We start from the raw sequence: 113,859 nt of genomic DNA, 5'->3' as shown, positions 1-113,859 counted from the left end.
GAACCGCTCCTGCGCCTCGGCGATGCCGCTCCGCTCGAACTCGGCCAGTGCGGCCAGCTCCCCGGGGGTGAGCGAGGCGAGGAGTTCCTCGACGGCGCGCAGCCTCTCGCGTACGCCGTCGCGCTCCTCGGCCTGCCGCTTCGCGAGGGCGGCCTGCTCCTCCAGGGCCTTGCGCGCCCGCCCGGCCAGTTCGTCGGCCTTCCTCTCGTTCCCGGCCAGGCGGCCCACCGTCTCGGCCCGGTCGCGGGCCAGCTGCCCGAGCACATGGCCCTGGTCGAGCGCGCGCTGCGGATCGCGGGCCAGCAGCAGCCGCAGGTAGGGGGAGAGGTCGCTGCTGTTCCGGTACTGCTGCCGGGCCAGCCGTCCGGCCGCGCCCCGGCTGTCGCGCAGGGACAGCCGGGTCCGGGCCAGCTCGGCGTCCAGCCGGCGCACCACGGCACGCTGCGCCCGCAGCCGCTCCTCGGTGCCGTTGTAGGTCTCGGTGGCCTTCTCCGCCTCCCGGTACAGCCGCTGAAGGTCCGTCAGCAGCCCGGCCACGGACCGGTCCGCGCCGCTGCCGGGCTCGGGTACGGCCGCGGCGGGCACGGGCGCGAGGACGATCCCGGCGGTCACCGCCGCCGCACACGCCAGACGCAGAAGCCTTCCTGACACGCCATCACCTCCGGTGCGGGGCGGCCCGTCCGCTCCGCACCGCGAGCATGTGGCGCGTCCCCGGACTCCGCGCGCCGAGTGTGCGCGGTTCGGCGCAACGGGGTCACCCGTGGGCGTCGTCCGGCTTGCCGCCCGGCGTGGCGCCTGGATCGGCGCCCGGCCGGGCCCGCGGCCCGGACCAGGGCCATCTGCGGCCCGGGCCCCGCGCGCCCTCGGGGTCGTAGGCGTACTTCCAGCGGGCGAACCGCAGCCCGCCCCGGGGGTCCCGGGGGACCCGCCGGTACACGAGGACGGTGGGCGGCCCGCCGTCGGGGTCCGGCACGGGGATCCGGTACGTCTTCGGCGGGTGCCCGGTCATCCCGACCAGGACGGGCAGTACCCGTCCGTCCATGGGGCCACCCTCGAAGGGGGTCTCTTCGCTCTTCACGGCACCAGTGTCAGTGATCCGTGCGCCGGTGTCAGACCTCCGCCGCCAGCGCCGCGACCAGCGCCTCGGTCTGCGGGTCGCGGCGGGCGGTGACCGTCAGCGCGGCGAGGAACTGCTCGACGAGCCAGTCCCGCAGCTCGTCGAGGGGCGGCTGCTTGTCCTCGTCCAGCCAGATGAGCGAGCCGGCCTCCACCGCCGTGATCCACATCCGGACGGTCATCCGCAGCCGGGGGCCGGGCCCGGCGACGCCCAGGTGGCTCAGGACGTGCTCGGCGGCGGCCCGGCGCACGCCGTCCACGATGGAGGAGGTCCGCGAGGTCTCGGCCACGCTGCCGCCGCGCAGCAGGGCGCTGAATCCGGTGTCGTGCTCCTCGACGAAGGTGAGGTAGCGGTCCAGCGCCCGGGACAGCCGGGCCAGCAGCGGACCCTCGTGCGGCTCGTCGAAGCACAGCGTCAGCTCGTCGGCGGCCGACCTGAGCGCGGCCTCGTACAGCTGCTGCTTGCCGCCCGGGAAGTACCGGTAGACCAGTGGCCGCGAGACCCCGGCCTGCTCCGCCACGTCGTCCAGGGAGACCTCCTGCGGTGGCCGGTGCGCGAAGAGGACGAGCGCCGCGTCGAGCAGCTGGACCCGGCGCTCCTCGACGCTGAGCCGGCGGTAGGCGGGGGTGGGGGCCTGCGGCGTCATGACCCGCAGCGTAACCCGCGCACCCCCGCGGCCACCCGCCCGAACGGGCCGTACCGGCCGGACTAGGCCAGGAGCCCGGACGACCGCCACAGACGCCGGCCGGCCCCCCGCAGTACCCCGATGTCGTCCAGGAAGTCGGTGAGGCGCTTCGCGCCGGTCTGCATGATCTCGCGCCGGTGGCCGCTGGCCCTGACCTGGGCCAGCGCCTCGCGCCGGTCCAGGCCGACGTTCGTGTAGACCTCGGGGTTGACGAAGGCGACGGAGAAGACGCGGGCGAACTCGCCGGAGGAGACCCGGGTGAACTCCCGCGACCACCTCGGCGCCGTCACCATCTGGCGCCGCAGTTCCTCACGGGCGTAGCGCACGTGGCGGGCCTCCTCCACGACGTGGATGCGCGTGACGCCCCGGATCAGCGGCTGGACCCGCTCGTCCGGGAAGGTCAGCCGCTGCATCCAGTCCAGGACCTCCTCGCCGAGCAGCGTGGCGGTGAAGGAACCGGGCGTGGTGGAGATCGTCTTGAACAGGCGGCCCAGGCGCTGGTGGACCGGGCTCACCGGGTACCACGGCGTCTCGCCGCGGGTTATCAGCCGGGCGAACATCTTCGAGTGCCGGCACTCGTCCTCGATCTCGGTCAGCGCGTAGCGCACGTGCGCGCTCGTGGCCGCCTTGTCGTAGATGTGCCGCACCAGCAGCTGCATCAGGATCAGCTCGAACCAGATGCCGAGCGAGGCGAGGGCGGCGGCCTCGTGCCGGGAGAGCAGGACGCGCTGCTCCTCGCTCATCCTGCGCCACATCGGGGTGTCGTACAGCGAGACCAGCTCCGGCGGCCAGAACCACTTGCCCTCCTCGAAGGGCGCGTCCCAGTCCAGCTCCCTGTCCGGGTCGAAGGAGTGCTTGGCGGAAGAGTCGAGCAGCCGTTCGGCCACCTGCTCCCGGTCCTTGAGCAGGCCGAGCGCGTCGCGCAGGCCCCCGAGCGCGTCGGCTTCCGTCAGGGTCGTCATGGCTGTCCCACCTCGTCGTGTCACCCGCGGTCCCTCGGACTGGTTCCGTCTTATGAGACTGCGCGTCAGCAAGACAGTCAATCCCCTGGGCGCGACGTGTTGACCGTGAGTAAAGAAGTGGGCCGCGCCCCGGTTCCCGGACCGGGGCGCCGAGGCCCCCGGCACCCCGCCCGCCACCGGCTCGGCCGCCCCGGCGGGGAAAGGCGTCCCCCCCCGTCTCACGACGTCAGCACGGCCTCCATCACCGCCCGGGCGATCGGTGCCGCCAGCCCGCCCCCGCTGACGTCGTCCCGGTCGGCGGCCGAACCCTCGACCACCACCGCGACCGCCACCCTGGGCGCCAGGTCCCGGTCGCCCTGCGCCCAGGAGACGAACCAGGCGTACGGGGTGCCCGAGTTGCCGACACCGTGCTGGGCGGTGCCGGTCTTGCCGCCGACGGTGGCGCCGCGGACGGCGGCGTTCGCGCCGGTGCCCTTCTCGACCACGCCGGTCATCAGCTCCTTCAGCCGCGCCGCCGTGGCGGGCCGCATGACCTCCCGGGTGGGCCGTGACCCGGCCGTCGCCACCAGGCTGCCGCCCGCCCGCAGGGTCCGCTCCACCAGGTACGGCGGGCGCACCCGGCCGCCGTCGGCCACCGCCGCCGCCACCATCGCCATCTGGAGCGGCGTCGCCCGCGTGTTGTACTGACCGATCGACGACAGCCCGAGCTGCGCCCGGTCGACCGAGGTGTCGAAGGTGCTCCGCGAGACGGCGAAGGGAATCCGCAGCCCGGCCTCGTTGAAGCCGAAGGCCTCCGCCGTGGCCGCCATGCCGCTCGCGCCCACGTCCACGCCGAGCTTCGCGAACACCGTGTTGCAGGACCGCTCGAACGCCTGCCGCAGGGAGGCGTTCCGGCATCCCCCGGCCTCGTTCGTCAGCCTGGTCCGCGTCCCGGGGAGCGTGTACGGCTCGGGGGAGCGGGTCGGCGCGTCGAGGTCCCGGACCACGCCCGCGTCCAGCGCCGCCGCCGCGGTGACCACCTTGAAGGTCGAACCCGGCGGATAGGTCCGGCGCACGGCCCGGTTGAGCATCGGCTTGTCCGGGTCGCGGTTCAGCCGGTCCCAGGTCCGGGTGGCGGCCGCGCTGTTCCCGGACAGCGACTCGGGGTCGTACGACGGCGTGGAGACCAGCGCCAGCACGCGGCCGGTCGACGGTTCGACCGCGGCCACCGCCCCCTTGTGCCGGCCGAGTCCCTCGAACGCCGCCCGCTGCGCGGCCCCGTGGATCGTCGTCACGACGTCGCCGCCCGGGTTGTGGGTGCCGGTGACGTCGTTCCACAGGGGCAGGGGCGCCAGCAGCGGGTCGGCGCCGGACAGGAGACCGTCCTCGGCGTGCTCCAGCAGGGTCGTGCCGTAGGCCTGCGAGGCGAAGCCGGTGACCGGCGCGTACAGCGGCCCGTCCCGGTAGGTCCGTTCGAAGCGCAGGTGCTCACCGGTGTCCCGGGAGCCGGTGACCGGCTCGCCGCCGACCAGGATGTCGCCGCGCGGCTGCTGGTAGCGGGCGATGTCCGGGCGGCGGTTGGCCGGGTTGCCGTCGTACTGCGGGGCCTGGACGATCTGCACCCGGGCGGCGTTCACCAGCAGCGCGATCAGCAGCAGGGCGCAGAAGGCGGCGGCGTGCCGGATGTGCCGGGTCACCGGAGCCGCCCCGCCCTCACGGCGCCACCCGCCCGTCGTCCCGGCCTGCCTGGCTGCGGGCCGCGTGGCTGACCCGGATCAGCAGCGCCACGATCGCCCAGTTGGTGACCACCGACGACCCGCCCTGGGCCAGGAACGGCATGGCCATGCCGGTCAGCGGGATCAGCCCGGTCACCCCGCCCGCGATGACGAACACCTGGAGCGCCACGATCGAGGAGAGGCCGACCGCGAGCAGCCGGCCGAAGGGGTCGCGCGCGCCGAGGCCCGCCCGGTAGCCGCGCTCCACCAGCAGCGCGTACAGCAGGACGATCGCGGTCAGGCCGAGGAACCCCAGCTCCTCACCGGCCGTCGCCAGGATGAAGTCCGACTTGACGGCGAAGCCGATCAGGACGGAGTGCCCGAGACCGAGGCCCGTGCCGGTCACCCCGCCCGCCGCGAAGGCGAACAGCGACTGGGCGAGCTGGTTGGGGCCCCGTCCGGCCTCGATCGACGCGAAGGGGTGCAGCCAGTCCTCCACCCTGCTGTGCACGTGCGGCTCCAGCCAGCCCACGGCCACCGCGCCCAGCGAGGCCAGCACCAGGCCCACGGCGATCCAGCCGGTGCGGCCGGTGGCGACGTAGAGGAGGACGACGAAGAGGCCGAAGAACAGCAGCGAGGTGCCGAGGTCGCGCTCCAGGACCAGGACGCCGACGCTGACCAGCCACACCGCGACGATCGGGCCGAGGACACGGCCCGTGGGCAGCTGGAGCCGCCCCATGTGGCGGCCCGCGTACGCCAGCGCGCTGCGGTTCGCGGCCAGGTAGGCGGCGAAGAACACCGCGAGCAGTACCTTGGCGAACTCGCCGGGCTGGATGGAGAAGCCCTCGATCCGGATCCAGATGCGGGCGCCGTTCACGGCCGGGAAGAAGATCGGCACGGTGAGCAGGGCGAGTGCGGCGGCGACGCAGACGTACGCGTAGCGCTGGAGCACGCGGTGGTCGCGCAGGAGCAGGACCACCACGATGAACAGCGCCACCCCCAGCGTCGACCACACCAGTTGGGCGGGGGCCGCCCGGTCGCCCGGCGTCTCCAGGTCGAGCCGGTAGATGAGCACCAGACCGAGACCGTTGAGCAGTACGCCGATGGGCAGCAGCAGCGGGTCCGCCCAGGGCGCGCGCAGCCGTACGGCCAGATGGGCGAGGAGCGCGAGCACGCCGAGCCCGGCGCCGTAGCCGGCGGCGTCGGACGGGAGGGTGCCGTGCTGGGCGAGACCGACGTTGCAGTAGCCGAACACCGAGAGCAGCACGGCCATGAGGATGAGCGCGAGTTCGATGCCGCGGCGCCGGGGGAGACGGGCGACGGGAGCGGGCGTGTCCGCCTGTGCCACGGTGATTCCGGTTCCGGTTCCGGCCTGGGTCATGTCCGGAACTTAACTAAATGGCGTGGTCTGTGGTCGTCGGCGTCAGCACCAGCGCGGCGCGGGTCCGACGTTGTCGATGTGACGGGCCGCTCCCCAGGCCCAGGTGCCGTCCGTGAGCAGGTACCAGAGTGGGTTGCCCTGCACCTTGTCGCCGGGGGTCTTGCAGTGGATGCGGACGGTCTCGCCCCGGTGGGCGTACCGGATGACCTGCCCGCCGCGGGTCGGCGAGGTGCGCAGCGGGAGCCGGTCGGCCGTGACCACGCCCCGGTAGCGGGCCTGCTCCCGGCGGCCGTCGCTCCCGCCCCACTCGCCGCCCCCGTTGCCGCCGGAGGGCCTGGAGGCCGCGCTGCCGGAGCCGGGGCCCGCGCCCCGCTCGTCGTTCGCGACGGCGGGGGTGACGGCTGCGGCGGTGGCGAGCGCGCCGGCGGCGACGGCGACGGCGGCACCGCGGACGAGGGGTGAGCGCGGGGACAGTGCGGACAGCAGGGACATGGGAGTACCTCCCGGGGAGCGGACGGGGCTTCAGGTGACCAACCGCCACATTAGGAGCGCCCGATGCGCACCGCTCGCCGCACTGCGCCATCGGGGAACCGGCCGGTCCGCCGGGCCCGTCAGAGGTGCTGAGGAAGCGTCAGGGTGGCCAGCGCCCCGCCGCCGGGCGGATTGGCGAACTCCAGCCGGGCGCCGAGCACCTCCGCCTGGCCCAGCGCGATCGTCAGACCGAGCCCGTGCCCCTTCGCCCCGGCCTCGGTGCGGAACCGCTGGGGCCCGTGGACGAGGACGTACTCCGGAAAACCGTCCCCGTGGTCCCGCACGGTGATCACCGGCCCGTCCACGGTCAGCACCACCGGCGTCCGCCCGTGCCGGTGCGCGTTGGCGACCAGATTGCCGAGCACCCGTTCCAGCCGCCGCCGGTCGGTCTCCACCCGCGCGTCCCGCACGACGTCCACGCGCATGCCGGTGCCGGAGGCCCGGACGACCCGCCCGGCCAGCGCGCCCAGCGCCTCCGGGTCCGCCTCCAGCCGCTCCCGCCCGCTGTCCAGCCGGGAGATCTCCAGCAGGTCCTCGGTGAGCGTGCGCAGGGCGGCCACCCGGTCCCGCACCAGCTCGGTCGGACGCCCCGGCGGCAGCAGCTCGGCCGCCGCGTGCAGACCGGTGAGCGGGGTGCGCAGCTCGTGCGCCACGTCGGCGGTGAAGCGCTGCTCGGCGAGCAGCTTGCCCTGCAGCGACGACGCCATGGAGTCCAGCGCGGCGGCGACCGAGGCCACCTCGTCCTGCGCGCGCCTCGGATGCGCCGCCCGGGGATCGTCGACCCGCGCGTCGAGGTCGCCCGCGCTGATCCGCCGGGCCACCCGGGCCGTCGCGTGCAGCCGGCGCGTCACCCGCGTCACGGCGAACGCGCCCACCAGCAGCGTCGCCCCGATGGCCAGGGCCGACGACCACACGATCGCCCCGTCGAGGGCCTCGATGGTGCGCTCGCCCTGCGTGTGGTCGATCCGCACCGCGAGCGCCCGGCCGCCGGCGGCCGGTCCCGCCGCCCACATCGTGGGACGCCCGTCGTGCTCGGCGACCATCGTGCCGCGCCGGCCCGACACGGCCAGCTCCCGCAGCCGCTCCGGCAGCCCCGGCGGATCGACGCCGGCACCCCGCCGCAGGGGGCCGCCCGCCTCGTACGACTCCGTCGCCTCCCGCAGCCGGGACAGAGCGGCGTCCCGGGCCTGGCCCACGGTCTGGTCGGTCACCGACACGTGCACCAGGACGCCGAGCAGCGCGGCGAGCGCACAGCACATCACGATGATGAAGGCGGCGGCCCGCACCGCGAGCGGACCGGCCCACCGGGGCAGACCGAGCCTCACCGGGCGCTCGCCGAGGAGGAGGCCGACCGCGACGCCGACGCCGACGCCGACGCCGACGGGGAGGGGGAGAGGCGTGCGGGGTGCTTCCCGCCGTCGGCCGTGCGCAGCATCTCGTCGCTGGTGAGCAGCATGGCCCGCTGGTCGGCGTCCCACGTCCACCGGAGCCGGTACTCGTAGCCCGCGACCTCCGAGGGCGAGCGGACGATCACCGCCCGCCCGGCCAGCTCGACCGAGCCGACGGCGTCGTCGTAGGACATGACCCGCACGAGCCGGTCCTCCGCGACGGTGTAGACGCGCACGGCGGTCAGCTGCTCGGGCAGCAGCCGGAAGCCCAGCGTCATCTCGGGGCGCCCGTCGCCGGTCAGGTCGCGGTAGTACGGCCTGAGCACCGGGCACCGGCCGTGCTCGCCGTCGACGCCGTCCACTCCGCAGTCCGCCATCCGGCGCGCCGTCCCGCGGTACGGCGCGTCGTCGCCCTCGTAGTCGTCCGGGTGCGCGGCGATCTCGGCCCGCACGGCGGCCACCGGGTCCGCGTCGCGGATGTCGCCGCCGGGCACGGCGACGCCCTCGACGACCTCGTTGTCCACCTCGCCGATGTCGTAGGCCGGACTCGACGCCGGCGTCAGGTCGGGCCAGAGCCGGGCCGGACTCCGCGCGGCCGGTGTCGCGCCCGCGCTCCGCAGCCCGCCCGAGTCGCCGCAGCCGGCCAGCACCCCGGCCAGCACCCCGGCCAGCGCCGTCGCCAGGAGCAGCGCGAGGGGGGCGGAAACGCGGGCGGGGCGCCCGCGGCGGCTCGGGACCACTGCACTCCAGGTGTTCGGTCAACAGGCGTTCGGCAGCGGGACGCGCCGCACCTTGATTCGTACGGGAGTCCATTTTGCGTGCGCGCGGGCCCGCCGGGCTACTCGGCCAAGTTCCGCGGCGGCCGTGCGGCGACCGGGCCGGGTCCGCGGGCACTGCGCGGACCGGCCGTCGTGCGGCGCCCACGGCGAGCGCCGGGCCCGGACCGGCCGGACCGCCTCCTGGCGGCGCCTAGCCGCCCCGCCCCGCGGTGTGCCTGCCGGGTCCGCCCGCCCCCTCTCCGGGACGGGACTGTTCTTGCCCCGTGGCATCCCGCCTGTTCCCATGGTCGTGGGGTGATGGTGCATGAAGGGACTGCGCGTCGTACCGGTCCGGCGGCACGGTCGGGAGCGGCTGTACGTCTGCCTCCCGGACGGTGGGAACGTCGCCTGGTACGACCGTGAGGCGGCCCGGGTCAGCCTGCTGAGCGGCGACCGGCGGGACGACGTCCTCGATGCGCTGGCGCCCTTCCTCACCGGCTCGGTCACGGTCGGCCCGCCCCCGGTCCCGACCCCCGCCGAGCTGGCCCGGCTCTCCCTCCACCCGGACGACGACCTCGCCCCCAACCGTCCCGGCGAGGCCCTCCTGGTCGCCCTGGAGCGGGATCCCGGCCCCGCGCGCCGGCTCCGGCCCGACGCGCGACGCCGGGCGCTGGCGGCCGAGCGGACGACGGGTGCGGTCCTCGACCGGCTCGACGGTGCCGGCTGGCGCACCCTGCACTCCCTCCCGCTGCCCGGCGGCGACCGCGTCCACCACCTGGTGATCGGCCCCGGCGGTCTCTTCGCCGTCCACGTGGTGCCGGCCCGCGGTCAACGCGTCCGCATCGCCGACCCCCTGGTCGCGCTGGGCCGCCGCGAACCGCTCCCCCTGCTGCGCCGGGTCCGTGCCGACGCCGACCGGGCCTCCTACGCCCTGACGGCCCAGGTCCACGCCCTCCTCGTCCTCGTCGGCCCGAAGGACGTGGCCGTACCGGTCCCGCCCCGCTCGGTCCGCGTCCTCACCGACGAGGAGCTGCCCGACCTGGCCGGCCTGGGCGGGACGCTCAAACCGGCGGACGTGGAAGCCCTGCACGCCCTCGCCAGGGACCGTGCCACGTGGACGCGTTCGTGAGGGCCCTCCCGCGCCGGGGGCCGTGCCTGTGAGGCTCCTCCCGTGTCGGGGGCCGTGCCACCTGGACGCGCCCGTGAGCCCCCTCCCGCGTCAGGGCAGAACCGCCGCCCGCCGCCGCTCGAACAGCGGCGCCAGCAGGTCGCCGTGGTCCCGCACCCGCGGCCCGACGTCCTCCGCCCGGAAGGCGAGCTGCTCCGCCCGCCCGCACCCGGCCACCTCCTCCCAGGTCACCGGGGTGGAGACGGTCGGCGCGGGGCGCGCCCGCACCGTGTAGGGGGCGGCCGTGGTCTTGCGGGCGGCGTTCTGGCTCCAGTCCACGAAGACCTTGCCCGGCCGCAGGCTGCGCGTCATCCGGTGCACCACGAGCCGCGGCAGGGCCCGCTCCGCCTCCACCGCCAGCGCCTTCGCGTACTCCGACACCCGCTCCGGCGACGCCCCCCGCACCCCGGCCAGCAGGTGCAGCCCCTTGGCCCCGGACGTCTTGGCGTACGACTCGACCCCGTCCGCCGCCAGCCGCTCCCGCAGCCACAGCGCGACCTCGCAGCAGTGCACGACGGTCGCGGGCGGTCCCGGGTCGAGGTCGAGGACCAGCCGGTCGGCCTCGGCGGGGTCGGCCGCGGTCCACTGGTGCGTGTGGAACTCGGTCACCAGGTTCGCCGCCCACATCAGGCTCGGCAGGTCCTGCACCAGCACCATGCGCGCGGGCCCCTCCGACCGGGGCACCTCGGCGGTGGTGACCCAGTCGGGCGTACCCGGCGGCACGTTCTTGGTGAAGAACACCTCGCCGTCCGGACCGTCCGGATAGCGCAGGAAGGAGACCGGACGGTCCCGCAGGTGCGGCAGCAGCACCTCCGCGGTCGTCGCGTAGTAGTGCAGCAGCTCGCCCTTGGTGAGGCCGGTCGCGGGATACAGCACCTTGTCCAGGTTGCTGAGGGCGACCCGTCGCCCCTCCACCTCTGTGATAGGCGCCATACCATGAGAATCTCACGAAAGACGGACAAAATGCCCGACGGTCAACCGGCGGTCGACGGACAGGAAGGGTGCTGCACGTGCGATCCATCTGGAACGGCGCCATCTCCTTCGGCCTGGTCAGCATCCCGATCAAGCTGATGAACGCGACCGAGAGCCACTCGGTCTCCTTCCGCCAGATCCACACGGAGGACGGCGGCCGGATCCGCTACCGCAAGGTCTGCGAGCTGGAGGACCGCGAGGTCACCCAGGACGAGATCGGCAAGGCCTACGAGGACGCCGACGGCTCCATGATCCCGATCACCGACGACGACCTGTCCCACCTGCCGATCCCGACCGCGCGGACGATCGAGATCGTGGCCTTCGTGCCCGAGGAGCGCATCGACCCGCTCCAGATGGGCTCGGCGTACTACCTGGCGGCGAGCGGCGCGCCCGCCGCCAAGCCGTACACCCTGCTGCGCGAGGCGCTCAAGCGCAGCAACCGGGTCGCGATCGCCAAGTTCGCGCTGCGGGGCCGCGAGCGCCTCGGCATGCTCCGGGTCGTGGGCGACGCCATCGCGATGCACGGCCTGCTGTGGCCGGACGAGGTGCGCGCCCCCGAGGGCCTCGCCCCGGACACCGACGTCACCGTCCGCGACCAGGAACTGGACCTCGCGGACGCGCTGATGGACACGCTCGGCGAGATCGACCTGGCCGACCTGCACGACGAGTACCGCGAGGCGCTGGAGGAGGTCATCGCCGCGAAGGCCGCGGGCGAGACTCCGCCGGAGACCCCCGAGCCCGCGACGCCGGGCAAGGTGCTGGACCTGATGGCGGCGCTGGAGAACAGCGTGCGGGCGGCGCGGGAGTCCCGGGGCGGCGAGGAGCCCGGGGACGCCGGGGACGCGGGGGATGCCGGGGACGCGGCGGACGCCGGGAAGGCCGAGGTCAGGACCCTGCCGCAGCGCGCGACGCCGTCCCGGCGGACGCCCAAGGAGACCGGCGGCAAGAAGTCGACGTCGACGGCGAAGAAGACCGCGGCGAAGAAGGCGGAGGCGAAGAAGTCCACGGCCACCGCGGCCGGGAAGCCGACGGCCAAGTCGGGCCGGGCCGCCAAGAAGACGACGGGTCAGGGCGCGGCCAAGAAGACGGCGGGCAGGAGCACCGCCGCCAAGAGCACCGCCGCCAAGACCACGGCTTCCAGGAGTACGTCGAAGAGCGCCGCCAAGAAGACGGCGTCCCGCAAACGCAGCGCCTGACGGCCCCCGGACCGGGCGGCGCACCCGCCGCGCCGGGAGCGGTCAGTCCATCCTCCAGGGGGAGGCGGTCGTGCGGGGGACGGCGGACGGGCCGGGCTCGAAGAGTGCCGGGCTCGCCGACCCGGACGCCGTCGGCGCGAGGGAGGCGGCGCTGGGCAGCACCGGGCTCTCCTCCAGACGCTGCCCGATCGTGTCGGCCGGCCCGCCGCCCGGCGTGCCGGGCCCGGTGGTGAGCTGCGACCACGCGGTCAGGGCGAGGGCCACCGCGGCGGCCGTGCCGATCACCCGGCCGATCCGCCGGAGCCGGGCCCGGCCGTCCAGGTCACGCCAGGCCGGGCCGGCCCCCGGGTCCTCCGGGTACCACAGCTCGCCGACCGCGGCGGGAGCCGGACCGGGCCGCCGACCGGCGGTGCGCTCCCGCGCGGAGGGCTCCCTCGGGGCGGAGGCGCGGATGGCGCGCTCGTCGTCCTCCAGGAACCTCCGCCAGACGTCCTCGGGCACGGGCGGCACGCCGGCCGGTGTGGCGCCGTTGTCCGGTCCGGCCGGTGCGAGGCCGCTGTCCGGTCCATCCGGTGTGGCGTCGCTGTCCGGTCCGTCCGGTGTGGGGCCGCTGTCCGGCTCGGAAGCGGTCATGGTCCCGCCGTTCCTCTCTTCCTCCGGCCCGCTCGGCCGGGCCCCGTCGACGGCCGGGGGCCGCCCTGTGCCGTTCCGTGCCGTCCACCGTCCGGTGCCGTCCCGTGATCATCGCGCGGTGCGGTGTCCGAGCGTGCCATTCCCGCCCTCCGGATCGGGGTCCCGGTTCTCGGGGGCGACCGGCGCGTGCCGGGCGAGAACCGCCTTCCGCCTCCACCCTCGCACAGGGGTGGGACGGACGGGCAAGGGCCGCCGTACCTTCCGCGCCGGTCCGGCCGGACGGCGACGCGCCCTCCCGGGTCGTCCCGGACGGCGACGCGACCGCCACGGTCCGGCCGGCCGCGCCCGCCGGGCACCTCCGGGCTTCTACGGGTATCTCCGCGCCGCCCCGGCGGTCAGGGGGCCGCCGGTGAGGGGGTGGGCGTCGGGGCGGCCGTGTTCACGTTCAGGTCGGGCCGCGGCTTGAGCACCAGCACCCGCTCACCCGGCTGCGGCGGGGGCGGGGTGACCCTCTCCCGCGGCAGCTTCGCCGGGCCGGTCTGCTGGAAGGTGACCTCGTCGTACTCGACGAGCCCGGTCTTTTCCAGCACCGTGATGTGGTCCAGCACGGTGTCGTTGGCCAGGTCGGCCAGCTGCCGCACGAGCGTGTTCTTGGTCGTGGCCCGGATCTTGGCGATCGCCGGGAAGATCTGACCGTGGGTCACCCGCATGATGTTGACCGCCGACGAGTCGAACTCCTCGCCGCTCTTGGCCTTCACCGTCGACACGAACCCCTCCTGCTGCGGGGAGGCCCGGTTGGGCAGGGTGATGCCCAGATCGGGGGAGATCTCGCGGCACATCGCGTCCAGCCCGGCGTGACCGACGACCAGATGCTCGCCGGCCGTCTTCATCGCCTCCGTCGACCCGCGCTCCATCACGATCTCGCCGAGCGGGTACTCCCACAGCCCGGCGGCCCGGACCTTGACCACGAAGTCGCGGTCCGCCTCGGTGAGCGGCCCGAACCCGGTACTGGCGATGACCCGGTCCTGATCGCCGTCGGCCTTGTCCAGACCGAGCACGGCCGGGAAGGCCAGCGCGGTGAGGGTCAGGGTCATCGCACCGAACAGGACGACGACTCCGATCCTGCTGCGGGACAGGCGCATGATGCCTCCAAGGGCGACGCGAGGGACTCGCACGTGTACGCGTACGCCAGGAGGTACGGAATCGGCGGGCGGTTCCTTCACCGCTGCGGCACAAATCTCGCGGACGCCGCCCCTGACGGTCCCGCCGCCGCCCACCGCCCCCGATCGTGCGGGGGACCGTCCGGCGGACGCACCCGCCGGGCGGTCCCGGGCCGTCGCGGGCGGGGCCCGCGCACAGACGCCCCGGGGCCGCCCGACACACGGCCGGGCGGCCCCGGGGCGGGGTGCGGGACGACGGGCGTCAGCCGGCGGCGGTCCGCTCCCAGCGGTAGAAGCAGCGCGCCATCGCGTCCTTCGGACCGCGCCAGGTCGCCGGGTCGTACGCCGAGACGTACGGCTCCAGTCGCTCGCTGACCTGGCGGAACTCGGGGTGCCCGGTCAGCCTGCCGATGGTGGGGGCCGGGTCCTCGTCGCTCTCGATGAGGTGCAGGTACACGCCGTCACCGAACTCGAAGAGACTGCGCCGGTTGACGCCCACCAGGTGGGGCAGTTCGCCGCTGTCGGACTCGGCGAAGACCTTCGCGATGTCCGGTGCCGCGCCGGGTGCCATCCGGGCGACGATCAGGGTGTGGTGCATGGGAGGAGGGGCCCTTCGTCGGTGTGGTCGGTGTACTCGGCCCGGCGGGGTCAGTCGGCCAGCGCCGAGGCGGGCCGCCGCCGTTCGCCCGCCTCCTGCTCGATCCGGTCCCGGATCAGGGCCATCTGCGTGCGGGAGTTGCGGTTGATGTTGTCCGTCATCCAGGCGTCGTCCACGGGCGCGTCCGGCTTCATGGCGAAGTCCTGGATCCAGCGCATCCGGGTGCCGTCGGCGCTCTGCGCGTACTCCCAGACGATGTTCATGTACTGGAAGGGACCGGTCTCCACGCGGTGGGCGCGGACCGTGCGGGTCGTCGGATCGGCGACCCGCTCGGAGACCCAGCTCCACACCTTGCCGTCCGCGTCCGGGTGCATGGTGAGCCGGAACGTGACGCGGTCGCCGTCGCGTTCGAGGACGTCCACGGAGGCGTACTCGCTGAACAGCCGGGGCCAGTTGTCGATGTCGTTGGTCATGTCCCAGACCAGCTCCATCGGCGCGGCGATGGTGATCTCGTTGTCGGTGTGGCCGGCCATGTCACACTCCCGTCTTCAGGGCGCCGTTGACCAGCGCGAGGAAATCAGCGGGCGTCTTGCAGCGTTCGGCCTGCTCCGGCAGGCCCAGCCCGTACCGCTTCTCCAGCTCGGCCACGATGCCGAGCAGGCCGAGGGAGTCCAGACCGAACGTGTCGAAACCCGCGTCGGCCTGCTGCTGGAGGGTGACCGGGTCGACGTGCACGCCGGCGGTGCGCTTCATCAGCGCGGACAGCTCTTCGACGGTCACCTGGTAGTCCACTTGGTCGGTCATGCGAGGTGCTCCTTCACTCGGTCGGCGCTCGCCCGGAAGCGGCGCTCACTCGGGATCGCGTTGGTCTGTCCGAACCACCGGTCGTCGGTCGTCGCTCACCGATCGCGGTGTCGGTTGTCGGTCATCGGTTGCCGGCCGCCGGCCGCCGGCCGTGGGCCACAGGCCTGCGGCAACCGGTCGGGAGCCGTTGGTCGCCGGTCGCCGGTCGCCGGTCGCCGGCCATCGGCGTCGGCCGTCGGTCATCGGTCATCGGTCCGCACGGCGCCCCGCCGCAGTACGAGCGCCGAGTTGGAGCCCATGAGCCCGCGGCTGAGGACGAGGGCCGTACGGGGTTCCGCGGGGCGGGCCCGGCCGGTCACCAGGTCCAGGTCGTGACACACGTCGAACACGTGCGGGGTGGGCGGGACCAGCCCGTGCTCCATGGCGAGCACCGCCGTCGTCACGTCCAGCACCGGCGCCGCGCAGTACGCCCGCCCGGTCCCGGTCTTGGGCGCCGTGACCGGCACGCGCCGCGCGTGCGGACCGAGCGCGTCGGCGAGGGCCAGGGCCTCGGCCCGGTCGGCCTCCGGGACACCGAGGGCGTCCGCGAACACCACGTCGACCTCCTCGGGCCGGCAGCCGGCCTCGGCCAGCGCCCCCTCGATCGCACGGGCCAGCCCCTCCCGGGACTCGGCCCAGTGGGAGGGCCCGGTGAAAGTGGCCGCATGTCCGGCCACCGTCGCCCGTACGTCCGCCCCCCGCTCCCGGGCCGCCGTCTCCTCCTCCACCACGAGCACGGCACCGCCCTCGGCCGGTGCGAACCCGCAGGCCGCGCCCGTGAACGGACGGTAGGCGCGGTCGGGCTCGGTGGCGCGGCTCAGCTCCGGGTAGCCCAGCTGGCAGACGATCGAGTACGGAGCCAACGGCGCCTCCGTCGCGCCGCAGACCACCGTGTCGGTGCCGTTGCGCACGGCCAGCGCCGCGTGCGCGAGGGCGTCCAGACCGCCCGCCTCGTCGGCGGCCACGACACCGCAAGGGCCCTTGAAGTCGTTGCGGATGGAGACCTGCCCGGTGCTGGCCGCGTAGAACCAGGCGATCGACTGGTACGGACCGACGTACCGCGACCCCTGGCCCCACAGGTTCTGCAGCTCCCGCTGCCCGAACTCGCCACCGCCCGAGCCCGCGGCGGTGACGACCCCGACCGCGTACGGCGACTCGATGTCGGCCCGGCCGAACCGCGCGTCGTCCAGCGAGAGCTGCGCGGCGGTCAGCGCGAAGTGGGTGAACCGGTCGGTCTGGACGAGGTAGCGCTCCTCGACCGTCTCGGCCGCGTCGAAGCCGCGCACCTCGCCCGCGACCCGCAGCGGCAGGTGGTCACAGCCCTCCCGGGTGACCGGGCCGAGGCTGCTGGTTCCGTCCGCGGTCGCCTTCCAGAACGCCTCGGCCCCGATGCCGTGCGGGGACACCACGCCGAGGCCGGTGACGACGGCCCGCCTGCTCGCGCCGTCGTTCCGGCGCGTACTTCCTCGTGGTCCGCTCATCGCAGCCCTCCTTCGCAGCCGCTGAGGACGACCGCGGACTGGAAACCGCCGAAACCGCTGCCCACCGACAGCACGTTGCGCAGCGTCCGCTCCCGTGCCTCGCGCGGCACGTAGTCCAGGTCGCACTCGGGGTCGGGGGTCGTGTAGTTGGCCGTGGGCGGCACCATCTGGTGGTGCATCGCCAGCACACACGCGGCCAGTTCGATCGAGCCGATCGCGCCGAGCGAGTGACCCACCATGGACTTGATCGAGCTCATCGGCGTCGCGTAGGCGTGGTCGCCCAGCGAGCGCTTGACGGCGGCGGTCTCGTGCCGGTCGTTCTGCTGGGTGCCGGAGCCGTGCGCGTTGACGTAGTCGATGGCGGAGCCGTCCAGGCGGGCCATGTCCAGCGCCGTGTCGATGGCCCGCGCCATCTCCAGGCCCTCCTTGGTGAGCCCGGTCATGTGGTAGGCGTTGCCGAAGGTCGCGTACCCGGAGACCTCGCAGTACACGTCCGCGCCACGGGCCCGGGCGTGTTCCAGGTCCTCCAGGACGAGCACCGCCGCGCCCTCGCCCATCACGAAGCCGTTGCGGTCGGCGTCGAAGGGGCGGGAGGCGTGCGCGGGGTCGTCGTTGTTCGGCGAGGTCGCCTTGATGGCGTCGAAGCAGGCCATGGTGATCGGCGATATCGGGGAGTCGGCCGCGCCCGCCAGGCACACGTCGACCCGCCCCTCGGCGACGGCGTGGTACGCGTACCCCACCGCGTCCAGCCCGGACGTGCAGCCGGTGGAGACGGTCTGCACCGGTCCGCGCACGCCGAACTCCTCGGCCACGGCCGACGACAGCGTCGCCGGGGTGAAGGCCCGCTCCAGGTGCGGCTCGGCCCGCCGGTCGTCCACGTCCCAGCGGGTGCCGCGCTCGCTGACCAGGACGTAGTCGTGCTCCAGCCGGGTCGTGCCGCCGACCGCCGTGCCCAGCGTGGCACCGGCCCGCCAGGGGTCCTCCCGCCCCATGTCGAGGTGCGCGTCCCGCACCGCCTCGGCGGCGGCGACGAGCGCGAACTGCACGTACCGGTCGCACCGCTGGACCGTGGCGATGTCCAGCCCGTGCGCGGAGGGTTCGAAGTCGCACTCGGCGGCGATCTGCGAACGCAGACCGGCCGGGTCGAACAGGGAGATGCGGCGCGTCGCCGTACGGCCTTCGGACAGCAGGCCCCAGAACTGGGGCACGCCGATCCCGCCCGGGGCGACGACGCCTATGCCCGTGACGGCGACCCGACGGCGGTTCACGACACCGCCTCGGCGGCCGTGGCGGAACGCTCGTGCCCGGCGCACCCCGCGTGGCCCTCGTGCGGAAGGGCGTTGCCCGCCGCGTCCTCGGTGTCGACGTGGCCCAGCTCCGGCCGCGGGGCCAGCGGCCCCAGGTGGAAGACGAGACGCGCCTCGGTGTCGCCCACGTTGCGGAAGCGGTGCCGCACGTCCTGCGGGATGAGCATCCCCTGGCCGGGTGACAGGGAGTGCGCCACCCCGTTCAGGTCGACCTCCAGCGCACCGTCCGTGACGTACACGAACTCCTCGGAGTACGGGTGGTAGTGCTCGGCGATGCGGTCGCCGGGCTGCACGATGGCCACGCCCATGAAGCCGCTGGTCGCTCCGGCGGTGGTGGGCGTGAGAAGGGCGCGGAGGTCTCCGCCGCGGCGGCGGTTCGGGGCGATGTCGCCGAGGGAGACGATGCGTACCTGCTGGTCTGTCATGTCGTTCACTCCGGGTGACGGGAAGCGGTGGAAGATCGGTCGGATCCGCGCGGACCGGCGGGCGCGCCGTCGGGCCCGGCCCGCCCGCGCGGTGGGGGCGCGCGGGACGCGTGGATCGCGGGCGGGGGTCAGGAGGCGGGCGAACGCCGGTCGGTCAGGGGCGTCATACGGGCCCGGGCCAGGAGCAGGGACAGCGTGCGGTCCTCCGTCAGGAGGCCGTCGACGCCGATGGCCGCGGTGTCCAGCAGCCGCTGTGCCACGGCGACCGCGGCGGGCCCGCCGCCCCCGTCGCCGCCTGCCGACCCGTGCAGGCCCAGGACGAACGCGGGCGCCTCCTCCGGGTCGCCGTCCACGTCGACGAGCCGTACGACGAGGTCGTCGCGGTGGAAGACGGTGGCGGCCCGGACCGGGTTCTCCGGGGCGTGGGCCACGGACGTGTCCTGGCGGGCCAGCAGCCGGGCCAGTTCCGGACCCGCGCCGGGGCGGACCGGGTAGAGCAGCGCGAGCCGCCGCGTGTGCGCACCGGTCCCGTCGGCCCCCTTGGCTCCGCCGGCTCGGCCGGCCGACGTCACGTGGTGGACGGCCGGCATGGCGGCACGGGTGAAGAAGCGCCGGGCGGACTGCGGGTCGCGCAGGTCCCGGTCCTGCTCCAGATGCGGGTCGAGGGCCTCCTCCACGGCCCGCACCCCGGGCTGCCGGGCGACATGGCGCAGCGCCGCCTGCAGGTCGCCCCGCACCTCCACGGCCCGCACCACCCGGTTCCCGTGCAGGAAGAGCGAGGTGCGCAGCAGCCGGGTCGAGTCGTCGACCCGGGGCTCGGGCGACACGTACTCGGACAGCAGCCGGGCGACCTCGTCCTCGCTGCCGGGCCGCACGGTGAAGGTCAGGGCGTGCCGGACCACGTTGCCCCCGATGCGGGGAGCGGACCGCAGCGGCTCACCGGCCGCGGCGGACGGGGCCTCGCCCACGGTCTCCCGCAGCACGCTGTAGCGCAGCGAGCGGGTGTCGCGTACGCAGTCCTGCAACGGCTCGACCGTGTCCAGGTGCTCCTCGCTGTTGACCCAGGCGAGGAACGGGGCCGCGCTCTCCCACTCGCTGGTCAGCAGCCACTGGGTGGGGTTCTCCAGGGACTGGCACAGCTGGTCGCTGACGTGTCCCGGGACGGAGGCGACCCGGTCGCGGATGCGCTCGTAGGCGTCCAGGAACTCCTGCTGCATTCCGTCGTGGATGTCCAGCATCAGGACCACCCGCACACGGGCTCCGTCGAACGCGGATATCGACACGCCGCCCGCGTCCGTCACGGCGGCCGGTGCCGCCGTGGCCCGCGTGGACAGGGCATCCGCCGACACGGCGTCCGTCGCTACGACGGGAGAGACCGTCATCCGGCCCACCTCTTCTCCGGGAATCTCGTCGTGGACTGGGGGCGCGATCGTCGCGGCGCGCACCGTGGTGGCGGGGCGCGGCGGTCGCAGTAAGCACGATCGTGGGCCGTGCCCGCGAGGACCGCGAACCAGGCGGGTTAAGCGGGTGAAGCCTGAGCCGCCGCGGGCCCCACCGGGCCGTACGGGGCATGCATGAGGGCCCCGGCGCACACCTGCCGCGGGCCGAGCCACGCCACGACGGTCCGACATCCCGAGGACGAGGTTCCGAGGACGACGTCCGTCACAACGGAGGACGAACTATGAACGCAAGAGCCGGCCGGACCGGCGCAGCCACCCCCGAGGACGGAGTCCACCGCGTCCCGGTCCTCATCGTCGGCGGATCCCTGGTGGGCCTGTCGGCCTCGGTGTTCCTGGGGCGCCTCGGCGTCCGGCACACCCTGGTGGAGCGCCACGCCGGCACCTCCATCCACCCCCGCGGTCGCGGCAACAACGTCCGCACGATGGAACTCTTCCGGGTGTCGGGCACCGAACCGGACATCCGGAAGGCCGCCGCCACCCTGGCCGACAACCACGGCATCCTGCAGACGCCCACCCTGGTCGGCGACGCGGGGGAGTGGCTGTTCCGGCGGATCGACGCGGGAGGCGGACTGGCCCGCCTCAGCCCCAGCTCCTGGTGCCTGTGCAGCCAGAACGACCTGGAACCCGAACTGCTCACCCACGCCACGAACCTCGGCGGCGAGCTCCGCTTCGGCACGGAACTGCTGTCGTTCGAGACCGACGCCGAGGGCGTCACCGCGATCGTCAAGAGCCGGGAGACCGGCGAGCACACGACCGTCCGCGCGGACTACCTGGTCGCCGCCGACGGCCCCCGCAGCCCCGTCCGCGAGCAGCTCGGCATCGGCCAGAGCGGCCCCGGCGACCTCTTCCACAACGTCAGCATCACCTTCCGCTCCCGCCGCCTCGCCGACGTCGTGGGCGACCGCCGCTTCATCGTCTGCTACCTGACCAGCGAGGACGCCGACGGCGCCCTCCTCCCGGTCGACAACCGGGAGAAGTGGGTCTTCCACGCCCCCTGGCACCCCGAACGGGGCGAGACCGTGGAGGACTTCACCGACGAGCGCTGCGCCGCCCACATCCGCCGCGCGATCGGCGAACCGGACCTCGACGTCGAGATCACCGGCAAGGCCCCCTGGCACGCCGCCCAGCGCGTCGCCCGCAGCTACCGCTCGGGCCGCGTCCTCCTCGCCGGCGACTCCGCCCACGAGATGTCCCCCACCGGCGCCTTCGGCTCCAACACCGGCATCCAGGACGCCCACAACCTCGCCTGGAAACTGGCCGCGGTCCTGCAGGGCTGGGCGGGCGAAGGCCTCCTGGACACCTACGACGCGGAACGCCGCCCGGTCGCGGAGGCCACCAGCGCCCGGGCCGCCGCCCGCTCGGTGGAACACAGCCACCCGGGCTTCGCACCACCGCCGATGCCGGGAGGAGCCCCCGACCGAGACCCGGCCGCCGCTCCCGGATACGGAGGAGGCGCTGCCGCCGCTGTCGGAAACGGACGTGCCGGCGCCGGTCCCGGAGGCGGACCTGCTGGCGCCGGCTCCGGAAGCGGACATGCTGCCGAAGGTGTCGGAAGCGGACACGCCGGCGCCGGTCCCGGTGGCGGCCCGCAGCGCGGCATCCTCAACGTCGCCCTCGGCTACCGCTACCCCCAGGGCGCGGTGGTCGGCGCCGACCCGGCGACCCCGGTGGTCCCGGAGGGCCTCGACCTCACCGGCGCCCCCGGCAGCAGGGCCCCCCACCTCTGGCTCCGGCGGGGCGACGACGGCGCCCGCGTCTCCACCCTGGACCTCTACGAGGACTCCCTGGTCCTGCTCAGCGACGCGGCCCGGCCCACCGGCTGGCACGAGGCGGCGACCCGCCTAGCGTCCGACCTGCGGGTCCCGCTGACGTCGTACCGCGTGGGCGGCACCCCGGAGGCCGACCTGACCCCGGACGACGAGGACAGCGACTGGGCGAGGGCCCACGGAGTGGCGCGCGACGGCGCGGTCCTGGTCCGTCCCGACGGTTTCGTGGCGTGGCGCTCCCCGGGCCCGGCCCCGGACCCGGAGGCGATGCTGCGCCAGGTCGTGAAGGCGGTACTGGCCCTCGCGTGAAGTACCCCGTCCCGTCCCGGACCCCGCGGACCACTCCCCGCCCACTTGCCGGCGTCCCGCCCGAAAGCAACCGGGGAGTGGTCCCCTCACGTGTCCCGGGAGTGACCCGAAAACCCGGGCGAGGCGGACACTCCACCGGTGCTGGGTGCTGGGTGCTGGGTGCTGGGTGCTGGGTGCTGGGTGCTGGGTGGCGCGGGCCGGACGGCGTACGCGAGGCCACGTCGTGCCCCCGACCACGTTCACGGCCGACCCTCAGCCGTCGCCGCGACCGGCCCTCCGCAGGATGGACGCGGCTATCCACTGGCCGCCGATCGAAGCCCCCGTGACGGTCAGCGCGAACGACAGCGAGTCGTCCCACGACTTACCCCTGACCTCATGCCAGAACACGGCCGCAAGCCCGGCCACGGCAACCACGTAAACCGGCAACGCCAGCAGACGCACCACCCGGCGCCGTCGCCACGAGGGCGCTGCCTCATCACCCGACCGCTGACGCTCCGTCATCCCACTCGTCTACCCCGCGCCGGGAAGGACCCACGTGCCCGACCTGCGCGTCACCACCGACCCGACGGTTCCCAGCACCTTCGCCCCGGCCCCCGCTGCCCTCACCGCGCCGGACCCGCCCAAGCCGGCCGCCCGCACTGACGAACCAGGCGGACATGCCCAGGCAACGGGGAGGCCGCCCCCGAGCCCGTGATCGGTGACAACGAAAAGCCGGACTCAGCCGGACTCAGCCGGACTCAGCCGGACTCAGTGGGACGGAGTCCGCCTCTCCACACCTGGCACCACGGCCGACCAGCGACTTGACCACGCTGCTCCGGCTTTCAACCGTGGGGTGGATCCGACAGAGGACCGAACGTGCGGGCAACAGCGCGGAGGTCCTGCTGAGCCGCTGCGCCAAGTGCATCGAACGGCAGGAGACTGCCGGCCGCAAGGCCGAGGAGTTGTTGCGCGGGTACGAGTGATCCCGTACGGTGCCAGGCTTCGAGCCCCCGGACTTGTCCGGGGGTTTTCGCCGTTCAAGGGCCGACAGGAACCGGTGCAGTGCACCTTGTGATCTCAGGGAGACGCCATGGGTCTGCTCGTGGTCCTCGACGAAGCGGTGGCTGCTCTGAAGGCTTCTCTGGGCGAGGAGGACCGGGTGCAGGGCTGGACCGATGATCTTCGGAGAGAGGTGCAGGAAGAGATCTCGGTCAATCGCTCGGTGCTGCGTCGCCACGGGACGGGCGTGGTGCGGCACTTGCGTCCACGCTTCGACGAGTGGATGGAACACGAGGGCGTGCAGCCCGGACGCCTCCGGGACCTGGTGGACGACGTGCAACGGTCGCTAGGGTCTGTCGTCAAATGTCACGCCCGCATCAGGAGTGAGGCGAGGGTGACGGCCGCTTCGTCGGAACGCTCGGGGATTGTGTGCGGTATGCCCGACGGCGGAGCCAGGCGCGGATCGCCTTTGAGCGGTAGCCCTTGTCGCTCAGGATGTGATCAGGCCGGGTGAGGGGCCGTCCCGGTCCTGTCCGGGGCACCCGGACCCTTTCCATCACGGTGGTGAACCGGGTGCAGTCGTTGGAGTTGCCGCCCGTGACGACGAAAGCGAGAGGGCCTTGCCGGGGGGTGGAGTCGAGATCCACCGGCCCGCGGTCTCACTCTCCTTCTGGGCCGCACCTCCGCCGATGCCTCGCTCCTCGCCTATCGTCGCCTGCTGTGCAAGCCCGTCGTCCCGAAATCCTCGGCCTCGTCGCCAGCTGGCTGGTTGCGCCCCCGCCTGACCGGATCTCGGTGAGTGGTGTCAATCGCCCGAGCGATGACCTACGTCCAGCTATAAACCGCGCCTATAAACCAGGTGTATATACTCTGTGTATAGTCGGGGCGTGGCTGCTACCGATTCGATCGTTTCACCCCGCCTGCGCTTGAAGAACGCCCCGGGCACGGCTGTTCTATGCCTCGGCGCAGGGCTCGTCGGGGGCATCCTGACGAACCTGGCGCAGGGCTGGCTGCCCGGGGCGTGGAACAACTTGGCGAACTCCGGTGCGGTGTGGACGATGTTCGCGTTTGCCGCGGGCGCCTCCCTCGCACACCGCACCGACGGCCATCGCCTTCCGGCGGCAGCCGGAGCCCTGGCGGAGATCGGCCTCGTCGTCGGCTACTACGGGTACGCCGAGTTCGGGCGGGACGGAATGGGCTCGCTCACATTTCCACTGCTCTGGCTCGCGATGGCGTGCGTCGCGGGACCGCTGTTCGGCGTCGCGGGCGCGTGGTCGAGACGCGGTACTCGACCCTGGCTGCGCTACGTGGCGCTCGGCGCACTCGGCGGCCTTTTCGGCAGTGAAGGCCTCCACTACTGGCTCGGCCTGGGGTACCTACCGCAGGCGGTGGTCTGCGGTGCTCTCGCCTGCGGTCTTCCGCTGCTGTTGGGGCGGACCTGGAAGGAACGCGGTCTGAGCCTCGCTGTGGCGATCCCCGCGTCCTTCGCCACCTATCAGATCCTCTATGGCCTCCTGGACGCGGTGTCCGGCTGAGTCGGCCCGCCGGGTAGGGGCACGGCTGTCAGCGACGGCCACTAGGCTTGTCATGCAATATCAGGCCCACGTCAGGAGTGAGGCGAGGGTGACGGCCGCTTCGTAGGACTGGGCGGTCTTGTCGTAGCGGGTGGCGATGCCGCGCCACTGCTTTAGGCGGTTGAAGCACCGTTCCACGACGTTGCGGTGCTTGTAGGCTTCACGGTCGAAGGTCGGCGGGCGGCCACCGTGGCGACCTCGCCGGGCCCGGTTGTTGACCTGGTCAGCCCGCTCGGGAATTTGCCCTCGAGCTGTAGCCCTTGTCGCCCAGGACGTGATCGGGCCGGGTGCGGGGCCGTCCCGGTCCGATCCGGGGCACCCTGATCGCGTCCATCACGGTGGTGAACCGGGTGCAGTCGTTGGTGTTGCCGCCCGTGACGACGAAAGCGAGAGGCCGGCCCCGACCGTCACACGCCAGGTGAATCTTGCTGGTCAGGCCACCTCTGGACCGGCCGAGGGCCGGGTCGCGGAGCCCTCTTTTCGGGCCCCCGGCCGCATGCTGGTGGGCCCGGACGATCGTGGAATCGACCGACACCAGCCACTCGGTGCCGCCCGCCGCATCCGCCTTCGCCTGCGCGGCCCGCAGCATCCGGTCGAACGTCCCGTCCGCCGCCCACCTGCGAAAACGCGTATGCAGCGTGGCCCACGAACCGTAGCGGTCGGGCACATCCCGCCAGGCCGTCCCGGTCCGGAACTTCCACACGATCCCGTTCAGAACCCTGCGGTCATCCAGCCGCTTCCGCCCCCGCAACGACACGGGCAGCAGCGGCCGGACGAACTCCCACTCAGCATCCGACAGTTCATGACGACGTATCACGACACCATGATCCACCACCTATAACATTTGACGACAGGGCCTAGTGGAGGCTCGAACCATGACGCGAGAAACGCTGGCCGGCCCCGGCGTTTGCCGCCCGTCGCCGGCCCACGAATAGTCCACCGACCCCGACATGCGGCCGCACCGGGGGCCGCACACGCCTGGATATACGCGAAGACCCCGGCCTCAGCGTTTCCGCTGGTGACGGGGTCTTTGGGCACCTACTACAAGGTGCCCCCGGCAGGATTCGAACCTGCGCACACGGCTCCGGAGGCCGTTGCTCTATCCCCTGAGCTACGGGGGCGTGTCGGTCGCGTTCGGTGTTGCTCGCGGCGACGGGTAGAACACTACCAGCTCCCCCGGGGTGTTCATGAACGGGTTTAGCGGGTCGTGCCGCCTCCCCGGGGCCCCGGTCACGGGGGCGTTGTCGCCCGCAGGGGGTGGAAGTGGGGAAAACCCGGACGCGGTGGCCGGTCCGGACCTACTCTCGAGTGGTGCCTAGGGCGTCTGGCCGGGTTCTTGTTGTGGACGACAACAAGGTCATCCGGCAGTTGATCAGGGTCAATCTCGAGCTGGAGGGCTTCGAGGTCGTGACCGCGGCCGATGGTGCCGAGTGTCTTGATGTCGTCCATCAGGTGCGGCCCGACGCCGTCACGCTGGACGTGGTCATGCCTCGGTTGGACGGGGTGAGGACCGCCGCCCGGCTGCGTGCCGACCCGCGCACGCGTGACCTTCCGATCGCCATCGTCAGTGCCTGCACGCAGTCCGAGATCGACGCCGGGTTCGATGCCGGTGCCGACGCCTTCCTGCCCAAGCCCTTCGAACCCGCCGAGCTCGTCGCGCTCGTACGGCAGCTGGTCGAAGCGAAGGCGGCCCGGGGAGACGGGGCCGCGCTGCGGGCGGTGTTCGGCGTGGCAGAGGAGAGCGAAGCGGCCGCCCGGGCCGAGCCGGCCGGGTGACTGCACGCGCGGTGTCGCGCGGTGTCGCTCGATATCGCGCGGTGCCGTAGGGGGCAGCGGCCGGGCAGATGGGCTCTGCGCAGGGGTCGGCACCGGTCGGATCGGGTTTCGGGCGGGGCTGCCGCCGGTCAGGTTCGGGTTTCCTGCAAGGGCGGTTTCCTTCGTGCCGTCCGGCTTCGCGCAAGGGCGGTGCCCTCGTGCCGTCCGGCTTCGCACAAGGCGGTGCCCTCCTGCTGTCCGGCTCGCGCAGGGGTACGGCCCTTCGAGCCGTCCGGCCTCTCGCGCAGAGGTACGGCCCCTCATGCCCCCGGCTTCCTGCGCAGACCGTGCCACCCCGTGCGCCGCGTCCACATCCCGGGACCAGGCCCGAACCGGCTCGCCTACCCACCCCCTTCCTCCCCTACGCTTGACCCGTGACCCCCGTAGAGCTCTCCCGTACCGTGCTGCACGCGGTGCGTCGCGCCGTCGACGCGGGTGAGCTGACCGTGAGTGTTCCGGAGCGGGCCGTGGTCACCCCGCCGGGGCCCGGCGGGTGCGGTGACTACGCGACCACCATCGCCCTGCAGCTCGCCCGGCCGGCCGGGCAGCCGCCGCTTCGGGTCGCCGAGGTGCTGCGGCCGTACCTCGTCGACGCCGACGGCATCACGGACGTGGTACTCACCGGGCCCGGGTTCCTCAACATCAGTCTGCACGGTGCCGCTCCCGCCGGCCTCGTCGAGGAGATCCTGCGGCGCGGGACGCGGTACGGGTACGCCGACGATCCCGCCGGGTCCGACGATCCCGCCGGGTCCGACGATCCCGCCGGGTCCGACGATCCCGCCGGGTCCGACGATCCCGCCGGGTCCGACGATCCCGCCGGGTCCGACGATCCCGCCGGATCCGGCGGCCCCCTCGTGCGGCTGCACTGCCCCGGCGAGGTGCGCGCCGTCGTCGTCGCCGAAGCGGCCGGCCGTCTCCTGCGGTCCCAGGGCGTGCTCGTGCGGGTCACCGCGGAGGCCGTCCGCCCCGAGTGGACCGCGATCCTCGGTGTGCGCGTCGACGCGGCCGGTCCGGTGCCCGCCGACCCGCCGGTGAACGTCCGTCCCGTTCCCGCCCCGGCGGACCCCCTGCCCCTCGGCCGTGACGCCGCCCGCTGGGCGCTGCTCCACCCCGCCGCCCACGACCGGCCCCGGACCGGCGACGAGCACCTCGCCCAGCGCGAGGGCAACCCCCTCTTCCGGGTGCGGTACGCCCACGCCCGCTCCCGCGCCGCCGCCCGCAACGCCGCCGATCTCGGCTTCGCCGCCGTCCCCGGTCCCGTCGCGGACGCGCAGGAACTCCTCACCGCCCTCGCCGACCACCCCCGCGTCCTCGCCGCCGCCGCGGCACACCGCGCCCCCGACCGGCTCGCCCGGCACCTCGTCACCGTCGCCGACGCCGCGCTGCCCTTCCTGCCCACCGTGCTGCCGCGCGGCGGGGAGAAACCCTCGGCCGCCCACCGTGCCCGGCTGGCGCTCGCCGAAGCCGTCGGGGCGGTGCTGGCCGGCGGCCTGTCCCTCCTCGGTATCGACGCACCCGACCATCTCTGAGAGAGCACGGAAGACGCCATGAGCCGTTCCGCACACCCCGCCGGGCCCCGTCACGCCGACGTCCTGACCGAAGGGCACTACTCCGCTCCGCCCGCCGACCTCAACGCCCTCGACCCCAAGGTCTGGGCCCACACCGTCGAGCGGGACGCGGACGGTGTGGTCACCGTCGGCGGGATGACCGTCACGCGGCTCGCCGAGGAGTACGGCACCCCCGCCTACGTCCTCGACGAGGCCGACTTCCGGGCCCGGGCGCGGGCCTGGCGCACCGCCTTCGGGGCGGACGCCGACGTCTTCTACGCGGGCAAGGCCTTCCTGTCCCGTGCCGTCGTGCGGTGGCTGGACGAGGAGGGGCTGAACCTCGACGTGTGCTCGGGGGGTGAGCTGGCCACCGCGCTCTCCGCCGGGATGCCCGCCGAACGCATCGCCTTCCACGGCAACAACAAGTCGCCGGAGGAGATCGAGCGGGCCGTGCGCGCGGGAGTGGGGCGGATCGTGCTCGACTCCTTCCAGGAGATCGTGCGGGTCGCCCACACCGCCCAGGCCCTCGGCGTCCGGCAGCGGGTGCAGATCCGCATCACCGTCGGGGTCGAGGCGCACACGCACGAGTTCATCGCCACCGCCCACGAGGACCAGAAGTTCGGGATCCCGCTGGCCGGGGGACAGGCGGCGGAAGCCGTACGGCGGGCCCTGCAGCTCGACGGGCTCGAGGTCATCGGCATCCACTCGCACATCGGGTCGCAGATCTTCGACATGTCGGGGTTCGAGGTCGCCGCCCACCGGGTCGTCGGGCTCCTCAAGGACATCCGCGACGAGCACGGGGTCGAGCTGCCCGAGATCGACCTCGGGGGCGGGCTCGGGATCGCGTACACGAGCGACGACGACCCCCGCGAGCCGCACGAGATCGCCAAGGCGCTGACCGAGATCGTCACCCGGGAGTGCGAGGGCGCGAGGCTGCGCACGCCGCGCATCTCCGTCGAGCCCGGACGCGCGATCGTCGGACCCACCGCCTTCACGCTCTACGAGGTCGGTACCGTCAAGCCCCTCGACGGGCTGCGGACGTACGTCTCCGTCGACGGCGGCATGTCGGACAACATCCGCACCGCCCTCTACGACGCCGAGTACAGCGTCGCCCTCGTCTCCCGCACCTCCGACGCCGGGCCCGTGCTCGCGCGGGTCGTCGGCAAGCACTGCGAGAGCGGTGACATCGTGGTGAAGGACGCCTTCCTGCCGGGCGACCTGGCCCCCGGCGACCTCATCGCCGTCCCCGCGACCGGGGCGTACTGCCGTTCCATGGCCAGCAACTACAACCACGTACTGCGCCCGCCCGTCGTCGCCGTACGGGACGGCGAGGCGCGGGTCATCGTGCGCAGGGAGACCGAGGAGGACCTGCTGCGCCTGGACGTCGGATGAGTTGCGGCAGGTCACGCGCGGGGACAGAAGATCTTTCGTCCTCCGCCCCCCGAAAATGAAATAAACGTCTCACGATCCGGACGAAAGGCGGAAAATCCCGTCCGGTGCGTGAGACTGGTTCCACCGTAGACGGTATGAGGAAACGAGGTCGGATGATGCGTACGCGTCCGCTGAAGGTGGCGCTGCTGGGCTGTGGAGTGGTCGGCTCAGAGGTGGCGCGCATCATGACGACGCACGCCGACGACCTCGCCGCCCGGATCGGGGCCCCCGTGGAGCTGGCGGGCGTCGCCGTACGGCGGCCCGACCGGGTGCGCGAGGGCATCGACCCCGCCCTCGTCACCACCGACGCCACCGCCCTCGTCAAGCGCGGGGACATCGACGTCGTCGTCGAGGTCATCGGCGGCATCGAGCCCGCCCGGACGCTCATCACCACCGCCTTCGAGCACGGCGCCTCCGTCGTGTCCGCCAACAAGGCGCTCCTCGCCCAGGACGGCGCCGCCCTGCACGCCGCCGCCGACGAGCACGACAAGGACCTGTACTACGAGGCCGCCGTCGCCGGCGCCATCCCGCTGATCCGGCCGCTGCGCGAATCCCTCGCCGGTGACAAGGTCAACCGGGTGCTCGGCATCGTCAACGGAACGACCAACTTCATCCTGGACGCCATGGACACCACCGGCGCCGGGTACCAGGAGGCCCTCGACGAGGCCACCGCCCTCGGGTACGCGGAAGCCGACCCGACCGCCGACGTCGAGGGGTTCGACGCCGCCGCCAAGGCCGCCATCCTCGCCGGGATCGCCTTCCACACGCGCGTGCGCCTCGACGACGTCCACCGCGAGGGCATGACCGAGGTCACCGCCGCCGACTTCGCCTCCGCCCAGGAGATGGGCTGCACCATCAAGCTGCTCGCCATCTGCGAGCGGGCCGCCGACGGCGCCTCGGTCACGGCGCGCGTGCATCCCGCCATGATCCCGCTCAGCCATCCGCTGGCGAACGTGCGCGGCGCCTACAACGCCGTCTTCGTGGAGTCCGACGCCGCCGGGCAGCTCATGTTCTACGGGCCCGGCGCCGGCGGGTCGCCGACCGCGTCCGCCGTGCTCGGCGACCTCGTCGCCGTCTGCCGCAACCGGCTCGGCGGCGCCACCGGCCCCGGCGAGTCCGCCTACGCCGCGCTGCCCGTGTCGCCGATGGGCGACGTCGTCACGCGCTACCACATCAGCCTCGACGTGGCCGACAAACCGGGCGTACTCGCCCAGGTCGCGACCGTGTTCGCGGAGCACGGTGTCTCCATCGACACCGTGCGGCAGTCCGGCAAGGACGGCGAGGCCTCCCTCGTCGTCGTCACCCACCGCGCGTCCGACGCCGCCCTCGGCGGTACGGTCGAGGCGCTGCGCAAGCTCGACACCGTGCGGGGTGTCGCCAGCATCATGCGGGTTGAAGGAGAGTAACCAGCAATGACCCACCAGTGGCGCGGAATCATCGAGGAGTACCGGGACAGGTTGCCCGTCTCCGACAGCACGCCCGTCGTGACGCTCCGTGAGGGCGGCACGCCGCTCGTGCCCGCGCAGGTGCTCTCCGAGCGCACGGGCTGCGAGGTCCACCTCAAGGTCGAGGGGGCGAATCCGACCGGGTCCTTCAAGGACCGCGGTATGACCATGGCCATCAGCAAGGCCAAGGAGGAGGGCGCGCAGGCCGTCATCTGCGCGTCCACCGGCAACACCTCCGCCTCCGCCGCCGCGTACGGCGTCCGGGCCGGGATGGTCTCCGCCGTCCTCGTGCCGCAGGGCAAGATCGCGCTCGGCAAGATGGGCCAGGCGCTCGTGCACGGCGCGAAGATCCTCCAGGTCGACGGCAACTTCGACGACTGCCTCACGCTGGCCCGCGCGCTGAGCGACAACTACCCCGTGGCGCTGGTCAATTCGGTCAACCCGGTGCGCATCGAGGGCCAGAAGACGGCCGCCTTCGAGGTCGTCGACATGCTCGGCGACGCGCCCGACGTCCACGTCCTCCCGGTCGGCAACGCGGGCAACATCACCGCGTACTGGAGGGGGTACCAGGAGTACGCCGCCGACCGGATCGCGACCAGGACGCCGCGCATGTGGGGGTTCCAGGCCTCCGGCAGCGCCCCGATCGTGCGCGGCGAGGTCGTCAAGGACCCCTCGACCATCGCCACCGCCATCCGCATCGGCAACCCGGCCTCGTGGAACTTCGCGCTCGCCGCGCGGGACGAGTCCGGCGGCGCCATCGACGAGGTGACGGACCGTGAGATCCTGCGCGCCTACCGGCTGTTGGCGTCGCAGGAGGGCGTCTTCGTCGAGCCCGCCTCCGCCGCGTCTGTGGCCGGTCTGCTGAAGGCCGCCGAGCAGGGCAAGGTCGACCCGGGGCAGCGCATCGTGTGCACCGTCACCGGCAACGGGCTCAAGGACCCGGACTGGGCCGTCGCCGGCGCCCCGCAGCCGGTCACCGTGCCGGTCGACGCGGCGACCGCCGCCGAGCGCCTCGGCCTGGTCTGAGCGCACATCCGGTGGACGCGCCCCGCGTGCGGGGGCGTAAGCGACGCCCGGCCGGGAAGGCCCTTCACAGGGGGTTGCACAGGGGGCTTACGACACGCATCGTGCGCCTCCTGTGCGCCCTATGTCGCCACAGAACCTTCCTTCGATAGGCTGTACCGAACCCGCCCGCCGCATATGCCGCGGTGCCGCGCTGTCTCCGCGGTCGGGAGGCGGCGGTCGGCGGAGGCCGGCCGTTCGGCAGGCAGCGGCCGACCCGGGGGTCCGAACGTCATCGAATGTCATTCGACAGTCACGCAGCTCAAGGAGAGTCATCGAGAGATGGCCGGTCCAGCGTTCCGCGCCGCCGCCGTCAGGGTGCGCGTCCCCGCCACCAGCGCCAACCTCGGCCCGGGCTTCGACGCCCTCGGCCTCGCGCTGGGCTTGTACGACGACGTGGTCGTCCGGGTGGCCGACTCCGGGCTGCACGTCGACATCGCGGGTGAGGGCAGCGAGACGCTGCCGCGCGACGAGAAACACCTCCTCGTCCGGTCCCTGCGCACCGCTTTCGACCTCCTGGGCGGGCAGCCCCGGGGCCTGGAGATCGTCTGCGCCAACCGCATCCCGCACGGCCGCGGCCTCGGCTCCTCCTCCGCCGCCATCTGCGCCGGCATCGTCGCCGCGCGCGCGGTGACCATAGGCGGCGAGGCCCGGCTCGACGACGCCGCGCTGCTCGAACTCGCCACCGAGATCGAGGGCCACCCCGACAACGTGGCGGCCTGTCTGCTGGGCGGCTTCACCCTGTCCTGGATGGAGTCCGGCGCCGCCCGGGCGATCAGGATGGACCCCGCCGATTCCATCGTTCCGGTGGTTTTCGTGCCCGGAAAGCCGGTACTGACGGAGACCGCGCGCGGGCTGCTCCCGCGCTCCGTCCCGCACGTCGACGCCGCCGCCAACGCCGGCCGGGCCGCGCTGCTCGTCGAGGCCCTGACCAGGCGCCCCGAACTGCTGCTGCCGGCCACCGAGGACCGTCTGCACCAGGAGTACCGCGCACCGGCCATGCCGGAGAGCGCGGCGCTGGTGGAGAGGCTGCGCGGTGACGGTGTGCCCGCGGTGATCTCGGGTGCCGGACCCACGGTGATGGCACTGGCCGACGCCGGGACGGCCGACAAGGTCGAGGCGCTGGCCGGCACGGACTGGGCGGCCAACCGGCTGAGCCTGGACCAGCAGGGCGCGAGCGTCCTGCCTCTGGCGACCTCCAGTGACATATAGACGCGCGCGGTTGCCGGATTTCGAGAGGGGGAATGTTTGTTGGATCCGGTAGTGTTAACCTCAAGTCTGCACCCGACCCCACCATGGCGAGGTGCCTCGTGTCCCCGTCCGGGACAGACTTTCTTCCGGGAGCCCCCCAAGCCGCATTGTGTGGTGGACGTCGTACGTGATCAGTACGGCCGACACGCACACTGAGCGGCCCGCCGGGCACGCTTCGGAACCGGTGCGACCACGCCGCGTGACACAGACACTGGGTGCCACGGCCAGGGGGCGCGCCATCACCAGATATCTCTCCCGCCGTTCAGGCGGACCACCGCCCCGGCACGGTTCACACAGCAAGGACCGAAGCCGGACAGCACAACCGGTCGCCGAGCCAGACAGGCCGACGTCCGCTCCAGGGAAGGACCCTTCGTGAGCGACACCACCGATCTGATGGGCGCACGTGTCGAGGAGACCGCTGCCGCGCCCGCCACGGACGCCTCCGCGCCTGCCACCGGTGCCGGCTCCCGGCGGCGCCGCGGTACCGGCCTCGAGGGCATGGTGCTGGCCGAGCTGCAGCAGGTCGCATCCGGCCTCGGCATCAGGGGCACCGCGCGGATGCGCAAGAGCCAGCTGATCGAGGTCATCAAGGAGGCGCAGGCCGCCGGGGGAGCCCCCGCAAAGGCCGCGCCCGCCGCGGACGCCGCCGGCGAGACCAAGCCGAAGCGCCGCAGCACCTCCCGGACCCGTACGGGCGACGAGGCCCCCGCCGAGAAGGCGGAGAAGGCCGGCAAGGCCGAGAAGAAGGCGGACAGGACGGCCGCCGACAAGGCCGCCGCCCAGCAGCAGATCGACATCCCCGGCCAGCCGTCCCCCAAGGTCTCGCCCTCGGCCGACCAGGCCGGTGCCCCCGCCGACGACGCCCCCTCCGAGCGCCGTCGCCGCCGGGCCACCGCCGACGCGGGCGCTCCGTCCGCCGGAACCGAGACCGTGGCCGTCGAGACCCGCAACGAGCCGAAGGCCGAGTCGTCGGCCCAGCAGCAGTCGCAGGGCCACCAGCAGGGCCAGGGCGACGCCCGCTCCGACGGCGAGGGCGGCGAGGGCCGCCGTCGCGACCGCCGCGACCGGGGCGAGCGCGACCGCGACCGGGGCGAGCGCGACCGGGGCGAGCGCGGACGTGACCGCGACCGCCGGGGCAAGGGCGACGACCAGCAGAACCAGGGCGGCGGCCAGCAGCGTCAGCAGCAGAGCGGCGGACGCCAGGACCGTCAACAGCAGCAGCAGCAGGACGACGACGACTTCGAGGGCGGCCGCCGCGGCCGTCGCGGCCGCTACCGGGACCGCCGTGGCCGCCGCGGACGCGACGAGGTGCAGGAGCCGCAGATCAACGAGGACGACGTCCTCATCCCGGTCGCCGGCATCCTCGACATCCTCGACAACTACGCGTTCATCCGGACCTCCGGCTACCTGCCCGGCCCCAACGACGTGTACGTCTCCCTCGCCCAGGTCCGCAAGAACGGCCTGCGCAAGGGCGACCACATCACCGGTGCCGTGCGCCAGCCCAAGGAGGGCGAGCGCCGCGAGAAGTTCAACGCGCTGGTGCGCCTGGACTCCGTCAACGGCATGGCGCCCGAACACGGCCGCGGGCGGCCGGAGTTCGGCAAGCTGACCCCGCTGTACCCGCAGGACCGGCTCCGCCTGGAGACGGACCCCGGCGTCCTCACCACCCGCATCATCGACCTCGTCGCGCCCATCGGCAAGGGTCAGCGCGGTCTGATCGTGGCCCCGCCGAAGACCGGCAAGACCATGATCATGCAGGCGATCGCCAACGCGATCACGCACAACAACCCCGAGTGCCACCTGATGGTCGTCCTCGTCGACGAGCGTCCGGAAGAGGTCACCGACATGCAGCGGTCGGTGAAGGGCGAGGTCATCTCCTCGACCTTCGACCGCCCGGCCGAGGACCACACCACGGTCGCCGAGCTGGCCATCGAGCGCGCCAAGCGCCTGGTGGAGCTGGGTCACGACGTCGTCGTGCTGCTCGACTCGATCACGCGTCTGGGCCGTGCGTACAACCTCGCCGCCCCGGCCTCCGGCCGCATCCTGTCCGGTGGTGTCGACTCGACCGCCCTGTACCCGCCGAAGCGCTTCTTCGGTGCGGCCCGCAACATCGAGGACGGCGGCTCGCTGACCATCCTCGCCACCGCGCTGGTGGACACCGGGTCCCGCATGGACGAGGTCATCTTCGAGGAGTTCAAGGGCACCGGCAACGCCGAGCTCAAGCTCGACCGGAAGCTCGCCGACAAGCGCATCTTCCCGGCGGTGGACGTCGACGCGTCCGGCACCCGCAAGGAGGAGATCCTGCTCGGCAGCGAGGAGCTAGCCGTCACCTGGAAGCTGCGCCGGGTGCTGCACGCCCTCGACCAGCAGCAGGCGATCGAGCTGCTCCTCGACAAGATGAAGCAGACCAAGTCGAACGGCGAGTTCCTGATGCAGATCCAGAAGACGACACCCGCCCCGGGCAACGGCGACTGAGTCGCCGCCCGGAGTTTCCTGGCGCAGTCCGAAGGCCCGCCCCGTCACGCAGGTGACGGGGCGGGCCTTTCGACGTGCGGCTTGTAGGATCAGCGCACCGCAGTGGGGGGGAACGTGTTTTCGGATACGCCCACAGGGCGATGTGCGCCGCCTTCACGGGCCCGCGCCCGCCGGGCTCTTCTCTCCTGCCTGCATCCACAGCGACAGGAGACCTGAGTGACGTCTACTCCCCGAAGAGCCCGCCTGGCCCTTCCCGCGGCCACAGCCGCACTCGCCCTGTCGGGCGCGGTCCTCGCGGCCGCCCCCGCCCAGGCGTCCGGCACGACGCCCCTCCCGCCCCGGCCGGCCGCCACCGAGCGGCCCGCCGCCTCCCAGACCGAGCTGCTGGAGCGGGTGCGCGGTTCCGGGACCGCGCTCGAGGACGGCACCGCCACCGCCCCCGGGCAGCCGGAGCCGGCCCCGGGCGCCGGGGCCCCGTCCCGCACCGTCGACCCGAAGATCATCGGCGGCGGGGACGCCACCATCACCGAGGCCCCGTGGATGGTGCAGCTGCACTACTACGACGACAAGGGCACCGCCGGCACGGCCGACGACGAGGGCTACTTCTGCGGCGGCACCCTGGTCGCCCCGGCCAAGGTCCTGACCGCCGCGCACTGCGTGTACGGCCTGGACTGGTCCGCGAACGGAGCCGTCCTCGCCGGCACGGCCCGGCTGCCCGACGGCGACGACCTGCACGGCGGCCGGGTCGCCGGCGTGTGGCGCCAGTGGGTCAACCCCACGTACCGGCCGAGCACCGTCGCCGGCGGCGACCTCGCGGTGCTGACGCTGAGCGAGGCGCTGCCGTACAGGACGCTCCAGCCGACGTCGAGCGGCGACACCGCCTCCTACGCCAACGGCACCCCGGCGACGGTGTACGGCTGGGGGCGCACCAGCTCCGCCGACGACGACATCTCGCCGACGCTGAAGAAGGCGACGGTGCCGATGCGGTCGGACGCCGCCTGCACCTCGTACTGGGGCTCCGCCTTCGTGGCCGGTCAGATGGCCTGCGCCGGGAACCCGGCCTCCGGCCAGGACACCGGCACGGTCTCCCCGTGCAACGGGGACTCCGGCGGCCCGCTCGTGGTCAACGGCCGGATCGCCGGCGTCGTGTCCTGGGGTGTCACGGACTGCGTCGCGTCGGGCGCCTACGGCGTCTACGCCAAGACCCGCTCCTACGCCGGCGAGGTCAACGCCCGCATCGACGACACCGACCTCGACTTCGACGGCCTGGCGGACCTCTTCGTCCGCACGCCCGGCGGCACGGCCTACGAGTACTACTCCCTGGGCGACCGGTGGCCCTACCTCGCCGACCGCGTCCCGCTCGGCGACTGGAGCGGGCTGAGCCTGGTGCGCCAGGCCGACCTCGACCGGGACCTCTACCAGGACTACCTGTACCGCTCCCAGGACGGAGTGCTCCACACCCTCGCCTTCAACGGGGACGACCGGTACGAGTCGACCCGCGTCGGTGGCGGCTGGAACGTGATGAGCGACATCCGCGTTCCGGGCGACCTCTCCGGTGACGCCGTGCCCGACCTGGTGGCCAAGGACAAGGACGGCGTCCTGTGGCTCTACCCCGGCAAGGGCGACGGGCTGTTCGGCACCCGCGTGCGGATCGGCGGCGGCTGGGCCGCGTACACGATCACCGGCAAGGGCGACTACGACCGCGACGGCAGGTCCGACCTGCTGGCGCGGGACGGCTCCGGCGTCCTGTGGCTGTACCCGGGCACCGGCAAGGCCTCCCCGGCGCTCGGCAGCCGGGTCAGGGTCGGTGGCGGCTGGTCCGTGTACGACGCCTTCGCGACCGCCGGTGACGTCACCGGCGACGGCAGGCCGGACCTGCTGGCCCGGGACACCTCCGGAGTGCTGTGGCTGTACAGGGGCACCGGCGGCACGGGAACGGCGACGTTCACGTCCCGGACCAGGGTCGGCGGCGGCTGGGGGGCGTTCGACCTCTTCGGCTGATCCCGCGGGGTCCGCCCGGCCGCGGTTCGGGGGCCGCCTCCTTCCAGGGGGCGGCCCTTCGCGGTTGCGATCCTCGCCCCACGGGAGGTTCCCGCGACCGCCCGCGGGTACCCGGAGCCACTTGCGGGGAAGCCCGGGTCAGCACCGCGGACCGACGCCCGCCGAGCACGTTCGGTGACCGTTTGCCCACCCGGCCGCCCCAGACCGTCGTGCAACCCCTTCCCGGCTTCCGCCGTCCTCGCCACGGAGGGACGATGGTGAGGAAAGGCTGAAACCAGCCGGAACCGCCCGGCCCGGCCCTGAGCGCAGGGGGTAACCCACCGGACGAACATCCGAGGAGCACATGTCCGCCGAGAGCACGCCCGAACACGACATACCCCACCCCGGCGACCCCCGCGGCACCGGGCCCCGCCGCCGCAGGCCGCGCGCCAGGCGGCGCAAGGCGCTGCTCGTCGCGGCCTGGAGCGCCGCGGGCATCGTGGTCCTGGGCGGCACCGGCGCGGGCGTCCTCTACTTCAAGCTCAACGGCAACCTGACGAGCGTCGACATCAACCGGGTCCTCGGCACCGACCGGCCCGGGAAGGCCGACAACGGCTCCGAGAACATCCTGGTCCTCGGCTCGGACACCCGCTCCGGCGGCAACGAGGAACTCGGCGGCGGCACGGACGACGGCACCGCCCGCTCCGACACGGCGATGATCGTGCACGTCCACCAGGGCCACCGGAAGGCCAGCGTGGTCTCCATCCCGCGCGACACCCTCGTCGACCGCCCCGCGTGCACCGACACCGACGGCGGCCGGCACCCCGCCGCCGACGAGGTGATGTTCAACTCCGCCTACGCCACCGGCGGCGCCGCCTGCGCCGTGAAGACCGTCGAGTCGGTCAGCGGCCTGCGCATGGACCACTACCTCGAGGTCGACTTCAGCGGCTTCCGGACGCTCGTCGACGACCTCGGCGGCGTCGACGTCACCACCACCGAGGACATCGAGGACCCCGACAGCCACCTCGACCTGCCCGCCGGCACCCACACGCTGGACGGGAAGGAGGCCCTCGGCCTGGTCCGCACCCGGCACGGCGTCGGCGACGGCTCCGACCTCGGCCGCATCCAGCTCCAGCAGGCCTTCGTCAGGGCCCTGGCCGACCGGGTCGAGGACATCGGCCTGCTCGGCAACCCCAAGAAGCTGTACGACATCGCCGACACCGCCACCAAGACCGTGACCACCGACTCCGACCTGGGCTCGGTGAACTCCCTGATGTCTTTCGCGAGCGGCCTGAAGGGCATCGGCGCCTCGAACATGAACATGGTGACGATGCCGGTACGGTACGACCCCGCGGACGCCAACCGCGTCCTCGTGGCGCAGGACAAGGCCCGACGGGTGTGGGACGCCCTGAAGGACGACCGGCCGATCCCGAGGAGCGTCACCGAGGGAACCGCCGCCGGCGGGGCCGGGGACGTGGTGGCGACGTCCTGACCGCCGGGGAGCGGTGGCGGCCTCCCGGCCGCCGGGGAATAGACGGCCCCCGCCCCCGGTTTTGGGGGATGGCCCCAGTCCTGGCAGACTGGTACGTCGGCTCCGGTTCACGCCCCCGCATCCCGCGTCGGCGACCCGGCGCCCTCCCGAACCTAGGAGACACCTTGAAGCGCGACATCCACCCCGAGTACGTCGAGACGCAGGTCAGCTGCACCTGTGGCGCGTCGTTCACCACCCGCAGCACCATCGACAGCGGCACCATCCGCGCCGAGGTCTGCTCCGAGTGCCACCCGTTCTACACGGGCAAGCAGAAGATCCTCGACACCGGTGGCCGTGTGGCCCGCTTCGAGGCCCGCTTCGGCAAGGCTGCCGCCGGCTCCAAGAAGTAGCGAGCCCCCAACCGCCGGTCCACGGCCGCTCCCCCAGCCGGGGAAGCGCCGGGACCGGCGTTTTTGGTCGCCCGCGTCCCCCTTCCAAGCAGTAAGCAGGAGCCCAAGATGTTCGAGGCCGTCGAGGAACTCGTCGCCGAGCACGCCGACCTGGAGAAGAAGCTCGCCGACCCGTCGGTCCACGCCGACCAGGCCAACGCGCGCAAGCTGAACAAGCGTTACGCCGAGCTGACCCCGATCGTCGCCACGTTCCGCTCCTGGAAGCAGACGGGCGACGACATGGAGACCGCGCGCGAGTTCGCCGCCGACGACCCCGACTTCGCCGCCGAGGTCAAGGTGCTGGACAAGCAGCGCGACGAGCTGACCGAGAAGCTCCGCCTCCTGCTCGTCCCGCGCGACCCCAGCGACGACAAGGACGTCATCCTGGAGATCAAGGCGGGCGCGGGCGGCGACGAGTCGGCCCTCTTCGCCGGCGACCTGCTGCGCATGTACCTGCGCTACGCCGAGCGGGTCGGCTGGAAGACCGAGATCATCGACGCCACCGAGTCCGAGCTGGGCGGCTACAAGGACGTCCAGGTCGCCGTGAAGACCAAGGGCGGCCAGGGCGCCACCGAGCCCGGCCAGGGCGTCTGGGCCCGGCTGAAGTACGAGGGCGGTGTGCACCGCGTGCAGCGCGTGCCGGCCACCGAGTCCCAGGGCCGCATCCACACCTCCGCGGCCGGCGTGCTGGTCACGCCCGAGGCCGAGGAGATCGACGTCGAGATCAACCCCAACGACCTGCGCATCGACGTCTACCGGTCCTCCGGCCCCGGCGGCCAGTCCGTCAACACCACCGACTCCGCCGTGCGCATCACGCACGTCCCGACCGGAGTCGTCGCCTCCTGCCAGAACGAGAAGAGCCAGCTGCAGAACAAGGAGCAGGCGATGCGTATCCTGCGCTCCAGGCTGCTCGCGGCGGCGCAGGAGGAGGCGGAGAAGGAGGCCGCGGACGCCCGGCGCAGCCAGGTCCGCACCGTCGACCGCTCCGAGAAGATCCGCACGTACAACTTCCCGGAGAACCGCATCTCGGACCACCGCGTCGGCTTCAAGGCGTACAACCTGGACCAGGTCCTGGACGGCGACCTCGACTCGGTGATCCAGGCCTGCGTCGACGCGGACTCGGCGGCCAAGCTCGCCGCCGCCTGAGCGCCGTCGCACCCCCCCCGCACCGGACCCCAGCTCAGCCCCGGAGGACCAGCGTGAACCTGCTGCTCATGGAGGTGGCCCAGGCCACCCAGCGGCTGGCCGACGCCGGCGTGCCCTCGCCGCGCACCGACGCGGAGGAGCTCGCCGCGTATCTGCACGGCGTCAAGCGGGGCGAGCTGCACACCGTGCCGGACGCGGACTTCGACGCCCGGTACTGGGAGGTCGTCGCCCGCCGCGAGGCACGCGAGCCGCTCCAGCACATCACCGGCCGCGCCTACTTCCGCTACCTGGAACTCCAGGTCGGCCCCGGCGTCTTCGTGCCCCGACCCGAGACCGAGTCCGTCGTCGGCTGGGCCATAGACGCCGTACGCGCCATGGACGTCGTCGAGCCCTGCATCGTCGACCTGTGCACCGGCTCGGGCGCCATCGCGCTCGCGCTCGCCCAGGAGGTGCCGCGCTCGCGCGTGTACGCCGTGGAGCTGTCCGAGGACGCCCTCAAGTGGACGCGCAGGAACATGGAGGGGTCCAGGGTCGAGCTGCGCCAGGGAGACGCCCTGACGGCCTTCCCGGACCTCGACGGCCAGGTCGACCTGGTCGTCTCCAACCCGCCGTACATCCCGCTCACCGAGTGGGAGTACGTCGCCCCCGAGGCCCGCGACCACGATCCGCAGCTGGCCCTCTTCTCCGGCGAGGACGGCCTCGACCTGATCCGGGGCCTGGAACGCACCGCCCACCGCCTGCTGCGCCCCGGCGGGGTCGTCGTCGTCGAGCACGCCGACACCCAGGGCGGCCAGGTGCCGTGGATCTTCACCGAGGAGCGGGGCTGGGCCGACGCGGCCGACCACCCCGACCTCAACAACCGCCCCCGCTTCGCGACGGCCCGCAAGGCGCTGCCGTGAGCCCCGCCCCGACTTCGACCCCGCAGTACGTGTACGAGGAGGCCCGCTAAATGGCACGGCGATACGACACCAACGACGCGACCGACCGTGTGACCGGTCTGCGCGAGGCCGCGTCCGCCGTCCGCCGTGGCGAGCTAGTGGTGCTGCCGACGGACACCGTGTACGGCATCGGCGCCGACGCCTTCACCGGCGAGGCCGTCGCCGACCTGCTGGACGCCAAGGGCCGGGGCCGCAACATGCCCACGCCCGTCCTCATCGGCTCGCCGAACACCCTGCACGGCCTGGTCACCGACTTCTCCGAGCTGGCCTGGGAGCTGGTCGACGCCTTCTGGCCGGGCGCGCTGACGCTGGTCGCCAAGCACCAGCCGTCCCTCCAGTGGGACCTCGGCGACACCCGCGGCACGGTCGCCGTGCGCATGCCGCTGCACCCCGTCGCCATCGAGCTGCTCACCGAGGTCGGCCCGATGGCCGTCTCCTCCGCCAACCTCACCGGCCACCCGGCGCCGGAGGACTGCGACGCCGCCCAGCAGATGCTCGGCGACTCCGTCTCCGTCTACCTCGACGGCGGCCCCACCCCCGGCAACGTCCCGTCGTCCATCGTCGACGTCACCCGCGAGGTGCCCGTGCTGCTGCGCGCGGGCGCGCTGTCGGCGGAGGAGCTGCGCAAGGTGGTACCCGACCTCGAGGTGGCGAATTGACGGCCCCTGGGACGGGGCGTGGCATAGGCAACGGAGAACGCGCCGCGGAGATCACGACGACGTTCGTCGGGCTTCCGCGCGACAGCTTCCGCATCCTCCACGTCAGCACCGGCAACGTCTGCCGCTCACCCATCACCGAGCGGCTGACCCGGCATTTCGTGACGGAGCGGCTCGGTGTGCTCGGCGGCGGCCTCATCGTGGAGAGCGCCGGCACCTGGGGGCACGAGGGCGCGCCCATGGAGGCGAACGCGGAGACGGTCCTCGCGGACTTCGGCGCGGACGCGGCCGGTTTCACCGGGCGCGAGCTGCTCGACGAGCACGTGATCCGCGCGGACCTCGTGCTGACGGCGACGCGGGACCACCGCGCGCAGGTCATCTCCATGGGCCACTCGGCGGGCCTGCGCACCTTCACCCTCAAGGAGTTCACCCGCCTGGTGAACGCCATCGACCCGGCCACCCTGCCCTCCCTGGACGAGGGCGTGGTCACGCGCGCGCGTGCCCTGGTGCGGGCCGCGGCGGCCCTGCGCGGGTGGCTGCTGGCGCCGACGGCGGAGGCGGACGAGGTGTACGACCCCTACGGGGCGCCGCTGCCGTTCTTCCGGTCGATCGGGGACGAGATACACCAGGCGCTCGATCCGGTGGTGACGGCGCTGACCGGGGTCCCGGCGCGGACGTAGCGGGCGCCGCCGCGGGCCGGCCGCCCCGGCGGATGCCGCCTGGATGCCCGGCACCCCGGGCGCCTTCGGCCCCCCGGGCCTACATTGGTCGTACGTCACCGTCGACGCACGCCCGGAGCGCACCATGTCGGTCACCCACGACGTCCTCGAGGCCGATGACAGCGGGCTCGGAGCCCTGCTGCGCCAGGACCACGAGCTGGCCGAGGTCCTGCTCGCCGAACGCCGCCGGCAGTCGACGACCCTCCAGCTGATCGCTGCCGAGAACTTCACGTCCCCCGCGGTACTGGCCGCCCTCGGCTCCGCGCTGGCCAACAAGTACGCCGAGGGCTACCCCGGAGCCCGGCACCACGGCGGCTGCGAGATCGCCGACGCCGCCGAGCGGCTCGCGGTGGAGCGGGCCCGTGCCCTTTTCGGCGCCGAGCACGCCAACGTGCAGCCCCATTCCGGCTCCTCCGCCGTGCTGGCCGCCTACGCCGCGCTGCTGCGCCCCGGCGACACGGTCCTCGCCCTCGGCCTGCCGTACGGCGGCCACCTCACGCACGGCTCGCCCGCCAACTTCTCCGGCCGCTGGTTCGACTTCGTCGGCTACGGCGTGGACGCGGAGACCGGCCTGATCGACCACGACCAGGTGCGCACCCTGGCCCGCGCCCACCGGCCCAAGGCGATCGTGTGCGGTTCCATCGCCTACCCGCGCCACCTCGACTACGCCGCCTTCCGCGAGGTCGCCGACGAGGTGGGCGCCTACCTCATCGCGGACGCCGCCCACCCCATCGGGCTGGTCGCGGGGGGAGCGGCGCCCAGTCCGGTGCCGTACGCCGACGTCGTCTGCGCCACCACGCACAAGGTGCTGCGGGGCCCGCGCGGCGGCATGATCCTGTGCGGCGGCGACCTGGCCGAGCGGGTCGACCGGGCCGTGTTCCCCTTCACGCAGGGCGGCGCGCAGATGCACACCATCGCCGCCAAGGCGGTCGCCTTCGGCGAGGCGGCGACCCCGGCCTTCGCCGCGTACACCCGTCAGGTGATCGCCAACGCCCGCGCCCTCGCGGCCCACCTGGCCGCCGAGGGGCTGGCCGTGACCACCGGCGGCACCGACACCCACCTGCTCACCGTCGACCCGGCCCCGCTCGGGGTGGACGGCAGGAGCGCGCGGGGCCTGCTCGCGGCGGCCGGGATCGTCCTGGACTGCTGCGCGCTTCCGCACGGCGACGCCCGGGGGCTGCGCCTGGGCACGGCGGCCCTGACCACGCAGGGCATGGGGGAGCGGGAGATGCGGGCGGTCGCCACCCTGCTCGCCGCGGTGCTCCGGGGCGCGGCGGACGCGGTCACGGCGCGTGACGACGTACGGGCCCTGGTCGCGCAATTCCCCCCGTATCCGGACTGAGGCGGGGTAGGCGCACCCGCGTGCACAGTCACCCGTGCAACCATCGTCGCTACCCGGAAGTCCTCAACCGTATGCGCTCATCGCTAGGGTGTGGGGCTGGGAATGGCCAGCGAGACCTGTGGGGAAGCCCGTGCGTGAATACCTGCTGACGCTCTGCGTCACGGCCGCGGTGACGTATCTGCTGACAGGGCCGGTACGGAAGTTCGCGATCGTGGCGGGAGCGATGCCGGAGATCCGGGCACGCGACGTGCACCGGGAGCCCACTCCGCGCCTCGGCGGGATCGCGATGTTCTTCGGGTTGTGCGCGGGCCTGCTGGTCGCCGACCACCTCACCAATCTCAGCGAGGTCTTCGAGAACTCCAACGAGCCGCGCGCCCTGCTGTCCGGCGCGGCCCTGATCTGGCTGATCGGCGTCCTGGACGACAAGTTCGAGATCGACGCCCTGATCAAGCTGGGCGGGCAGATGATCGCCGCCGGCGTGATGGTGGTGCAGGGTCTGACGATCCTGTGGATCCCCGTCCCCGGCGTCGGCAACGTGGCGCTGACCCAGTGGCAGGGCACCCTGCTGACGGTCGCGCTGGTCGTCATCACCATCAACGCGGTCAACTTCGTCGACGGCCTCGACGGGCTCGCGGCGGGCACGGTGTGCATCGCGGCGGCGGCGTTCTTCATGTACGCCTACCGGATCTGGTACTCCTACGGCATCGAGGCGGCCGCGCCGGCCACGCTGTTCGCGGCCATCCTCATGGGCATGTGCCTGGGCTTCCTCCCGCACAACATGCATCCCGCCCGGATCTTCATGGGCGACTCCGGCTCGATGCTGATCGGCCTGGTGCTGGCGGCGGGCGCGATCTCGGTGACGGGGCAGGTGGACCCGGACGCGATGCGGTTGTTCTCCGGCTCCGAGCGCAACACCGTGCACCAGATGGTGCCGGTCTACATCCCGCTGCTGATGCCGCTGACCATCATCGCCATCCCGGCCGCGGACCTGATCCTGGCGATCGTGCGGCGCACCTGGCGGGGGCAGTCGCCGTTCGCGGCGGACCGCGGGCACCTGCACCACCGGCTGCTGGAGATCGGTCACTCGCACAGTCGCGCGGTGCTGATCATGTACTTCTTCTCGGCGCTGATCGCCTTCGGGGCCCTCGCCTTCTCGGTGAACGCCGCCTCCATGTGGATCGTGCTGGGCGTCGTCTTCCTCAGCGCGATCGGCCTGGTCCTGCTCCTGCTGCCGCGCTTCACGCCGCGTGCCCCGCGCTGGGCCGAGCGCTTCGTGCCGCCCCGTTACCGCCGCCGCGGGACGGCCGTCGCCGCCTCGGGGTCCACCGTGGACGTGGGCGAGACCGACCGGGGCGGGAGCGACGAGGCCACGACCGGCGACCGCGTTCCGGTCTCCGCGGGGGCTTCGGGCGTCAACGGGGCCACCGCCGTCGGCCCCCGTTCGCGCGCAAGGTAAGAATCTGACTAGAGCATTGCCAACCCATGGTGAAGCGAATCGCCGTAATACCAGACAAACCGGCTCTGCACTTGCACAAACGCGCACTGTCACTCTCACGTGTGACGGTCGGCACACCCTCAGGTAAAGACCTCATCAAATAGTTTGTGATACCGTTCACGAGAACCCCGGATGGAGCCGAAGGGCCGCAGTGCGACGGCCCCTTGGTGAGAGTTCTGCACTCGACCCGGGGGACTACGCTCGTCCATGACGACACCCCCTGCCCCCTGAAAGCGGAGCTGCCGCCATGCCCTCCAACGACGTCCGGATCCTGATCCAGGCTGCCGTGCCCACCGCCGTCGTCGGTGCGGTCGCAGTCGCGATCGGCGGTGCCGTCGAGGGGGGCGAGGGGGCGATCGGGGCGGTCGTCGGAGCAGTGGTCGTGATCCTTTTCATGGGAGCAGGGCTGTACGTCCTTCAGTGGACCGCGAAGTCGTTGCCGACTCTCTTCCAGGCGATGGCGCTGATGATGTACATGGCGCAAATTGCGCTGATGTTCATCTTCATCGTGCTCTTCAGGGACACGACGCTGTTCCATCCCAAGGTTTTCGCCCTCTCGCTGCTCGCCGGCACTCTCACCTGGGTCGCCGCGCAGGCGCGTGCCCAGATGAAGGCCAGAATCCTTTACGTGGAGCCCGAGTCGACGACGGGCGAGAAGAAGGAAACAACGGGGCGCTCGTCGTGAGACGTAGGGCCGGGATAAAGGCGCATGAGAGACCCTGCTATCGTCCGGTGCCAACTGCGGCATCGCGGGCGCGGGCATCCCAGCTGACGCCTGCCACATCGCGAGGCGAGATGCCCCCACAGCCGCCCTCATACCCGTAACACCAGTCCCGTGCCGATCCGCGGCCCCGTGCCGCGCCGACACCACGAGGTTGCCGAATCCATGCGCCACGCTGAAGGAGCCCGCGGTGAGTGCTGACCAGCCACAGGTGCTCGCCTTCGAGACCGACTGCCACATCTTCGACGGTTGTGGTTTCCCGTCTCCCGGGCTGCACTCGTTCCTGTTCGAGCCCATGTGGGGCGACGGCGACAGCAACGTGTACTTCAACAAGACGATGCTGCTGGCGCTGCTCGGCTCGATCATCATCGTCGGCTTCTTCTGGGCGGCCTTCCGCCGGCCCCAGGTCGTCCCCGGCAAGCTCCAGATGGTCGCCGAGGCGGGCTACGACTTCATCCGCCGCGGTGTCGTCTACGAGACGATGGGCAAGCGCGAGGGCGAGAGGTTCGTTCCGCTCGTCGTCGCGCTGTTCTTCTTCGTGTGGATGATGAACCTCTGGTCGATCATCCCGCTCGCCCAGTTCCCGGTGACGTCGGTCATCGCGTACCCGATGGTGCTGGCGCTGCTCGTCTACGTCGTGTGGGTCTCGCTGACCTTCAAGAAGCACGGCTTCGTCGGCGCCCTGAAGAACTTCACCGGCTACGACAAGTCGCTCGGTGCGGCCCTGCCGGTCGTCATGCTGATCGAGGCCTTCTCGAACCTGCTCGTGCGGCCCTTCACCCACGCCGTCCGACTCTTCGCGAACATGTTCGCGGGCCACATCCTGCTGGTGCTGTTCACCATCGCCAGCTGGTACCTGCTGAACGGGATCGGGATCGCCTACGCCGGCGTCTCGTTCGTGATGGTCATCGTGATGACCGCCTTCGAGCTCTTCATCCAGGCCCTGCAGGCGTACGTCTTCGTCCTGCTGACCGTTACCTACATCCAGGGCGCGCTCGCCGAGCACCACTGAGCGTCCCGCACCCGCCCCCAGTCGTCCGGTGGCCCACCCCCACCGGAACCGTGAAGAAAAGGAAGAACTGGCATGTCCCAGACCCTTGCTGCCGTCACCGGCTCGATCGCCTCCATCGGTTACGGCATCGCCGCCTTCGGCCCCGGCATCGGCGTCGGCATCATCTTCGGTAAGGGCACCGAAGCCATCGCCCGTCAGCCCGAGGCCGCCGGCCTGATCCGCGCCAACCAGATCCTCGGCTTCGCCTTCTGTGAGGCGCTCGCCCTCATCGGCCTGGTCATGCCGTTCGTCTACGGCAAGTGATCACCTGATCCGCGACCGGCTCACTAGACGAAAGGCAGTCTGATATGAGCCCACTGCTTCATATCGCGGCCGAGGAAACGCAGAATCCCCTCGTCCCGCCGATTCCCGAGCTCGTCATCGGCCTGCTCGCCTTCGTCATCGTCTTCGGCTTCCTCGCCAAGAAGCTCCTCCCGAACATCAACAAGGTTCTGGAGCAGCGTCGCGAGGCGATCGAGGGCGGGATCGAGAAGGCCGAGGCCGCTCAGACCGAGGCCCAGAGCGTGCTGGAGCAGTACAAGGCTCAGCTCGCCGAGGCCCGGCACGAGGCCGCGCGTCTGCGCCAGGAGGCGCAGGAGCAGGGCGCCGTGCTCATCGCCGAGATGCGCGCGGAGGGCCAGCGGCAGCGTGAGGAGATCATCGCCGCCGGACACACGCAGGTCGAGGCCGACCGCAAGGCCGCCTCGCAGGCGCTGCGCCAGGACGTGGGCAAGCTCGCCACCGACCTGGCCGGCAAGCTCGTCGGCGAGTCCCTCGAGGACCACGCCCGGCAGAGCCGTGTGATCGACCGCTTCCTCGACCAGCTCGAGGAGAAGGCCGAGGCCGGACGATGAACGGAGCGAGCCGCGAGGCCCTGGCAGCCGCACGCGAGCGGCTCGACGCGCTGACGGACTCCACGTCCGTCGACGCCGCGCAGCTCGCCGACGAGCTGGCCGCCGTCACCGCGCTGCTCGACCGCGAGGTCAGCCTGCGGCGGGTCCTCACCGACCCGGCGCAGGCCGCCGACGCCAAGGCCGAACTGGCCGGACGCATCTTCGGCGGCCAGGTCGGCGGTCCGACCGCCGACCTGGTGGCCGGTACGGTGCGCTCCCGCTGGTCGCAGTCGCGCGACCTGGTGGACGCGCTGGAGGAGCTGGCCGCCATGGCCGACTTCACCGCGGCCCAGAAGGCGGGCACGCTCGACGACGTCGAGGACGAGCTGTTCCGGTTCGGCCGGATCGTCTCGTCCGACACGGGGCTGCGCTCCGCGCTGACCGACCGCGCGGCGAGCACCTCGGCCAAGAGCGAGCTGCTGCACAGCCTGCTCGGCGGCCGGGCCAAGACCACGACCGAGCGTCTGGTGACGCGGCTTGTGACCGCGCCCCGGGGACGTAGCCTGGAGACGGGAATCGAATCCCTGTCCAAGCTCGCCGCCGAGCGTCGCGAGCGCACGGTCGCCGTGGTCACCTCGGCGGTCCCGTTGAGCGACACCCAGAAGCGGCGCCTCGGCGCCGCGCTGGCGCGGCTGTACGGCCGGGCGATGCACCTCAACCTCGACGTGGACCCCGAGGTCCTCGGCGGAATCCGGGTGCGGGTCGGCGACGAGATCATCAACGGCTCGCTCGCGGACCGGCTCGAAGACGCCGCCCGCCGCATGGCGAGCTAGCACCAACCGCATACGTAGGACTACGGCCCGGGTTGGGCCGTGCAGAGGATTCACCTCTTTCAGGGGGGAGTCCCCATCCCCCCAAAGTGAAACTTCGGGCCCAACAAGGAGAGCAGGGAACTCAGATGGCGGAGCTCACGATCCGGCCGGAGGAGATCCGGGACGCACTGGAGAACTTCGTCCAGTCGTACAAGCCGGACGCGGCCTCGCGCGAGGAGGTCGGTACGGTCAGCCTTGCCGGCGACGGCATCGCGAAGGTCGAGGGTCTTCCGTCGGCCATGGCCAACGAACTGCTGAAGTTCGAGGACGGCACCCTCGGTCTCGCCCTCAACCTCGAGGAGCGCGAGATCGGTTGCGTCGTCCTCGGTGAGTTCAGCGGTATCGAGGAGGGCCAGCCGGTCACCCGCACCGGTGAGGTCCTGTCGGTCGCCGTGGGCGAGGGCTACCTCGGCCGCGTGGTCGACCCCCTCGGCAACCCGATCGACGGCCTCGGCGAGATCGAGACGTCCGGTCGTCGCGCGCTGGAACTGCAGGCCCCCACGGTCATGCAGCGCAAGTCGGTGCACGAGCCGATGGAGACGGGCTACAAGGCCGTCGACGCCATGACCCCGATCGGCCGTGGTCAGCGTCAGCTGATCATCGGCGACCGCCAGACCGGCAAGACCGCCCTGGCCGTCGACACGATCATCAACCAGCGTGACAACTGGCGCACCGGCGACCCGAGCAAGCAGGTTCGCTGCATCTACGTCGCCATCGGTCAGAAGGGCTCGACCATCGCGTCGGTCCGCGGCGCGCTGGAGGAGAACGGCGCGCTGGAGTACACGACCATCGTGGCCGCCCCGGCGTCCGACCCGGCCGGCTTCAAGTACCTGGCGCCGTACACCGGCTCGGCCATCGGCCAGCAGTGGATGTACGAGGGCAAGCACGTCCTGATCATCTTCGACGACCTGTCGAAGCAGGCCGACGCCTACCGCGCCGTGTCGCTGCTGCTGCGCCGCCCGCCGGGCCGTGAGGCGTACCCGGGTGACGTCTTCTACCTGCACTCCCGTCTGCTGGAGCGCTGCGCGAAGCTCTCCGACGCCGAGGGCGCCGGTTCGATGACGGGTCTGCCGATCGTCGAGACCAAGGCCAACGACGTCTCGGCGTTCATCCCGACCAACGTCATCTCCATCACCGACGGCCAGTGCTTCCTGGAGTCGGACCTGTTCAACGCCGGTCAGCGCCCCGCGCTGAACGTGGGTATCTCCGTCTCCCGAGTCGGTGGCTCCGCCCAGCACAAGGCGATGAAGCAGGTCTCCGGCCGACTGCGCGTGGACCTCGCCCAGTTCCGTGAGCTGGAGGCGTTCGCCGCCTTCGGTTCCGACCTGGACGCCGCGTCGAAGTCGCAGCTGGAGCGCGGTCAGCGGATGGTCGAGCTGCTGAAGCAGAACCAGTACCAGCCGATGTCCACCGAGGACCAGGTCGTCTCCGTCTGGGCCGGCACCACCGGCAAGATGGACGAGGTGCCGGTCGTCGACATCCGCCGCTTCGAGAAGGAGCTGCTCGAGTACCTGCACCGCCAGGAGCAGGGCCTCATGACCTCCATCCGCGAGGGCGGCAAGATGTCCGACGACACCCTGCAGGCCATCGCCGAGGCGATCGCGGCGTTCAAGAAGCAGTTCGAGACGAGCGACGGCAAGCTGCTCGGCGAGGACGCCCCGTCCGCCGCCAAGTGACGTAAGGAAGGGACCTGACTCATGGGAGCCCAGCTCCGGGTCTACAAGCGTCGCATCCGATCCGTCACCGCGACCAAGAAGATCACCAAGGCGATGGAGATGATCGCCGCCTCGCGCGTCGTCAAGGCGCAGCGCAAGGTGGCGGCCTCCACGCCGTACGCGCAGGAACTGACCCGCGCGGTCACGGCGGTCGGGACCGGTTCGGACACCAAGCACCCGCTGACCACGGAGGCGGACAACCCGACCCGTGCGGCGGTCCTCCTCCTCACGAGCGACCGCGGTCTGGCCGGCGCCTTCAACTCCAACGCCATCAAGGCGGCGGAGCAGCTGACCGAGCGCCTCGAGCGCGAGGGCCAGCAGGTCGACACGTACATCGTCGGCCGGCGCGGTCTCGCCCACTACAACTTCCGTGAGCGCAAGGTCACGGAGTCGTTCACGGGCTTCACCGACGAGCCCACCTACGCGGACGCCAAGCAGGTCGCGGCACCGCTGATCGAGGCCATCGAGAAGGAGACGGCGGAGGGCGGCGTGGACGAGATCCACATCGTCTACACCGAGTTCGTCTCGATGATGACGCAGACGGCGGTCGACTCCCGGCTGCTGCCGCTCCGCCTCGAAGAGGTGGCTCAGGAGTCGACGACGAAGGACGAGGTCCTTCCGCTGTACGACTTCGAGCCGTCGGCGGAGGACGTCCTCGACGCCCTGCTGCCGCGCTACGTCGAGAGCCGCATCTACAACGCGCTGCTGCAGTCGGCCGCTTCCAAGCACGCCGCCACGCGGCGCGCGATGAAGTCGGCCACCGACAACGCGGGCGAGCTGATCAACACGCTCTCCCGTCTTGCCAACGCGGCCCGCCAGGCCGAAATCACCCAGGAAATCAGCGAGATCGTCGGTGGCGCGAGCGCACTGGCCGACGCGACCGCGGGGAGTGACAGCTAATGACCACCACTGTTGAGCCGACCGCTGCGTCGGGCGTGGCCACCGGCCGCGTCGCGCGGGTCATCGGCCCGGTCGTCGACGTGGAGTTCCCCGTCGACGCGATGCCGGAGATCTACAACGCCCTCCACGTCGAGGTCGCCGACCCGGCGCAGGCGGGCGAGATCAAGACGCTGACCCTGGAGGTCGCCCAGCACCTGGGTGACGGCCTGGTCCGCACCATCTCCATGCAGCCCACCGACGGCCTGGTCCGCCAGGCCCCGGTGACCGACACGGGTTCGGCCATCTCCGTCCCCGTCGGCGACTTCACCAAGGGCAAGGTGTTCAACACCCTCGGTGAGGTGCTGAACGTCGACGAGACCTACACCGGTGAGCGCTGGCCGATCCACCGCAAGGCGCCCAACTTCGACGAGCTCGAGTCGAAGACCGAGATGTTCGAGACCGGCGTCAAGGTCATCGACCTGCTGACCCCGTACGTCAAGGGCGGCAAGATCGGCCTGTTCGGCGGCGCCGGCGTGGGCAAGACGGTGCTCATCCAGGAGATGATCTACCGCGTCGCCAACAACCACGACGGTGTCTCCGTGTTCGCCGGTGTCGGTGAGCGCACCCGTGAGGGCAACGACCTCATCGACGAGATGAGCGAGTCCGGCGTCATCGACAAGACCGCGCTGGTCTTCGGTCAGATGGACGAGCCGCCGGGCACCCGTCTGCGCGTCGCGCTGGCCGGCCTGACCATGGCCGAGTACTTCCGCGACGTCCAGAAGCAGGACGTGCTGTTCTTCATCGACAACATCTTCCGCTTCACGCAGGCCGGTTCCGAGGTGTCGACCCTGCTCGGCCGCATGCCCTCCGCGGTGGGCTACCAGCCGAACCTGGCCGACGAGATGGGTCTCCTCCAGGAGCGCATCACCTCGACCCGTGGTCACTCGATCACCTCGATGCAGGCGATCTACGTCCCCGCGGACGACCTGACCGACCCGGCCCCGGCCACCACCTTCGCCCACCTCGACGCGACGACGGTGCTCTCCCGTCCGATCTCCGAGAAGGGCATCTACCCGGCCGTGGACCCGCTGGACTCGACGTCCCGCATCCTCGACCCGCGGTACATCGCGGCGGACCACTACAACGCCGCGATGCGCGTGAAGAACATCCTGCAGAAGTACAAGGACCTGCAGGACATCATCGCGATCCTCGGCATCGACGAGCTCGGCGAGGAGGACAAGCTCGTCGTCCACCGTGCCCGTCGCGTGGAGCGCTTCCTGTCCCAGAACACCCACGTCGCCAAGCAGTTCACCGGCGTGGACGGTTCGGACGTGCCGCTGGACGAGTCGATCGCGGCCTTCAACGCGATCTGCGACGGCGAGTACGACCACTTCCCGGAGCAGGCGTTCTTCATGTGCGGTGGTATCGAGGACCTGAAGAAGAACGCGAAGGAGCTCGGCGTCTCCTGAGCCGCGTGCTCATGGTGAGCCCCCGGGCTCACACCGGAGGGGGCGGGCGCGTCCCGCCCCCTCCGTCACGCCCCTTAGACTTGTAACCAACACCCGGCTCTCCCGCCGGGTGGTGACCCGAGGAGCCACCCTTGGCTGCTGAGCTGCATGTCGAGCTGGTCGCCGCCGACCGTCAGGTCTGGTCCGGCGAGGCCACCCTGGTCGTCGCGCGCACCACGTCCGGCGACATCGGCGTCATGCCCGGTCACCAGCCGCTGCTCGGTGTGCTGGAGTCGGGCCCGGTGACCATTCGTACGAGTGACGGTGGGACGGTCGTCGCCGCGGTGCACGGCGGCTTCATCTCGTTCGCGGACGGCAAGCTGTCCCTGCTGGCCGAGACCGCCGAGCTGGCGGACGAGATCGACGTCCAGCGAGCCGAGCGGAAGCTCGAGCACGCGAAGGCGGAGGGCGACGCCCACTCCGAGCGTCGTGCGGACGTCCGACTGCGCGCGGCGGCGGGACGCTGATCCGCAGCACTGTGCGATAGCGTCGTGCCATGACGTCACTCAGCCGCGGCTGGGACCGGAGCGATCCGGACCCGGCCGCGGCTGAGGCAGATCCGGGTGTTTTTTCCGTTCCGTTACCTAGGAGACGAGGAGGTCGGTGTCGATGGTCCTCGCTCTGACCGTGTGCGGAATTGTCGTCGCCCTGGTGGTGATCGGACTCTTCGTCTTCGGTCTGCGCCGCCGGCTGATCCAGCGCTCGGGCGGAACCTTCGACTGCTCCCTGCGCTGGGAGGCCCCCGAGGAGGGGGACGCCGGCGGCAAGGGCTGGTCCTACGGAGTGGCCCGGTACCACGGGGACCGGGTCGAGTGGTACCGCGTCTTCTCGTACTCCCCGCGCCCGCGTCGCGTCCTGGAGCGCTCGGCGATCGAGGTCGCCGGACGCCGGGTGCCGGCCGGCGAGGAGGAGCTGGCGCTGCTCTCGGACGCCGTCGTGCTCGCCTGTGTCCATCGGGGCACGCGACTCGAACTGGCGATGAGCGATGACGCGCTGACCGGTTTCCTCGCCTGGCTGGAGGCGGCCCCGCCCGGACAGCGGGTGAACGTGGCGTAACCACGTCCGCCCTCCCCCGGACGGTGACCGGGAGAGGGCGAACGTGGCTCAGGGGGTGCTTCCTACTTCAGACCGCTGTCGATGGCGCTCACCAGCTCGCCGTTCGCGGTGTCGCCGCTGAACTCCCAGAAGAAGGCGCCGCCGAGCTTCTGCTGCTCGGCCCAGTCCATCTTCGCCCTGACGGTGGCCGGGGTGTCGTACGACCACCAGTCGCTGCCGCAGTGCGCGTACGCCGTGCCGGCGACGGTGCCGGTGGCCGGGCAGCTGTTCTTGAGGACCTTGTAGTCCTCGATGCCCGCCTCGTAGGTGCCGGCCGCCGGGCCGGTCGCCGTGCCGCCGGGGGCGGACTGGGTGACGCCGGTCCAGCCGCGGCCGTAGAAGCCGATGCCGAGGAGCAGCTTGTCGGCGGGCACGCCCGTCGCCTTGAACTTCGCGATCGCGTCTGCGGAGGTGAAGCCCTGCTGCGGGATGCCGTCGTACGAGGTCAGCGGCGAGTGCGGAGCGGTCGGGCCGTTCTTGGCCCAGGCGCCGAAGAAGTCGTACGTCATCACGTTGTACCAGTCGATGTACTGCGCGGCGGTGCCGTAGTCGGCGGCCTCGATCTTGCCTCCGGCGGTGGCGTCGGCGGTGACGGCCGCGGTGACCAGGTCGTCGCCGAACTCCGCGCGCATGGCCTTCATCATGGAGCTGAAGGCGTTCTTGGCGCTGGTGGTGTCACAGCTGAGACCACAGGCGTTCGGGTACTCCCAGTCCAGGTCGATGCCGTCGAAGACGTCGGCCCAGCGCGGGTCCTCGACCAGGTCGTGGCAGGACTTGGCGAAGGCGGCCGGGTTCTTCACGGCGTCGGGGAAGCCGCCGGACCAGGTCCAGCCGCCGAAGGAGTACAGCACCTTGATGTGCGGGTACTCGGCCTTCAGCTTGCGCAGCTGGTTGAAGTTGCCGCGCAGCGGCTGGTCCCAGGTGTCGGCGACGCCGTCGACGGACTGGTCGGCGGTGTAGGCCTTGTCGTAGTCGGCGTAGGCGTCGCCGATGGTGCACTTGCCGCCCTGGACGTTGCCGAAGGCGTAGTTGATGTGCGTGATCTTCTCGGCGGAGCCGGAGGTGACCAGGTTCTTCACGTGGTAGTTGCGCCCGTAGACGCCCCAGTTGGTGAAGTAGCCGAGCTTGACCTCCTCACCGCCGCCCGGGTTGCCGCCGTCGCCGCCGCCGGTGGTGCGGACCTTGACCGCGCCGCTGACCGGGCCCGTCTGGTCGGCGGTGTCGCGGGCCTGGACGGTGTAGGAGTAGTCGGTGCCGGCGGTCAGTCCGGTGTTGGTGTAGGTGGTGCCGGTGACCGTGGCGACCTTGGCACCGTCGCGCAGGACGTCGTAGTTCTTGACGCCCTTGTCGTCGGTGGCCGCCGCCCAGGACAGCTTCACCGAGGTGTCGGTGACGCCGGAGGCGGTGGGGGTGCCGGGCGCGGAGGGGGCCGCATCGCCGGGGACGGAGGTGCCGTCGCAGCTGCCGCCGTTGAGCTTGCAGTGGGAGGGCGAGCCGGGGCCGCTGCCGTTGAAGCCGAAGGAGACCGAGGCGCCGGGGGCGAGCGTCCCGTTCCAGTTGACGTTCTTGGCGGTCCAGTGGTCACCGGAGTTGGTGACCGTGGCGTCCCAGGCGGAGGTGACCTTGGTGCCGGAGGGGAAGTCCCACTCGACGGTCCAGGAGTTGATGGTGGTGGTACCGGTGTTCTTCACCGTCCAGTTGCCGCCGAAGCCCGTGCCCCAGTCCGAGGTCTTCGCGAAGGTGGCCGTGGCGCTGGTGGCCGCCTGGGCCGGACTCGCGAGGCCGACCAGACCGGCCAGCGGGAGCGACAGGGTCGCGAGAAGTGCCGCGGCTCTGTGTCTGAAGCGCATGGTGCGCCTCCTTATGTGGGGTTGTCGGCGCGGGCCGACTGAGCCATCGGCCCGCAGTGCCGCGAGAATAGAAAGGTCTGGACCTTAGGTCAATAGGTCTGGACCAGTGTCCCGATGGCCCTGTTAGATCCCCAACTCCTGAGCCAGCACGGCTGCTTGCACCCGGCTGCGCAGCCCCAGCTTGCCCAGCAAGCGGCTGACGTGCGTCTTCACCGTCGCCTCGGCCATGTCGAGACGGCCGGCGATCGCGGCGTTGGACAGTCCTTGGCCGAGGCACGACAACACCTCGCGCTCGCGCCGGGTCAGGCCCTCCAGCACCGCCGGGTCGACGGCCGGCTCCCGGGCCGGCCGCGCGGCGAACTCGGCGATCAGCCGCCGGGTGACGGCCGGGGCGACGATGCCCTCGCCGCCCGCCACCGTGCGCACGGCCGCGAGGAGGTCCTTCGCCTCGGTGTTCTTCAGCAGGAACCCCGCGGCTCCCGCCCGCAGCGCCCCGAAGACGTACTCGTCCAGGTCGAAGGTGGTCAGCACCAGCACGTCGGCGAGCTGCTCGGCGACCACCCGCCCGGTCGCCGCCACCCCGTCCAGCCGCGGCATCTGGACGTCCATCAGCACCACGTCCGGCCGCAGCTCCCGGGCCAGCGCCACGGCCCGCTCGCCGTCCGAAGCCTCCCCGACCACCTCGATGTCCGGGGCGCTGCCCAGGATCAGCACCAGCCCGGCACGGACGGCGGACTGGTCCTCGGCGACGAGGACGCGGATCATGCCGGGTCTCCTTCGGTCAGGGGCAGGGCGGCGCGTACGGCCCAGATCCGGCCGCCCGCCGCGTCGGGAGCCGGCACCGGGCCGGCCTCGAAGGTGCCGTGCAGCAGCGCGGCGCGCTCCCGCATGCCGACCAGACCGGCGCCGGAGCCGGGCGCGCGCGGGGCGTCCCGGCCGCCGTACGGGCTGGTCACCCGGACGCGCAGGACGCCGTCGTGCCGGCTGAGCCCGACCCGTACCGGCCCCTTCGCGGCGTGCTTGAGCGCGTTGGTCAGGGACTCCTGCACGATCCGGTACGCGGCCAGCTCGACCGGCGCCGCCAGTCCCTCGCCGGACACCGTCTCCAGGGTGACGTCGAGCCCGTTGGCGCGGGCGCCCTCCACCAGCGCGCCGAGCCCGTCCAGGGTGGGGGCGGCGGCCGGCCCGGTGTCCGCGCCGGTGTCCCGCAGGATGCCGATCAGCCGCCGCATCTCGGCCAGGCCCTCCACGCTGTTCTCACGGATGACGCCGAGCGCCTGCCGGGTGGTCGCCGGGTCGTCCAGGGAGAGCGCGGCCGTGGAGTGGATGGCGATCGCGGAGAGGTGGTTGGCGACCATGTCGTGCAGCTCGCGCGCCATCCGGGAGCGTTCCGCGGTCACCGCCTGCACCCGGTCCATCTCGGCCAGCAGCGCGGTCTGCTCGGCGCGCAGCAGGGCGGCGTCGGCGGCTTCGCGGTGACTGCGCACGATCAGCCCGGTGGAGGCGGGCGCGAACGACACGATCCCCACGGCCACCCCGACCAGCAGCGCCTCGGGCACCCGCCACAGCGCGAACGGCACGACGGTCCCGGCCACGGTGAGCAGCCCGGTGATCCACGGGATGCGGCGGGCCGAGGCGGGCGGGCCGTACAGCACGGCGGCGTACATGACATCGGTGTACATGATCACCGTGACCAGGCTGCCCTGCGTGAGCGTGTCCGCGACCAGCGCGACCGTGCCGATCAGCAGACCGGTGCGCGGCGCGGACCGGCGCAGCAGCTCGCAGCCCGCCATGACGGCGAGCGGGACCAGCAGCGGCCGGCCGCCGTCGAACAGCACGATCGGCTCACCGGCGGGCCGCACGCCCAGCCCGATGCCCCACAGCAGCAGCCCACCGGACAGGCCGGCCGCCGCGACGTACGCGTCGAAGCGGTGCGGGCGGGGGAGACGTACGGCCATGCCACCATCCAACACCGCCCGCGCGCCGCCGACCTGATCCCGGGGGACGGTCCCGCACTGCATCTTTCGATGTACCGGCGGTTCGTCACCGGCGACGACGAACCAGCCGGTTTCCGGCGGGAGCCTGGAAGGGCAACGAAGGGAGTGCGTCGTGGTCGTCGCGTTGATCATCGCCTGCGAGGTCGGGTTCTGGGTGCTGCTGGCGCTCGGACTGGCCGCCCGCTACCTGCTGGAACGGCGCCGCACCAGCGTGGTCCTGCTGCTGTGCGAGCCGGTCCTGGAACTGGTGCTGTTCACCGTGACGGCGATCGACCTGAGGAACGGCGCCGAGCCGGGCTGGGAGCACGGCCTGGCGGCGCTGTACATCGGCTACACGGTCGCCTACGGCCACTACACGATCCGCTGGCTCGACGGCCACGCCGCCCACCGCCTGGCCGGCGGCCCGCCACCGGCGAAGCCGCCGCGCCACGGCCGGGCCCGGGCCCGGCACGAGGGCCGGCTGTGGCTGCGCACGCTGCTGGGCGCCGCCGTGGCGTGCGCGCTGCTCCAGGGCGCGGTCTGGTACGTCGGCGACGAGGGCGACGTCTCGTCCCTGCGGTCCTTCCAGTGGACGGCCGTCAGGATCGTCGGCATCCACGGCCTGATCGCGCTGACGTACGCGATCCGGCCGAAGAAGGCCCCGGCGGACGTGGCCGGCGCCCCCGTGGACGCGGAGAAGGAGACGGAGGACGCGCGCCGGTGAGGTACCCGACGCAGCGCAACCTGTGGGAGGGCACGGCCGTCTTCGTGGCCGGCCTCGCCCTGTGGCTGTTCGCCGGGGGCGTGGAGGTCCCCGTCGTCGACCTGACGAAGACCGGGGCCGTGATGATGTGCGTCGGCGGCGCGCAGGCCGTGTGGGGCCTGTTCCGGTCGGCGCGCCGGAGCACCTAGCGCTCCCCGCCCGGCACCCACAGCACGTCGCCGGTCTCCTTGTTGGCCACCCGGGCCAGGATGAAGAGCAGGTCCGAGAGCCGGTTGAGGTAGGTCGCGGTGAGCGGGTTCATCGTCTCGCCGTGCGCCTCCAGCGCCGCCCACGTGGAACGCTCGGCCCGGCGGACCACCGTGCAGGCCTGGTGCAGGAGGGCCGCGCCGGGGGTGCCGCCGGGCAGGATGAAGGAGCGGAGCTTCTCCACCTTGGCCAGGAAGCGGTCGCAGTCCTCCTCCAGCCTGTCGACGTAGAACTGCTCGACGCGCAGCGGCGGGAACCGCGGGTCCTCCACCACCGGCGTCGACAGGTCCGCGCCCACGTCGAAGAGGTCGTTCTGGACGCGGACGAGGACCTCGACGACCTCCTCGTGCAGGCCGCCGAGGGCGATCGCCGTGCCGATGACCGCGTTCGCCTCGTTCGCGTCGGCGTACGCGGAGATCCTGAGGTCGGTCTTGGGGACCCGGCTCATGTCGCCGAGGGCGGTGGTGCCCTGGTCGCCGGTCCGGGTGTAGATGCGCGTCAGGTTGACCATGGGGCCAGCGTAGTGACGCTCCGGCGGTACGGAGGACGCGTGGGCCCACCGTCACGGACGGTGCGCGCAGGGCGTCGGTGACCGGACCGGCCGAGGTGTCCCGCGAGGTGCTCCTCCTGCCGGAGGGGAGGGAGGGGCCGTTGAGCCGCAAGGTGCTCAACTAGGCCGTACGTGGCGCGGCCTGACGCCCGAATGACACACCTCGGTGTGATGTCCGTCATCTGAGACGTGACGCGCGTTACTAACCGGTCACACAGCGCCTCACGCCCGCTAATCTCCGGCCGAGAGACGAGAATCAGCGCGCATCAGGGAGTCGCACAGTGGCACGGAAGCTCGCCGTCATCGGAGCCGGGCTCATGGGGTCCGGAATCGCCCAGGTCTCCGCGCAGGCGGGCTGGGACGTCGTCCTGCGCGACGTCACCGACGAGGCGCTCCGGCGGGGGACCGACGGCATCAGGGCCTCGTACGACAAGTTCGTCGCCAAGGGGAAGCTCGCCGCCGGCGACGCGGAGGCCGCCCTCGCGCGCATCACCGCGACCACCGACCTGGACGCCGCCGCCGACGCGGACGTGGTCGTCGAGGCGGTCTTCGAAAAGCTGGAGGTCAAGCACGAGATCTTCCGCGCCCTCGACAAGCTGGTGAAGGACGGGGCGATCCTGGCGTCCAACACCTCCGCCATCCCGATCACCAAGATCGCGGCCGTGACGGAGCGCCCCGAGCGCGTGGTCGGCACCCACTTCTTCTCGCCGGTCCCGATGATGCAGCTGTGCGAGCTGGTGCGCGGCCACAAGACCAGCGACGAGACGCTCGCCACCGCGCGGGAGTTCGCCGAGTCCACCGGCAAGACCTGCATCGTCGTCAACCGCGACGTCGCCGGCTTCGTGACCACCCGGCTCATCTCCGCCCTCGTCGTCGAGGCCGCCAAGCTCTACGAGTCGGGCGTCGCCACCGCCGAGGACATCGACCTCGCCTGCAAGCTGGGCTTCGGCCACGCCATGGGCCCGCTGGCCACCGCCGACCTGACGGGCGTCGACATCCTGCTGCACGCCACGGGCAACATCTACACCGAGTCCCAGGACGAGAAGTTCGCCCCGCCGGAGCTGATGCGCCGGATGGTGGACGCCGGTGACATCGGCCGCAAGAGCGGGCAGGGCTTCTACAAGCACTGAAGTCGCACCAGCCCCGGGGAGCATCACACGCCGGGGTGAATTCGGTATCGGTTCGCTCACAGGCGGCAACCTCCGGTCGTTTCGGCCCGTCAGAGGTTGCAACACCTGATACCGCCGAGGGATCACAGCGAAGCATCGAAGAGACGACGAAGACGCACGCCGGGGAGCGCATATGCACATCAGGGGCGACCACGTCGAGCTGGTCGTCGGGGGCCGCCTCGACGTCCGCAGCGCGGCGGACGCCCGTACGGTCCTGCACTCGGCGGTCGACGACGGAGTCGGTGACCTGGTGCTGGACCTGTCCGAACTGGACTCCTGGGACGCCACCGGACTCGGCGTGATCATGGGAGCCCACCGACGGGCCGGCCGCTGCGGCCGGCGACTGGTGCTGCGCGGCGTCCCACCGCAGATGCAGCGCCTGCTGGTGGCCACCCGGCTGCACCGCATCCTGGCCGTCGAGGGCGGCATCGGCGTGGAGACCCTGCCCAGGGTGTGACGCCGCGGTCCGGTGTGGCCCGGCGCTCCGGGGGGACCCGTACACCGCCCGGCGAAACACCCGACGCACGCAATCCTCACGAGACCGTGACGTCTCGGACGGGTCGGCACCCCGGACTGTCGGAGATACTGAGCGAAGGTTTAGGGTCTGGCTGCCCGCCACTTCGCAAACCCACTGGCGGGCCCGGACCAGAAGCGACAGCGCGGTGTGCGGCAAGGCCGGGAGGGGCGGTCCCGACCGGGGCCCGGCACACGACGCTTTTGGGGGGCTTGAACCTATGGACCCGAACAACCGGGAACCCGAGGAGTACGGCCAGGACGGCGAGCACGAGGCGCCGCGCCCACGCCCGGCCCGGGATTCCCTCACACCCGACTTCGGACAGCACACGCCCGCGCGCGCCCGCACGGCGCAGCTCGTCTCCGGCGACTTCCTGCTCACCGTCAACCCGGTCGACGGCAGCGAGATAGAGGTCTGCCCGCCCGTCGAACGGCCCGCCCGGCCCGAGAAGCTCACCGCGGCCGAACGCGCCGAGGCGGGCCGCGCCGCCCAGCCGCCCGTGCCGCCGGGACCGACCCGCACCGTGCCGGGACTGCTGGCCCGCGACGACGAACGCGAACGCCTGGTGAGACTGCTCACCCGCGGCCGTTCCGTCCGCCTCACCGGTCCCGCCGGCTCCGGCCGCACCAGCCTCCTCGACCTCGTCGCCGAGGACTGTGCGGGCCTCGCACCCGACGGTGTCGTCCGGCTCAGCGGCTTCCGCCGCACGGCCGACGACCTCCTGCACGACCTCTTCCACGCCGTCCACCGCGCGCCCCGGTACCGCCCGGACCGCGAGGAACTGCTCGCCCGCCTCGGGGAGGTCGGCGCGGTCGTCGTCCTGGACGACGCCGAGTTCGGCGGCACCGCCCTCGACGAGCTGCTGGACGCCACCCCCGAGTGCGCCTTCCTCATCGGCGCGACCCCGGACGTGCCCGCCCCCTCCGCCGACTCGGCCGTGGAGGAGGTCTTCCTGACCGGCCTGGACCGCTCGGACGGCGTCGAACTGCTGGAGCGCGCCGCCGGCCGGGCCCTCACCGAGGAGGAGGCCAACTGGGCCGGCGACCTCTGGTTCGAGTCCGAGGGCCTGCCGCTGCGCTTCGTCCAGGCCGGTGCCCTGCTGCGCCGGCGCGACCGGCAGCGGGCCGGCGAGGACGCCGTCGACGAGTTCGGCGTCTTCGCCGACGCCCGCCCCGCCGACGACGCGCCCCACGAAGCCGCCGAGAGCGACGACGTGCCCCTGCCGTCCCTCGGTGAGGCCGCCGCCCCCGCGCCGCTGCTCGCCTCCCGGCTGAGCGCCTCCGCCCGCACCACCCTGGAGTTCGCCGTCGCGCTCGGCGGCGAGGTGCCGCACCAGGCGCACCTGCCCGCGCTGGTCGGCGACACCCACGCGGACGCCGCCCTCGGCGAGCTGGCCGACTGCGGACTGGTCTCGCCGGTCGGCTCCCGCTACCGGCTCGCCGCCGGGGTGCTGACCCAGCTGGAGAGCGCCGGGTACGCCGACGACGTACGGGAGCGGGCACTGTCCGCCGCCCGGCACTACGCCTGGTGGTCCGGGCACCCCTCGGTCACCCCGGAGCGGGTCTGCGCCGAGGCCGACGCGGTCCTGGCCGCCCTCGCCGTGCTGCTGCTGCCGACGACCGCCCCGCCCGAGGACGACGGCGAGGAGAGCCCCGCCGTCCGGCTGGCCCGCGTCTCGGCACCCGCGTTCGCCGCCGGGCTGCACTGGAGCGCCTGGGAGCGGGCGCTGCGCTCGGGCACCGAGGCCTCCCGGCTCGCCGGTGACGTCGCCGAACAGGCCTACTTCCACCACGAGCTGGGTGTCCTCGCGCTGTGCGGGGGACAGCTCGACCGGGCCCGCGCCGAACTGGAGGCCTCCATCGGGCTGCGCGGAGCCCTGTCCGACAAGCGGGGCGCCGTCGCGGGCCGCCGGGCCCTCGCCCTGGTCGCCGACCGGACCGGGGACACCCCGGGGATGGGCGGCGCGGGGGTGTTCGGCGCCGCGGGAGCCGGTGCCGCGGGAGCCGGTGCCGGGCTCGGCGTCGCGGCACTCGGCCTCGGTCCGGCCGCGGGGGAGGAGGTGCCCGACGCCCGGAACGAGGAGTCGGCGTCGCCGTCCGCGGGCGCACCCGAGCCCTTCCCGTCGCTCCAGCCGCCCCCGACCCTGGTCGCCGGCCGGGGACCGGCCACGGCGCCCTCCCTCAGGACGGGCGGCGGCATCAAGGGCTTCGCACGGCGCAACCTCGTGGCCGCCGGTGCGGGCGCACTGCTCGTCGCCGTGCTCGGCACGGTGGTGACCCTCGGCGCCACCTCCGAGAACGACGCCGGCGACCCCTCCGACCGGGTCGGCGTCAACCCGTCGGCCAGTCAGGGCGTCGAGGACGGCAGCCTGGGCGCGGACCGGCCGGCGGACGACGAGGTGAAGGCGGGCGACACCGGCCGCCCGGCCGACCCCGGCCCGGACGGCACCCCCGGTACTTCGGACGACCCGGCGCCGAGCGCGTCGGCACGGCCGTCGGACACCGCGAGCAGCCCGAGCGGCACCGGCGGCCCGGAGGACAGCGGGAGCCCGGACGACCCGGGCTCACCGGACGAGTCGAGCACGCCGTCCTCCTCCTCGTCGTCGACGCGGCCGACGTCGCCCGAGCCCTCGGACACCGGGCCGACCGATTCCGGGACGCCCACGGAGACCGAACAGCCCACGACGCCCGCGCCCACCGACACGAGCACGCCCCCGCCGCCGTCGACGCCGGAGACGTCCAACAGCGCCAGCGGTCCCGAAGCGCCCCCGACCACCGCCAGTTCACCCGTCGACAGTCCCTCGACGGCCTCGCGGAGCAGCACCGCGACCGGCGGCCCGGGAGTGTCCGGCGGTCCGGCGGCGGGCCGGATCATCTGAGGCGGGGGCGGCGCGGGCACACCGGAGGGCCGGGCCCGCCGTACGGACCCGGCCCTCTCGTCCGGCGTCGCGGCGCCGGCTCAGAACAGCCGCAGCTTGTCGTCCTCGATGCCCCGCATGGCGTTGTAGTCCAGCACCTGGCAGCCGATCCCGCGGTCCGTGGCGAGTACCCGGGCCTGCGGCTTGATCTCCTGGGCGGCGAAGACGCCGCGCACCGGGGCGAGGTGCGGATCGCGGTTCAACAGCTCCAGGTAGCGGGTGAGTTGCTCCACGCCGTCGATCTCGCCGCGGCGCTTGATCTCCACCGCGACGGTCCGGCCCTCGGCGTCCCGGCACAGGATGTCGACGGGGCCGATGGCGGTCATGTACTCGCGGCGGATGAGGGTGTAGCCCTCGCCGAGGGTCTCGATGCGGTCGGCGAGCAGCTCCTGGAGGTGCGCTTCCACGCCGTCCTTGATCAGGCCGGGGTCGACGCCCAGTTCGTGCGAGGAGTCGTGGAGGATCTCCTCCATCGTGATGATGAGCTTCTCGCCCGCCTTGTTGACGACGGTCCAGACGCCCTCTTCCTCGCCCGTGCCCTCCTTCAGCGTGCAGGGCGGCGACATCCAGTTGAGGGGCTTGTAGGCCCGGTCGTCGGCGTGGATCGAGACGCTGCCGTCCGCCTTGACCAGGATCAGGCGGGGAGCCGAGGGGAGATGGGCGGTGAGCCGCCCGGCGTAGTCGACGGAGCAGCGGGCAATGACGAGACGCATGGTCGGCAACGCTACTCGACGTGCCGGGCCCCACGCGATTCGCCCGTGCCGGGCAGGCCGTGCGAGCCGTCCCACTTCTCCCTTTGGCCCCGTCTTGCGCACTGGCCGATTGTGGGCCTGTCGGATGGTCCGCATCTGGGCATTCTCCTGGTGCCGTCACGATCGGGTGCTTACGGTATTGAACGGGAGGTCGCGACGTGTGTACTCAGCGTGTTCGATATCGCGCACTCCCTTCACTGTCCGGCAACCCCTGTCCTTCGGGGGTGCGAGAGGAGAACCCATGTCGCTCGACGTCTCACCGGCCCTACTCGAACAGGCCGAGCGAGGCGAGGTCGACGAAGCAGCTTTCGTCGACTGCGTCCGGACTTCCCTGCCTTACGCATGGGAGATGGTCAGCAGTCTGGTGGCACAGCTGAAGGTCGACGGCGGAGCGTTCGCCGACAACCAGACGCCCCCGCCGGACGAGCAGGCGCGTGGTCAGCTGCTGCGCGCTCTCGCGAGTGACGCCATACGCGGTGCACTGCAGCGGCACTTCGGGGTGCGGCTGGCCTTCCAGAACTGCCACCGGGTGGCGGTGTTCCCGTTGGACTCCTCCGTCGACGAGAAGCTGACCCGATTCACCTCGGTACGCAGCCAGGTGCTGAACCAGTCGCCCGAGTTCCGCGACTGCTGACGCGCCGGTGGTCCGCTTGCCGCTCCGTACGCGGAGGTTCATCCGTGTCCGTACCGGGGTGGCAAGCCCGTCGGTCCCCTCAGCGGAGCTGGGGGAGCACCTCGGTCCCGAGCCGTCGCACGTTCTCCTCGGTCGTCGCGAGGTCCCCGGAGCCCTCGACGAGCAGGGCGAAGCGGTCGATCCCGGTGCGCTCACCGGTCGCCGCGAGCCGGTCGGCGCACAGCCGGGGCGGGCCGACCGGGTGCAGTCCGCAGAGCAGTTCGGTGTACGCGTGCGGGTCGCGCATCCGCCGGGCACGGCCGTCCACCGTGACGTGGGCGCCCAGGCCCTGCCTGAGCCAGCCCGGCATGGCCTTGAGCAGCGTCTCCGCCGCGTCCGTACGCCGGTCCGCGATCTGGCACACGCCGGCCGAGACGTGGGCCGCGCCGTGGATCTCCGCCGCCGGGCGGCCGGCCGCGCGGGCGTGCCGCCGCCACAGGGCGACCATCTCGGCCTTCTCCTCGTCCCCGACGTGCATCCCGAGCAGCATCGGCAGCCCCCGTCCGGCCGCCAGGCGCACACTCGCCGGGGACGTGCAGGCGACGACCACCTCGGGGCCCGGGGTCTCCGAGAGGGACTCCGAGGGGCGCGGGACGACGGGTACCTCGCGGAACCGGAAACGGTCCCCCGAGGCACCGACGGCCGGGTCGCGCAGCCAGCGCAGCAGCAGGTCGAGCGAGTCCGGGAAGCCCGTCTCGTACGCCTCCAGGCCCGTGCCGAACACCTCCAGGTCCACCCACGGGCCGCCCCGGCCCACCCCCAGTGAGAACCGGCCGCCACTGGTGACGTGCAGCAGCGCGGCCTGCTCGCCCAGGGCGACGGGGTGGACGGTGGGCAGCACGCTGACCGCGGTGCCGACCCGGATGCGCCGGGTGCGGCCCAGCAGCAGCGCGGCCAGCGTGACGGCCGACGGACAGGTGCCGTACGGCACGAAGTGGTGCTCGGCCAGCCAGACCGTGTCGAGTCCCGCCTCCTCGGCGACCTCGGCCGAGCGGACCGCGCGGTGCAGCGCCTCCCCGGGGCCCTGACCCGGGAACTGGGCACCCAACACGAACGTTCCAACGCGCATCGCTTTTCCTGCTTCCTCGGCTCCGACCCGGAGCTCCCCCGCAGGGCATAACCGCCTGACACGTGCCGAGGTCACGGTCGGGGCGGAGGGATTTGCGGATTGTCTGCAGAATCAGCCGTCGTGTAGGGGGTGGACCGGGCCTCGGAGGAGCCCGCGCGGGGAAGTTGTGGTGGCCGGTGCCGTACGCGTACCCCGGCCCGTGCCGCGTAGGCTGGACGCCGCCCGTACTCCCCGTACAGCTCCGTGAGGTGTCCCGTGTCCCCGCGTCGCAACCGCCCCAAGGGCGCCGGCTCGCTCGGCCGGAGCGCCGAGGACGACGGCCCCCGCCGCTACGGCGGCTGGCAGTCGGCGGAGAGCTGGCGGGGCGAGGACTGGAGCGTACGGCACGTCGCGGGTTCGAGCGCGCAGGGGAAGGCGTACCGCTGCCCCGGCTGCGACCAGCTGATCCCGGACGGGGTCCCGCACGTGGTGGCCTGGCCGGCGCACTCGGGCGTCGACGAGCGCCGGCACTGGCACACGTCGTGCTGGAACGCGAAGGACCGCCGCACCACGCGGGTGCAGCGGTCCCGGAACGCGCCGAGGTTCTGAGCCCTCCTACACGTCCCGCTTCTCCAGCAGGGCGAAGGCGCCGGCGAACACGGCCGCCGTCACGCCGAGCATGATCCACAGCGGGTCCCAGCCGGACGGGCCGGAGTCGGTGAGGCCGTTGGCGTAGAAGATGCTGAGCTGGTTCGGGATCGAGTACTCGAACAGCGCCTGCTGCACGCTCTCCAGGGACGACGAGAACATGAACAGCGCCACCACCAGGGGGGCGAGCACGGCCCCGATCATGATGGTGATGGCGCCCGCCGAGTGCCGGATGACCGAGCCCACGGCGAGGGAGAGCAGCCCGAGCAGCGCGAGGTAGAGCGACACGCCGACGGTGGCCTTCAGCCACTCCCCGCCCTCGGGCGCGCGGACGCCGCTGTCCTCCAGCAGCGCCACCTGCACCAGGGCCACGAGGGTGGCGGACACCAGCGTCACGGCGAAGGCCACCAGGAAGAACACGATGGCCTTCGCGGCGAGCACCCGGCCGCGGTTGGGGCAGGCGACCATCGTGGTGCGGACCATGCCGGTGCCGTACTCGGACGCGGTGGTCAGCACACCGAGCGTGATGACGCACATGCTGCCCAGGAGCAGGCCGAAGAAGCCGAGGCTCAGCGCCGTGTCGCCGGTCTGGTCCGGTGAGGAGGAGGCGACCACGAACCCGGTCAGCAGGCCGATGCCGACGACCAGGAAGACGAACACGCCCAACGTCCACATCGTCGAGCGCACCGACCGGATCTTCGTCCACTCGCAGGCGATCGCGTGCGCGAGGTGCGTGCGCACCACCGGGATCGGCGACGCGTAGGCCGGGTACGGCGAACCGGCCGCCGCCTGCCACTCGGGTGCGGCCTGCGGCATCGGGGGCTGGGGCGTGCTCATCGGGCGTCCTCGGGCTTGGTCGGGTCGGTGACGGGCGCGGGAGCGGGCGAGGGGGAGGGTGCGGCGCCCGGCGACACGGGGGCCGGGGCGGCGGGGGCCGGCGGGGCGGCGGCCGGAGCGGGCGCCTGCGGGGCCTGCTGCGCCGCGTACGGATTGGCGGTCGGCCCGCCCGGGGCACCGCCGGGCGCGACCGGAGCGCCGTAGGGCCCCGCCGGGGCCCGGCCCGGCGCGCCCTGCGGCGCGGCGAAGGGCTGCGACCCCTGCTGGGGCGGCGGCGGGGCGTACCAGCCGTGCTGGCCCTGCCCGGGCACCGGCATCGGCATCGGCGGCTGGACGCCGGGCGGCAGCGGCTGCTGGAGCCCGGCCTTCTGGTCGGCGGTCGACCGGTAGTCGACGGCGCCCTGCGTCATCCGCATGTACGCCTCCTCCAGTGAGGCCTGGTGCGGCGACAGCTCCCACAGCCGTACGTCACCGTCGTGCGCGATGTCGCTGATCCGCGGCAGCGCCAGCCCGGTGACCCGCAGCGCGCCGTCCGGTTCGGGCAGCACGTGCCCGCCCGCCTCGGTCAGCGCGGAGGTCAGCTTCTCGCGCAGCTGCGGCTCGGTGTCCGGGGTCCGCACGCGGGCGAAGTCGGCCGAGTTGGCCGAGATGAAGTCCTTCACGCTCATGTCGGAGAGCAGCTGACCGCGCCCGATGACGATCAGGTGGTCGGCGGTGAGCGCCATCTCGCTCATCAGGTGCGAGGAGACGAAGACGGTACGGCCCTCCGCCGCGAGCGCCTTCATCAGGTTGCGGACCCAGTGGATGCCCTCGGGGTCGAGGCCGTTGACCGGCTCGTCGAACAGCAGTACCTGAGGGTCGCCGAGCAGGGCCGCGGCGATGCCGAGCCGCTGGCCCATGCCGAGGGAGAAGCCCTTGGAGCGCCGCTTGGCGACGTCCTGGAGGCCCACCACGCCGAGCACCTCGTCCACGCGGCGGGCCGGGATGCCCGAGAGCTGGGCCAGGCTCAGCAGGTGGTTGCGGGCGGAGCGGCCGCCGTGCACCGCCTTGGCGTCGAGCAGCGCACCGACCTGGCGGGGGGCGTTGGGCAGCTTGCGGTACGGGTGGCCGCCGATCGTCACGTGCCCCGACGTGGGGTTGTCCAGGCCGAGGATCATGCGCATCGTCGTCGACTTGCCCGACCCGTTGGGGCCGAGGAAGCCGGTGACGGCTCCGGGCCGCACCTGGAAGGAGAGGTTGTACACAGCGGTCTTGTCGCCGTAGCGCTTGGTCAGGCCGACAGCCTCGATCATGCTCCGCACCCATCGAAAGGTTCAGGGACAGCAGGGCACACGCCCCCGTAAGGGTTAGGAGGATAGCGAGGCTCTGACGGTTCCGTTCAAGCCGGGGCAAAATCCGGTGCCGTTCGAAACCGTCCGGGCGTCCGCCTCCTCCTTCCCCCCGATCCCCGGGCTTCCTCCTCCTAGGCGTCCCGCCGCTTCAGCACCAGGTAGCCGCCGACGAGGGCGGCGACCACCCACAGGGCCATGATCCCGAGGCCGCCCCACGGGCCGTACGGCACGTCGTCGTCGATCGGCGCCACGACCTGCATGATCTTGCTGCCGGCCTGGTCGGGCAGGAAGCGGCCGACCTTCTCCGTCGCGGGGACGTTGCCCAGGATGTTGGAGATCAGGAAGAAGAACGGCATCAGGATGCCCAGCGACAGCATCGGCGAGCGCAGCATCGCGGCGACGCCCATCGAGAACAGCGCGATGAGGGTCATGTAGAGCCCGCCGCCGATGACCGCGCGCAGCACGCCCGGATCGCCGATCGACGCCTTGAGGTCGCCGAGCATCGCCTGTCCGAGGAAGAAGGTGGCGAAGCTGGTGATCATGCTCACGATCAGCGCGAGGGCGGTGGCCACCGCGATCTTGCTGAACAGGAAGGTGCCGCGCCGGGGCACGGCGGCCAGCGAGGTGCGGATCATGCCCGAGCTGTACTCGTTCGCCACGACCAGCACCCCGAACACGATCATCGCGAGCTGACCGAGGCTCGTCCCGGCGAAGCTGAGGAAGGTGGGGTCGAAGGTGAGCTGCTCCTCCTCGCTCAGGTTGTCGAACTCGCTCTTCGACAGCGCCGCGATCAGCATGCCGAGGGCGATGGTGACGACCACGGCGAGGCCCAGCGTCCACACCGTGGACGCGACCGACCGGATCTTGGTCCACTCGGACCGGACGACCTGTGCCGCCGCCATGCTCATCCCTTCCTCCAGTCGCTGCCCCACTGCTGCTGTTGCTGCGGCGCCGGGGCGGGCGGCTGCCCGTCGTGCGCGTGGTACTCCACCGACTCCGCGGTCAGTTGCATGAACGCCTCCTCCAGCGAGGCCCGCTGCGGGCTCAGCTCGTGCAGCACGAGCTGGTGCCGTGCCGCCAGCTCGCCGATGGCCGCCGCCTTGTCGCCGTCCACCTCGAGGACCTCGGCACCGGCCTCGACGACCGTGATGCCCTCGCCGTGCAGGACGTCGAGCAGCCGCTCGCGCTGCGGAGTGCGGATCCGGACGTAGCTGCGCGAGTTCTCCGCGATGAACTCGGCCATCGAGGTGTCCGCCAGCAGCCTGCCCTGGCCGATGACCACCAGGTGGTCCGCCGTCAGCGCCATCTCGCTCATCAGGTGGGAGGAGACGAAGACCGTACGGCCCTGGGAGGCCAGCGTCTTCATCAGGTTGCGGATCCAGTGGATGCCCTCGGGGTCGAGGCCGTTGACCGGCTCGTCGAACATCAGGATCCGGGGATCACCGAGCAGCGCGCCGGCGATGCCGAGCCGCTGGCCCATGCCGAGGGAGAACCCCTTGGTCTTCTTCCGGGCGACCGCCGAGAGCCCCACCGTGTCCAGGACCTCGCGCACCCGGCGTGCCGGGATGCCGTTGCTCTGCGCCAGGCACAGCAGGTGGTTGTAGGCGCTGCGCCCGCCGTGCCAGGCCTTGGCCTCCAGCAGCGCGCCGATGTACGTCAGCGGGTCCTTGAGCTGGTCGTAGCGCTTGCCGTCGATCCGCACGTCCCCGGCGGTGGGACGGTCCAGGCCCAGCACCATCCGCATGGTCGTCGACTTGCCCGCCCCGTTGGGACCGAGGAAGCCCGTGATGATGCCGGGTCTGACGGTGAAGGAGAGATTGTTGACCGCCAGCTTCTCGCCGTACCGCTTCGTCAGCCCCTCGAGCTCGATCATGGCGCCCACGCTAGAACGTGACGAAGCCCTCTGCCACCCCAGTGGCAGAAGGCTTCGTTCGCGTTCCGCGTACGTCCGGCGGCCGTTCGTCCCGAGGACGTCCGCGTCAGCGGGACTGCTGGGCCGGCACCCCGCGGGAGACCGACTCGTCCTCGGCCGGCGTACCGGCGGCGGCCACCGCGGCGCCCGTGAGGGTCGCCAGCATCTCGCGCACGTTGGTGAGCTGCGCGTTGATGGAGTCGCGGCGGTTGGTCAGGGCCGCGAGCTCGCGCTCCGACTCCGAACGGATCCGGTCCGCCTTGGCGTTGGCGTCGGCCACGATGTCCTCGGCCTGGCGCTGTGCCGTCTCCACGGTCTGGCGGGCGCGGCGCTCGGCGTCGGTGCGCAGCTTCTCCGCCTCCAGGCGAAGCTGCTCGGCACGGTGCTCGATCTCGGCGAGACGCTTCTCGGCCTTGGCCTGACGGGAGGCCAGGTCGCGCTCGGACTGCTCGCGGCGCTTGGCGAGGTTCGTCTCGAAGTCGGCGGCGGCCTGCGCGGCCTTGGCGCGGGTCTCCTCGAAGAGGGCGTCCGCCTCCTCGCGCTTGGACTGCGCGTCCTTCTGCGCCTCGGAACGCAGCTGCGAGGCGTCGCTCTTGGCCTTCTCGACGATCCGGACGCCCTCGTCCTCGGCCTTGGCCTTGCGCTCCGCGGCGTAGGACTCCGCGTCGTTGCGCACCTGCTGGGCCGCCGACTCGGCCAGCTCGCGGTGCTGCTCGGCCGCGCGCCGGGCCTCCTCGCGCAGGTCCTTCGCCTCTTCCTCGGCGAGCCGCAGGATCTTCTCGACCCGGGCGCCGAGCCCGGCGTACGACGGCTCGGCGTCGTTGACCTGGGCCTGGGCGTTCTGGGTCTCGAGGTGGAGCTCCTCGATGCGCTTTTCCAGAGCGGTGATGCGAGCGAGAGCGCTGTCACGGTCGGAGACGAGCTTGGAGATGCGTTCGTCCACCTGAGCGCGGTCGTACCCACGCCGCACAAGCTCGAAGCCGTAGGGGGAAGTGTCGCTCATGGGGTTCCTGTCGAAAGAGACCGGGTGAGGTGATAGAGGGAATCCTAGGCGCCAATGCGGTGTGTCATCGAGCGGATGCGCGTTTGATACGGAGAATGACACCTCTTTTGGGTGGCTGACACACGGATGGCTTGCCAAAGTTCTGGTCAAAGATCCGTACCGTCTCCAGCCAAAGGTCTCCAGCACACACGCAATCCGTCCCGGACGCTACCCGTCTGACGATTTGCCACCCGAACGTGGAGCACCGACCGCCGCCCCGGCCTTGACCCCGTTGTCCTTGCCGCCGGCCGTCGGCGCCTCGAAGGACTCCAGGGCCTCCAGCACGTCCTGCACCCGGGAGATCTCGGCGTTGATGTCCTCGCGGCGCCGCACCAGGACCTCCAGCTCGCGCCTGCCCTCCTCGACCGTGCGCCGGGCCTCGCGGACCGCCTCGGCCTTCAGCTCCTCGGCCTCCCGGACCAGCGTGGCCTTCTTCTGCTCGGCCTCCTTGAGCAGTCCCTCGGCCTTCTTGACGGCGGCGATGCGCACCTTGCCGGCCTCGGAGTTGGCCTCCGACACCAGCTCCTTGGCCTTCGCCTCCGCCTTGGCGAGCTGCTCCTCGGCCGCCTTGACGAGCGCGTCGCACCGGTCACCGGCCGACTTCATCGTCTCGGCGGCCTCCCGGCGGGCGCGTTCGTGCAGCTCCTCGATCTCGGAGGTGAGGCGCTCGCGCAGCTCCTCCGCGCGCTCCCTTATGGCGGTCGCGTCCCGGCGGGCGCCGACCAGCAGCTCGTCCGCGTCCGTACGGGCCTGCTCCACCCGGGTGTTGCCCTCGACCGTCGCCTCCGAGACGATCCGCTCCGCCTCGGAGCGGGCCGCGCCCACCATGGTGTCGGCCTGCGACTCGGCGTCCGCGGTGGCCTTCTGCGCCTGCTGCTGCGCCTCGGTGAGCAGCTTGTCGGCCTCGGCCGTGGTCTCCGTGATCAGGGTGTCGACCTGCTCGGCGGCCTCCGAGCGCCGCTTGTTGGCGTCCTTGCGGGCCTCGTCGAGGGTGCGTTCGGCCTCCTCGCGGGCGGCCGTGGTGACCCGCTCGGCCTCCGCCGCCGCCTCCGACCCGACCCGCTCGGCCTCCGTGCGGATCCGCTCGGCGTGCTGCTGCGCGGAGCCGACCGTCTCGGCGGCCTCGGCCCGCAGCCGCTCCGCCTCCCCGGTGGCGTCCGCGACCAGCTGCTCGGCCCGGGCGCCCGCCTCGGCCCGCACCCGGTCGGCCTCGGCGACCGTCTCCGCGGTGAGCCGCTCCGCCTCCGACAGGGCCTCCGTCCGCACCCGCTCGGCCTCGGCCGCCGCCTCGGTGCGGACCCGCTCCGCCTCCGCGGCCGTCTCCGTGCGGATCCGGTCGCTCTCGGCCGCCGTCTCCGTGGTCAGCCGCTCCGCCTCGGAGCGTGCCTCGGTGATCAGGGTGTCCGCCTGCGTCGCCGCGTCGGACCGGATGCGGTTGGCGTCCTCGCGGGCGTCCGCCCGGGTGCGCGCCGCGGCCTGCTCGGCCTCGGCGATGGCGTCGGAGGCCTCCGTGCGCACCCGCTGGGCGTGCTCGGAGACGTCCGTACGGATCCGGTCGGCCTCCGTGATGGCCTCGGCCACCGTCCGCTCGGCCAGCGCCTTGGCGGCCTCCGTCTCGTCCCGCGCCTCGCGCCGCAGCCGCCCGGCGTCCTCGCTCGCCCGCTCCCGCTCCGCGTAGGCGTCGGCGCGGACCCGGTCCGCCTCCTCCTCGGCCTCGCGCCGGGTGCGCTCGGCCGCGTGCTCGGCGGCACTGCGCAGCCCCGCGATCTCCTCCTGGGCCTGCTCGTGCAGCCCGGCGACGGACTCCCGTACCTGCTGCGCGTGCTGCTCGGCGGCCGACACCATCTCGGTCGCGCGCCGGTCGGCCTCCTCGACCAGCCGGGTCGCCTCGGCCTGCGCCTCCTCCACGCGCGTGCGCGCCGAGGCCAGCAGCTCCTCGCTCTGCTCGCGGGCCCGCTCCCGCTCCTGGTCGGCCTCCCGCCGGGCGGAGCCGAGCGTCTCCTCGGCCTCGCGGCGGCGCCGGGCGGCCTCCTCCTGGGCGGCGGCCAGCGTCTCGGAGGCCTCGGCGGCGATGCGCTCGGCGGCGGTCTGCGCCTCCGCCCGCACCCGGCCGGCGCTCTCCTGCGCCTCCGTCTTCAGCCGCTCCGCCTCGCTCGCCGCCTCCGACCTGAGGCGTACGGCGACGGCCTCGCCCTCCGCGCGGGAGGCGGAGGCGTCCGCGGCGGCCTCGGTGCGCAGCCGCTCGGCCTCCGTCTCGGCCTGCTGCCGGAGCACACGGATGCGTTCCGCGGCCTCCGTGCGCAGCCGCTCGCTCTCCTCCGCGGCCTCGCGGCGGATCCGCTCGCCCTCCTCGCGGGCCTCGGTCAGGGCCTGCTCGGCGGCGCCGCGGCGCTCCTCGGCCTCGGTCTGCAGCCGCGTCAGCTCCTCGGCGGCCTCGGCCTGCCGGGCCTCGACGGCGCGCTCGGTCTCCGCGCGCAGCTCGCGGGCGGCCCGCTCGGCGTCCGCCTGGAGCTCCTCGGCGCGCTCGGCGGCCTCCGCGCGGTGCCGCTCGGCCTCCGCGCGGGTGCGCTCCAGGGTCTCCTCGGCCTGCCGGCGCAGGGTCGTCGCCCGCTCGATGGCCTCGGTGCGGACCTTCTCGCTGTCCGCCGTCGCGGTCTGCCGGAGCTCGTCCGCGTCCGCCTTGGCCTTGGCGAGCAGCTCCTCGGCGGTCTTCGCCGCCTCCTCGATCTGCGCCACGGCCTCCTTGCGGGCCTCGGCGCGGATCTTCTCGCCCTCGGCGACGGCGTCGGCGCGCAGCTGCTCGGCCTCGCCCCGCAGCCGGCGCGCCTCCTCCTGCAGTTCGACCGTCTTGGCGCGGTACTCCTTGGTGTCGTCCTTCGCCGCGCCCTTGAGCTGCTCCGCGATGTCGTGCGCCTCGGCGCGCAGCCGGTCCGCCTCGGCCTCGGCCTCGGTGCGGATCCGCTCGGCCTCCTCGGTGGCGGCCCTGGTGGTGCGCTTGGCGTCCTCCGACGCCTTGTTCAGCACGTCCTCGGCGGTCCTGGCGGCCTTGGACAGCTGGGTGGCCGACTCCTCGGCGGTGAGCGCGCGGGCCTTCTCGACGGCCTCGGCGACGACCTTCTCGGCCTCGGCGCGGGCGTCCGCGACCAGCTGCTCGGCCTCGGTCCTGGTCGACTCGGCGTCCTTGGTGGCCTCACCGACCAGCCGGGCGACCTGCTCCTTGGCGGTGCGGGTGCGCTGCTCGTTGGTGGCCTCGGCGCTCGCGAGGGCCTTGGCCGCGGACTCCTTGGCCTCGGCGACCACCTTCTCGGCCTCGGCCTGCGCCTTGCGCAGCGCCTCCTCGGCCTCGGACATCCGCTGCTCGGCGGCCCGGCTCAGCTCCTGGACCTGCCGGCGGGTGGACTCCGACTCGCTGGCGGTGGAGCTGCGCAGCTGCTCGGCGTGGTCGGTGGCCTCCTGCGCCTGTGTGGAGGCCGCGTTCAGGAGCCGCTCGGCGTCCGCGCGGGCGCGGCGCAGGATCTGCTCGGCCTCACCGCGGGCGCTCTCCGCCTCGCTGCGCAGCCGCTGCCGTGCCTCGGACGTCAGCCGCTCCGCCTCCGCGCGGGCCGCCGCCAGGGACTGCTCGGCCTCGGCCCGGGACTCGTCGAGCAGCCGGCGGGCCTGCTGCTCGGTGCGCGCCCGCAACTGCTCGGCCCAGGCCACGTTCTCGTTGACGTGCGACTCGACGGTCTGCCGGCGTTCGGCCAGCTCCTGGTCGAGCTGCTGCCGCCGGGTCACCGCCTCCTGGTGCAGCTCCGCCTGGAGCCGGGCCGCCTGCTCGGCGTGCTCCTGGAGGATGCGCTGCGTCTGCGCCCTGGCCTGGCTCAGCTCCCGCTCGGCGTCCGCGCGCAGCTGGTCGGCCTGCGTCTGCGCGTTGCGCAGCAGCTGCTCGGCCTGGTACCCGAGGTCGCCGCCGTCGAAGGCGGGCCGGGACATGATGGTGCGCCGCGCCTCGTGCAACTTGGCGCGCAGCACCTCGACCTGGTAGCCGAGGTCCTCGGCGTGCTGGATCGCCTTTTCCCGCTCGGTCTTCAGCCGCTTCATCTCGGCCTCGAACCGAGAGAGGTGGTCGACGTCAGCCGCCGGCTCTCGCTCCTGGCTCTCGTAGCCCCGCACTGCGCGGTCCCATCCGTCCCCTGGTCGCAAATCTTCCCGAACGGGCTCCGTCCGTCCGCCGGACGGGGCCCCCGGGGAATGGTGTCAGATCAACGGCGGAGCAGGTGCTCCTGCCCCGGCGTTCGCCCCCCGAAACACGACCCCGGCGGTCCCGCCAACCCCTGACGGCAGGACCGGGTCACCCTGGACTGAGCGGCGACCGCACCCAACCCTACCGGCCCCTATGTACGGGAGTCAGTGCTCAGGTGACTCAACGGCCGCCGAGGTGACCAGTTCTGTCAGTACGCCATGACAGTCCTTGGGGTGCAGGAAGGTGATCCGCGACCCCATGGAACCGCGCCGGGGCTCGTCGTACAGCACGCGTACGCCCTTGCCCCGGATGTCCGCGGCGTCCGCGTCCACGTCCGCCGTACCGAACGCGATGTGGTGGACGCCCTCGCCGTTCCTGGCGAGCCACTTGCCGACCGCCGAGTCCTCGCGGGTGGGCTCCAGCAGCTGCAGGTACGAGGCGCCGCCGTCCGACGTGTCGTTGATCTTGAGCATGGCCTCACGGACGCCCTGCTCCTCGTTGACCTCGGTGTGGAACACCTCGAAGCCGTAGGTGGCACGGTAGAACTCGACGGTCGTGTCGAGGTCGCGGCAGGCGATTCCGATGTGGTCGATTCGCGTCAGCATGGACTCAGTGCAGCGCTCCGGAGGTGGTTACGCAACGTGCGCGCGATCACACCGACCGCCGGGTGACGGGCGGCATACCGCTCAGTACATTCGAGTAAACCCTCGTTCACTCCTCGGCCTGTGCGGGCCGGAAAAGGGGATCGCAGCTCATGTCTTCTGCAACGAACGGCACGACCTCCGTCATCGTCGCGGGTGCCCGTACCCCGATGGGGCGGCTGCTCGGCTCGCTGAAGTCCTTCTCCGGGGCCGACCTCGGCGGCTTCGCGATCAAGGCCGCCCTCGACCGCGCGGGGATCGGCGGCGACCAGGTCCAGTACGTGATCATGGGCCAGGTCCTGCAGGCCGGCGCGGGCCAGATCCCGGCCCGCCAGGCCGCCGTCAAGGCCGGCATCCCCATGAACGTCCCGGCGCTCACCGTCAACAAGGTCTGCCTCTCCGGCCTCGACGCCGTCGCGCTCGCCGACCAGCTCATTCGCGCCGGTGAATTCGACGTGATCGTCGCCGGCGGCCAGGAGTCCATGACCAACGCCCCGCACCTGCTGCCGAAGTCCCGCGAGGGCTACAAGTACGGCGCGGTGCAGATGCTGGACGCCATGGCGCACGACGGTCTGACCGACGCCTTCGAGAGCATCGCGATGGGCGAGTCGACGGAGAAGCACAACACCCGCCTCGGCATCGAGCGCGCCGCCCAGGACGAGATCGCCGCCCTCTCCCACCAGCGCGCCGCCGCCGCCCAGAAGAACGGCGTCTACGAGGCCGAGATCACCCCGGTGGAGATCCCGCAGCGCAAGGGCGACCCGGTGCTCTTCAGCCAGGACGAGGGCATCCGCGGCGACACCACCGCCGAGTCGCTCGGCAGGCTGCGCCCGGCCTTCTCCCGGGACGGCACGATCACCGCCGGCTCCTCCTCGCAGATCTCCGACGGCGCGGCGGCCGTGGTCGTCATGAGCAAGGCCAAGGCGCAGGAGCTGGGCCTGGAGTGGATCGCGGAGATCGGCGCGCACGGCAACGTCGCCGGGCCGGACAACTCTTTGCAGTCGCAGCCCTCCAACGCCATCCGGCACGCCCTGAAGAAGGAGGGCCTGGGGGTCGAGGACCTCGACCTGATCGAGATCAACGAGGCGTTCGCCGCCGTCGCCGTGCAGTCAATGAAGGACCTCGGCGTGTCCACCGAAAAGGTGAACGTCAACGGTGGTGCCATCGCCCTGGGCCACCCCATCGGCATGTCCGGTGCCCGGCTCGTGCTGCATCTGGCACTGGAGCTGAAGCGGCGTGGCGGCGGGGTCGGCGCGGCGGCGCTGTGCGGCGGTGGCGGTCAGGGCGACGCGCTGATCGTCCGGGTGCCCAAGGCCTGAGCGCGGTACTACTTCCCACCGAAGGCGGCCGGGCGTTCCCACCGAACGCGGCCGAGTGGAGCTGAACGGAGCTGTGATGCAGGACGTCTCCTCACTGGTGGCCCAGGCCAGGGAAGGCCGGCCGCGGGCCGTGGCCAGGCTGATCTCGCTGGTGGAGGGGGCGTCCCCGCAGCTCAGGGAGGTCATGGAGACGCTCGCGCCGTTGACCGGCGGGGCGTACGTGGTCGGTCTGACCGGCTCGCCGGGCGTCGGCAAGTCCACCTCCACCTCGGCGCTGGTGACGGCGTACCGCAAGCAGGGCAGGCGGGTCGGCGTCCTGGCCGTCGACCCGTCCTCCCCCTTCTCGGGCGGCGCCCTGCTCGGCGACCGCGTCCGGATGTCCGAGCACGCCTCCGACCCGGGCGTCTACATCCGCTCGATGGCGACCCGCGGCCACCTCGGGGGCCTCGCGTGGGCCGCCCCGCAGGCGATCCGCGTCCTCGACGCGGCGGGCTGCGACGTGGTCCTGGTCGAGACGGTCGGCGTCGGCCAGTCGGAGGTCGAGATCGCCTCCCAGGCCGACACCTCCGTCGTCCTCCTCGCTCCGGGCATGGGGGACGGCATCCAGGCCGCCAAGGCCGGAATCCTGGAGATCGGCGACGTCTACGTCGTCAACAAGGCCGACCGCGACGGCGCGGACGCGACCGCGCGCGAGCTGAACCACATGCTGGGCCTCGGTGAGGCCCGCGGCCCCGGCGACTGGCGCCCGCCGATCGTCAAGACGGTCGCCGCGCGCGGCGAGGGCGTCGACGAGGTCGTCGAGGCCCTGGAGAAGCACCGTGCGTGGATGGAGGAACGGGAGGTGCTGGCCGTACGCCGCCGGGCCCGTGCCGCGCGCGAGGTCGAGACGATCGCCGTCACCACCCTGCGCGAACGCATCGGCGACCTGCACGGCGACCGCCGTCTCGGCGCGCTGGCGGAACGGATCGTGGCGGGCGAGCTGGACCCGTACCGCGCGGCGGACGAACTGGTGGCGGGGCTGACGAGCGGCTGACGCCGCCGGTGTGCTTGCGGCGACCGCCGCGACCGCCGCGACCGCCGCGACCGCCGCGACCGCCGCGACCGCCGGTCGGGCGGTCGGGCGGTCGGGCGGTGCCGCTCAGTCGTCGTCGGAGTCGTCGGAGTCGTCGGAGTCGTCCGGGTCGTCGGAGTCCGACGGGGACGGGTCCGAGCGGTCGGCCGTGACCTTGCCGCTCCTCGGGTCGACCCGCCAGTCCCGCTCGGCCCCGTCGGCGAGGGCGCGGGTCCCGACCTCCCAGGCGGCCTCGCCGTCACCGCGGTGGCCGTCCTCGTCGAACTCCACGGAGGTCACGGCCGCGCGGCCGGCCACCGCCTTCGCGGCCTCGGCGGCGTCCACGGACGTGCCCTTCAGCGCGGTCCGTACCTCGTCGGTGTCGGCGTCGGTGTCGGCGTCGTCCTCGTCGTCCGTCTCCGAGCCCAGGACCCTGCCGTCGGACGGGTCGATCCGGACGCTGCGCCAGGTGCCGTCACCGGCGAGGACGTCGACCTCCCAGGCAGCGCGCTCGTCGTCGCTGTCGTCACCGTCACCGTCACGGTCGCCGTCCTCGGCGTCCAGCTCGGCGGAGACGGCGGTGCCCGGTGCCTCGCGCAGCGCGGCGGCGACGGCCTCGGCCGCCGTCACCTTCGCGGTGGGCACACGCGAGGCGTCGTCGTCCCGGTCCCGTGAACCGTCCCCGTCGTCGGCACCGTGCCCGTCGTCGTCCCGGTCGGCGGAGTCGTCCCGGGCACCGTCGTCCGACGCGCGGGCGTCCGCCGAGGGGCGCCCCGTGCCCGGCCCGTCGTCCCCCGAGGTCGCCAGGGCCGTCGCCGTACCGCCTCCGATCAGTGCGGCGGCGGTGACGGCGGCGATCACGATGTTGCGCTTCATACGGTCTCCTCCTACGTGGTGCCAGGTCGTGCTGGTTGCCTCGCTTTCGGCTCCCTCACTGTCGCGGACCGACGCTGAGGCCAGGCTGAAGCCGCCTGAAGGGATCTTCAGCTTGGTTTTGCGACTCTTGACGCATGCGCCCACCCGTCGCCCCCCACCACCCCGCCGGAGGCGCTCCGCGCCGCCCCAACCGCATCCTGCTCGTGGAGGACGAGAAGCGGCTGGCCGTGTCGCTCGCCAGGGGCCTCACCGCCGAGGGCCACGCCGTGGACGTCGTCCACGACGGCCGGGAGGGCCTGCACCGGGCCGGCGAGGGCACGTACGACCTCGTCATCCTCGACATCATGCTGCCCGGCCTCAACGGCTACCGGGTCTGCGCCGCCCTGCGCGCCGCCGGCCACGACGTGCCGATCCTGATGCTCACCGCCAAGGACGGCGAGTACGACGAGGCGGAGGGTCTGGACACCGGCGCGGACGACTACCTCACCAAGCCCTTCTCCTACGTCGTCCTCGTCGCCCGGGTGAAGGCCCTGCTGCGGCGGCGGGCACAGGGGGCCGGAGCGCCGCCCGTGCACGTCCACGGGGACCTGAAGGTCGACACCGCCGCCCGCCGGGTCTTCCTGGGCGAGCGGGAAGTCACCCTCACGGCCAAGGAGTTCGCCGTGCTGGAGCAGCTCGTGATGCGGGCCGGACAGGTCGTGTCCAAGGCGGAGATCCTGGAGCACGTCTGGGACTTCGCCTACGAGGGCGACCCCAACATCGTCGAGGTGTACGTCAGCACCCTGCGGCGCAAGCTGGACGCGGCCCTCATCCGGACCGTGCGCGGCGCCGGCTACCGGCTGGAGGACGGGCGGTGAGGCGGCTCCTCGGATCCGTCCGGGCCCGGGCCACGCTCGGCGCCACCCTCGTGGTCGCCGTCGCCCTGGTCGCGGCCGGCGCCGCCGTCCTGCTGTCCCTGCGCTCCAACCTGCTCGGCGAGGCCGGCACCCAGGCGGAACGCTCCGCGCGGGAGGTCGCCGCCGAACTGGCCGTCGGGACGCCGTACGGCGAACTGTCGCTGGACGTGGACGACCGGCCCGTGCAGGTCGTCGACGAGGACGGCCGGCTGGTGGCCGCCAGCGAGGACCTGGAGCGGATCAGCGGCACCGGCGTCGACGCGGTGAAGCCGGCCCCGGCCGCCCCCGGCGACGACGGCGACGGTGACGACGGCGACGACGTGGCGGACGGGGCGGACGGGGGCGGCTCGGACGACGACCCCGACGGCTCGGACGACTCGGGCGAGCCGCTCGAAGCCGGTGGGATCGGCGAGCGGACCACCGTCAGCGACGGTTCGGCGACGATCGACGGCGACCCGGAGGACTACCGCTTCGCCGCCGTACCCGTGCAGACCCCGGCCGGGGACGGCCTCACCGTCTACGCCGGGGCCCCGCTGTCCGCCGAACACGGCGCCGTGGACACCGCGCTGACCGTCATGCTGATCGGCTTCCCCCTCCTGCTCGCGGTCGTCGGGTGGGTGACCTGGCTGGTCACCGGGCGCGCCCTGCGCCCGGTGGAGGGCATCCGCCGGGAGATGGCCGCGATCACCGCCAGCGAGGACCTCGCGCGCCGCGTCCCGGTGCCGGGCACCCACGACGAGGTCGCCCGGCTCGCCTCGACCACGAACGAGACGCTGGCCGCCCTGGAGACCTCGGTGGAGCGGCAGCGGAGCTTCGTCGCCGACGCCTCGCACGAGCTGCGCAGCCCGATCGCCTCACTGCGCACCCAGCTGGAGGTGGCGGCCGCCCACCCGGAGCTGCTCGACCTCGACGGTGCCGTGGAGGACACGGTCAGGTTGCAGCGGCTGGCCGCCGATCTGCTGCTGCTGGCCAGGCTGGACGCGGGGGAGCGGCCCGCCGAGGGCCGGGTCGGCCTCGCGGCGCTCGCCCGGGAGGAGGCCGCGGGACGGGCCGGGGTGAGCGTGCGCTGCGAGGACGCCGTGGCGGTGGCCGGGTCGCGGGGGCAGCTGGGGCGGGTGCTGGCCAACCTGCTCGACAACGCCGCGCGGCACGCCCGCTCGGCGGTGGAGGTCTCCGTACGGCGGGACGGTGACCGGGCCGTGGTCGCGGTGGCCGACGACGGGGAGGGCGTACCGGCGGCCGACCGGGAGCGGATCTTCGAACGCTTCGTACGGCTCGACACCGCCCGCAGCCGCGACGACGGCGGGGCCGGACTGGGGCTGGCCATCGCCCGCGACGTCGCCGTGCGGCACGGCGGCACGCTCACGGTCCACGACGCACCGGCAGGCGGCGCCCTGTTCGAGCTCCGCCTGCCGTGCCCCTAGGCCCGCCGGGCCCCCGGCGAGGTGATCAGGACCGTCCTCGCTGCCCGCGCAGGTGCTCCGCGATGGGCTTGAGCGCCTTGTCCAGCTCCGTCAGCGCCTCCGGGGCCAGCAGGTCGATGAAGTGCCTGCGGACGGAGGCCACGTGGTGCGGTGCGACCCTGCGCATCGTCTCCAGGCCGTGCTCGGTGAGGACGGCGTAGAGCCCGCGGCGGTCGGACTCGCAGTTCTCCCGGCGGACCAGGTTCGCGTTCTCCATGCGGGTGATCTGGTGGGAGAGGCGGCTCTTGGACTGCATCGTGGCCGTCGCCAGGTCGCTCATCCGCAACCTGTCGCCCTCCGACTCGGAGAGGTTCACCAGGATCTCGTAGTCGTTCATCGTCAGGCCGAACGGTTGCAGGTCCTTCTCGAGCTGGTGCGTCAACAGCCTGTTGACCTCCAGGTGGGTGCGCCAGGCACACTGCTCCGTATCGGTCAGCCAGCGGGTGGCCGTCTCGGTCTCCATGTATGAAGTCTACCTAAAATGTTGAAAGGCGAACTAGTGAAGGGTGTTCCGTGACGGTGACGGTGCGCACGCGTTCGACGTCACACTCCGCAGATTACCGCTCACAGCCCGAAGCGGCGCTGGAGGTCCCCCAGCTGTCCGGGAAGCCCCGGTGCCCCGGACCGGCCCCCCGGCGGGCCGGACGCCCCGCCTCCGGGCACCCCCGCCTGCTGCGGAGCGGCCCCCGTGGCCTGCTCCGCCATCAGCGCCTCGCTCGACTGCAGCAGCACCGTCCCCGCTCCCGCGAACTCGAACTGGTGCTCCTCCCCGGAGGCTCCGCCGAGGCCCGTCATCGCACGTAGACCGCCCATCAGGCCGGTCATGTACCCGTGGTCGTAGTGGTGGCACGGCGACGGGCAGTCGGCCCAGCCGACCAGGGCCTGGGGGTCGACCCGGATCGGCGGTTCCATGAACACCACCGGGCCGTTCGACGCGGCCACGAACTTCCCGGTTCCGAGCAGGGTCAGAAAACCCGGCACGATCGACTGCTTGAGAGCGAGACTTGGCTGAAAAGCGAGCAAGTTGCCCGAGCGAATGGTCAGGTTGCCGTCTTCGAGGTCGTACGAATTCACATCGAAGGCCCGGTCGGCGAGGAGCATCTTGCCCGAGCCCTCGGCCACCACCCAGTCGCTCGCGTGCAGAGGCGAATGGAAGGAAGTGCGCACCAGGCGGTCCAGCCGGCCGTGCCCGATCCCGTTGAAATCGATCGTCCCGTAGTAGGCGATCATCTTCCCCTTCTGCAGGAACCACCGGCTCCCCGTGAGCTGCACGCAGAAGGTGTAGTCGTTGACGTTGTCGTCGGCCGGCAGTGTCGCCGGGTCGTGGTGGACGGTGCTCACAGCTTCTCCTCCGACGCCTGGACGAACACGGTGCCACTGCCGCTGAGCTCCAGCTGGAACGCCTCGCCGGAGCCGCGCCCCACCATGTCCCGCCAGCCCAGGGCCGTGGACAGCCTGTTGCGCACGTCGCCGTGGTGGGCGACGTAGGCCTGCGGGTCGACCCGCACGGGGCGCTGCGGGGTGACGGGGATCTCGAAGACGCCCCCGTGGGCCATCACCGCCACGGAGCCGTGGCCCTTGAGGGTGGTCGTGAACAGTCCCTGCCCGCTGACCTGCCCGCGCACCATGCCCATGACCCCGCCCTGCGAGCCCAGGAACACCGTGCCCTGCTCCAGGGTGCCCTCGAAGGCGAGGAGGCGGTCGGCCTCGACGTACAGGGTGTCGCCGGCGAGGTTGATCACCTGGACGTGGTGGCCGCCGTGCCCGAAGAGCACCGTGCCGCTGCCCTCGACCGTCATCAGCGGGGTGTCCTCGTTCGCCACCCGGCGTCCGATCATCGACATGACGCCGCCCTGGCCGCCCCGCAGGTCGGGGGTGAAGGACACCTCGCCCTGGTACGCGAGCATCGCCCCGCGCTGACTGAACAGCCGCTGTCCGGGGGCGACGGCCGCCCGCACCATCTTGGAGTTGATCTCCCGGAAGGCCATGGTCAGACGTCCCCCGCGATCGTGTTCCGCTCGCTCGGCTGCACGTACACCAGTCCGTCGCCCTCGAAGCGGATCTGGAAGGCCTCGCCGCCGCCCTCCCCGAACAGCGTGCGGAAGGTCACACCCGACTGGAAGGACTGCCGCAGGTTCCCCTGGTGCGCGACGTACGCCCCCGGGTCGACCGTCAGCGGGTACTGGGCGCTGACCCGCAGCACCACCGCCGGTCCGTCCGACATGACCGCCACCTGCCCGTGCCCCTCCACGGTCGTGGTGAACAGCCCGTTGCCCTGCGAGGCGCCGCGCGCGCCCGTGAAGCCGGTGCCCGTCCGCAGCCCGGCGTCGGCCGCCAGGAAGTTGCTGGACTCGACGTACAGCGTGTCGCCCCGCAGACCCACGAGAGTGATCTCCGACGCCCGGTCCGCGAACCAGCAGGTCCCGTGCCCCTTCACCTCCATCACCGTCATCTGCTCGCCGGTGAGGCGCCGGGTCACCATGCCCCGGACGCCCTCGCCGCCGCCGCTCAGTTTCCTGAAGGCCATCTCCCCGTCGTACGCGACCATGGAGCCGTTCTTCGCCTTCACGGCGTCTCCGGTCATGCCGACGGCGAGTACCTTGCTGCCTTGAAGTCGGAACATCGCCACAAATGGGAAGGTAGCCCGCCGGGCGGGCCCGCCGACAGGCCCCCCGGGCGCCGGCGCCCCCGGACCGTCCGCCGGGGACCGGTGGCACCGCCCCCGCGCCGACCCCCTTGCCCGGGCGCGTCGGGGGTTTGCCACAATGGACGCGCGCTTGTGCGCTCGTTCACAAGCCGTCAGTCCGTCGCTGTCCGATGTCTCTCCCACCGAAGGTGACCCGTGGACCTCAAGACCGCCTCCGCCCTCCGCCGCCTCCGCCTGGTCTCCGGCCCCGAGGCGATCTCGTTCCTCCTCCTGCTCGTCTGCTCCGTGCTGAAGCGGACCACGGACTTCAACGCGGTGCCGGTGATGGGCGCGGTGCACGGCTTCCTCTTCGTGCTGTACGTGCTCTTCTGGGCGGACGCCTGGAACCGCGCGAAGTGGCCGCTGAAGACCGCCGCCCTCTACTTCGTCCTGTCGGTCCTGCCGGCCGGCGGCTTCTTCGCCGAGCGCAGGCTCAAGCGTGAGGCCGAGAGCGCGGTCATCGCCTCCCGCGCCCGCCAGGAAGGGGTCGTCAACGCATGATCGTCGCCTTCTCCGTGACGCCGCTCGGTGTCGGCGAGGACGTGGGGGAGTACGTCGCCGACGCCGTCCGGGTGGTCCGCGAGTCGGGCCTGCCGAACCGCACCGACGCCATGTTCACGTCCGTCGAGGGCGAGTGGGACGAGGTCATGGACGTCGTCCGGCGGGCCGTCGCCGCCGTCGAGGCGCGCGCGCCGCGCGTGTCCCTGGTCCTCAAGGCGGACCTCCGCCCCGGCGTGGCGGACGGCCTCACGTCGAAGGTGGACACGGTGGAGCGGCACCTCGCCGGGTAGCCGTGCGCGGCGGGCGGTGGTATCGAAAGGCGAGACGGGGCTGACCGGCATGTGACCGGCCGGTAAGGTCTGATGCCGTGCCGAAGCCCCTGAGTCTCTCGTTCGACCCCATCGCCCGTGCCGACGAACTCTGGAAGCAGCGTTGGGGCGGCGTGCCCTCGATGTCCGCCATCACGTCGATCATGCGGGCGCACCAGATCCTGCTGGCCGAGGTGGACGCCGTGGTCAAGCCGTACGGGCTGACCTTCGCGCGCTACGAGGCGCTGGTGCTCCTGACCTTCTCCAAGTCGGGCGAGCTGCCGATGTCGAAGATCGGCGAGCGGCTCATGGTGCATCCCACCTCGGTGACGAACACCGTCGACCGGCTGGTGCGGTCCGGCCTGGTCGACAAGCGCCCCAACCCCAACGACGGCCGCGGCACCCTCGCCACCATCACCGACAAGGGCCGTGAGGTGGTCGAGGCGGCCACCCGCGATCTGATGGCGATGGACTTCGGCCTTCGCGCCTACGACGCCGAGGAATGCGGCGAGATCTTCGCGATGCTCAGGCCGCTGCGCGTCGCCGCCGGGGACTTCGAAGAGGCCTGAGCGCGTCACCGGGCCCGCCCGAAGTCCGCGCGAAACGGACGGTTACGCTCGTACGCATGAAAAAGAGCGTGCTGACCCGCTACCGGGTCATGGCGTATGTCACCGGTGTGCTGCTGATCCTGCTCTGCCTCGGCATGATCGCCAAGTACCTGCTGGACATGGGCGGGGCCGCCGACTTCACCCGCGTCGTGAGCATCGCGCACGGCTGGCTGTACGTCGTCTACCTCGTCTTCGCCTTCGACCTGGGCGCCAAGGCGAAGTGGAAGGTCGGCAAGCAGCTGTGGGTGCTGCTGGCCGGGACCGTCCCGACCGCCGCGTTCTTCGTGGAGCGCAAGGTCAGCCGGGAACTGGACGCCAAGGTCGCCGCCACCGAGGCGCCCGCGGCCGCCCGGGCGTAGGCAGGCCGGCGGGCCCCTCCCACCGCCGTACGGACACCCGTACGGCGGTACCCCATCGACATTTACTTGGACGTCCTAGTAAATTCGTGGGTATGGACGCTGACGCCATAGAGGAGGGCCGCCTTCGCTGGCAGGCCCGGTACGACGCGGCGCGCAAGCGCGACGCGGACTTCACCACGCTCTCCGGCGATCCCGTGGAGCCCGTGTACGGGCCCCGGCCCGGGGACGCGTACGAGGGCTTCGAGCGGATCGGCTGGCCGGGGGAGTATCCCTTCACCCGCGGCCTGCATCCCACGGGCTACCGGGGGCGGACGTGGACCATCCGGCAGTTCGCCGGGTTCGGCAACGCCGAGCAGACCAACGAGCGCTACAAGATGATCCTCCGCAACGGCGGGGGCGGGCTCTCGGTCGCCTTCGACATGCCGACGCTGATGGGCCGCGACTCCGACGACCCGCGCTCGCTCGGCGAGGTCGGGCACTGCGGGGTGGCCATCGACTCGGCCGCCGACATGGAGGTCCTGTTCCAGGACATCCCGCTCGGCGACGTGACGACCTCCATGACGATCAGCGGGCCGGCCGTGCCCGTGTTCTGCATGTACCTGGTCGCCGCCGAGCGGCAGGGCGTGGACGCCTCCGTGCTCAACGGCACGCTGCAGACCGACATCTTCAAGGAGTACATCGCCCAGAAGGAGTGGCTCTTCCAGCCCGAGCCGCACCTGCGCCTGATCGGCGACCTGATGGAGTACTGCGCGGCCGGCATCCCCGCCTACAAGCCGCTCTCCGTCTCCGGGTACCACATCCGCGAGGCCGGGGCGACGGCCGCGCAGGAGCTGGCGTACACGCTGGCGGACGGCTTCGGGTACGTGGAACTGGGACGGTCGCGCGGCCTGGACGTCGACGTCTTCGCCCCCGGCCTGTCCTTCTTCTTCGACGCGCACCTCGACTTCTTCGAGGAGATCGCCAAGTTCCGCGCCGCCCGGCGCATCTGGGCCCGCTGGATGCGGGACGTGTACGGCGCCCGGAGCGACAAGGCCCAGTGGCTGCGGTTCCACACCCAGACCGCCGGCGTGTCCCTCACCGCCCAGCAGCCGTACAACAACGTCGTGCGTACGGCCGTGGAGGCGCTGGCGGCGGTGCTCGGCGGCACCAACTCCCTGCACACCAACGCCCTGGACGAGACCCTCGCCCTGCCCAGCGAGCAGGCCGCGGAGATCGCCCTGCGCACCCAGCAGGTGCTCATGGAGGAGACCGGCGTCGCCAACGTCGCCGACCCGCTGGGCGGTGCCTGGTTCGTCGAGCAGCTGACGGACCGGATCGAGGCCGACGCGGAGAGGATCTTCGAGCAGATCAAGGAGCGGGGCCTCAGGGCCCACCCCGACGGGCGGCACCCCATCGGGCCGATGACCTCCGGCATCCTGCGCGGTATCGAGGACGGCTGGTTCACCGGCGAGATCGCCGAGTCCGCCTTCCGCTACCAGCAGTCCCTGGAGAAGGACGACAAGAAGGTCGTCGGCGTCAACGTCCACACCGGCTCCGTCACCGGCGACCTGGAGATCCTGCGGGTCAGCCACGAGGTGGAGCGCGAGCAGGTGCGGGCCCTGGGCGAACGCAAGGCCGCCCGCGACGACGCGGCCGTACGCACCGCCCTGGAGGGCATGCTCGCCGCGGCCCGCTCCGGCGGCAACATGATCGAGCCGATGCTGGACGCGGTCCGGGCGGAGGCGACGCTCGGGGAGATCTGCGGAGTGCTGCGCGACGAGTGGGGCGTGTACACCGAGCCGGCGGGCTTCTGAGCGGCGGCGCCGGCCGCGACGGGCGCGACGGGGGCCTCCGCGCCTCGGGCCTCCGCCCCGGCCCCCGGGGTCTGCGTCACCCGCCGGCCGGCCCGGACGCGCTGTTCGGCCCGGATGGCGCGTCCGGCCCGGACAGCGCGTCCGGCCCGGATGGCCGGGAGGCCAGTCCCCACAGCAGCACCTGCGTGAGGCCCCGTACCCAGTCCCCGTCCGCGGCCTCCGCGCTGACCAGCGTGCGGTGCACCACCGCGCCCGCGACCAGGTCGAAGATCAGGTCCACGGTGCGGGCCGCCTCCGCGGCGTCCGGCTCCGGCGGCAGCTCGCCCCTGGCCTGGGCGCGGGCCCTGCCCTCCAGCACCAGGCGCTTCTGCCGCTCGACGATCGACGTCCGGATCCGCTCGCGCAGCGCGTCGTCGCGGGCGGACTCGGCGACCACCGCCATCAGGCCGCTCCTGGCCTCCGGGCGGGCCAGGATCGCCGCGAACTGGAGCACCACGCCCTCGATGTCGGCGGCCAGGGAGCCGCGGTCGGGGAGCCGCAGCTCGTCGAAGAGTTCGGCGACCGCGTCGACCACCAGTTCGTTCTTGCCCGCCCAGCGGCGGTACAGCGTCGTCTTGGCGACGCCCGCCCGGGTCGCCACGTCTCCCAGGGTGAGCTTCGACCAGCCCAGGTCGACCAGGGCCGCCCGCGTCGCGGCCAGGATCGCGGTGTCCGCCGCGGCGCTGCGCGGGCGGCCGGCACGGCCGGCGGGGGTGCTGCTCTGCATGGCCCGACCTTAACCGGCGGGTAACCCCGCGAGCGACCGTGAGGAAGATCACGGAAGAGGGGTGTCCCCGCAGCCCTGCGCGGCATTACGCTACGGGTCGTAGCGAAAGCGCGGGCCCCGCACGCCCGTGCCCCAGCGACGACCATGGGCGCGGGTGGGGACCCGGCGCCGGCGGAACACTTCAGGGCGGGCTTTCGACCCGCTTTTCACGCACGCGCGGAGTACGGGGGAGGATAGACCCATGCAGCCACGGAACATGTCCATGAGCGGGGTCGTCGACCTCGCCGCGGTGAAGCAGGCCCAGGAGGCCAAGGCGAAGGCGGAGCAGGCGCGCGCCGAGGCGGCCCGGCAGGGCGGGACGGGGGCCGTCTCCCCGGTCGATCTCGTCATCGACGTCGACGAGGCCGGCTTCGAGAGCGAAGTCCTGCAGCGGTCCGCCGAGGTCCCGGTCGTCATCGACTTCTGGGCCGAATGGTGCGAGCCCTGCAAGCAGTTGAGCCCGGTCCTGGAGCGGCTCGCCGTCGAGTACAGCGGTCGCTTCCTCCTCGCCAAGATCGACGTCGACGCCAACCAGATGCTGATGCAGCAGTTCGGCGTCCAGGGCATCCCGGCCGTGTTCGCGGTCGTGGCCGGACAGGCGCTGCCGCTCTTCCAGGGCGCCGCCGGTGAGGCGCAGATCCGCCAGACCCTGGACCAGTTGGTGCAGGTCGCCGAGGAGCGCTTCGGTCTGACCGGACTCGCCGTCGACCCCGAGGCGGAGCCGGGCGACCGGCCCGCCGTCGCCGAGCGCCCGGCCGGTCCGCACGACGCGGCACTGGAGGCCGCCGTGCGGGCGCTGGACGCCGGCGACCTGGGCGGCGCCGTCCAGGCCTACAAGAACGTGCTGGCCGAGGACCCGGGCAACACGGAGGCCAAACTGGGCCTCGCCCAGGCCGAGTTGCTCCAGCGCGTGCAGGACGCCGACCCGCAGCGGGTCCGTCAGGACGCGGCCGACAAGCCGAACGACGCCCGGGCGCAGATCGCCGCCGCCGACCTGGACCTGGTGGGCGGCCACGTGGAGGACGCCTTCGGGCGCCTGATCGATGCGGTGCGCGTCACGGCCGGGGACGACCGGGACGCCGTACGGCTGCGGCTGCTGGAGCTGTTCGAGGTGGTCGGCGCCGACGATCCGCGGGTCGCCGCGGCGCGCAGGGCGCTGGCCCGCGCCCTGTTCTAGCGGGCGGTCCGGGCGCCGGTCACCGGCCGGCCGCCCGCCGTTCGTCCGCATGGTGCCTGTGTGAAAGAGCTGCCGACGGGACGTCAGTGCGGCCGCGCTTTGCCAAAACTTGGCAATCGCGGCCGCTGTTACTGCAAGTAAGTCAAGGGTGTCGGTCTGCCGCGTTCTGTCCGGCAATCGGTGGTTTCGCACCGCCTTCATGACACACCCTGCGTCGCCGTTCGGGGCCGGTGGGCCGTCCTCCGGTTGCCTGGCCGTTACCAGCGAGTAACGAACCCCCTTGTGCCGACGGCGAGAATGCACCACGATCGGCGACGCTCGGTCCCTTCCCGTACCCCGGAAGCCAGTCGGGTCGCGGGGATTCCTGGGTCCCCACCGAGCAGGGCCGGCGGCAGAGGCGCCGGCCCTTGGGCAGGGGGGTCTTCGCCCACCCGGTGAAGCCTGTCCAGCAGGGTTGTGCGTGATGTGTGTCAGGCGCGACCAGTGGTTGTCGCTCGGGGGTGATCGCCGGTGATTCGGGCGCGTTCGTACGTGCCGCCGAGCGCGGGCGCTCTCCTTCCCGAGGACGTAGCACTTCTCCCCTCCCTGCCAGGCCGAGCCTCCGATCCGGGGGCGGGGCCGAGGTCAGGAGATGTACGTCCGAGAAGGAGGAAATATGGAGTCCCAGGTGCGTGGCGGGACCAGATGGAAGCGGTTCGCTGTGGTGATGGTGCCCAGCGTTGCCGCCACGGCTGCGATAGGCGTCGCGCTGGGGCAGGGCGCCCTGGCGGCGTCGTTCAGCGTCTCCGGCCAGTCGTTCAAGGTGACGGCGGACCGGCTCGAGGGTACGGGCTTCTCCCAGTACGGAGCGATCGACCAGGGCTACACGCTGAAGGGTGAGAAGGCGGCCCACCCCGTAGCCGTCTCGGCGTTCAAGTCCGCGGACATCACGAACATGTGCCAGTCCGTGGTCACCCCGGACCTCCCGTTCGTCGGTTCGGTCAGCCTCACCCTGAAGGCCGGCGGCAAGGGCACCCCGGTCCACGCGGAGAACCTCTACATCGACATCGAGGACCTCTCCGCCGACGCCACGTTCAAGAACATCGACATCGGCGTGGCTGCCGGGGACATGAAGAACGGCCCCGGTCCGGGCATGAAGGGCGGGAAGGAGATGGCCAACGGCTTCGGGTTCGGCCAGCAGGCCGAGACGGCCGTTCTCACCGACGTGAAGCAGACGGCGTGGGCCACCACCGCCGGAACCTTCAAGCTCAGCGGACTGAAGATGTCGCTGTCCAAGGGTGTCAAGGAGTGCTACTGAGCACCCCGTGACGGGCGGGGGAGCCACCGGCGCCCCCGCCCGTCCCCTCTCCGGCCGGGCCTTCGCGCACGGCCCGCGTCTCCACCCCAGCAAAGCCGTACCAGGGAGCTGTTTTCCATGAGCGCCGAGACTCCTGCCGCAGCCGACCGGTTCACCCGTCGGAGGCTGCAGTTCCGTGCCTGGCGAGGCGCGCGGCCGTTCTGGGCCGGCCTGTTCGTCGCGCTCGGCGGACTCCCCATCGCCTACTTCCCGTACGCCAATCTCCAGATCGGCCACCTGACGCTGGCGATGGCCACCACCGCGGGCGCCGGGTCCCTGATCATCGGCGTGCTGCTGGTCGTCCTGGGCGTCAGCCTGTGGTTCCAGAAGCACGTCCGGGTCTTCGCGGGCGTGGCGGCGATCCTGCTGGCGCTGGTGTCCCTCCCCGTGTCCAACCTCGGTGGTTTCCTCATCGGCTTCCTGCTCGCGCTGGTCGGCGGGGCGATGGCCGTGTCGTGGGTGCCGGGCGAGCCGCCGCGGACCGAGCCGCCTCTGGAGGGCAGGGGGACGGGCGGCGCGCCCGAGGGCGTGGTCCCCGCGGCCGCGGCGCCCGGCACCGCGCTCCCGCAGGCGCGGGACGGGGCGGGGGAGCCGAACGATCTGTCAGGAACGAGCCCGGCCAACGGGGCGAACGGGAGGCACAGTGCCGGCTGACGAGGTGACCCGCGGGACTGACGTGGAGTCGTCCCGTGGGAGAACCGGGCCGCGCCACGCGGCACCCAGGAAGCCGTTGTACACCAGGTTCCACATGCCGGCCGGGAAGGCGATAGCCCTGGCGGCGATGCCCACGGCGGTCCTCATGGGGATGGGGTTCACGCCGACGCTGGCCCTCGCCGACGGGAACGACTCGGTGAAGCCGAACTCCAACAGTCTGACGGCCGACGAGTACAAGGACTGCGTGGCGGCCCTGGAGGAAGCCGAGAAGGGCGCGTCCGAGTCGCCCCGGCCGTCGCCCTCGGCGTCCGAGGAGGTGTCCGACGGGGCGTCGGACGGGGCGTCCGCCGGGGCAGAGGACGACGGGGGCGGCACGAAGGAGCCCGGCCCCTCGACGTCCCAGGGCCCCGGTGCGGGCACGGACGCGGGCACGGGCCAGGGTGGGCCCTCTTCGCCGGATTCAGGTTCCGACGACGAGGCCGACCCGGCCCCGAGCCCCTCCGCGCCGCAGGAGACGCGGAGCAGCGAGCCGCGGGGCGAGGAGGCGGCTGGTGCCGGGGAGCCGGCGCCCTCCGCGTCCGAGTCCGGCGGCGGCGTGCTGGACGGCCTCGGCGACGCGCTCGAGGACTTCTTCACCGGCGGCGGGAAGGCCGAGGAGAGCCCGAGCCCCACGCCGACTCCCTCGGCGTCGGAGCGGGTGTCCGAGGACGCGGACGCAAACGGGGCCGGGGGCGAGGACGCGTCCGGACCCGAGAAGGGGACGGCCGAGGAGGCCACCGGCACGGCGAAGGATGCCGCGCAGGACACGGCCGACGAGGCGTCCGAGGCTGCCGAGGACACCGGGGAGCCGGTGGGCGGGGCCGCCGGGGAGCCCACGGACGAGGCCACCGACGAGTCAGGCCCCTCGCCCGCCCCCAGCGCCTCCGAGAGCGCCGGCACGGACGTGGACGACTGCCCGGTCGCCACCGACGCGGAGGGCGGCGTCGACAACACGGTGCCGCTGCCCGACGACCCCTGGTACCTCAACGCCAGCTCGCTGCTGCTCAAGGGTGCCTCGTACGAGGGCGTCGTCGAGGTGAGGACGGCCAACGGCACCACGAAGAGGGTGCTGAAGTACGTCATCTCCAACGGCACCGACATCGGCGACCTGCACCAGACGGTGAAGGACGAACAGGCCGGCAGGACCTACCACGTGCAGGCTGCCGAGGGCTCGATGTCCACGATCCGCGACGGCCGGACGGTGATGTACACGGAGAGCATCTCGGGCAACCTGCTCGGGCTGATCCCGATCACCTTCGACCCGGAGCACCCGCCGCCCCTGGACATCCCGCTGATCTACTTCACGAAGGTGACGGTCGTCCAGGCCGGCCAGTTCGGCGGCACGCTCCACATCCCGGGGCTGCACCAGTACATGACCGACTGAGCGCGTCCGGCGGCCCGTTCGGGAGCCGTGGGAAAACCCGAGGGCGTCCCCCGCGTGCGGGGGACGCCCTCGGCGCCGTTCCGGAGGCCGGGCGCGGACCCGTCAGGCGCGCCGGGTCTCGCCCAGGTGCAGCACGCGGACCATGTTGGTGGTGCCGGGCACGCCGGGGGGCGAACCGGCGGTGATCACGACGATGTCGCCGTCGCTGAACCGGCCGAGGCGGGCCGTCTCCTGGTCCACCAGGTCGACCATCTCGTCGGTGCTGTTCACGAACGGCACCACGTGCGGCTCCACGCCCCAGCTGAGCGCCAGCTGGTTGCGGGTCGACTCGTCGGTGGTGAAGGCGAGGATCGGCTGCGCGGCGCGGTAGCGGGACAGCCGGCGGGCGGTGTCACCGGACTGGGTGAAGGCCACCAGGCCCTTGCCGCCCAGGAAGTCGGCGATCTCGGCGGCGGCACGGGCCACCGAACCGCCCTGCGTACGCGGCTTCTTGCCCGGCACGAGCGGCTGGAGGCCCTTGGACAGCAGCTCCTGCTCGGCGGCGGAGACGATCTTCGACATGGTCTTGACGGTCTCGATCGGGTACGCGCCCACGCTGGACTCGGCGGACAGCATGACCGCGTCGGCGCCGTCCAGGATCGCGTTGGCCACGTCGGAGGCCTCGGCGCGGGTCGGCCGCGAGTTGGTGATCATCGACTCCATCATCTGGGTCGCCACGATCACCGGCTTGGCGTTGCGGCGGCACAGCTCGATGAGCCGCTTCTGCACCATGGGGACCTTCTCGAGCGGGTACTCGACGGCCAGGTCGCCGCGGGCGACCATGACGGCGTCGAAGGCCGCGACGACGTCCTCCATGTTCTCCACCGCCTGCGGCTTCTCCACCTTGGCGATGACGGGGACCCGGCGGCCCTCCTCGTCCATCACCCGGTGGACGTCGGCCACGTCCTTGGCGTCCCGGACGAAGGAGAGGGCCACCAGGTCGCAGCCCATCCGCAGCGCGAACCGCAGGTCCTCGACGTCCTTCTCGGACAGCGCGGGGACGTTGACCGCCGCGCCGGGCAGGTTGATGCCCTTGTGGTCGGAGATGACGCCGCCCTCGATGACGATCGTCTTCACCCGGGGGCCCTCGACCTCGGTGACCTTCAGCTCGACGTTGCCGTCGTTGATGAGGACCTGGTCGCCCTTGGTGACGTCACCGGGCAGGCCCTTGTACGTCGTGCCGCAGATCGTCCGGTCGCCCGGCACGTCCTCGGTGGTGATGACGAACTCGTCACCGCGCACCAGCTCGACGGGACCCTCCGCGAAGGTCTCCAGGCGGATCTTCGGGCCCTGCAGGTCGGCCAGGACGCCGATGGCCCGGCCGGTCTCCTTGGCGGCGGCCCGGACCCGGTCGTAACGGCCCTGGTGCTCGGCGTGCGTGCCGTGGCTGAAGTTGAAGCGGGCCACGTTCATGCCGGCCTCGATCAGCGCGACGAGCTGCTCGTGGGAGTCGACCGCGGGGCCGAGAGTACAGACGATTTTCGAACGGCGCATGGGGCGATCCTATCGGTTTGTTTCGCTGCGGAATATTCCGTCTGGCGGAAAATACAAAAGGGCGGGATGCTGCTCAGGTGAGATTTCCCGAGTCGTTTACCAGCGCGTAGGTCTGTGTCGCGATCTCCATTTCCTCGTCGGTCGGCACCACGGCCACCGCCACCCGCGCGTCCGCGGGCGAGATCAGCCTCGCACCGTCGCCTCGCACGGCGTTCAGCTCCCGGTCCACCGCCAGGCCGAGCCCCTCCAGGCCCGCCACGGCAGCCTCCCGCACCGGCGCCGCGTTCTCCCCGACCCCGGCGGTGAAGGCCACCGCGTCCACCCGTCCGAGGACGGCGTAATAGGCGCCGATGTACTTCTTCAGCCGGTGAACGTAGATGTCGAAGGCCAGCCGTGCCCGCTCGTCGCCGGCGTCCACCCGGCGGCGGATCTCCCGCATGTCGTTGTCGCCGCACAGACCGATCAGACCGCTCCTCTTGTTGAGGAGAGTGTCGATCTCGTCGGCGGACATTCCGCCAACACGCATCAAATGGAAGATGACGGCCGGGTCCATGTCTCCCGAGCGCGTACCCATCACGAGTCCCTCCAAGGGCGTCAGCCCCATGGAGGTGTCCACGCAACGACCACCGCGCACCGCCGAGGCCGACGCCCCGTTGCCCAGGTGCAGCACGATGACGTTCACGTCCTCGGGGGCCCGGCCCAGCAGCCGTGCCGTCTCCCGGGAGACGTAGGCGTGCGAGGTGCCGTGGAACCCGTAACGGCGGACGCGGTGCCGGTCGGCGGTCTCGACGTCGATCGCGTAGCGGGCCGCGGACTCCGGCATCGTCGTGTGGAAGGCGGTGTCGAAGACGGCGACCTGCGGCAGGTCCGGGCGCAGCGCCTGCGCGGTGCGGATGCCGGTGAGGTTGGCCGGGTTGTGCAGCGGGGCCACCGGGATGAGCCGCTCGACCTCGGCGAGTACGGCGTCGTCGACCACGGTCGGCTCGGTGAACTGCCTGCCGCCGTGCACCACCCGGTGCCCGATGGCGGCCAGCTCCGGCGAGTCCAGGCCGAGGCCGTCCCCGGCCAGCTCCGCCGCGACCGCCTTCAGCGCGGCGTCGTGGTCGGGGACGGACCCGTTCCGCTCACGGGTGCCGCCACCCGCCGGCGTGTGCCTGAGCAGTGAGGTCTCCTCGCCGATCCGCTCGACGAGGCCCACCGCGAGCCGGTCGCCGCCGCGCATGTCGATCAGCTGGTACTTCACCGACGAGGAACCGGAGTTGAGAACGAGGACACGGGTGGGGCTCACAGGGCGGACGCCTTCTCGGTGGGGGACTGCTGGGCCTGGATCGCCGTGATGGCGACGGTGTTCACGATGTCCTGGACGAGCGCGCCCCGGGACAGGTCGTTGACCGGCTTGCGCAGGCCCTGGAGGACCGGCCCCACGGCGATGGCGCCGGCCGAGCGCTGCACGGCCTTGTACGTGTTGTTGCCGGTGTTCAGGTCGGGGAAGATCAGCACGCTGGCCTGCCCGGCGACCTCGGAGCCGGGCAGCTTGGTCGCGGCGACCGACGGCTCGACGGCGGCGTCGTACTGGATCGGGCCCTCCACGCGCAGGTCGGGCCGGCGGGAGCGGACGATCTCCGTCGCCTCGCGCACCTTGTCGACGTCCGCGCCGGAACCGGAGGTGCCCGTCGAGTACGACAGCATCGCGATCCGCGGGTCCACCCCGAACCGCGCCGCCGTGGACGCCGACTGGCTCGCGATGTCGGCGAGCTGCTCCGCGTCCGGGTCCGGGTTGACCGCGCAGTCGCCGTAGACCAGGACCTTGTCGGCCAGGCACATGAAGAAGACGGACGACACGATCGACGCGTCCGGCCTGGTCTTGATGATCTCGAAGGCCGGGCGGATCGTCGCCGCCGTCGAGTGCACCGACCCCGACACCATGCCGTCGGCGAACCCCTCCTGCACCATCAGGGTGCCGAAGTAGTTCACGTCGGAGACCACGTCGTACGCCAGCTCCACGGTGACGCCCTTGTGGGCGCGCAGGGCGGCGTACTTCTCGGCGAACGTGTCGCGCAACTCGGAGACGGCCGGGTCGACCAGTTCGACACCGGTCAGGTCGATGCCCAGGTCGGCGGCCTTCTTGCGGATCTGCTCGACCGGGCCCAGCAGGGTCAGCTCGCACACGCCCCGGCGCAGCAGCACCTCGGCCGCGTGCAGCACCCGCTCCTCGGTGCCCTCGGGCAGCACGACCCGGCGCAGGTCGGAGCGGGCCTGCTCCAGCAGCTTGTGCTCGAACATCATCGGCGTGACGCGGTCGCTGCTGGGGGCGGAGACCCGCCGCACCAGGTCGGCGGTGTCGACGTAGCGCTCGAAGAGGCCGAGGGCGGTCTCCGCCTTGCGCGGGGTGGCCGCGTTGAGCTTGCCCTCCAGGGAGAACAGCCGCTCGGCGGTGGGGAAGCTGTTGCCGGTCACCGACAGCACCGGCGTGCCGGGGGCGAGGCGGGCGGCGAGGGTGAGGATGCCCTCGCCGGGCACCTCGTCCAGGGTCAGCAGGACGCCGGCTATCGGCGGGGTGCCGGCGCTGTGCGCGGCGAGCGTGCCGATCACCAGGTCGGCCCGGTCGCCGGGGGTGATGACCAGGCAGCCCGGGGTCAGGGCGCTCAGCAGGTTGGGCAGCATGGCCCCGCCGAAGACGAAGTCCAGCGCGTCGCGGGCGAGCCCCGCGTCGTCGCCGAGGACCACCTCGGCGCCGAGGGCGTGGGCGATCTGCGAGACGGTCGGCGCGGACAGGGCGGGCTCGTCGGGCACCACCCAGCTCGGCACCGGCAGCCGGCCCGCGAGCCGCTCGGCGATCCCGTCCCGGTCCTCGCGGGCCACCCGGTTGGTCACCATGGCCAGGACGTCGCAGCCCAGCCCGTCGTAGGCGCGGAAGGCGTTGACGGTCTCGGCGAGCACGGACTCCGCGGTCTGCTTGCGGCCGCCCACGACCGGGATCACCGACGCGCCGAACTCGTTGGCGAGCCGCGCGTTCAGCGCCAGCTCGTCCGGGAACTGCGTGTCGGCGAAGTCGGTGCCGAGGACGAGGACCACGTCGTAGTCGCGGGCGACCAGGTGGAACCGGTCGACCAGCGCGGACACCAGCTCGTCCGTGCCCTGCTCGGCCTGGAGCGCGGAGGCCTCCTGGTAGTCCATGCCGTAGACGGCCGAGGAGTCCTGCGCGAGCCGGTAACGGGCGCGCAGCAGCTCGAAGAGCCGGTCGGGCCCGTCGTGGACCAGGGGGCGGAAGACGCCGACCCGGTCGACCTGCCGGGTCAGGAGTTCCATGACCCCCAGCTCGACGACCTGGCGGCCGTCGCCGCGGTCGATACCGGTCACGTACACGCTGCGCGTCACGCGTGCTCTCCGTTTCGTCTGGTGCGGCTGGCCCGTGCACAGAATTCGCCCACCGGGGTGAGCGGACCCTCTTGACAATACCTCCGGCGATGGATAAGGCGCCCCTCAGTGTCCGGCTGCCCCCGACCGTGCCCGCCGGAGGGCCGGGCGTGGAACAATTGGACCGGCTCACCGGTGTCCAAAGCGAGCAGGAGACACAGCACGATGCGTATCGGAGTTCTCACCGCAGGCGGCGACTGCCCCGGCCTGAACGCAGTGATCCGGTCGGTCGTGCACCGAGCGGTCGACAACTACGGCGACGAGGTCATCGGCTTCGAGGACGGCTACGCCGGACTGCTGGACGGCCGCTACCGCGCACTCGACCTGAACGCGGTCAGCGGCATCCTGGCCCGCGGCGGCACCATCCTCGGCTCCTCCCGCCTGGAGCGCGACCGGCTCCGCGAGGCCTGCGAGAACGCGGGCGACATGATCCAGAGCTTCGGCATCGACGCGCTGATCCCGATCGGCGGCGAGGGCACCCTGACGGCCGCCCGGATGCTGTCCGACGCCGGTCTCCCGGTGGTCGGCGTGCCGAAGACCATCGACAACGACATCTCCTCCACGGACCGCACCTTCGGCTTCGACACCGCCGTCGGGGTGGCCACGGAGGCGATGGACCGCCTGAAGACCACCGCCGAGTCCCACCAGCGCGTGATGGTCGTGGAGGTGATGGGCCGGCACGCCGGCTGGATCGCCCTGGAGTCCGGCATGGCCGCCGGCGCCCACGGCATCTGCCTGCCCGAGCGCCCCTTCGACCCCGCCGACCTGGTGAAGATGGTCGAGGAGCGGTTCGCCCGCGGCAAGAAGTTCGCCGTCGTGTGCGTCGCCGAGGGCGCCCACCCGGTCGACGGCTCCATGGACTACGGCAAGGGCGCGATCGACAAGTTCGGCCACGAGCGCTTCCAGGGCATCGGCACGGCACTGGCGTACGAGCTGGAGCGCAGGCTGGGCAAGGAGGCCAAGCCGGTCATCCTCGGCCACATCCAGCGCGGCGGGGTGCCGACCGCGTACGACCGGGTGCTCGCGACCCGCTTCGGCTGGCACGCGGTGGAGGCCGCGCACCAGGGGGAGTTCGGCCGGATGACCGCGCTGCGCGGCACGGACGTCGTCATGGTGCCGCTGGCGGAGGCCGTGACCGAGCTGAAGACGGTGCCGAAGGACCGGATGGACGAGGCGGAGTCGGTCTTCTAGCCCCAGGGACGGCCTAGGGATGCTTCTCCACGGCCGCCCAGAAGTTCTCCACGATCCGGTCGAGGAAGTCGCGGCCCGCCGCGCTGGAGTCACCGTGGCCGCCGCCCCAGCCGAGGGTGGCGGCCATGTGCCCCTGGTAGTCCTGGTGCAGGACCTGCAGGACGTTCTCCAGCACGCGCCGGTCCAGCGGCGCCACCTTGGCGACCGGGCGCACGTAGGCCTGCCAGCGGGTGGACACGGCGCTCGACAGCAGGTCGGCGAGTTTCCCCTCGCGTCCCGTGACGGCCACGAAGTCGGGCAGCGCGAGACCGAGCACGTCGGCCAGCGCGGCGGACTGCCGGTCGGTGCCGCGCCAGTCGTCCGTCTCCTCCATCCGCAGGTAGGCGGGGAGCGCGACACCGACCGCGCGCGCCACGTCCTGAGGCGCCGCGCCGCGGGCGATGCGGTGCTCGCGGAGGGTCCGGGGCCGGCCGATCAGATCACCGGGCGAGCACCACAGCACCCCCGCGAGCGCGGTCAGCTCGGCGGCAGCGGGCGAGGCGACCCCGCGCTCCCAGGCGATGACGAGGTCCGTGCTGACGTACGGCAGCCCGTACGACACCCGCATTCCGTGGGCGACGTGTTCGGGCCCCATGCCGAGGGCGGCGCGGAGCCGGCGGGCGGCGAGGGCGTTGAACGGGGGACCCGACGGGTGCGGGTGGGGTGAGGGTCGGCGCACGGCCCACACCGTAGGGGGGCCGGGGCGGGCTTGACTACGGGCTGTTCGGCCGACGATACGGATTGTACGAACCTACGGGGCGTTACGGGCACCGTACGGGAGTTCGGGCACGCCGTCCCGCTCACTCCTCGACCGCCCCGCCCGTCCCCTGCCGCCGCCCCGCACCCGCCGTGGTCCGGTCGGGTCGAGGCGCGCGGTGGAGGACTCGTGGACTCGTGCTCACCGGCCCCGCTCGGCCCCACGGACCCAGCGGTACACCAGCTCCGGCCGCCCCACCTGCCCGTACAGCGGGCTGCGCCCCGCGCGTCCCGCGTCCACCAGGTGCTCCAGATAGCGCCGGGCGGTGATCCGCGAGATGCCCACGGCCTCGGCCACCCCGGCGGCGGTGAGGCCCTCCTCCGCCCCGCGCAGCGCGCCCGTCACGCGCTCCAGCGTCGGCGCGCTGAGCCCCTTCGGCAGGGCGGCTGGCCCCGGAGCCCGCAGCGTGGCCAGCGCCCGGTCCACCTCGTCCTGGCCGCTCGCCTCCCCGGCGGCGTTCCGGAACTCGGCGTACCGCACCAAACGGTCGCGCAGGGTGGCGAAGGTGAACGGCTTCAGCACGTACTGGACGACGCCCAGCGACACGCCCTCCCGCACGACCGCCAGGTCCCGCGCCGACGTCACCGCTATCACGTCGGTGTGGTGCCCCGCCGCCCGCAGCGAACGGGCCAGCTGCAGCCCGTGCACGTCCGGCAGGTGCAGGTCGAGCAGGAGCAGGTCCACCGGCGTACGCTCCAGCACGCGCCGCGCCCCGGCCCCCGAGTGGGCCTTGCCGACGGCCGTGAACCCCGGCACCCGGCCGACGTACAGCACGTGCGCGTCGGCGGCGACGGGGTCGTCCTCGACGACCAGGACCCGGATGAGCTGCGGGGCGGTCACGCGCGGCCTCCGGTGACCGGTCCGCGAGCCGGGAGCCCGGGCACCGGGACGAGGCGCGGCCGACGGCGGGGGGAGGGGGTTGTGGCGCGGGGGTGGGCGGGAGCTGCGACGCGCACGGGGACGAGGGCAGCGACGCGGAGGTGGGCGGGGTCTGCGAGGTGAGCGGGGACGGGGTTCACGGCCTGCCTCCGGTCGCCGGTCTGCCGGCCGGGGTGTCCGGAGCCGGGGCGTCCGGAGCCGGGATGTCCGGGGTTCGGGCGCCCGGAGTCGGGATGTCCCCAGCCGGGGCGTCCGGAGCCGAGGTGTCCGGGGTCGGGGCGTCCGGGGCCGGGGCGCCCGGAGTCGGGGTGTCCGGGGCCGGGGCGCCCGGAGCCGGAACGCCGTCGGCCCCCGTGCCGTCCAGCGGCAGCCTGGCCTCGAAGCAGGCGCCGCCGCCCGTGGCCTCCGTCACGGTCAGGGTGCCGCCGTGCCGCTGGACCGCCTGCCGCACCAGCGCCAGCCCCAGGCCCCGCCCGCCCTCGTCGGCCGGCTTGGTCGAGAAGCCCCGCACGAAGACCAGGTCGGCGTGGGCGGGGTCGACCCCGGCGCCGGTGTCGGACACCCGCATCACCAGTTCCGAGCCCTCACCGCCCACCACGTCGGTGTACGCCGCCACCGTGACCCGCGAGGGCACCCCGCCCTGGGCCGCGTCCACCGCGTTGTCGACCAGGTTGCCCAGGATCGTCACCAGATCCCGGGCGGGCAGGGACGACGGCAGCAGTCCGTCGTCCAGTCGGCTGTCCCGCGACACCACCAGCTCCACTCCCCGCTCGTTGGCCTGCGCCGTCTTGCCCAGCAGCAGCGCGGCCAGCACCGGCTCGCTCACCGCGGCCACCACCTGGTCGGTCAGCGCCTGCGCCAGCTCCAGTTCGGCCGTCGCGAACTCCACGGCCTCCTCCGCACGCCCCAGCTCGATCAGCGAGACGACGGTGTGCAGCCGGTTGGCCGCCTCGTGCGCCTGCGAGCGCAGCGCCTGCGTGAAGCCGCGCTCCGAGTTCAGCTCGCCCGTCAGCGACTGCAGCTCGGTCACGTCGCGCAGGGTCACCACCGTGCCCCGGTGCTCGCCGCCCGAGACCGGCGAGGTGTTCACCACCAGCACCCGCCGGGCCGTCAGGTGCACCTCGTCCACCCGCGGCTCCGACGCCAGCAGCGCACCCGTCAGCCGCGCCGGCAGCCCCAGATCCGCGACGGGGGCGCCCACCACGTCTCCGGCCACACCGAGCAGCTCCCGTCCGCCGTCGTTGATCAGCGCGACGCGGTACCGGCCGTCCAGCATCAGCAGCCCCTCCCGCACCGCGTGCAGCGCCGCCTGATGGTAGTCGTGCATCCGGCTCAGCTCGTCCGCGTTCATGCCGTGCGTGTGCCGGCGCAGCCGGGCGTTGACCACGTACGTACCGACCGCGCCGAGCAGCAGCGCGCCGGCCGCGACCGCGAGCAGGGCCGTCAGCTGCTCCTGCGCCCGCTTGCTGATCTCCTCGACCTTGATGCCGGCGCTGACCAGGCCGACGACCCGGCCGTCGTCCTCGACGGAGGCGACCGCGCGCACCGACGGTCCGAGCGTGCCCGTGTAGGTCTCGGTGAAGGCCTCGCCCCGCTGCGCGCGCTCGATGTGCCCGCGGAAGGGACGGCCGATCTGCTCGGGGTCGGGATGGGTCCAGCGGATGCCCTCCGGACTCATGATCGTCACGAAGTCGACGTCCGTGTCCCGCATGACCCGCACCGCGTACGGCTGGAGCCGGGCCGTCGGGTCCGGGGTGCGGATCGCGTCCAGCACGGACGGCGAGTCGGCGATCGCCAGCGCCACCGACCTGGCCTGCCGCCCGGCCGCCTCCTCGGCCTGCCGCCGGTCGCCGACGTAGGTGAACAGCGCGTACCCGGCCACGACGACCGTTATCAGCACGGCCTGCATGGCGAAGAGCTGACCGGCCAGGCTGCGGGGTCGGGGGACGCGGAGGCGCATGCCGCCAGTCTCCCTCCGGCCGATCGGTGAACTAAATGAACGCAAGGGTGACCGCGCTCACAGCCCGCGAGATAGTCACCGCGTCCCCGAAACAAACCCCCGGACGTGAGCCGCACGCCGGTGATGCCGACGACGTCGTCAGAGGAGGGCCGCCGTGACCAGCGAAGCCGCTACGGCACCTGCCGCACCCAAAGCCAGGCGTGACCGCACGCACTATCTCTACATCGCGGTGATCATCGCGGTCGCCCTCGGGATCACCGTCGGTCTCGCCGCCCCCGACTTCGCGACCGAGCTGAAGCCGCTGGGCACCGGCTTCGTGAGCCTGATCAAGATGATGATCTCGCCGATCATCTTCTGCACGATCGTGCTGGGCATCGGTTCGGTCCGCAAGGCCGCCAAGGTCGGCGCCGTCGGCGGCATCGCCCTCGGCTACTTCCTGGTGATGTCGCTGGTGGCCCTCGCCATAGGCCTGCTCGTCGGCAACATCCTGGACCCGGGCACGGGCCTCGCGGTGACCGACGCGGTCAAGGAGACCGGCCAGGCGCAGGTCGACGCGGAGGCCAAGGGAACCTCCGAGTTCCTGCTGGGCATCATCCCGACGACGATCGTCTCGGCCTTCACCTCGGGCGAGGTCCTCCAGACCCTGCTGGTCGCGCTGCTGTGCGGCTTCGCCCTGCAGGCCATGGGGTCGGCCGGGCAGCCCGTCCTGCGCGGCATCGAGCACATCCAGCGGCTGGTCTTCCGCGTCCTGGCCATGATCATGTGGGCCGCGCCGGTCGGTGCCTTCGGTGCCATCGCCGCCGTCACCGGCTCGGCCGGCGTCGACGCGCTCAAGAGCCTGGCCGTGCTGATGCTCGGCTTCTACGTCACCTGCTTCCTCTTCGTCTTCCTGGTGCTCGGCGCGCTGCTGCGCTTCCTCGCCGGCGTCAACGTCTTCTCGCTCTTCAAGTACCTGGGCCGTGAGTTCCTGCTGATCCTGTCCACCTCCTCCTCGGAGTCGGCGCTGCCGCGCCTCATCGCGAAGATGGAGCACCTGGGCGTCAGCAAGCCGGTGGTCGGCATCACCGTCCCGACCGGCTACTCGTTCAACCTCGACGGCACCATGATCTACATGACCATGGCCTCGCTGTTCATCGCCGACGCCATGGGCACCCCGATGTCGATCGGCGAGCAGATCCCGCTGCTGCTCTTCCTGCTGGTCGCCTCGAAGGGCGCGGCCGGTGTCTCCGGGGCGGGCCTCGCCACGCTGGCCGGCGGCCTCCAGTCGCACAAGCCCGCCCTGGTGGACGGCATCGGCCTGATCGTCGGCATCGACCGCTTCATGAGCGAGGCCCGCGCCCTCACCAACTTCGCGGGCAACGCCATCGCCACCGTCCTGATCGGCACCTGGACCAAGGAGATCGACCGGGACCGGGTGGACGAGGTGCTCGCCGGCCGGGCCCCGTTCGACGAGAAGACGCTGCTGGACGACCACGACCACGACCACGACGCCGTCGGCGCCGTCGGCGCCGCCGACGACGCGGACGCCGCACCGGACCTGCCCGGACCCGGCGGCGAGAAGGAGCTGGCCCGGGCCTGAGACGGCCCGTGCGACGCCCGCACACTCCGGGCGGCTGAGGGCTCCCCCCCGTCGCTCAGCCGCCCGGTCCCCGGCCCCGCGCGTTCCCGCGCGGGGCTTCTTGCCTTGACGTCCGCGTCAGGGCTTACGTTCGTCCGCATGCGAATCGGCGAGCTGGCCGCACGGGCCGGGACCACGACGCGGACGCTGCGGTACTACGAGTCGCGGGGCCTGCTGCCCGCGCGGCGGGCCGGCAACGGCTACCGGACGTACGACGAGGACGACCTGAGGCTGCTGCGGCAGATCAGGACGCTCCAGGACTTCGGGTTCGACCTGGAGGAGACCCGTCCCTTCGTGGAGTGCCTGCGCGCCGGGCATCCCGAGGGTGACTCCTGCCCGGCCTCCCTCGTGGTCTACCGGCGCAAGCTGGCGGAGCTGGACGCGCTGATCGAGCAGCTCTCGTCGGTGCGGGCGCAGGTCGGTGCGCAGCTGGCGCGGGCCGAGGCGGCGGTTCCGGGGGGCCCGGAGCCGAAATGCGAACTGGGAGGACACGCATGACGAACAACGGGGTGCCCGAGGTGTCGGACGCGGAATTCGCCGCGCAGGTGCTGGGCAGCGAGCTGCCGGTGCTGGTGGAGTTCACCGCGGACTGGTGCCCGCCGTGCCGGCAGATGGCCCCGGTGCTCGGCGCCGTGGCCGCGGAGGAGCAGGGCCGGCTCCGGGTGGTGCAGCTGAACGTCGACCGGAACCCGGCGACCACGAACGCGTACAAGGTGCTGTCGATGCCGACCTTCATGGTCTTCCGCGACGGTGAGCCGGTGAAGTCGATGGTGGGCTCCCGGCCCAAGCGGCGGCTGCTGGAGGAGCTGTCCGACGTGATCTGAGCCGCGCTCCCACGCGAAATCCCCCGGGCAATTGCGCCCGGGGGATTTCTTTGCGTATATTCGCTGATTCGTGACTTCAGGGCAATGAGGTCGCGAAGAAGTTCAGTGACCACAGTGTATCCGGGCGGGAGTGGAATTGTCAAACACCGAATTTCCGGACGATGAATTGCGACAGGAGCAGCAATTCATCGACGGACTCTACGCACGCGTGGACGCGCTGCGCGGCGACACCGAGGTCTCGGTGACGGACGCGCTCGCGCAGGGCGACACCCCCATGCAGGCCCGGCTGGAGCGGGACATCCTGGTCGCCGAGCGCTCGGGGCTGCTCGCCGCGCTCAACGCGGTGGACGGCTCCCTCTGCTTCGGCCGGATCGACCTCACCTCCGGGGCCGGCCACCACATCGGCCGCATAGGGCTGCGGGCCGACGACGCCGAACGCACCCCGGTCCTCATCGACTGGCGGGCCGACGTCGCCCGCCCCTTCTACCTGGCCACCGGCCACACCCCGATGGGCCTGCGCCGCCGCCGGCACATCGCGAGCGAGGGCCGCCGGGTCACCGCCCTGCACGACGAGATCCTCGACCTCGGCGACGAGACGCGCACCGGCCACGAGGACCCGTCGGGCGACGCCGTGCTGCTCGCCGCGCTGAACTCCGCGCGCACCGGCCGCATGGGCGACATCGTGCAGACCATCCAGGCCGACCAGGACCGCATCATCCGCGCCCCGCACCGCGGCGTCCTGGTCGTCGAGGGCGGCCCCGGCACCGGCAAGACCGCCGTCGCGCTGCACCGCGCCGCCTACCTGCTCTACGAGCACCGCGCACTGCTCGCCAAGCGCGCCGTCCTCATCGTCGGCCCCAACCCCGCCTTCCTCGGGTACATCGGCGAGGTGCTGCCCTCCCTGGGCGAGACCGGCGTGCTCCTCGCCACCGTCGGCGAGCTGTTCCCCGGCGTGAAGGCCACGGACACGGACCCGCCACAGGCGGCGGCGGTGAAGGGCCGCGGCGACATGGCGGACGTGCTCGCCGAGGTGGTCCGCGACCGGCAGGCGCTGCCCGACCCGGTGATCGCGATCGAGCACGACCGCGAGATCCTCATGCTCGACGACGACCTGGTCAACGTCGCCCGCGAGCGCACCCGCGCCGCGGGGCTGCCGCACAACGCGGCCCGCGAGCACTTCGAGGGCCACATCCTCAACACCCTCACCGACATGGTCGCCGAACGCATCGGCACCGACCCCTACGACGGCTCCAACCTCCTCGACCCCAGCGACATCACCCAGATCCGCGACGAACTCGCCGAGAACCCCGAGGTCTGGTCGGCCGTCGACCAGCTCTGGCCGCGGCTCACCCCGCAGCGCCTCGTCGCCGACTTCCTCGCCGCTCCCGAGGGTTTCCTGTCCGCCGAGGACGCCGCCGCCGTCCGCCGCCCGGTCACCCGGCGCTGGACCGTCGCCGACGTGCCCCTGCTCGACGAGGCGGCCGAACTGCTCGGCGTGGACGACCGGGTCGCCCGTACCCGCGCCGAGCGTGAGCGGGAGGAGCAGATCGCCTACGCGCAGGGCGTGCTGGACGTGTCGTACGCGTCCCGGACCCACGAGTTCGAGGACAGGGACGAGGAGGAGGCGGAGGTGCTGTCGGCGCACGACATCATCGACGCCGAGCGGTTCGCCGAACGCCAGGAGGAGGACGACCACCGCAGCGCCGCCGAACGCGCCGCGGCCGACCGCACCTGGGCCTTCGGGCACATCATCGTCGACGAGGCGCAGGAGCTGTCCCCGATGGCCTGGCGGCTGCTGATGCGCCGCTGCCCGACCCGCTCGATGACCCTGGTGGGCGACCCGGCGCAGACCGCGGAGGCGGCCGGTGTCGGCTCCTGGTCGAAGATCCTCGCACCGTACGTCGAGGACCGCTGGGAGCACACCCGCCTGGGCGTCAACTACCGCACCCCGTCCGAGATCATGGACGTGGCGGCGGCCGTCGTCCGGGCCGGCGACCCCGCGTTCGCGCCGCCGCGTTCGGTGCGCTCCACCGGCGTACGGCCCTGGATCCGCGCCACCGGCGACCTCCCGGCCGCCGTCGCCGAGGCCGCGCGGGAGCTGTCCCCGGACGAGGGGCGCCTCGCCGTGATCGCCCCGCGCGAGCTGCACCGGGCGCTCGCGTCCCGGCTGGAGGGCGTGACGGCGGGCGCCGAGCCGGACCTCACACGGAGCGTCGTCCTCCTCGACCCGCGGCAGTCCAAGGGCCTGGAGTTCGACTCCGTCCTGGTCGTCGAGCCGGGCCGCTACGGCACCAGCGACCTGTACGTGGCCCTCACCCGGGCCACCCAGCGGCTCGGCGTGCTGCACACCGAGCCGCTGCCCGAGGGCCTGGCGGACGCGTGAGCGGCTAGGCCGGACGCAGCCACACCGTCGCCAGGGGCGGCAGGGTCAGCCGGATGCTCGCCGGCCGGCCGTGCCACCCCTGCGGCTCCGGCTTGACCGGGTCGGGATGGCCGACGTCGCTACCGCCGTACCGCGCGGCGTCGGTGTTGAGCACCTCGTGCCAGGCGGGGACGTCGTCGGGGACGCCGAGGCGGTAGTCGGGGCGGACCACCGGCGCGAAGTTCGACACCGCGAGCAGCGGGGTGCCGTCGGCGCCCAGCCGCAGGAAGGCGAGGACGTTGTCCTCGGCGGCGTCCCCGACCACCCACGCGAACCCAGAGGGGTGGGTGTCGCGCTGCCACAGCGCGGGCGTGGCCCGGTAGACCGTGTTCAGGTCGCGGACCAGGTCCAGCACCCCCCGGTGGTCCGCCGCCGCCCCGTACTGCGGGTCGAGCAGCCACCAGTCGGGGCCGCGCGCCTCGGACCACTCCGCGCCCTGTGCGAACTCCTGGCCCATGAAGAGCAACTGCTTGCCGGGGTGGGCCCACATGAAGCCCAGGTACGCCCGCTCGCTCGCGCGCTGCTGCCACCAGTCGCCCGGCATCTTCGACACCAGCGACTTCTTGCCGTGCACCACCTCGTCGTGGGAGATCGGCAGCACGTAGTTCTCGCTGTACGCGTACACCATGGAGAAGGTCATCTCCCCGTGGTGGTACTTGCGGTGCACGGGCTCGTGGCTCATGTAGGCGAGCGAGTCGTGCATCCAGCCCATGTTCCACTTCAGCCCGAACCCGAGCCCGCCGAAACCGCTCGGCCCCTCGTGGTGCGTGGCCCGCGTGACCCCGTCCCAGGCCGTCGACTCCTCCGCGACGGTCACCACTCCGGGCACCCGGCGGTACACCGTCGCGTTCATCTCCTGGAGGAACGCCACCGCGTCCAGGTTCTCCCGCCCGCCGTGCTCGTTCGGCGTCCACTGGCCCGGCTCGCGCGAGTAGTCCAGGTAGAGCATCGAGGCGACGGCGTCGACCCGCAGCCCGTCGATGTGGAACTCCTCGCACCAGTACACGGCGTTGGCGACCAGGAAGTTGCGCACCTCGCGCCGCCCGAAGTCGAACTCCAGCGTCCCCCAGTCGGGGTGCGCGGCCCGCAGCGGGTCGGAGTGCTCGTACAGCGGACGTCCGTCGAACTCGGCCAGCGCCCAGTCGTCGCGCGGGAAGTGCGCGGGCACCCAGTCCATCAGGACGCCGATGCCGGCCTGGTGGAGCCGGTCGACCAGGTATCTGAAGTCGTCGGGCTCGCCGAGCCGGGCCGTGGGCGCGTAGAAGCCGGTGACCTGGTAGCCCCAGGAGCCCCCGAAGGGGTGCTCGGCGACCGGCATCAGCTCGACGTGGGTGAAGCCCAGGTCCGCGACGTACGCCGGCAGCTGCTCCGCGAGCTGTCGGTAGGTGAGGCCGGGCCGCCAGGAGGCCAGGTGCACCTCGTACACCGACATCGGCGCCTCGTGCGCGGGGGCCTCCGCGCGGCGGGCCAGCCACGCGTCGTCGCCCCAGGTGTAGTCCGAGGTGTGCACGACGGAGGAGGTGGCCGGCGGGACCTCGGTGCGGCGGGCCAGCGGATCCGCGCGGAACGTGCGCGAGCCGTCGGGCCGGGTGATCTCGAACTTGTACAGCTCACCCGCGCCCACGCCCGGCAGGAACAGCTCCCACACGCCGGTGCCGCCCAGCGAGCGCATCGGGTGACCGGTGCCGTCCCAGAAGTTGAAACCGCCGGCCACCCGGACCCCGCGCGCGTTGGGCGCCCACACCGCGAAGCGGGTGCCCGCGACGCCCTCGCGGGTCGTGGGATGCGCGCCGAGCGCCTGCCACAGCTGCTCGTGCCGCCCCTCGCCGATCAGGTGCAGGTCCAGGTCGCCCAGGGTGGGCAGGAAGCGGTACGGGTCCTCGACCTCCTGGACCGTCTCCTCGTACGTCACGAGCAGCCGGTAGGCCGGGACCTCGCCGAGCGGCACGAGGCCCGAGAAGAACCCGTCCCCGTCGTCGTGCAGCCCGGTCCGCAGCTCTCCGGACAGGACGGTCACCGCCCGTGCGCCGGGCCGCAGCGCCCGGAAGACGACTCCGCCGGGCACCCGGTGGGCGCCGAGCACGGCATGCGGGTCGTGGTGCGTGCCGGCGAGCAGCCGCTCCCGGTCGACGGCGTCCGGGGAGGGCGAGGAGGGCGAGGAGGGGGAGTCGGCCGGCTCGGGCACGGCCGCCGTCCGCGCGGTGTCGCGGGCGGCCGTGCTCCCGGCCGGCCCCTTCTTCGCGACGGCCTTCTTCCCGGCCGCGGTCTGCTGCGCGGCCGGCGCCTTCCTCGCCGCCGCCCCCTTCTTGGCCGCCCCCTTCTTCTCCGCCGACGTCCTCCCCGCGACGGCCTTCTTCCCGGTGGCCTGTTTCGCGGCGGCCTTCTTCGTGGTCGCCTGCTTCTCGGCCGCCTTCTCGGCCGCCGCCTTCTGCGGCGGCGCCGGCTGTCGCGCGGCGCTCTTCTCCTCGGCCGTCTTCTTCGGGTCGGGACCGCTGGACTCGGGGCCGCTGGACGAGGGGCGGGGGGTCACGGGCGGGGCCTCCTGGGCGAAGTGGGATCAGGAAGGACGAGCGGGGGGCGGTGTCATGCCGGGTCGGGCGTGGACAGGCGCCGGACCGCGGCCATCGGCACCGCCAGCCAGTCGGGGCGGTGCTGGGCCTCGTACAGCACCTCGTAGACCGCCTTGTCCGTCTCGTGGGCGCGCAGCATCACCGGGTCGGTGCGCGGATCGACGCCGCCGACCTCCGCGTACCCGGTGCAGTAGGCGGCCCGGCAGCTCTCGGCCCAGCCCGGCACGGGGGCGTCGGCCGCGTGCGCGGCGTAGTCGAAGGAGCGCAGCATCCCGGCGACGTCGCGCACGGGCGGCTGCGGCATCCGCCGCTCCGCCAGGGGTTTCGCGGGTTCCCCCTCGAAGTCGATCAGTGACCACCGGCCGGAGGGCGAGCGCAGGCACTGCCCGAGGTGCAGGTCGCCGTGGACGCGCTGCGCGGTCCAGGTGCGGCCCTCGTCGGCCAGGTCGCCCAGTGCGCTGAAGGCGGTGCGCAGCGCGGGGGCGTACGGCCGCAGCAGGGGCACCGCCCGGGCGGCCTCCTCCAGCCGTGCGGTCATGCCGTCGGCGAGCTGCCGCATCTGGCCGTGACCCAGGGTGACGGTCGGCAGCGCGCGGGCCAGCGCGGTGTGCACCTCGGCGGTGGCCCGTCCGAGCGCCCGCGCCTCGGCGGTGAAGTCCTCGCCCTTGGCCAGCTCGCGCAGGGCCAGCTCCCAGCCGTCGGCCGCGCCCTGCACGAAGGGCTGGAGCACCCCCAGCACCCAGGGCCGGCCGCCCAGGTCGGCCACCATCCAGCCGGCCGGCGCCGGCACCCGGGGGCAGCCCGTGCGGGCCAGCGCCAGCGGCAGCTCCAGGTCGGGGTTGACGCCGGGCACGATCCGGCGGAGCAGCTTGAGAATGAACGTATCTCCATAGACGACCGACGAGTTCGACTGCTCGGCGGTCATCAGGCGGGGGACCAGCCCCGTGCGGATCTCCTGGTCCCGGTCCCGCTCGAAACGAAGCCCGCCGACGCGGGCCTGGGTGCGCAGCGCCTCCAGGAGCACCTCGGCGGGCCTGGTGTCGTGCAGGGCGTCGTAGACGGTGCGGCCGGCCAGCGGGCCCCCGGTGACGTGTCCGATGAGCGCGGGCGCCAGCCGGGGCGGCAGCGCCTCGCGCGCGCCTATCAGGAGCTGGTAGCAGTCGCCGGGCTCCTCGGGCGCGCCGGCACCCGGTACGAGCTGCTGGTGGGCGCGCACCAGCACGTGGTGGAGGCCGAGGCGGGAGTCGGCGGGGAGCAGCTCGGTGGCGGCGACCAGCGAGAACCCGGTGACCGGGCGCCCCTTGCCCGCGAACCAGCGCTGCCGTGGCAGCCAGTCCCGCAGGAGTGGATCGAGTGACGCAAGGAGGCCCGGCGGGCTCGTGCTCGTGACGGTGCGTATGACGGCTTCCGACATGGCGTCGCGTCCTTTCCCCGGGTCGACGGGGTGTTACTGATGCGTGCCCCGGGCGGGGCGGCAGAAACCGCCCCGCCCCGGGGTTCGGGGCCGTGCGGCCTATACGGCGTCCTTGCGGAGCCGGAACCAGTAGAAGCCGTGGCCCCCGAGGGTCAGCAGGTACGGCAGCTCGCCGACCGCCGGGAAGCGGACCCCGCCGAACAGCTCGACCGGATGGCGCCCCTCGAAGGCGCTCAGGTCCAGCTCCGTGGGCTGCGCGAACCGGGAGAAGTTGTGGACGCACAGCACCAGGTCGTCCTCGTGCTCCCGCAGGAAGGCCAGGACCGCGGGGTTGGAGGACGGCAGCTCGGTGTAGGTGCCGAGGCCGAAGGCCACGTTCTGCTTGCGGATCTCGATCATGCGCCGGGTCCAGTGCAGCAGGGACGAGGGCGAGGCCATGGACGCCTCGACGTTCGTCACCTGGTAGCCGTGGACCGGGTCCATGATCGTGGGCAGGAACAGCCGGCCCGGGTCGGACGACGAGAAGCCGGCGTTGCGGTCGGGGGTCCACTGCATCGGCGTGCGGACGGCGTCGCGGTCGCCGAGCCAGATGTTGTCGCCCATGCCGATCTCGTCGCCGTAGTAGAGGATCGGCGAGCCGGGCAGG

At 72.5% G+C, this 113,859-nt stretch carries 105 protein-coding genes, 1 tRNA gene and 1 pseudogene (1 of these 107 only partly in view); 56 read left to right on the top strand and 51 right to left on the bottom strand.

Annotation, left to right across the window (positions count from 1 at the left end):
- The 9 genes from ACVV2G_RS04315 to ACVV2G_RS04275 form a co-directional block, all read right to left on the bottom strand.
- Positions 1–651, bottom strand: the 5' portion of a protein-coding gene (locus ACVV2G_RS04315; RefSeq protein ID WP_453841220.1) for a C40 family peptidase. Its footprint begins 507 nt before the window's first position; 651 of the gene's 1,158 nt are visible here — the first part of the coding sequence; its start codon is at positions 649–651; its stop codon lies off the left edge, out of view.
- A gap of 103 nt (positions 652–754) precedes the next feature.
- Positions 755–1,078, bottom strand: coding sequence for a hypothetical protein (locus ACVV2G_RS04310; protein WP_453841219.1), 324 nt, complete (start codon positions 1,076–1,078; stop codon positions 755–757).
- 31 nt (positions 1,079–1,109) lie between these two features.
- Positions 1,110–1,763, bottom strand: a complete 654-nt coding sequence (locus ACVV2G_RS04305) for a TetR/AcrR family transcriptional regulator (RefSeq protein WP_453841218.1) — start codon at positions 1,761–1,763, stop codon at positions 1,110–1,112.
- A gap of 62 nt (positions 1,764–1,825) precedes the next feature.
- Positions 1,826–2,764 carry an AurF N-oxygenase family protein gene (locus ACVV2G_RS04300; protein ID WP_453841217.1) on the bottom strand — a complete coding sequence of 313 codons (939 nt, stop codon included), beginning with the start codon at positions 2,762–2,764 and terminating at the stop codon, positions 1,826–1,828.
- Positions 2,765–2,982: 218 nt separating this feature from the next.
- The gene (locus ACVV2G_RS04295; protein WP_453841216.1) at positions 2,983–4,440 is read right to left on the bottom strand and encodes a penicillin-binding transpeptidase domain-containing protein; all 1,458 of its coding nucleotides are present in this window, start codon (positions 4,438–4,440) and stop codon (positions 2,983–2,985) included.
- Between the two features lie 16 nt (positions 4,441–4,456).
- Positions 4,457–5,839 carry an FtsW/RodA/SpoVE family cell cycle protein gene (locus tag ACVV2G_RS04290; RefSeq protein WP_453841215.1) on the bottom strand — a complete coding sequence of 461 codons (1,383 nt, stop codon included), beginning with the start codon at positions 5,837–5,839 and terminating at the stop codon, positions 4,457–4,459.
- Between the two features lie 42 nt (positions 5,840–5,881).
- Entirely contained in the window at positions 5,882–6,331 is a 450-nt protein-coding gene (locus ACVV2G_RS04285) for an SH3 domain-containing protein (protein WP_453841214.1), read from the bottom strand.
- Positions 6,332–6,450: 119 nt separating this feature from the next.
- Positions 6,451–7,695 carry an ATP-binding protein gene (locus tag ACVV2G_RS04280; RefSeq protein ID WP_453841213.1) on the bottom strand — a complete coding sequence of 415 codons (1,245 nt, stop codon included), beginning with the start codon at positions 7,693–7,695 and terminating at the stop codon, positions 6,451–6,453.
- A complete protein-coding gene (locus ACVV2G_RS04275; RefSeq protein WP_453841212.1) occupies positions 7,692–8,498 on the bottom strand; it encodes a hypothetical protein in 807 nt (268 codons plus the stop codon). Before ACVV2G_RS04275 ends, ACVV2G_RS04280 begins: the two co-directional genes overlap by 4 nt.
- 343 nt (positions 8,499–8,841) lie before the next feature.
- Between ACVV2G_RS04275 and ACVV2G_RS04270 the strand changes: the two genes are divergently transcribed.
- Complete coding sequence (locus tag ACVV2G_RS04270) at positions 8,842–9,645, top strand: NERD domain-containing protein (protein WP_453841211.1); 804 nt, start codon at positions 8,842–8,844, stop codon at positions 9,643–9,645.
- Positions 9,646–9,735: 90 nt separating this feature from the next.
- On the opposite strand, the gene ligD is transcribed toward ACVV2G_RS04270, so the two are convergent.
- On the bottom strand, positions 9,736–10,617 hold the full coding sequence (gene ligD / locus ACVV2G_RS04265) for a non-homologous end-joining DNA ligase (protein WP_453841210.1): 882 nt from the start codon (positions 10,615–10,617) through the stop codon (positions 9,736–9,738).
- Positions 10,618–10,694: 77 nt separating this feature from the next.
- Between ligD and ku the strand changes: the two genes are divergently transcribed.
- Positions 10,695–11,852 carry a non-homologous end joining protein Ku gene (gene ku, locus ACVV2G_RS04260; protein WP_453841209.1) on the top strand — a complete coding sequence of 386 codons (1,158 nt, stop codon included), beginning with the start codon at positions 10,695–10,697 and terminating at the stop codon, positions 11,850–11,852.
- Positions 11,853–11,894: 42 nt separating this feature from the next.
- On the opposite strand, the gene ACVV2G_RS04255 is transcribed toward ku, so the two are convergent.
- From ACVV2G_RS04255 to ACVV2G_RS04215, 9 genes are all read right to left on the bottom strand, one after another.
- Positions 11,895–12,485, bottom strand: coding sequence for a hypothetical protein (locus ACVV2G_RS04255; protein ID WP_453841208.1), 591 nt, complete (start codon positions 12,483–12,485; stop codon positions 11,895–11,897).
- Positions 12,486–12,880: 395 nt separating this feature from the next.
- Positions 12,881–13,627: a DUF4142 domain-containing protein gene (locus tag ACVV2G_RS04250; RefSeq protein ID WP_453841207.1), complete on the bottom strand. Its 747-nt coding sequence runs from the start codon at positions 13,625–13,627 to the stop codon at positions 12,881–12,883.
- Positions 13,628–13,907: 280 nt separating this feature from the next.
- Positions 13,908–14,243 (bottom strand): TcmI family type II polyketide cyclase, encoded by a 336-nt coding sequence (locus ACVV2G_RS04245; protein WP_055417864.1) that lies wholly within the window; start codon positions 14,241–14,243, stop codon positions 13,908–13,910.
- A gap of 50 nt (positions 14,244–14,293) precedes the next feature.
- The gene (locus ACVV2G_RS04240; protein ID WP_453841206.1) at positions 14,294–14,776 is read right to left on the bottom strand and encodes an SRPBCC family protein; all 483 of its coding nucleotides are present in this window, start codon (positions 14,774–14,776) and stop codon (positions 14,294–14,296) included.
- Position 14,777: 1 nt separating this feature from the next.
- Positions 14,778–15,047, bottom strand: a complete 270-nt coding sequence (locus tag ACVV2G_RS04235) for an acyl carrier protein (protein ID WP_161167749.1) — start codon at positions 15,045–15,047, stop codon at positions 14,778–14,780.
- Between the two features lie 239 nt (positions 15,048–15,286).
- Positions 15,287–16,567 (bottom strand): ketosynthase chain-length factor, encoded by a 1,281-nt coding sequence (locus tag ACVV2G_RS04230; RefSeq protein ID WP_453841205.1) that lies wholly within the window; start codon positions 16,565–16,567, stop codon positions 15,287–15,289.
- Positions 16,564–17,835 (bottom strand): beta-ketoacyl-[acyl-carrier-protein] synthase family protein, encoded by a 1,272-nt coding sequence (locus ACVV2G_RS04225; protein ID WP_453841204.1) that lies wholly within the window; start codon positions 17,833–17,835, stop codon positions 16,564–16,566. The genes ACVV2G_RS04230 and ACVV2G_RS04225 overlap by 4 nt, the downstream gene beginning before the upstream one ends.
- Positions 17,832–18,299, bottom strand: a complete 468-nt coding sequence (locus ACVV2G_RS04220) for a cupin domain-containing protein (RefSeq protein ID WP_453841203.1) — start codon at positions 18,297–18,299, stop codon at positions 17,832–17,834. Before ACVV2G_RS04220 ends, ACVV2G_RS04225 begins: the two co-directional genes overlap by 4 nt.
- A 128-nt stretch (positions 18,300–18,427) precedes the next feature.
- Positions 18,428–19,681, bottom strand: a complete 1,254-nt coding sequence (locus tag ACVV2G_RS04215) for a SchA/CurD-like domain-containing protein (protein ID WP_453841202.1) — start codon at positions 19,679–19,681, stop codon at positions 18,428–18,430.
- Between the two features lie 299 nt (positions 19,682–19,980).
- Here ACVV2G_RS04215 and ACVV2G_RS04210 point away from each other — a divergent pair, with 299 nt between their 5' ends.
- On the top strand, positions 19,981–21,834 hold the full coding sequence (locus ACVV2G_RS04210; RefSeq protein ID WP_453841201.1) for an FAD-dependent oxidoreductase: 1,854 nt from the start codon (positions 19,981–19,983) through the stop codon (positions 21,832–21,834).
- Between the two features lie 252 nt (positions 21,835–22,086).
- Here ACVV2G_RS04210 and ACVV2G_RS04205 read toward each other — a convergent pair whose 3' ends face one another.
- Positions 22,087–22,335, bottom strand: a complete 249-nt coding sequence (locus tag ACVV2G_RS04205) for a hypothetical protein (protein ID WP_453841200.1) — start codon at positions 22,333–22,335, stop codon at positions 22,087–22,089.
- Positions 22,336–22,661: 326 nt separating this feature from the next.
- On the opposite strand from ACVV2G_RS04205, the gene ACVV2G_RS04200 reads away from it, so the two are divergent.
- Entirely contained in the window at positions 22,662–22,796 is a 135-nt protein-coding gene (locus ACVV2G_RS04200) for a hypothetical protein (protein ID WP_453841199.1), read from the top strand.
- A gap of 393 nt (positions 22,797–23,189) precedes the next feature.
- On the opposite strand, the gene ACVV2G_RS04195 is transcribed toward ACVV2G_RS04200, so the two are convergent.
- Positions 23,190–23,369, bottom strand: a complete 180-nt coding sequence (locus tag ACVV2G_RS04195) for a hypothetical protein (protein ID WP_453841236.1) — start codon at positions 23,367–23,369, stop codon at positions 23,190–23,192.
- Between the two features lie 330 nt (positions 23,370–23,699).
- On the opposite strand from ACVV2G_RS04195, the gene ACVV2G_RS04190 reads away from it, so the two are divergent.
- A complete protein-coding gene (locus ACVV2G_RS04190) occupies positions 23,700–24,347 on the top strand; it encodes a DUF6518 family protein (RefSeq protein ID WP_453841198.1) in 648 nt (215 codons plus the stop codon).
- A 60-nt stretch (positions 24,348–24,407) separates the two neighbouring features.
- Here ACVV2G_RS04190 and ACVV2G_RS04185 read toward each other — a convergent pair.
- Both ACVV2G_RS04185 and ACVV2G_RS04180 read right to left on the bottom strand, forming a co-directional pair.
- Positions 24,408–25,200, bottom strand: a pseudogene (locus ACVV2G_RS04185) (IS5 family transposase).
- Between the two features lie 235 nt (positions 25,201–25,435).
- Positions 25,436–25,507, bottom strand: a tRNA-Arg gene (locus ACVV2G_RS04180).
- Positions 25,508–25,697: 190 nt separating this feature from the next.
- On the opposite strand from ACVV2G_RS04180, the gene ACVV2G_RS04175 reads away from it, so the two are divergent.
- The 26 genes from ACVV2G_RS04175 to ACVV2G_RS04050 all read left to right on the top strand — a co-directional run bounded on the left by ACVV2G_RS04175 (position 25,698) and on the right by ACVV2G_RS04050 (position 54,243).
- Positions 25,698–26,162 carry a response regulator gene (locus ACVV2G_RS04175; protein WP_453841197.1) on the top strand — a complete coding sequence of 155 codons (465 nt, stop codon included), beginning with the start codon at positions 25,698–25,700 and terminating at the stop codon, positions 26,160–26,162.
- 413 nt (positions 26,163–26,575) lie between these two features.
- Entirely contained in the window at positions 26,576–27,730 is a 1,155-nt protein-coding gene (gene nrtL / locus ACVV2G_RS04170; RefSeq protein ID WP_453841196.1) for an ArgS-related anticodon-binding protein NrtL, read from the top strand.
- Between the two features lie 18 nt (positions 27,731–27,748).
- Positions 27,749–29,140 carry a diaminopimelate decarboxylase gene (lysA, locus tag ACVV2G_RS04165; RefSeq protein WP_453841195.1) on the top strand — a complete coding sequence of 464 codons (1,392 nt, stop codon included), beginning with the start codon at positions 27,749–27,751 and terminating at the stop codon, positions 29,138–29,140.
- A 152-nt stretch (positions 29,141–29,292) separates the two neighbouring features.
- Complete coding sequence (locus tag ACVV2G_RS04160) at positions 29,293–30,585, top strand: homoserine dehydrogenase (protein ID WP_453841194.1); 1,293 nt, start codon at positions 29,293–29,295, stop codon at positions 30,583–30,585.
- A 6-nt stretch (positions 30,586–30,591) separates the two neighbouring features.
- A complete protein-coding gene (thrC, locus tag ACVV2G_RS04155) occupies positions 30,592–31,650 on the top strand; it encodes a threonine synthase (protein WP_453841193.1) in 1,059 nt (352 codons plus the stop codon).
- Positions 31,651–31,968: 318 nt separating this feature from the next.
- Positions 31,969–32,898, top strand: coding sequence for a homoserine kinase (gene thrB, locus ACVV2G_RS04150; RefSeq protein ID WP_453841192.1), 930 nt, complete (start codon positions 31,969–31,971; stop codon positions 32,896–32,898).
- Between the two features lie 411 nt (positions 32,899–33,309).
- On the top strand, positions 33,310–35,412 hold the full coding sequence (rho, locus tag ACVV2G_RS04145; protein WP_453841191.1) for a transcription termination factor Rho: 2,103 nt from the start codon (positions 33,310–33,312) through the stop codon (positions 35,410–35,412).
- 216 nt (positions 35,413–35,628) lie between these two features.
- Positions 35,629–37,413 (top strand): trypsin-like serine protease, encoded by a 1,785-nt coding sequence (locus ACVV2G_RS04140; protein ID WP_453841190.1) that lies wholly within the window; start codon positions 35,629–35,631, stop codon positions 37,411–37,413.
- Between the two features lie 343 nt (positions 37,414–37,756).
- A complete protein-coding gene (locus ACVV2G_RS04135; protein ID WP_453841189.1) occupies positions 37,757–38,884 on the top strand; it encodes an LCP family protein in 1,128 nt (375 codons plus the stop codon).
- Between the two features lie 164 nt (positions 38,885–39,048).
- Positions 39,049–39,273, top strand: coding sequence for a 50S ribosomal protein L31 (rpmE, locus tag ACVV2G_RS04130; protein ID WP_018571447.1), 225 nt, complete (start codon positions 39,049–39,051; stop codon positions 39,271–39,273).
- Positions 39,274–39,381: 108 nt separating this feature from the next.
- On the top strand, positions 39,382–40,458 hold the full coding sequence (gene prfA / locus ACVV2G_RS04125) for a peptide chain release factor 1 (RefSeq protein ID WP_453841188.1): 1,077 nt from the start codon (positions 39,382–39,384) through the stop codon (positions 40,456–40,458).
- Between the two features lie 53 nt (positions 40,459–40,511).
- Positions 40,512–41,357: a peptide chain release factor N(5)-glutamine methyltransferase gene (prmC, locus tag ACVV2G_RS04120; protein ID WP_453841187.1), complete on the top strand. Its 846-nt coding sequence runs from the start codon at positions 40,512–40,514 to the stop codon at positions 41,355–41,357.
- A gap of 50 nt (positions 41,358–41,407) precedes the next feature.
- The gene (locus ACVV2G_RS04115; RefSeq protein ID WP_053137111.1) at positions 41,408–42,055 is read left to right on the top strand and encodes an L-threonylcarbamoyladenylate synthase; all 648 of its coding nucleotides are present in this window, start codon (positions 41,408–41,410) and stop codon (positions 42,053–42,055) included.
- Positions 42,052–42,732 (top strand): arsenate reductase/protein-tyrosine-phosphatase family protein, encoded by a 681-nt coding sequence (locus ACVV2G_RS04110; protein ID WP_453841186.1) that lies wholly within the window; start codon positions 42,052–42,054, stop codon positions 42,730–42,732. The genes ACVV2G_RS04115 and ACVV2G_RS04110 overlap by 4 nt, the downstream gene beginning before the upstream one ends.
- A gap of 124 nt (positions 42,733–42,856) precedes the next feature.
- Entirely contained in the window at positions 42,857–44,113 is a 1,257-nt protein-coding gene (locus ACVV2G_RS04105; RefSeq protein WP_453841235.1) for a serine hydroxymethyltransferase, read from the top strand.
- 130 nt (positions 44,114–44,243) lie between these two features.
- The gene (locus ACVV2G_RS04100; RefSeq protein ID WP_453841185.1) at positions 44,244–45,569 is read left to right on the top strand and encodes an MraY family glycosyltransferase; all 1,326 of its coding nucleotides are present in this window, start codon (positions 44,244–44,246) and stop codon (positions 45,567–45,569) included.
- A 286-nt stretch (positions 45,570–45,855) separates the two neighbouring features.
- Positions 45,856–46,293: a Cg1360 family ATP-synthase-associated protein gene (locus ACVV2G_RS04095; RefSeq protein WP_453841184.1), complete on the top strand. Its 438-nt coding sequence runs from the start codon at positions 45,856–45,858 to the stop codon at positions 46,291–46,293.
- Positions 46,294–46,519: 226 nt separating this feature from the next.
- On the top strand, positions 46,520–47,341 hold the full coding sequence (atpB, locus tag ACVV2G_RS04090) for a F0F1 ATP synthase subunit A (protein WP_453841183.1): 822 nt from the start codon (positions 46,520–46,522) through the stop codon (positions 47,339–47,341).
- A gap of 72 nt (positions 47,342–47,413) precedes the next feature.
- Positions 47,414–47,644, top strand: coding sequence for an ATP synthase F0 subunit C (gene atpE / locus ACVV2G_RS04085; protein WP_030420957.1), 231 nt, complete (start codon positions 47,414–47,416; stop codon positions 47,642–47,644).
- A gap of 44 nt (positions 47,645–47,688) precedes the next feature.
- Positions 47,689–48,234: a F0F1 ATP synthase subunit B gene (locus ACVV2G_RS04080; protein ID WP_453841182.1), complete on the top strand. Its 546-nt coding sequence runs from the start codon at positions 47,689–47,691 to the stop codon at positions 48,232–48,234.
- Positions 48,231–49,046 (top strand): F0F1 ATP synthase subunit delta, encoded by an 816-nt coding sequence (locus tag ACVV2G_RS04075; RefSeq protein ID WP_453841181.1) that lies wholly within the window; start codon positions 48,231–48,233, stop codon positions 49,044–49,046. Before ACVV2G_RS04080 ends, ACVV2G_RS04075 begins: the two co-directional genes overlap by 4 nt.
- A gap of 125 nt (positions 49,047–49,171) precedes the next feature.
- Complete coding sequence (gene atpA, locus ACVV2G_RS04070; RefSeq protein WP_453841180.1) at positions 49,172–50,761, top strand: F0F1 ATP synthase subunit alpha; 1,590 nt, start codon at positions 49,172–49,174, stop codon at positions 50,759–50,761.
- Positions 50,762–50,782: 21 nt separating this feature from the next.
- On the top strand, positions 50,783–51,700 hold the full coding sequence (locus tag ACVV2G_RS04065) for a F0F1 ATP synthase subunit gamma (RefSeq protein ID WP_453841179.1): 918 nt from the start codon (positions 50,783–50,785) through the stop codon (positions 51,698–51,700).
- A complete protein-coding gene (gene atpD, locus ACVV2G_RS04060) occupies positions 51,700–53,148 on the top strand; it encodes a F0F1 ATP synthase subunit beta (protein WP_453841178.1) in 1,449 nt (482 codons plus the stop codon). The genes ACVV2G_RS04065 and atpD overlap by 1 nt, the downstream gene beginning before the upstream one ends.
- A gap of 131 nt (positions 53,149–53,279) precedes the next feature.
- A complete protein-coding gene (locus ACVV2G_RS04055) occupies positions 53,280–53,654 on the top strand; it encodes a F0F1 ATP synthase subunit epsilon (protein WP_453841177.1) in 375 nt (124 codons plus the stop codon).
- Between the two features lie 142 nt (positions 53,655–53,796).
- Positions 53,797–54,243, top strand: coding sequence for a DUF2550 domain-containing protein (locus ACVV2G_RS04050; RefSeq protein ID WP_453841176.1), 447 nt, complete (start codon positions 53,797–53,799; stop codon positions 54,241–54,243).
- 62 nt (positions 54,244–54,305) lie between these two features.
- Here the strand turns inward: ACVV2G_RS04050 and ACVV2G_RS04045 are convergent, their stop codons facing one another.
- From ACVV2G_RS04045 to ACVV2G_RS04035, 3 genes are all read right to left on the bottom strand, one after another.
- A complete protein-coding gene (locus ACVV2G_RS04045) occupies positions 54,306–56,132 on the bottom strand; it encodes a glycosyl hydrolase family 18 protein (protein WP_453841175.1) in 1,827 nt (608 codons plus the stop codon).
- A gap of 123 nt (positions 56,133–56,255) precedes the next feature.
- The gene (locus ACVV2G_RS04040) at positions 56,256–56,897 is read right to left on the bottom strand and encodes a response regulator (protein WP_453841174.1); all 642 of its coding nucleotides are present in this window, start codon (positions 56,895–56,897) and stop codon (positions 56,256–56,258) included.
- Positions 56,894–58,090 (bottom strand): sensor histidine kinase, encoded by a 1,197-nt coding sequence (locus tag ACVV2G_RS04035; protein WP_453841173.1) that lies wholly within the window; start codon positions 58,088–58,090, stop codon positions 56,894–56,896. Before ACVV2G_RS04035 ends, ACVV2G_RS04040 begins: the two co-directional genes overlap by 4 nt.
- 151 nt (positions 58,091–58,241) lie before the next feature.
- On the opposite strand from ACVV2G_RS04035, the gene ACVV2G_RS04030 reads away from it, so the two are divergent.
- Together ACVV2G_RS04030 and ACVV2G_RS04025 are read left to right on the top strand one after the other, a co-directional pair.
- Complete coding sequence (locus ACVV2G_RS04030) at positions 58,242–58,832, top strand: hypothetical protein (protein ID WP_453841172.1); 591 nt, start codon at positions 58,242–58,244, stop codon at positions 58,830–58,832.
- Positions 58,829–59,020, top strand: a complete 192-nt coding sequence (locus ACVV2G_RS04025) for a DUF5708 family protein (protein WP_453841171.1) — start codon at positions 58,829–58,831, stop codon at positions 59,018–59,020. Before ACVV2G_RS04030 ends, ACVV2G_RS04025 begins: the two co-directional genes overlap by 4 nt.
- Here the strand turns inward: ACVV2G_RS04025 and ACVV2G_RS04020 are convergent.
- Entirely contained in the window at positions 59,017–59,589 is a 573-nt protein-coding gene (locus ACVV2G_RS04020; protein ID WP_453841170.1) for a cob(I)yrinic acid a,c-diamide adenosyltransferase, read from the bottom strand. The genes ACVV2G_RS04025 and ACVV2G_RS04020 overlap by 4 nt on opposite strands.
- A gap of 320 nt (positions 59,590–59,909) precedes the next feature.
- On the opposite strand from ACVV2G_RS04020, the gene ACVV2G_RS04015 reads away from it, so the two are divergent.
- The 3 genes from ACVV2G_RS04015 to ACVV2G_RS04005 all read left to right on the top strand — a co-directional run bounded on the left by ACVV2G_RS04015 (position 59,910) and on the right by ACVV2G_RS04005 (position 64,189).
- Positions 59,910–60,758: a 3-hydroxyacyl-CoA dehydrogenase family protein gene (locus ACVV2G_RS04015; protein ID WP_453841169.1), complete on the top strand. Its 849-nt coding sequence runs from the start codon at positions 59,910–59,912 to the stop codon at positions 60,756–60,758.
- 172 nt (positions 60,759–60,930) lie between these two features.
- Complete coding sequence (locus ACVV2G_RS04010; protein ID WP_453841168.1) at positions 60,931–61,254, top strand: STAS domain-containing protein; 324 nt, start codon at positions 60,931–60,933, stop codon at positions 61,252–61,254.
- A 277-nt stretch (positions 61,255–61,531) separates the two neighbouring features.
- The gene (locus tag ACVV2G_RS04005) at positions 61,532–64,189 is read left to right on the top strand and encodes an ATP-binding protein (protein WP_453841167.1); all 2,658 of its coding nucleotides are present in this window, start codon (positions 61,532–61,534) and stop codon (positions 64,187–64,189) included.
- Positions 64,190–64,269: 80 nt separating this feature from the next.
- On the opposite strand, the gene nucS is transcribed toward ACVV2G_RS04005, so the two are convergent.
- On the bottom strand, positions 64,270–64,941 hold the full coding sequence (nucS, locus tag ACVV2G_RS04000; protein ID WP_053137172.1) for an endonuclease NucS: 672 nt from the start codon (positions 64,939–64,941) through the stop codon (positions 64,270–64,272).
- 280 nt (positions 64,942–65,221) lie between these two features.
- On the opposite strand from nucS, the gene ACVV2G_RS03995 reads away from it, so the two are divergent.
- Entirely contained in the window at positions 65,222–65,614 is a 393-nt protein-coding gene (locus tag ACVV2G_RS03995; RefSeq protein ID WP_055421911.1) for an SCO5389 family protein, read from the top strand.
- 79 nt (positions 65,615–65,693) lie between these two features.
- Here ACVV2G_RS03995 and ACVV2G_RS03990 read toward each other — a convergent pair whose 3' ends face one another.
- Positions 65,694–66,722 carry an LLM class flavin-dependent oxidoreductase gene (locus ACVV2G_RS03990; protein ID WP_453841166.1) on the bottom strand — a complete coding sequence of 343 codons (1,029 nt, stop codon included), beginning with the start codon at positions 66,720–66,722 and terminating at the stop codon, positions 65,694–65,696.
- A 255-nt stretch (positions 66,723–66,977) separates the two neighbouring features.
- Between ACVV2G_RS03990 and ACVV2G_RS03985 the strand changes: the two genes are divergently transcribed.
- The gene (locus ACVV2G_RS03985) at positions 66,978–67,310 is read left to right on the top strand and encodes an ATP/GTP-binding protein (protein ID WP_453841165.1); all 333 of its coding nucleotides are present in this window, start codon (positions 66,978–66,980) and stop codon (positions 67,308–67,310) included.
- A gap of 6 nt (positions 67,311–67,316) precedes the next feature.
- Here the strand turns inward: ACVV2G_RS03985 and ACVV2G_RS03980 are convergent, their stop codons facing one another.
- The 7 genes from ACVV2G_RS03980 to mce form a co-directional block, all read right to left on the bottom strand.
- Complete coding sequence (locus ACVV2G_RS03980; RefSeq protein ID WP_453841164.1) at positions 67,317–68,186, bottom strand: ABC transporter permease; 870 nt, start codon at positions 68,184–68,186, stop codon at positions 67,317–67,319.
- On the bottom strand, positions 68,183–69,478 hold the full coding sequence (locus ACVV2G_RS03975) for an ABC transporter ATP-binding protein (protein WP_453841163.1): 1,296 nt from the start codon (positions 69,476–69,478) through the stop codon (positions 68,183–68,185). The genes ACVV2G_RS03980 and ACVV2G_RS03975 overlap by 4 nt, the downstream gene beginning before the upstream one ends.
- 170 nt (positions 69,479–69,648) lie before the next feature.
- The gene (locus ACVV2G_RS03970) at positions 69,649–70,425 is read right to left on the bottom strand and encodes an ABC transporter permease (protein ID WP_453841162.1); all 777 of its coding nucleotides are present in this window, start codon (positions 70,423–70,425) and stop codon (positions 69,649–69,651) included.
- Positions 70,422–71,390: an ABC transporter ATP-binding protein gene (locus tag ACVV2G_RS03965; RefSeq protein ID WP_453841161.1), complete on the bottom strand. Its 969-nt coding sequence runs from the start codon at positions 71,388–71,390 to the stop codon at positions 70,422–70,424. The genes ACVV2G_RS03970 and ACVV2G_RS03965 overlap by 4 nt, the downstream gene beginning before the upstream one ends.
- A 106-nt stretch (positions 71,391–71,496) precedes the next feature.
- The gene (locus ACVV2G_RS03960) at positions 71,497–72,432 is read right to left on the bottom strand and encodes a coiled-coil domain-containing protein (RefSeq protein WP_453841160.1); all 936 of its coding nucleotides are present in this window, start codon (positions 72,430–72,432) and stop codon (positions 71,497–71,499) included.
- A 207-nt stretch (positions 72,433–72,639) separates the two neighbouring features.
- Entirely contained in the window at positions 72,640–76,623 is a 3,984-nt protein-coding gene (gene scy / locus ACVV2G_RS03955) for a polarized growth protein Scy (protein ID WP_453841159.1), read from the bottom strand.
- Between the two features lie 234 nt (positions 76,624–76,857).
- Complete coding sequence (mce, locus tag ACVV2G_RS03950; protein ID WP_453841158.1) at positions 76,858–77,298, bottom strand: methylmalonyl-CoA epimerase; 441 nt, start codon at positions 77,296–77,298, stop codon at positions 76,858–76,860.
- A gap of 149 nt (positions 77,299–77,447) precedes the next feature.
- Here mce and ACVV2G_RS03945 point away from each other — a divergent pair, with 149 nt between their 5' ends.
- Both ACVV2G_RS03945 and meaB read left to right on the top strand, forming a co-directional pair.
- Positions 77,448–78,653 (top strand): acetyl-CoA C-acetyltransferase, encoded by a 1,206-nt coding sequence (locus ACVV2G_RS03945; protein ID WP_453841157.1) that lies wholly within the window; start codon positions 77,448–77,450, stop codon positions 78,651–78,653.
- A 76-nt stretch (positions 78,654–78,729) separates the two neighbouring features.
- Complete coding sequence (gene meaB, locus ACVV2G_RS03940) at positions 78,730–79,686, top strand: methylmalonyl Co-A mutase-associated GTPase MeaB (protein ID WP_453841156.1); 957 nt, start codon at positions 78,730–78,732, stop codon at positions 79,684–79,686.
- A 105-nt stretch (positions 79,687–79,791) separates the two neighbouring features.
- Here the strand turns inward: meaB and ACVV2G_RS03935 are convergent, their stop codons facing one another.
- Positions 79,792–80,580 (bottom strand): PepSY domain-containing protein, encoded by a 789-nt coding sequence (locus ACVV2G_RS03935; RefSeq protein ID WP_453841155.1) that lies wholly within the window; start codon positions 80,578–80,580, stop codon positions 79,792–79,794.
- A gap of 134 nt (positions 80,581–80,714) precedes the next feature.
- Here ACVV2G_RS03935 and ACVV2G_RS03930 point away from each other — a divergent pair, with 134 nt between their 5' ends.
- Positions 80,715–81,437 carry a response regulator transcription factor gene (locus ACVV2G_RS03930; RefSeq protein WP_453841154.1) on the top strand — a complete coding sequence of 241 codons (723 nt, stop codon included), beginning with the start codon at positions 80,715–80,717 and terminating at the stop codon, positions 81,435–81,437.
- Positions 81,434–82,900 (top strand): sensor histidine kinase, encoded by a 1,467-nt coding sequence (locus ACVV2G_RS03925; protein ID WP_453841153.1) that lies wholly within the window; start codon positions 81,434–81,436, stop codon positions 82,898–82,900. The genes ACVV2G_RS03930 and ACVV2G_RS03925 overlap by 4 nt, the downstream gene beginning before the upstream one ends.
- 25 nt (positions 82,901–82,925) lie before the next feature.
- Here the strand turns inward: ACVV2G_RS03925 and ACVV2G_RS03920 are convergent, their stop codons facing one another.
- From ACVV2G_RS03920 to ACVV2G_RS03905, 4 genes are all read right to left on the bottom strand, one after another.
- On the bottom strand, positions 82,926–83,402 hold the full coding sequence (locus ACVV2G_RS03920) for a MarR family winged helix-turn-helix transcriptional regulator (protein WP_453841152.1): 477 nt from the start codon (positions 83,400–83,402) through the stop codon (positions 82,926–82,928).
- 101 nt (positions 83,403–83,503) lie between these two features.
- A complete protein-coding gene (locus tag ACVV2G_RS03915; protein WP_453841151.1) occupies positions 83,504–84,280 on the bottom strand; it encodes an AIM24 family protein in 777 nt (258 codons plus the stop codon).
- Positions 84,277–84,927: an AIM24 family protein gene (locus ACVV2G_RS03910; RefSeq protein ID WP_453841150.1), complete on the bottom strand. Its 651-nt coding sequence runs from the start codon at positions 84,925–84,927 to the stop codon at positions 84,277–84,279. Before ACVV2G_RS03910 ends, ACVV2G_RS03915 begins: the two co-directional genes overlap by 4 nt.
- 2 nt (positions 84,928–84,929) lie before the next feature.
- Entirely contained in the window at positions 84,930–85,562 is a 633-nt protein-coding gene (locus ACVV2G_RS03905; RefSeq protein ID WP_453841149.1) for an AIM24 family protein, read from the bottom strand.
- Between the two features lie 219 nt (positions 85,563–85,781).
- On the opposite strand from ACVV2G_RS03905, the gene ACVV2G_RS03900 reads away from it, so the two are divergent.
- The 5 genes from ACVV2G_RS03900 (at position 85,782) to icmA (ending at position 89,194) form a co-directional block, all read left to right on the top strand.
- Positions 85,782–86,126: a DUF3817 domain-containing protein gene (locus tag ACVV2G_RS03900; RefSeq protein WP_453841148.1), complete on the top strand. Its 345-nt coding sequence runs from the start codon at positions 85,782–85,784 to the stop codon at positions 86,124–86,126.
- Positions 86,123–86,416 carry an MTH1187 family thiamine-binding protein gene (locus ACVV2G_RS03895; protein WP_453841147.1) on the top strand — a complete coding sequence of 98 codons (294 nt, stop codon included), beginning with the start codon at positions 86,123–86,125 and terminating at the stop codon, positions 86,414–86,416. The genes ACVV2G_RS03900 and ACVV2G_RS03895 overlap by 4 nt, the downstream gene beginning before the upstream one ends.
- A gap of 77 nt (positions 86,417–86,493) precedes the next feature.
- On the top strand, positions 86,494–87,003 hold the full coding sequence (locus tag ACVV2G_RS03890; RefSeq protein WP_453841146.1) for a MarR family winged helix-turn-helix transcriptional regulator: 510 nt from the start codon (positions 86,494–86,496) through the stop codon (positions 87,001–87,003).
- Positions 87,004–87,059: 56 nt separating this feature from the next.
- Entirely contained in the window at positions 87,060–87,401 is a 342-nt protein-coding gene (locus ACVV2G_RS03885) for a DUF3817 domain-containing protein (protein WP_453841145.1), read from the top strand.
- A 92-nt stretch (positions 87,402–87,493) separates the two neighbouring features.
- A complete protein-coding gene (gene icmA / locus ACVV2G_RS03880) occupies positions 87,494–89,194 on the top strand; it encodes a coenzyme B12-dependent isobutyryl-CoA mutase large subunit (RefSeq protein ID WP_453841144.1) in 1,701 nt (566 codons plus the stop codon).
- A 76-nt stretch (positions 89,195–89,270) separates the two neighbouring features.
- Here the strand turns inward: icmA and ACVV2G_RS03875 are convergent, their stop codons facing one another.
- Entirely contained in the window at positions 89,271–89,960 is a 690-nt protein-coding gene (locus ACVV2G_RS03875; RefSeq protein WP_453841143.1) for a TetR/AcrR family transcriptional regulator, read from the bottom strand.
- 241 nt (positions 89,961–90,201) lie between these two features.
- Here ACVV2G_RS03875 and ACVV2G_RS03870 point away from each other — a divergent pair, with 241 nt between their 5' ends.
- The 4 genes from ACVV2G_RS03870 (at position 90,202) to ACVV2G_RS03855 (ending at position 94,589) form a co-directional block, all read left to right on the top strand.
- Complete coding sequence (locus ACVV2G_RS03870) at positions 90,202–91,176, top strand: tetratricopeptide repeat protein (protein ID WP_453841142.1); 975 nt, start codon at positions 90,202–90,204, stop codon at positions 91,174–91,176.
- 655 nt (positions 91,177–91,831) lie between these two features.
- On the top strand, positions 91,832–92,473 hold the full coding sequence (locus ACVV2G_RS03865; RefSeq protein ID WP_453841141.1) for a DUF6230 family protein: 642 nt from the start codon (positions 91,832–91,834) through the stop codon (positions 92,471–92,473).
- A gap of 117 nt (positions 92,474–92,590) precedes the next feature.
- On the top strand, positions 92,591–93,166 hold the full coding sequence (locus ACVV2G_RS03860) for a DUF6114 domain-containing protein (RefSeq protein WP_453841140.1): 576 nt from the start codon (positions 92,591–92,593) through the stop codon (positions 93,164–93,166).
- Positions 93,156–94,589 carry an ICP22 family protein gene (locus tag ACVV2G_RS03855; RefSeq protein WP_453841139.1) on the top strand — a complete coding sequence of 478 codons (1,434 nt, stop codon included), beginning with the start codon at positions 93,156–93,158 and terminating at the stop codon, positions 94,587–94,589. The genes ACVV2G_RS03860 and ACVV2G_RS03855 overlap by 11 nt, the downstream gene beginning before the upstream one ends.
- Positions 94,590–94,691: 102 nt before the next feature.
- Here ACVV2G_RS03855 and pyk read toward each other — a convergent pair whose 3' ends face one another.
- The 3 genes from pyk to pta form a co-directional block, all read right to left on the bottom strand.
- Complete coding sequence (pyk, locus tag ACVV2G_RS03850) at positions 94,692–96,122, bottom strand: pyruvate kinase (RefSeq protein WP_453841138.1); 1,431 nt, start codon at positions 96,120–96,122, stop codon at positions 94,692–94,694.
- Positions 96,123–96,195: 73 nt separating this feature from the next.
- A complete protein-coding gene (locus ACVV2G_RS03845; RefSeq protein ID WP_453841137.1) occupies positions 96,196–97,410 on the bottom strand; it encodes an acetate kinase in 1,215 nt (404 codons plus the stop codon).
- The gene (gene pta / locus ACVV2G_RS03840; RefSeq protein WP_453841136.1) at positions 97,407–99,500 is read right to left on the bottom strand and encodes a phosphate acetyltransferase; all 2,094 of its coding nucleotides are present in this window, start codon (positions 99,498–99,500) and stop codon (positions 97,407–97,409) included. Before pta ends, ACVV2G_RS03845 begins: the two co-directional genes overlap by 4 nt.
- Before the next feature lie 204 nt (positions 99,501–99,704).
- Between pta and ACVV2G_RS03835 the strand changes: the two genes are divergently transcribed.
- Positions 99,705–100,730, top strand: coding sequence for an ATP-dependent 6-phosphofructokinase (locus ACVV2G_RS03835; protein WP_356604686.1), 1,026 nt, complete (start codon positions 99,705–99,707; stop codon positions 100,728–100,730).
- A gap of 13 nt (positions 100,731–100,743) precedes the next feature.
- Here ACVV2G_RS03835 and ACVV2G_RS03830 read toward each other — a convergent pair whose 3' ends face one another.
- From ACVV2G_RS03830 to ACVV2G_RS03820, 3 genes are all read right to left on the bottom strand, one after another.
- Positions 100,744–101,457: a helix-turn-helix domain-containing protein gene (locus ACVV2G_RS03830; protein WP_453841135.1), complete on the bottom strand. Its 714-nt coding sequence runs from the start codon at positions 101,455–101,457 to the stop codon at positions 100,744–100,746.
- Between the two features lie 210 nt (positions 101,458–101,667).
- Complete coding sequence (locus tag ACVV2G_RS03825; RefSeq protein ID WP_453841134.1) at positions 101,668–102,366, bottom strand: response regulator; 699 nt, start codon at positions 102,364–102,366, stop codon at positions 101,668–101,670.
- Between the two features lie 175 nt (positions 102,367–102,541).
- The gene (locus ACVV2G_RS03820) at positions 102,542–104,365 is read right to left on the bottom strand and encodes a sensor histidine kinase (protein ID WP_453841133.1); all 1,824 of its coding nucleotides are present in this window, start codon (positions 104,363–104,365) and stop codon (positions 102,542–102,544) included.
- Positions 104,366–104,519: 154 nt separating this feature from the next.
- On the opposite strand from ACVV2G_RS03820, the gene ACVV2G_RS03815 reads away from it, so the two are divergent.
- The 4 genes from ACVV2G_RS03815 to ACVV2G_RS03800 all read left to right on the top strand — a co-directional run bounded on the left by ACVV2G_RS03815 (position 104,520) and on the right by ACVV2G_RS03800 (position 109,190).
- On the top strand, positions 104,520–105,944 hold the full coding sequence (locus ACVV2G_RS03815; protein WP_453841132.1) for a cation:dicarboxylate symporter family transporter: 1,425 nt from the start codon (positions 104,520–104,522) through the stop codon (positions 105,942–105,944).
- Positions 105,945–106,082: 138 nt separating this feature from the next.
- Positions 106,083–106,481, top strand: coding sequence for a MerR family transcriptional regulator (locus tag ACVV2G_RS03810; RefSeq protein WP_453841131.1), 399 nt, complete (start codon positions 106,083–106,085; stop codon positions 106,479–106,481).
- Positions 106,482–106,492: 11 nt separating this feature from the next.
- The gene (locus ACVV2G_RS03805; RefSeq protein ID WP_453841234.1) at positions 106,493–106,807 is read left to right on the top strand and encodes a thioredoxin family protein; all 315 of its coding nucleotides are present in this window, start codon (positions 106,493–106,495) and stop codon (positions 106,805–106,807) included.
- A gap of 118 nt (positions 106,808–106,925) precedes the next feature.
- Positions 106,926–109,190 (top strand): HelD family protein, encoded by a 2,265-nt coding sequence (locus tag ACVV2G_RS03800; protein ID WP_453841233.1) that lies wholly within the window; start codon positions 106,926–106,928, stop codon positions 109,188–109,190.
- Between the two features lie 4 nt (positions 109,191–109,194).
- Here the strand turns inward: ACVV2G_RS03800 and glgB are convergent, their stop codons facing one another.
- From glgB to ACVV2G_RS03785, 3 genes are all read right to left on the bottom strand, one after another.
- Entirely contained in the window at positions 109,195–111,759 is a 2,565-nt protein-coding gene (gene glgB, locus ACVV2G_RS03795; protein WP_453841130.1) for a 1,4-alpha-glucan branching enzyme, read from the bottom strand.
- A gap of 53 nt (positions 111,760–111,812) precedes the next feature.
- A complete protein-coding gene (locus tag ACVV2G_RS03790; protein ID WP_453841129.1) occupies positions 111,813–113,213 on the bottom strand; it encodes a maltokinase N-terminal cap-like domain-containing protein in 1,401 nt (466 codons plus the stop codon).
- A 99-nt stretch (positions 113,214–113,312) separates the two neighbouring features.
- Positions 113,313–113,859 (bottom strand): alpha-glucosidase C-terminal domain-containing protein (locus ACVV2G_RS03785; protein ID WP_453841128.1); only part of this gene is annotated, 547 nt, incomplete at its 5' end.

It is taken from the genome of Streptomyces sp. JK94 (assembly GCF_053613315.1).
The sequence above is the reverse complement of the archived record's forward strand: the minus strand, read 5'-3'. Positions and strand labels throughout refer to the sequence as shown.

Excerpts from the sequence above, each read along its gene's own strand:
- ACVV2G_RS04305 (WP_453841218.1), bottom strand. The coding sequence starts at position 1,763 with ATGACGCCGCAGGCCCCCACCCCCGCCTACCGCCGGCTCAGCGTCGAG.
- ACVV2G_RS04300 (WP_453841217.1), bottom strand. The coding sequence starts at position 2,764 with ATGACGACCCTGACGGAAGCCGACGCGCTCGGGGGCCTGCGCGACGCG.
- ACVV2G_RS04290 (WP_453841215.1), bottom strand. The coding sequence starts at position 5,839 with ATGACCCAGGCCGGAACCGGAACCGGAATCACCGTGGCACAGGCGGAC.
- ACVV2G_RS04285 (WP_453841214.1), bottom strand. The coding sequence starts at position 6,331 with ATGTCCCTGCTGTCCGCACTGTCCCCGCGCTCACCCCTCGTCCGCGGT.
- ACVV2G_RS04270 (WP_453841211.1), top strand. The coding sequence starts at position 8,842 with ATGAAGGGACTGCGCGTCGTACCGGTCCGGCGGCACGGTCGGGAGCGG.
- ligD (WP_453841210.1), bottom strand. The coding sequence starts at position 10,617 with ATGGCGCCTATCACAGAGGTGGAGGGGCGACGGGTCGCCCTCAGCAAC.
- ACVV2G_RS04255 (WP_453841208.1), bottom strand. The coding sequence starts at position 12,485 with ATGACCGCTTCCGAGCCGGACAGCGGCCCCACACCGGACGGACCGGAC.
- ACVV2G_RS04250 (WP_453841207.1), bottom strand. The coding sequence starts at position 13,627 with ATGCGCCTGTCCCGCAGCAGGATCGGAGTCGTCGTCCTGTTCGGTGCG.
- ACVV2G_RS04245 (WP_055417864.1), bottom strand. The coding sequence starts at position 14,243 with ATGCACCACACCCTGATCGTCGCCCGGATGGCACCCGGCGCGGCACCG.
- ACVV2G_RS04240 (WP_453841206.1), bottom strand. The coding sequence starts at position 14,776 with ATGGCCGGCCACACCGACAACGAGATCACCATCGCCGCGCCGATGGAG.
- ACVV2G_RS04235 (WP_161167749.1), bottom strand. The coding sequence starts at position 15,047 with ATGACCGACCAAGTGGACTACCAGGTGACCGTCGAAGAGCTGTCCGCG.
- ACVV2G_RS04230 (WP_453841205.1), bottom strand. The coding sequence starts at position 16,567 with ATGAGCGGACCACGAGGAAGTACGCGCCGGAACGACGGCGCGAGCAGG.
- ACVV2G_RS04220 (WP_453841203.1), bottom strand. The coding sequence starts at position 18,299 with ATGACAGACCAGCAGGTACGCATCGTCTCCCTCGGCGACATCGCCCCG.
- ACVV2G_RS04215 (WP_453841202.1), bottom strand. The coding sequence starts at position 19,681 with ATGACGGTCTCTCCCGTCGTAGCGACGGACGCCGTGTCGGCGGATGCC.
- ACVV2G_RS04210 (WP_453841201.1), top strand. The coding sequence starts at position 19,981 with ATGAACGCAAGAGCCGGCCGGACCGGCGCAGCCACCCCCGAGGACGGA.
- ACVV2G_RS04205 (WP_453841200.1), bottom strand. The coding sequence starts at position 22,335 with ATGACGGAGCGTCAGCGGTCGGGTGATGAGGCAGCGCCCTCGTGGCGA.
- ACVV2G_RS04195 (WP_453841236.1), bottom strand. The coding sequence starts at position 23,369 with ATGGAAAGGGTCCGGGTGCCCCGGACAGGACCGGGACGGCCCCTCACC.
- lysA (WP_453841195.1), top strand. The coding sequence starts at position 27,749 with ATGAGCCGTTCCGCACACCCCGCCGGGCCCCGTCACGCCGACGTCCTG.
- ACVV2G_RS04160 (WP_453841194.1), top strand. The coding sequence starts at position 29,293 with ATGATGCGTACGCGTCCGCTGAAGGTGGCGCTGCTGGGCTGTGGAGTG.
- thrC (WP_453841193.1), top strand. The coding sequence starts at position 30,592 with ATGACCCACCAGTGGCGCGGAATCATCGAGGAGTACCGGGACAGGTTG.
- thrB (WP_453841192.1), top strand. The coding sequence starts at position 31,969 with ATGGCCGGTCCAGCGTTCCGCGCCGCCGCCGTCAGGGTGCGCGTCCCC.
- ACVV2G_RS04135 (WP_453841189.1), top strand. The coding sequence starts at position 37,757 with ATGTCCGCCGAGAGCACGCCCGAACACGACATACCCCACCCCGGCGAC.
- prfA (WP_453841188.1), top strand. The coding sequence starts at position 39,382 with ATGTTCGAGGCCGTCGAGGAACTCGTCGCCGAGCACGCCGACCTGGAG.
- ACVV2G_RS04115 (WP_053137111.1), top strand. The coding sequence starts at position 41,408 with ATGGCACGGCGATACGACACCAACGACGCGACCGACCGTGTGACCGGT.
- ACVV2G_RS04105 (WP_453841235.1), top strand. The coding sequence starts at position 42,857 with ATGTCGGTCACCCACGACGTCCTCGAGGCCGATGACAGCGGGCTCGGA.
- ACVV2G_RS04095 (WP_453841184.1), top strand. The coding sequence starts at position 45,856 with ATGCCCTCCAACGACGTCCGGATCCTGATCCAGGCTGCCGTGCCCACC.
- atpE (WP_030420957.1), top strand. The coding sequence starts at position 47,414 with ATGTCCCAGACCCTTGCTGCCGTCACCGGCTCGATCGCCTCCATCGGT.
- ACVV2G_RS04080 (WP_453841182.1), top strand. The coding sequence starts at position 47,689 with ATGAGCCCACTGCTTCATATCGCGGCCGAGGAAACGCAGAATCCCCTC.
- ACVV2G_RS04075 (WP_453841181.1), top strand. The coding sequence starts at position 48,231 with ATGAACGGAGCGAGCCGCGAGGCCCTGGCAGCCGCACGCGAGCGGCTC.
- atpA (WP_453841180.1), top strand. The coding sequence starts at position 49,172 with ATGGCGGAGCTCACGATCCGGCCGGAGGAGATCCGGGACGCACTGGAG.
- ACVV2G_RS04065 (WP_453841179.1), top strand. The coding sequence starts at position 50,783 with ATGGGAGCCCAGCTCCGGGTCTACAAGCGTCGCATCCGATCCGTCACC.
- atpD (WP_453841178.1), top strand. The coding sequence starts at position 51,700 with ATGACCACCACTGTTGAGCCGACCGCTGCGTCGGGCGTGGCCACCGGC.
- ACVV2G_RS04050 (WP_453841176.1), top strand. The coding sequence starts at position 53,797 with ATGGTCCTCGCTCTGACCGTGTGCGGAATTGTCGTCGCCCTGGTGGTG.
- ACVV2G_RS04045 (WP_453841175.1), bottom strand. The coding sequence starts at position 56,132 with ATGCGCTTCAGACACAGAGCCGCGGCACTTCTCGCGACCCTGTCGCTC.
- ACVV2G_RS04040 (WP_453841174.1), bottom strand. The coding sequence starts at position 56,897 with ATGATCCGCGTCCTCGTCGCCGAGGACCAGTCCGCCGTCCGTGCCGGG.
- ACVV2G_RS04035 (WP_453841173.1), bottom strand. The coding sequence starts at position 58,090 with ATGGCCGTACGTCTCCCCCGCCCGCACCGCTTCGACGCGTACGTCGCG.
- ACVV2G_RS04020 (WP_453841170.1), bottom strand. The coding sequence starts at position 59,589 with ATGGTCAACCTGACGCGCATCTACACCCGGACCGGCGACCAGGGCACC.
- ACVV2G_RS04010 (WP_453841168.1), top strand. The coding sequence starts at position 60,931 with ATGCACATCAGGGGCGACCACGTCGAGCTGGTCGTCGGGGGCCGCCTC.
- ACVV2G_RS04005 (WP_453841167.1), top strand. The coding sequence starts at position 61,532 with ATGGACCCGAACAACCGGGAACCCGAGGAGTACGGCCAGGACGGCGAG.
- nucS (WP_053137172.1), bottom strand. The coding sequence starts at position 64,941 with ATGCGTCTCGTCATTGCCCGCTGCTCCGTCGACTACGCCGGGCGGCTC.
- ACVV2G_RS03995 (WP_055421911.1), top strand. The coding sequence starts at position 65,222 with ATGTCGCTCGACGTCTCACCGGCCCTACTCGAACAGGCCGAGCGAGGC.
- ACVV2G_RS03990 (WP_453841166.1), bottom strand. The coding sequence starts at position 66,722 with ATGCGCGTTGGAACGTTCGTGTTGGGTGCCCAGTTCCCGGGTCAGGGC.
- ACVV2G_RS03980 (WP_453841164.1), bottom strand. The coding sequence starts at position 68,186 with ATGAGCACGCCCCAGCCCCCGATGCCGCAGGCCGCACCCGAGTGGCAG.
- ACVV2G_RS03975 (WP_453841163.1), bottom strand. The coding sequence starts at position 69,478 with ATGATCGAGGCTGTCGGCCTGACCAAGCGCTACGGCGACAAGACCGCT.
- ACVV2G_RS03970 (WP_453841162.1), bottom strand. The coding sequence starts at position 70,425 with ATGAGCATGGCGGCGGCACAGGTCGTCCGGTCCGAGTGGACCAAGATC.
- ACVV2G_RS03965 (WP_453841161.1), bottom strand. The coding sequence starts at position 71,390 with ATGATCGAGCTCGAGGGGCTGACGAAGCGGTACGGCGAGAAGCTGGCG.
- ACVV2G_RS03960 (WP_453841160.1), bottom strand. The coding sequence starts at position 72,432 with ATGAGCGACACTTCCCCCTACGGCTTCGAGCTTGTGCGGCGTGGGTAC.
- mce (WP_453841158.1), bottom strand. The coding sequence starts at position 77,298 with ATGCTGACGCGAATCGACCACATCGGAATCGCCTGCCGCGACCTCGAC.
- ACVV2G_RS03945 (WP_453841157.1), top strand. The coding sequence starts at position 77,448 with ATGTCTTCTGCAACGAACGGCACGACCTCCGTCATCGTCGCGGGTGCC.
- meaB (WP_453841156.1), top strand. The coding sequence starts at position 78,730 with ATGCAGGACGTCTCCTCACTGGTGGCCCAGGCCAGGGAAGGCCGGCCG.
- ACVV2G_RS03935 (WP_453841155.1), bottom strand. The coding sequence starts at position 80,580 with ATGAAGCGCAACATCGTGATCGCCGCCGTCACCGCCGCCGCACTGATC.
- ACVV2G_RS03930 (WP_453841154.1), top strand. The coding sequence starts at position 80,715 with ATGCGCCCACCCGTCGCCCCCCACCACCCCGCCGGAGGCGCTCCGCGC.
- ACVV2G_RS03920 (WP_453841152.1), bottom strand. The coding sequence starts at position 83,402 with ATGGAGACCGAGACGGCCACCCGCTGGCTGACCGATACGGAGCAGTGT.
- ACVV2G_RS03910 (WP_453841150.1), bottom strand. The coding sequence starts at position 84,927 with ATGGCCTTCCGGGAGATCAACTCCAAGATGGTGCGGGCGGCCGTCGCC.
- ACVV2G_RS03905 (WP_453841149.1), bottom strand. The coding sequence starts at position 85,562 with ATGTTCCGACTTCAAGGCAGCAAGGTACTCGCCGTCGGCATGACCGGA.
- ACVV2G_RS03895 (WP_453841147.1), top strand. The coding sequence starts at position 86,123 with ATGATCGTCGCCTTCTCCGTGACGCCGCTCGGTGTCGGCGAGGACGTG.
- ACVV2G_RS03885 (WP_453841145.1), top strand. The coding sequence starts at position 87,060 with ATGAAAAAGAGCGTGCTGACCCGCTACCGGGTCATGGCGTATGTCACC.
- icmA (WP_453841144.1), top strand. The coding sequence starts at position 87,494 with ATGGACGCTGACGCCATAGAGGAGGGCCGCCTTCGCTGGCAGGCCCGG.
- ACVV2G_RS03875 (WP_453841143.1), bottom strand. The coding sequence starts at position 89,960 with ATGCAGAGCAGCACCCCCGCCGGCCGTGCCGGCCGCCCGCGCAGCGCC.
- ACVV2G_RS03870 (WP_453841142.1), top strand. The coding sequence starts at position 90,202 with ATGCAGCCACGGAACATGTCCATGAGCGGGGTCGTCGACCTCGCCGCG.
- ACVV2G_RS03865 (WP_453841141.1), top strand. The coding sequence starts at position 91,832 with ATGGAGTCCCAGGTGCGTGGCGGGACCAGATGGAAGCGGTTCGCTGTG.
- ACVV2G_RS03860 (WP_453841140.1), top strand. The coding sequence starts at position 92,591 with ATGAGCGCCGAGACTCCTGCCGCAGCCGACCGGTTCACCCGTCGGAGG.
- pyk (WP_453841138.1), bottom strand. The coding sequence starts at position 96,122 with ATGCGCCGTTCGAAAATCGTCTGTACTCTCGGCCCCGCGGTCGACTCC.
- ACVV2G_RS03835 (WP_356604686.1), top strand. The coding sequence starts at position 99,705 with ATGCGTATCGGAGTTCTCACCGCAGGCGGCGACTGCCCCGGCCTGAAC.
- ACVV2G_RS03820 (WP_453841133.1), bottom strand. The coding sequence starts at position 104,365 with ATGCGCCTCCGCGTCCCCCGACCCCGCAGCCTGGCCGGTCAGCTCTTC.
- ACVV2G_RS03810 (WP_453841131.1), top strand. The coding sequence starts at position 106,083 with ATGCGAATCGGCGAGCTGGCCGCACGGGCCGGGACCACGACGCGGACG.
- ACVV2G_RS03790 (WP_453841129.1), bottom strand. The coding sequence starts at position 113,213 with ATGTCGGAAGCCGTCATACGCACCGTCACGAGCACGAGCCCGCCGGGC.